The organism is Bacillus sp. NPDC094077, assembly GCF_050279465.1.
Classification (GTDB): Bacteria; Bacillota; Bacilli; order Bacillales; family Bacillaceae_G; genus Bacillus_A.
The window spans coordinates 80,643-195,985 of sequence record NZ_JBNNUF010000009.1 but is presented as its reverse complement, the minus strand read 5'-3'; the positions used below and the strand labels follow the sequence as shown (position 1 = coordinate 195,985).

Sequence of the window (115,343 nt, the reverse complement as noted above, 5' to 3'; positions counted from 1 at the left end):
GACATACAAAGGTATAAAAAGTGCAGATTTACAAAATGTTGAATCTTACTTCGCAGGAAAAACGGTTGTCTTAACAGGTAAGCTAGAAGTTATGGGACGAAGTGAAGCGAAGAAAAAGATTGAAGCACTAGGTGGGAAAGTAACAGGAAGTGTTAGTAAAAGTACGGATTTAGTTGTTGCAGGTGAAGCAGCAGGTTCGAAATTAGCACAAGCGGAGAAACATAGTATTGAGGTTTGGAATGAAGAGAGGTTCTTACAAGAGCTAAATAAGTAAGAGGTGCAAACTTACCATGAAAAAAATAGCATTAGCGGTATTAAGTCTTGGCTTACTTGTAAGTGGGTGTAGTGCAGGTGCCGATAAAGATGAAAAAGTGGTTGAGAAATCGGGGAAAGCAAAAGAGCAAGCAATCGTCCCGAAGTACTCTATTTCGGATGAATATTATAAGACGACTGTTCCATTTGACGCAGGATCTGCACGTGGTTTAGTTGTACAAGGATTAAATAGTCGTCTTGATATAGATGAATTTGAAACAGGATTAATGCGTATTGCGAAAGAATCATTTAGTACGAAAGATTATTTCTTTAAAGGTGGCAGCGTTCTAGATGCTCAAACTGTACAAATGCTTGTCAAAAGAAAGCGTACAGATGCCGAACAAAAAGAGCTAGAGGACAAATTAAAAAAAGATGCGGTTAAATTTCCGAACATAGGGCTAAATCCAGCGCTAAGTGAAGGATCCGAATCACTAGAAGTAAAAAATAAAAAAAATCCAATATATATTTCAAATATTTTAGAGCATGATTATTATGTGAAAAAAGGCGAGAAAGATGTTGAACGTGGTGGCATCGTAGTTGGGTTAGCGATGAATTCAGTTCAGTATTTTAATGAAGAGCATGGTTATCCGCGTGAGGCTAAAATTGAGGAAGAAAAAATGTTAGCTGAAGGGAAAAAAATGGCGCAAGAAATCTTGAAAGTCATGCATCAAAAAGACGCTAGCACAAAAAATGTTCCAATTACATTTGCGATTTATCGTCAGGCTCCAAAGTCTTCACTCGTGCCAGGAAATTTTGTTTCTTATGCTAATGTGGAAAAAGGTAGTGACACGGTTGAGGATTGGAAACAAATTAACGAGAAATATTATTTGTTCCCATCTGAACAAGCGAAAACGGATAATAAGCGTGAAGATCTTGCGAGAATATCAAACTTTAAAGCGAAACTAAGCGATTATTTCCAAGGTGACTATACGGCTGTTATTGGTACTGGTATGTATAAAGACGATGAATTAAAAGAAATGAAGCTTGAAATTCCTGTCCAGTTTAATGGGAAAGCGGAAATAATTGGTTTTACACAATATGTAGCAGGACTTGTTATGGAATACTTCCCGAATTACATGAAAGTACAAGTAACGATTAAATCTGTAGAACGTCCGGAAGCTATTATTATACGTGAAGCGAAGCAAGATGAACCGCTTGTGAAAATTTTAGATTAAAGATGAGAGCTGTTCCTTTATGGAACAGCTTTTTTTCTTGAAAAATTTTGTTATAATTTTAAATGTTACAAATAAGAGGGTAAGGGGTAAAGGTCATGGACGAACTAAGTCTTCAAGTCATTATTTTATTAATTGCATTTGGGTTTTTAGCAGCTTTTATTGATTCGGTTGTTGGAGGTGGAGGATTAATTTCGCTTCCTGCACTTATGTTTGTTGGCTTATCACCAGCTTCGGCAATTGCAACAAATAAATTAGCTGCAACAATGGGGACGTTCACGAGTGCAATTTATTTTATTCGATCAGGAAAGGTTAATTTTAAAATTGTAGGAAAGTTAATCCCGTTAACTATTGTTGGAGCAGTCGCAGGTGCTTTAGTAGTAAAATTTATTCCGCCGGATATTTTACGTCCATTAGTACTTGTAATGTTGGTGTTTATTGCCATATATATTATTGCGAAAAAGGATTGGGGAAGTGTATCTACCTATAAGAAGATGACGAAAAGGAAAACATTAATGTTTTTCTTTGTTATTTTAATGATAGGGTTTTACGATGGATTTTTTGGACCAGGGACAGGATCCTTTTTAATTTTTGCATTTTTATTAATTGGTTTGGATTTTATTCAAGCGGCAGCATCTGGAAAACTTTTGAACTTTGTTAGTAATATCGTATCTTTAATTACTTTTTTATTTTTAGATATAATCCATTTTGAATACGGTATTATTATGGGATTATCAATGATTTTAGGTGCTTATTTTGGATCAAAGTTTGCGGTTCAAAAAGGCGTTGGATATGTGAGAACTTTATTTTTACTAGTTACTATATTATTGATTGGGAAAAATGTTATGGAATATACTCATATTTTGTAGATTCATACGTATGTATGAATCTCTTTTTTTTGTTATATTTTAAAAATTAATTAATTTTTAAAATATAAGTCTAGGAATATTTGAATAAATCTAAATTATCGTGTAGAATAATGTTGTAAAATGTAAACGTTTTTCTAAGGGGAGGCTAAAAAGAATGGTAGTAGCATACAAACATGAGCCATTTACAGATTTTTCAGTGGAGGCTAACAAATTAGCGTTTGAAGAAGGTTTAAAGAAAGTAGAATCTTATCTTGGACAAGACTATCCATTAATTATTGGGGGAGAAAAAATCACTACAGAAGACAAAATTGTTTCTGTAAACCCTGCAAATAAAGAGGAACTTGTTGGTCGTGTTTCAAAAGCAAGCCGTGAATTAGCTGAAAAAGCAATGCAAGTAGCGGATGAAACATTCCAAACTTGGAGAAAATCAAAACCAGAAATGCGTGCAGACATTTTATTCCGCGCTGCAGCAATCGTTCGTCGTAGAAAACATGAGTTCTCTGCTATCCTTGTAAAAGAAGCAGGTAAACCATGGAATGAGGCAGATGCTGATACAGCAGAAGCAATCGATTTTATGGAATATTATGGTCGTCAAATGTTAAAATTAAAAGACGGTATCCCAGTAGAAAGCCGTCCAATTGAATATAATCGTTTCTCTTACATTCCATTAGGAGTAGGTGTTATCATTTCTCCTTGGAACTTCCCATTCGCAATTATGGCGGGTATGACAACAGCTGCTTTAGTTTCTGGTAACACAGTATTACTAAAACCAGCTAGTACAACTCCTGTAGTAGCAGCGAAATTCATGGAAGTATTAGAAGAAGCTGGCTTACCAGCTGGCGTAGTAAACTTCGTGCCAGGTAATGGTTCTGAAGTTGGTGACTACTTAGTAGATCATCCTCGTACACGTTTTGTTAGCTTCACTGGATCTCGTGATGTAGGTATCCGTATTTATGAGCGTGCAGCGAAAGTAAACCCAGGACAAATCTGGTTAAAACGCGTTATCGCTGAAATGGGCGGTAAAGATACAATCGTTGTTGATAAAGAAGCAGATCTTGAATTAGCAGCTAAATCTATCGTTGCATCAGCATTCGGATTCTCAGGACAAAAATGTTCTGCATGTTCTCGTGCGGTAATCCACGAAGATGTATACGATCATGTATTAAATCGTGCTGTTGAATTAACAAAAGAATTAACAGTTGCTAACCCAGCTGTATTAGGTACAAACATGGGTCCTGTTAATGACCAAGCTGCATTCGATAAAGTAATGAGCTATGTTGCAATTGGTAAAGAAGAAGGTAGAATCTTAGCAGGTGGCGAAGGAGACGATTCTAAAGGCTGGTTCATCCAACCAACAATCGTTGCTGACGTTGCAGAAGATGCTCGCTTAATGAAAGAAGAAATCTTCGGACCAGTAGTAGCATTCTGTAAAGCAAAAGACTTCGATCATGCACTTGCAATTGCAAACAATACAGAATACGGTTTAACAGGAGCGGTTGTTTCTAATAACCGTGACCATATTGAAAAAGCACGTGAAGACTTCCACGTAGGTAACTTATACTTCAACCGTGGATGTACTGGTGCAATCGTAGGTTACCAACCATTCGGTGGCTTTAACATGTCTGGTACAGACTCTAAAGCTGGTGGCCCTGATTACTTAGCACTTCACATGCAAGCAAAAACTACTTCTGAAACTTTATAAGAAATAGCAGAGGAGCTCTTCACAGAATGTGAAGAGCTCCTTTTAAAATTAGAATCCTATATATTACTATTATTCGAAGGGGATGAGCTAAACCCTATTAATAGCGGGATAAACATGTAAATAGAAATAAAGTGACGAGAAAAGTTGATTTATTAGTCACATTTTTTAGTATTCATTTTAAGAATTTCCTGTATAATACAATTTGAAAGAAAATCTATGGTTTGACAAGAAACACTCTTTTCGGTTTTGCTCACCGGAAGGGGTGTTTTTTTGCAGCTAAAAACTCTCCTGTACTCATTACATTTGCGTATACTCCATCCAAACTTGCTAAAATTGCATTATGGATATAAACAGCCGGTATAGTAGCATTTTTAAAAGAAAGATCTTTTGTAGCACAAGCATCATGTATAACGGTACAATGAAAGCCAAAATCAAAAGCAGCCCTTACTGTAGCATCAATACACATATGAGTCATCATCCCGCATATGACGATGTGTTCAATGTCTAAACGTTGTAATTGTTCTAGAAGATTAGTTTCTCGGAAGCTATTTGGATAATGTTTGAGTATAACCGTTTCCTCTCTAAGCGGACGGGCATTTTCGTGAATATGGACACCTTCTGTATTAGGTAGGAAAAAAGTAGCATCATCTTTTATAGCTACATGTTGGATATGAAAAATAGGTTCGTTGTTCACTCTAAAGTGTTGTAATAGCTGACTAGCGTATTCGCTTGCTTCTACTGGATTACGCAATTCCATCTTTCCATTTGGAAAATAATCATTTTGAATATCAACGAGTAAAAGAGCTGTTTTCATATATTTATCTTCCTCCGATTTCATTTTCAAATAATGTTATTCAATTTGTAGAGAAGCATCTCCTTTTTAAAAATATGAGAGAGAAGAATTTTACATCACTTTAAAAATTACAATTTTTTATGAATTTTCATTTGAAAATTGCAATAAAGAAACAATTGATATTTTTCTGAAAAAAAGATATTGACTCTTATTATTCTGAGTTCTATAATGAGAATTAATTAAATGACAATTAAATCGATACATTCTTATCCAGAGAGGTGGAGGGACTGGCCCTACGATACCTCAGCAACGGGTTTTGTAATACCGTGCTAATTCCAGCAAGCCTATAAAGGCTTGAAAGATGAGAAGATGTGAACGAGTACATATAAGTGCTCTCCTTCTTATCTTTATGGTTGATAAGAAGGAGAGCACTTTTTATTTTACCTCGAAAGCTCTACTTCAAGCTTTTACAGCATATAGGAGGGAAGAAAATGATTTCTTTTAATAACGTAAGTAAAGTATATGAATCAGGCGGACAGTCTGTTCATGCGGTGGAGGATGTAACGTTATCAGTTGAAAAAGGTGAAATTTTTGGCATTATCGGATTTAGTGGCGCTGGAAAAAGTACGTTATTACGTCTAGTAAATATGTTAGAGAGACCAACTGCAGGAATGATTTCAATAGATGATAAAGATATTACATCATTATCAACGAAAGAATTACGAAAATTAAGACAAAGAATCGGGATGATTTTTCAAAGCTTTAATTTATTTAATTCAAGAACAGTATTTGGGAATATTGCTTATCCATTAAAGTTAGCGAAAGTGCCAAAGAATGAGATAAAAGAAAGAGTAAATGAACTGCTGAAGTTTGTAGGGCTAGAAGATAAAGCAAACTATTATCCAGAGCAACTATCAGGTGGTCAAAAGCAACGTGTTGGGATTGCTAGGGCACTTGCGACATCACCGGATATCCTTATATGTGATGAGGCAACATCAGCTTTAGATCCGGAAACAACGACAGAAATTTTAAACCTATTAAAGAAAGTAAATCGAGAATATAATTTAACAATTCTTCTTATTACACACGAAATGCACGTTGTGAAAGAAATTTGCCACCGTGTAGCTGTTATGGAGAAAGGGAAAGTAATTGAAGAAGGAAAACTGTTTGATGTTTTCACAAAACCAAAAACAAAGACGACTCAAAACTTTGTACGTTCTGTTATTAATGATCATTTACCGGAAAGTGTTTTAGCGAAAATTCAAAACGGAGGACAGATTTATCGTCTAACATTTACTGGTGAGGAGACAGGGCAGCCGGTACTATCATATATCGCAAAAAACTATAACGTCGATGTAAATGTTCTGTACGGAAATATTATTGAACTCCAAAATGTGCTATTTGGAAATCTTCTTGTAGAGCTACAAGGTGGGCAGAAGGAAATTCAAAAAGCATTACAACATCTAAGGCTGCAAGTGCAGCTGAAGGAGGTAGAAGCTCATGCGAGTTGATTGGAGTATATTTTGGCCTCGCATATTAGATGCGACGGGGGATACCCTCTTAATGGTAATTGTGACCCTTATATTTGCTACAATTCTCGGTATACCTCTAGGTTTACTTCTATATGTAACGAGAAAAGGAAATTTTTTAGAAAATAAATGGGTCTTTTCTATCCTTAATATCATAATTAATACAATTCGTCCGATTCCATTCATTATCTTTTTAGTAGCTTTAAGTCCGCTAACAAGAAGTGTTATCGGAACGACGATTGGAACAGCAGCAGCAATTTTCCCAATGACGTTAGTTGCATCAATTGGTATTGCTAGAATGGTTGAAACGAATCTTGTTTCTGTTCCGAGAGGGGTAATTGAAGCGGCACAAGCAATGGGTGCTTCACCACTTAGAATTGTTTTTGAAATTCTTGTACTAGAAGCATTAGCACCATTAATTTTAGGCGTTACATTTATGACAGTGGGTTTAATTGAGTTTTCTGCAGTTGCTGGGCTTGTCGGCGGTGGCGGTCTTGGTGACTTAGCTATGACATATGGTTATCAACGCTTTGATACATCAGTTATGTTCGTAACGGTTGTTTTACTTATTATTCTCGTACAGTTAGCTCAAAATTTAGGAAACTACTTTGCGAAAGTCTTTTTACGCAGATCATAAAAAGGAAGAGGGGAAAAGAAAATGAAGAAAATTTTAGCATTTGCATTATCTACAATCGTAGGAATTACAGCTTTAAGTGGCTGCTCAGGTGGAGATACGGGTGCAGGAGCGAAAGAGAAAGTAGTTCGCGTCGGTGTAACTGGAACAGATGGAGACGCTTGGGAGATTTTAAAGAAAAAAGCTGAAAAAGAAGGAATTAAGATTAAACTGGTTGAGTTCTCTGACTACACAACGCCAAATAAAGCGTTAGCTGATGGAGATATCGAACTAAACTCATTCCAGCATATTGCTTTCTTAGAGCAATTTAAGAAGGAGCATAAGTTAGATCTTACAGCTGTTGGGACAACACAAATTGCACCAATGGGCTTATACTCTGAAAAATATAAGAAAGTAAATGAAATTCCAGATGGTTCAGAAATTGCTATTCCAAATGATCCAACGAACCAAGCGCGTGCATTAAAACTTCTTGACGCAGCTGGGTTATTAAAGCTTAAGAAAGATTTCGGTCTATTTGGAGATCCAAGTGGTATTGCTGAAAATCCGAAGAAATTAAAAATTACACCGGTTATCGCACAGCAAACACCTCGCGTATTAAAAGATGTAGCAGCTTCGGTTATTAATAACGGTGTTGCTGGTCAAGCTGGATTAAATCCAGTGAAGGATCCGATTTTCTTAGAAGATCCAAAGAATGAAAATGCAAAGGCCTATATTAATATTTTCGCAGCTCGTACGAAAGATAAAGATGATCCAACATTGAAAAAAGTAATTGAATTATACCATTCAAAAGAAGTAACCGATGCAATTAAGAAAGAAACAAATGATGGTTCAATTTCAGTAGATCTTTCAATTGAGGAGCTTGCAAAAATCGCAAAATAATCATTGGGTTTAACGACTAACAGTTTGGAACCCCTCCGCTGATAGTTCGTTCAACATATAATCTACTTAACAAACTCTAATTCTGGACCGTCCAATTTTGTATAACGTAGAATCCAATGTTTGTTAAGTAGAGTGATGGGCCAGGAATTTTCCTGGTCTTTTTTTTTATTACTGAAAGCAGCTAGCTAATAGTAAAGTAATCCAAATTATAATGGGATAAGAAAATAAACTGAAAATGAGTGTAATTACGAATTGTTTTTGACGGATGGAATGTTTTTTTTTGTGAGAAAAAGAAAATAGAAAAGAAGACAATGAAAACTGCTGATATAACGCCAGGATTATAGGAGCGATACATGAAAAACAAAATAATATGTTGAACAGAGTTGAAGAAGATAGCCCCTTGTATAAAAATAATCCAGTATAAAGAAGTTAAGACGTTTAGTTGATATAGAAAAATGATAAGTAAGACAAAGATTGTTAATAGGGAAATGGAAATGAGAAATTGTTGGCTCGTTATAATATGGATTGAAAATTGATTAGCAAGATATTGTGGCATCTGGAAAGCTTCTTCAAGGTTATGAATGAAAAATAATAAAGGAATGATCCAGGGCATAATAGTGGAATGTTTTTTCATCAACTTACATCACTCCAATAAAGATATAGAAAGCCTAAAAAGGCTCTCTATACGAATATGGTTATTCGATTATGATGCTTTTTAAATTATCTTCAGGATGCGTTTGTTCTGTCGGATGAGCAGCGAGCTCTTCTTGCAAAATATTCAGTATGTGTTTAGCTGATTGCTGAATCGGACTCGGTAGCTCTTCTAATACTCGCATACCGACCTTTATTTTTGTACGAATTATTCTCCGGAGTAGTTCATCATGCATGCACTACACCTCCAAACCGAATGTTTAATACATCTTCTTCAAATTTTGCTCCTTGAATAGAAAGGTGTGTTAACGTTTTTGGTAATGTGATATTTCGTTTAACAGAACCAGAACGGATAATAAGTTCATCACCTTTTTGATTTAATGAAAGTTCACTTTTGTTTGAGAAGGGAATGGACAGAACGAAAATATATTCATCGCCATCTTTTTTTACATATTGTGTGCGACCATTAAATTTTACTTCCGTAGGAGAAGAGTCGGATTTAAATAAAGCATCTCCTACACGTTCTAACATAGACAACCCGACAACTTCTTGTTCAAACATCGGAGCTTCGTAAATAGGAAGGGGTTGAAAGCTATCTTGAATTAATGTTTTATATTTCTTTTGTGTATCTTTCCATGCTTGAAAATAAGGATCGGTGACAGTGCTAGGGATGACGCGGTTAATCATAATGGCATCTACGTTATAATCGTATAAATTTAAATAAGTAAAGCTACGTTGAGCCTCTTTAATAACCATTTTTTCAGGATTTACAACAACGCGAATACTTGTTACTTCTCGGTTTGATAAGATATCTCTCATTTCTCCAAGTTGTTCAAGCGTATTCGTTAATTCGTCCATAATATCGTCTGTTGGGAGGGGGACGCCAAGAAGTGGTTGCGCTACAGGACGAACAACTTTTAAAACTTTTCTTTTAATAGGAAATAGTTTTTCCATCCACCAGCCGAGCATGTCTGGGAAGCTAAGCATTGCTAAAGTTTCTCCTGTTGGAGCGCAATCAATGATGATAACATCGTATGCATTTTGTTTATAGTAATCCAGCACGCGAAGCAAGCTAATTAAATCTTCCATACCAGGAAACATCGTTAATTCTTCTGTTGTAATATCATCAGCTGCTTTGGAAGTGAAGAGGAGTGTAATATATTTTTGTAATTTCCCCCAGCCTTTTTCCATTTCATAAATAGTATTAATCTCTTGAGCCCATAAGTTCTCGCGAATTTCTAATGGTTCAGAAGATAGTTTTATACCAAATGAATCTCCTAAACTATGAGCAGGGTCTGTGCTCATTACTAATGTTTTTAACCCTTGTTTTGCACTTTGAAGTGCTGTTGCTGCTGAAATGCTAGTTTTTCCTACGCCGCCTTTACCTGTATACAAAATAATTCTCATCACTATATCCCCTTTGTTTCGAATATCGAATATTACGAGTGTCGAAATATTTAATTGAATAAAAACCCAGCTAGGGCTTTATTCAATCGGAATGTTTTTTATTTTAGGTGTAGAAACCTTTTCTTCTGTTTTTTGCTGTGACGTAGCGATGTGATTCATGATCTTTTGGAAAATCTGTAGTAAGAATGCTTTTTCTTCTTCTGATAAGGCTTCTGTCACTAGGTTAAAGTAATGGGCCGCATTTTGTTTCACTTCTTGGACGAGTAAGATGCCGTTTTCTGTTAAACGAATTAATACAATACGTCTATCCTTTTCATCTCGATAACGTTCAATATATCCCTTTTTTACAAGGCGATTTACAACGCCTGTCGTTGTACTCATCGGTATATCAAGAAGTTCAGCAATTTTTGTCATTGTAATATCTGTATTTCGCTCCATCCAAAGTAAACAAAATACTTCTGTCTTAGAAAGTGTTAGATCAAGGCTTACCCATTCTTCAGGATAGAAAAGTTTCTTGGCGTTATCTAGCAGTAAATCTAAAAAATGTTCATATTGCAACAATTATTTCCACTCCCGTATATTTCGAGGTTCGTAATATTTGTTTTTATTTTATGTGGAGTTGAAATAAATGTCAATGATTTTGATTGTTTTTTCTGATTAGATAGAAAATTATCTTTGAAGTAGAATTTTTTTGTGATAGATTAATAAATAGAAAGAGAGAATTTACATAAAAATCCATCATAGCAAATATATTTATCTATAATGGATGTGCATCTAGCAAGGGGGAGAATGATGAGAAGACGAAATACGCAAGCGTTCACGTTTTTAGCATGGACTTCATTTGTTTGTGCGCTTTCAGGGATGCTAATTGGGATTTATACGTTAGATGAAACGCTTAGTGTAAAAGGGTACTATTTACTTGGAACATTATTTTTAACGATGTCTTGTTTTGTATTACAAAAAACAATTCGTGATAATGAAGAAGATAACGAGAGATTTCCGAAAAATGAACCGTTAGATAAAGATTAAATTGTAAAGAAAGGTATTTGCCTTTCTTTTTTTATGTAAAAATGCAGTAAGTGCCGTGTGTTGACTTGCTTGAAGTACTGAAAATTTGGTATCATCAATAGTATTGTAGATTGAACGATATATTATGGAGGTGGCCTAGCCGTGTCAAGAATTTCCGTTGAGAATGTAAAGCACGTAGCACATTTAGCACGTCTTGCAATTACTGATCAAGAAGCAGAAAAATTTCAAAAACAACTAGATGCAATCGTTACTTTTGCAGAACAGTTAAATGAATTAGATACAACAAACGTAAAACCAACAACTCATGTATTAACTATGAAAAATGTTATGCGTGAAGATGTACCAGAAAAAGGTTTACCAGTAGAAGAAGTATTAAAAAATGCACCGGATCACAAAGATAATCAAATCCGTGTTCCAGCAGTATTAGAATAGAGGAGGGGAATTTCGATGTCATTATTTGATCATTCAGTATCAGAATTACATAAGAAGTTAAACAACAAAGAAATTTCCGTTACGGATTTAGTAGAAGAATCTTACAAACGTATTGCGGATGTTGAAGATAACGTAAAAGCTTTTCTTACATTAGATGAAGAAAATGCACGCGCGAAAGCGAAAGAATTAGATGCTAAGATTGGCGCTGAAGATAATGGTTTACTATTCGGTATGCCTATCGGTGTAAAGGATAACATTGTAACTAACGGACTTCGTACAACTTGTGCGAGCAAAATATTAGCAAACTTCGATCCAATTTATGATGCGACAGTTGTACAAAAGCTAAAAGCTGCTGACACAATTACAATCGGTAAATTAAATATGGACGAGTTCGCAATGGGTTCTTCAAATGAAAACTCAGGTTTCTATGCTACGAAAAACCCATGGAACTTAGACTATGTTCCAGGTGGATCTAGTGGTGGTTCTGCGGCAGCTGTAGCAGCAGGAGAAGTATTATTCTCTCTAGGTTCTGATACGGGTGGTTCTATCCGTCAACCAGCTGCATATTGCGGTGTGGTAGGTTTAAAACCAACTTACGGACGCGTATCTCGTTACGGATTAGTAGCATTCGCATCATCACTTGACCAAATCGGACCGATTACACGTACAGTAGAAGACAATGCATACTTATTACAAGCTATTTCAGGTATTGACCGTATGGATGCAACTTCTGCAAATGTTGAAGTTGGAAACTACTTAGCTGGTTTAACAGGCGATGTTAAAGGTTTACGCATCGCTGTACCGAAAGAATACTTAGGTGAAGGTGTTGGCGAAGAAGCTCGTGAGTCAGTACTAGCTGCTTTAAAAGTATTAGAAGGTATGGGCGCAACTTGGGAGGAAGTATCCCTTCCGCACTCTAAATACGCTCTAGCAACATATTACTTACTATCTTCTTCTGAAGCATCAGCTAACCTTTCACGCTTCGATGGCGTACGTTACGGTGTTCGTTCTGATAATGTAAATAATTTATTAGATCTTTACAAAAACACACGTAGCGAAGGTTTCGGTGATGAAGTAAAACGTCGTATTATGCTTGGTACATTTGCTCTTAGCTCTGGTTACTATGATGCATATTACAAAAAAGCACAACAAGTACGTACATTAATTAAAAACGACTTTGAAAATGTATTTGCTAATTATGATGTTATTATTGGACCAACAACGCCAACTCCGGCATTTAAAGTGGGCGAAAAAGTTGATGATCCAATGATAATGTATGCAAACGACATTTTAACAATTCCAGTAAACTTAGCGGGTGTTCCAGCGATTTCTGTTCCATGTGGGTTCGGTGCTAACAACATGCCACTTGGTTTACAAATCATCGGTAAACACTTCGACGAAGCGACAATTTACCGCGTTGCACATGCGTTTGAGCAAGCAACAGACTATCATACAAAAAAAGCAAGTCTGTAAGGAGGCGAGCATAGATGAATTTAGAAACAATTATTGGTTTAGAGGTTCACGTTGAGTTAAAAACAAATTCGAAAATTTTCTCTGCGAGTCCAACAGAATTCGGAGCAGAGCCAAATACACAAACAAGTGTAATTGACTTAGGATACCCGGGGGTACTTCCTACTTTAAATAAAGAAGCAGTTAACTTTGCAATGAAAGCTGCAATGGCATTAAACTGTGAAATCGCAACGGAAACGAAGTTCGACCGTAAAAACTATTTCTATCCAGATAATCCGAAAGCTTACCAAATCTCTCAATTTGATAAGCCAATTGGAGAAAATGGTTGGATTGAAATCGAGGTAGACGGTAAAAAGAAACGTATCGGTATTACACGTCTTCATTTAGAAGAAGATGCTGGTAAATCAACGCATACAGCTGATGGATCATTAGTAGACTATAACCGTCAAGGTATGCCTTTAATTGAAATCGTATCTGAGCCAGATATGCGTACGCCAGAAGAAGCATACGCATACTTAGAGAAGTTAAAATCAATCATTCAATATACTGGCGTATCTGATTGTAAGATGGAAGAAGGTTCTCTACGTTGTGATGCGAATATTTCCCTTCGTCCAGTTGGACAAGAGAAGTTCGGTACAAAAGCAGAACTGAAAAACTTAAACTCTTTCACTTACGTGCAAAAAGGTCTTGAGCATGAGCAAGTGCGCCAAGAAAAAGAATTATTATCTGGTGGTATCATCCAACAAGAAACACGTCGTTATGATGAAGCAACGAAGAAAACAATCTTAATGCGTGTGAAAGAAGGATCTGACGATTACCGTTACTTCCCAGAGCCAGATTTAGTTGAACTTTACATCGATGATGAGTGGAAAGAAGAAGTTCGTGCTTCTATTCCAGAACTTCCAGATGCACGTAAAGCTCGCTACGTTGCAGAACTTGGCTTACCAGCTTATGATGCACACGTATTAACATTAACGAAAGAGATGTCAGATTTCTTTGAAGCAACTGTTGCAGACGGTGCTGATGCGAAATTAACATCAAACTGGTTAATGGGTGAAGTGCTTGCGTACTTAAACAAACAACAAAAAGAATTAAAAGACGTTGCATTAACGCCTGCTGGTTTATCTAAAATGGTTCAATTAATTGAAAAAGGTACAATTTCTTCTAAAATCGCGAAGAAAGTATTTAATGAATTAATTGAAAAAGGTGGAGATCCAGAGGAAATTGTTAAAGCGAAAGGTCTTGTTCAAATTTCTGACGAAGGCACACTTCGTAAGGTTGTAACAGAAATCCTTGATAATAATGAGCAATCTATTGAAGACTTTAAAAACGGTAAAGATCGTGCAATTGGCTTCTTAGTTGGTCAAATTATGAAAGCGACAAAAGGACAAGCAAATCCACCGCTTGTTAACAAAATCTTGCTTGAAGAGATTAATAAGCGATAAAGTGAAACTTTAATTAGTGGGGGTACCCCCACTAATTATTAGTTGAACCAATCGAGCATTTACGGCCAGTTGATCTCCCACCGAGTTTTTTTGTTTGATTCAAATTTTGAGGTAGGAGTCTTACTGGCCAAGAATAGCGGGATAAAAAAATAGTAGTAACTATTAAAGATTAAACAGAAAAGCACCCGTACATGGGTGTTTTTCTAGGTTAATCAAACGTTTGTTTAAATGAGACAAAATCGTTTAAACAAACGTTTGATTAACTGTCAAAAGTGGAAAACTGTTTGTATAGCAACTATGGTATGATAGTTGCAAAAAGGTGGGAATAATGATAAATCTAAACATAGAGGTTTTTTTCATCTCATGAAATAATAGATAGTTGTTATTCGTTATATGTAAATTTTTATGGAAGAATGGATAGACATAAAGTGAAACTTTAATCAGTGGGGGCTTTGTTCATCCCCCACTGATTATTAGTTGAACCAATCGGGCATTTACGGGCAGTTGATCTCCCACCTAACTTCTTTGCCCCAGCCGAATTTTGAGGTGGGAGTTTTACTGCCCGTTAATGCGGGATAAATTTCTTGGTCAAATAAAGCAACACGCCATTACGAGAGAATATTGCTTTTGATGGACTACACGAATCGGGTTCTTACTGCCTGTTTGAGCGGGATAAAAGAAGGATAGGAAGATGAGAGGAGGTAGGCATAGGAATACTGAATAGAAGTTCGGTATGTTCTTTTTCAATGAATAAGGAAATTTCCTGTGCTAATAAATGATGAAGCGAGCAAGAATTATTTATAATCCTACTTCTGGGCGTGAGCTGTTTAAGAAGAGCTTACCAGAAGTATTACAAAAATTAGAACAAGCTGGATATGAAGCGTCTTGTCATGCGACAACTGGTCCTGGAGACGCAACTGTGGCAGCGAGGCAAGCTGTAGAGCGTAAATTTGATGTTGTTATTGCGGCTGGCGGTGACGGTACGTTAAATGAAGTAGTAAACGGTTTAGTTGGACATGAATTCCGTCCTAAATTTGGAATTATTCCAGTTGGAACGACAAATGACTTTGCACGTGCAATCGGTGTGCCTCGTTCTATTGAAGAGGCAGCGGATATTATTTGTGAAGGTAAGACCGTACCATTAGACCTTGGTAGAGCGAACGATACATATTTTATTAACATCGCTGGTGGCGGTCGTATTACGGAATTAACGTATGAAGTACCGAGTAAGTTAAAGACCGTATTAGGACAACTTGCTTATTATTTAAAGGGTATCGAAATGTTACCGTCATTACATCCAACATATGTTGAAATTGAGTATGATGGAAAATTACTACAAGAAGAAATTACGATGTTTTTAATTACAAATACTCGTTCAGTTGGTGGATTTGAAAAGGTAGCACCATATGCATCTATTAACGACGGGCTATTTGATTTATTAGTGCTGAAAAAAGGTTCTATTGCGGATTTAATTAAAGCAGCAACGCAAGCGCAACGTGGTGAACATATTAATAATCCGAAAGTATTATATACACAAGCGAATCGAATTAAAGTCCATTCACCAGATAAGTTGATGATTAACTTAGACGGTGAATATGGTGGAGATGCACCGATGGAATTTGAAAATATGTACCATTGTCTTGAACTATTCGTTCCTGAACATCAAGAGGATGCCCTGTAAAGGCATCCTTTTTGTTTTTATAGAGGAATTGTAAATTGGAAGTTAGTTTGATTTTTATGGTATTTTTACAATTCATTTATTTTACATCCATATTTTATTGATACACTGAAGGGGATAAGAAATGGGAGGTAGGGTGCTATGGAGAAATTAAAAGCAATACTATTTGATAAAGATGGTACATTAATGGATTTTCATTCAATTTGGATAAAAGTAGCTGAAGAGCTTGTAGCGGAATGTATAAAATTATATCAACTCCCAGAGTCGATGCAGCCAACTCTATTAAAAGAAATCGGTGTGGATGGGGTATCTGTTCATCCACGTAGCGCACTGGCAGCTGGAACAAGCCTTGATATAGCAAAGGGGCTTTGTAAGTACATTACGTTATCTAAGGAAGAGGAAATGCATGAGTGGGTAAGTGAAAAATTATTTGCACTTATGTACGAGCATCGTTCCTATATGAGAATGACGGCGGATTTACCGGGAATTTTACAAGTTTTAAAAGATAGAGGATTTATTTTAGGTGTTGTTACAGCTGATGATTTCGCGCCGACAGAATTATTTTTAAAACAATATCAATTAGAGTCCTTTTTTGATTATGTTGTAGCTTCTGATACGTTTCCGGCACAGAAACCGGATAAAAGAATTGTAGAATCCTTTTGTGAAAGGTTTCATTTAGATGCATGTGAAGTGGCAGTCGTTGGAGATACGCCAACTGATTTATATTTAGCTAAAAACGGTGGTGATTGCTATGCAATTGGAGTACTATCTGGTACGGGAGACCGCCAAACTTTAGAACCACTTGCGGATTTAGTAGTACAATCTGTTGGGGATTTTATTTCGCATTCAGGTGAGTTTATTTGGGAACAAGGGAAGTCTAGTGCGCAAGGAAAATAAGTCTATAAAGACTCTTGATGAGTCTTTATAGACTTATTTTTTATGTCGAAATACAAAGAATATAGGTTGAATACAGGAAAGGAAAGTTGGCATACATTTTGCAATAAAAAGAGAAAACAATGTAAAGAAAAGGATGGGGTACGCGATGAATACAAAAAAATTTGCTAAAGTAAATGAACAAATTCCAGGACCAAAAGCAGCAGCTTTATTAGAACGCCGCCAAAATATAGTGCCAAAAGGAGTAAGTAACGGCATCCCAACGTTTGTACAGTCTGCAAATGGGGCTCTTGTAACAGATGTTGATGGTAATCAGTACATTGATTTCGCAGGAGCAATAGGGACAATTAACGTAGGACATTGTCATCCAGATGTTAAAGAAGCACTTCATAAACAAGTAGATCAATACATTCATACTGGATTTAATGTCATGATGTATGAGCCTTATATTGAATTAGCGGAAAAGCTTGCTGCATTAGCACCAGGACGTTTTGATAAACAAGTGCTATTTTTAAACAGTGGCGCTGAGGCAGTAGAGAATGCGGTGAAAATCGCCCGTAAATATACGAAAAGACCAGGTATTATCGCATTTTCTAAAGGTTTCCACGGGCGTACTTTAATGACAATGACGATGACAAGTAAAGTAAAGCCATATAAATTTGGATTTGGTCCATTTGCTCCAGAAGTATATAAAGCACCATTCCCATATGAGTACCGTCGTCCAGAGGGGCTAACGGAAGAACAGTATGATGATTTTATTATTGAAGAGTTCAAGAACTTCTTCATATCAGAAGTAGCACCAGAAACAATTGCGGCTGTTGTAATGGAACCCGTTCAAGGAGAAGGTGGATTTATCGTACCAAGTAAGAAATTTGTTCAAGAAGTACGCCGCATTTGTTCAGAGCACGGTATTTTATTTGTAGCGGATGAAATTCAAACAGGCTTTAGTCGTACAGGAAAATACTTTGCAATTGATCATTATGATGTCGTTCCGGATTTAATTACTGTGTCTAAATCATTGGGAGCAGGTGTACCGATAAGTGGTGTGATTGGGCGTAAAGAAATTATGAATGAGTCTGCACCAGGAGAGCTTGGCGGAACGTATGCAGGAAGTCCACTAGGGTGTGCGGCTGCATTAGCTGTACTTGATGTGATAGAAAAAGAGAAATTAAATGATAGAGCGATAGAATTAGGGAAAGTTGTAATGGACCGATTCCAAGAGATGAAAAATAAATATAATTGCATCGGTGATGTGCGCGGATTAGGAGCGATGTGTGCATTTGAACTTGTTACAGATCGCAAGACGAAAGTACCAGATAAAGCATTAACAGCTAATTTATGTGCAGAAGCAAATAAACGCGGATTACTTTTATTATCAGCTGGAACATATGGAAATGTTATACGTGTGTTAATGCCATTAGTTATTACAGATGAGCAACTTGAGGAAGGGTTAACGATAATTGAAGAGTCATTACAAGTTTGTTATGAGCAAGCGAACATTGCTCGTGTTTAAAAACTGAATTATAAATCGCAAACATTCTAGCTGACTCTATATAAAATGCGGAAAATTCACTTTATAATAGAGGTAGTGAAGTGAATTGATGGATTTGAAGTTAGGGGTGGCTAGGATGGTTGCAGAAAAGGAACGAGTGTTAATGGATTTAAAAGATGTATTTGAATATGCGTTTGACGAAATTTTTGTTACTGATGAGCAGGGGATCGTTGTACGTGTAAATAGTACATGTGAAAGGCACTATCAACTAGCTGCTGAAGAGTTAGTAGGTAAGCATGTGAAAGAATTGCAAAAGGATGGGATCTTTTATCCATCAGCAACATTAGAAGTGATCGAAAAAAAGAGACCGATTGAACTCGTTCAAACGACAAAATCAGGAGAGTATTTACATGTTCGTACAAGGCCTGTTTTTGATGATGAGGGAAATTTAAGAAGAGTGATTAGTTATTCTCGAGATCTTACTGAACTCTATCAATTGCGTCAAAAGGTAGAGGAAATGGATAATCAGTTAAAAACATATAAAAAAGAATTAAGAGAAACCTATGAGCATGAAGGCCTTATTTTTAAAAGCATTGCTATGCAAAAAATAGTCGAAACAATCAAAAAAGTATCTGTGGTAGATAGTACTGTTCTCGTATTAGGTGAGACTGGAGTGGGAAAAAGCCGATTAGTACGCCATTTACATGAAGTGAGTCACCGAAAAAATGAAAGTTTCTCTGAAATTAATTGTGCGGCATTACCGACGAATTTAATTGAATCGGAACTTTTTGGATATTCAGGTGGATCTTTTACAGGTGCAAATCGTGAAGGGAAAAAGGGGTTATTAGAATCAGCGCATAAAGGGACTCTTTTCTTAGATGAAATTGGTGAAATGCCGCTTGAAATTCAAGCGAAGCTGTTACAAGTATTGCAAGAAAAAACGTTTCGTCCTATAGGCGGAAGAGAATTAAAAAAGGTGGACGTTAGAATTGTAGCGGCAACAAATAGAGATTTAAGTGAGATGGTGAAACAAGGGACATTCAGAAAAGATTTATACTATCGTCTGAATGTCATTCCAATTTCAATTCCGCCACTTCGGGAAAGAACAGAAGACATTTTACCGCTCATTTATCATTATTTACAGCACTTTAATACAAAGTACGGACGTGATGTAAAGTTAGCACCTAGTACGTTACAAATGTTTGTCGGATACCCGTGGGAAGGAAACAATAGGGAAATAGAGAATGTAATTGAAAGAATTGTTATCACTACAGATGATTTTGTAACGGTAGAAGATTTGCCACTATCTATGCAAGAGGCCACAGTTGAACAATCTGGCCAAAGTCTTTATAGAATGCTGGAAGAGGTAGAGAGAAATATTATTCTTAAAGCATATAAAACGTATGGATCAAGTTATAAAGTGGCTGAGTTTTTGCAAATAAGTCAATCTGCTGCTACTAGGAAGATTAAGAAGTTCATAGAGGAGGAAGAAAACATTGGATAAAAAAGTGATGTTCGTAAACTTAGATAAAAAGGCAATGTATATAAATGGCGAGTGGATTACGTTACAAGAACAAATTGAAATTAACAATCCAGCAACACAAGAAGTATTTGCAACTGTACCTAAAGGCGGAGTAACAGAGGCAAAGCAAGCTGTTGATGCTGCACATGAAGCTTTTAAAACATGGTCTAAGTTAACAGCAGCGGATCGTGCAGTGAAATTAAAAAAGTGGTTTACACTTATTGATGAAAATAAAGAAGAAATCGCAGCGATTATGACGAAGGAGCAAGGAAAGCCATTTGCAGAAGCACTTGGTGAAGTGAATTATGCAAATAGTTTTGTTGAATGGTATGCGGAAGAAGGGAAACGCGTATATGGCGAAATGATTCCTGCTTCTCATCCGAATAAACGTATTTTAGTTATGAAGCAACCGGTTGGCGTTATGGCAGCTATTACACCTTGGAACTTCCCGGCTGCTATGATTACAAGAAAGGTAGCTCCAGCGCTTGCAGCAGGCTGTACGGCAGTTGTGAAACCTGCAAGTCAAACACCATTAACTGCATTGAAATTAGCCGAATTAGCCCATGAAGCAGACATTCCGAAAGGCGTCATAAATATTGTAACAGGTAGTGCGAAAGCAATTGCTGATACGTGGATGGAAGATGGCCGCGTTCGAAAAGTGTCTTTCACAGGATCAACTGAAATCGGGAAAGAATTAATGGCTAGTGCTGCACAAACGATGAAAAAAGTTTCATTAGAATTAGGTGGCCACGCACCATTTATCGTAATGAATGATGCTGATTTAGATAAAGCGGTAGAAGCGGTGATTGGTTCGAAATTCCGTAACGCAGGACAAACATGTATATGTACAAACCGAGTATTCGTTCAAGAAGAAGTGTACGAAGTATTTGTAGAGAAGTTCCAAACGGCAGTAGGGCAACTGAAAGTAGGAGACGGCTTCGGTGACGGAACTACTGTAGGACCACTTATTGATGAGAATGCAGTTTCAAAAGTACAAGAACATATCGAAGATGCTATTCAAAAGGGCGGAGAAGTTTTATATGGTGGCCAAAAAATTGCAGAGTTAGATGGACACTTCATTCAACCGACTGTAATTGGATTGGCGAATGATACGATGCTTTGTATGAACGAAGAAACATTTGGGCCAGTTGCACCTGTTGCGAAATTTAAAACAGTTGAAGAAGTAATCGAACGTGCAAATAATACACCATACGGTTTGGCAGCGTATATTTTCACAAAAGATATTAGTCAAGCATTCCAAATTAGCGAAGCGCTAGAGTACGGCATTATCGGTTTAAATGACGGTCTTCCGTCAGTTGCACAAGCACCATTTGGTGGGTTTAAAGAAAGTGGTATCGGCCGTGAAGGAGGCCATTTCGGTATCGAGGAATATTTAGAAATTAAATATATTTCATTAGGACTATAAGTAGTATACTAGAATCTCTATAAGGTCACAGAGAAGGAGATTCTAGTATGGTATATTGGCTATTATTACTTGTTACAATTATTTTTGAAGTAGCTGGAACAATTGCGATGAAACTATCGAACGGTTTAACAAAAATTGTTCCAAGTGTACTTATTTTCGTATTCTACGGCATTTGTTTTAGTGTATTTGCTATCGTTGTTAAAAAGATTCATTTAAGCATTGCTTATGCAATTTGGTCTGGTGTAGGAACGCTCCTTATTACAATCATTAGTGTGTACTTCTTTAAAGAGCATATTAGCTTATTCCAAGCATTTTGTATTCTCTTTATTGTTTTAGGAGTAATTGGACTTAAGGTTTCATCGGCATCATAAAAGGCTACCTTCCAGTGTGGAAGATAGCCTTTTATTTTTATTAAAACGCCCAGTTACCTTTACGGAAGATTGGTTCGTGTCTTCCATCAGCTGTAATACCGTCGATATCAAGTTCAGCTGAGCCAATCATAAAGTCTTCGTGTGTAATACTAGCGTTTGCACCATTTTCAGCAAGTTCTTCTTTAGACATTGTTTTTCCACCAACTAAGTTAAATGCATAAGCATTTCCGATTGCAAGGTGGCAAGATGCATTTTCGTCAAATAGTGTATTGTAGAATAAAATATTTGTGTTTGAAATTGGTGAATCATGAGGTACTAAAGCTACTTCTCCTAAGAAGTGAGAACCTTCATCTGTTTCTACTAAATGTTTTAAAGCTTCTTCACCAGCTTCAGCTTTATAGTCTACGATACGTCCGTTTTCAAATGTTAATGTGAAGTTATCGATAATGTTACCTGCAAATGCTAACGGCTTTGTGCTAGACACTTGGCCGTTTACGCCTGTTTTAAGTGGCATTGTAAATACTTCTTCAGTTGGAATGTTAGCCATAAATGGTACGTTCTTTTCATTTAGACTACCAGCACCAGCCCATACATGCTTTTCTGGAAGTTCAATCGTTAAATCTGTTCCAGGGCCTGTATAGTGAAGAGCTTTATAGTGCTTTTCGTTTAAGTAATCAACTTTTGTATGTAGCGTTTCATCATGTTCTTTCCATGCTTCCACAGGATTTTCTAAATCAGCGCGAGTAGCTTTGAAGATAGCATCCCATAGTTTTGCTTCTTGTTCTTCTGGCGCTACATCAGGGAATACTTTTGCAGCCCATTCTTTCGTAGGAACAGAAATTACACACCAGCTTACTTTATCTGCTTGTACATAATCACGGTATACTTTCATCGCTTCTCCAGCTACTTTATGAGCAGTTGCGATACGCGTTGGTTCTACACCTTTTAATAAGTCAGGATTTTCTGCATAAATAGACATAAATGCAGCGCCTTCTTTTGCTAATTCTTCACGAGAATGTGCTTTCCAAGATGGGAACTCAGCAAATGCTTCTTCAGGAGCTAGATCGAACTTTAAGCGTGTTAACGTCTCATCATTCCAATCCACATATACGTGTTTTGCACCAGATTTATATGCTTTTTCTGTAACGAGGCGTACAAATTGCACAGCCTCAAGAGGTGCACTAATTGATAATGTTTGTCCTGGTTGAATATTAACACCGACATTAACTGCAAGGGCAGCATATTTCTCTAACGTTTGTTCAAATGACATATGTATAATCTCCTTTAATTTGAAAGATTTCTTACTATATATAATACAAGAAAATTCAAAAAATATATATAAATATACCGTAAAAAGAGAGCTCAAAATGTAATGAGCTCTCATATTTATTTAATGGAAGAAGCAAATTGTTCAACTGTAGTTGTATGGTGTATACGAACGCGCTTCATTTTTAGTAATTCATCTTGTTCACCTTTCGTAATGAATTGTCCAGGCTTTGTTGTCGTTGCAAATTGATAGTATTTCTTCGTTTCTGCGACAACTTTATCATCTACATGGCCGAATGGATAAGCAATTGCGATAACAGGCTTACCTGTTATTTTTTCTAGCTTTTCTTTCGATCCTTTTAACTCTTCTTCATAGTTGGTTATTTTCGGCAAGTCTGCATGTGTTGCTGTATGAGATTGTACAGAGAAAATGCCGGAATCAACCATTTCTTTTATTTCAGATGTAGAAAGAGATCCGTCTGCATCAACGTTATCTACGATCATATATTCCGTTGCCGCTGGTTTAAAAGTATCATCTTTTAGCTTTTGTAAAACACGAAATGCATTCATATTATTTTTCATACCATCATCAAATGTAACGAAAATCGGTTTATTTACTTTATTTATATCGCCCCAGCGTTCAAAAGTTAACAATGTATAATCGTTGTCTTTTAAATATTTCATTTGTGCTTCAAAGTTAGCAGGTGATACGAATAAGTCTTTAATACCTTGTCCGTGATAATCGTCAATTGCGTGGTACATAAGAACAGGGACTTTTTGCTCGAAAGTCATAGTAGATTTTGTGAGCGGGATCGTTTTCCCATCTTCCTTAATTCCTGTTGCTTCAATTTGAAACTCACCGCGTTTTCCTTCAAATTCTTTTATATCAAAGGGGAGTGTAAATTGTTTCTCTTTTTCTTTAGAAGAAAAAGATTTAGCATGTTCCTTTCCATCAGCAGTGCGCCAAATTTTATATTGTACTTCGATTAAAGAATCCTTTATGTCTGTAATATGAATACTTGTGTTTGTAGATTCGTGTGTAATTGGATTATAAGAAATTTTTCCTTGTTCTTGCACAGTCTCTGCTTGTTTCTTAACTTCTTGAACCTTTTTCTCTTTTTGAGGTTCTGGACTTACGTTGCTAGTATTACACCCTGCTAAAATGGCAGACGTACATAAAGCAATTGCTGCGTATTTTCTCATAAAATCACCTTCTATTGTGTAGTATGTTGCATACTTATATTTAAAATCCCCACCGCTATAAGAGAGGTGGGGACATACCCTTGTTCATCATATCATTTTTAGATGTGAGAGAGGTTAATGGTTTTCAATAGATCTATTCTTTCGCATTTTAGTAAAGTTTACTTTATAAGGGATATGAATTTCTCCATCGATGTATTAGGCCCTACAAAATGGCGTTTAATTAAGTATTGTTCGTTTGGAATGCCTTTTGTAATGTGATTACCGTGGTCAGTAGTTACTGCGAACTCATAATATTTTTTTGTTTCTTCAACAGCTGGATCATTATACGACCCTACTGGATAGGCGAGAGCGATGACTTTTTTACCCGTAAGAGCTTCAATTTTTTCTTTCGAACCACGTAATTCCTCATCATAATTACTTGAATAAGCCATCATCGTATGATTAGCGGTATGAGATTGAATAGAAAAAATTCCTGAATCCATCATTTGTTTTATATCATCTGTCGATAGGCGATTTGGTTTGTCTATCTCATTTGCAGTAAGAAATTCAGTTGCAGCAGGTTGAAATTTATCATCTTTTAATTTTTGTAAAATATGAAGAGCATTCATATTATTTTTTCGACCATCATCCATTGTTACAAAAATAGGTTTATTTACACGATTTATATCATTCCAACGCTCAAATGTAAGCATCGTATAACCGTTATCCTTTAAATATTGCATATGTTTTTCGAATTGTTCAGGTGGTACGTATAAGCCATAATCCCCATCACTTGGTCCAGGGTATTTTTCAATCGCATGGTACATTAAAAGTGGTACATGCTGCTGGAATGTAATTTTAGATGTTACTAGATTTGTTTCAGTATTATCTTCTTTGATTCCTACTGTTTCAATTTGAAATTCACCACGTTTTAAATGAAATGTTTTTAAATGAAGTGGGAGGGCGAAATTACGATCTTTTTCTTGTGAAGTAAAAGTCTGTTTGCTTTCAGGGCCATCAGCAGTACGCCAAATGTTGTAACGTACTTGTTTAAAGGAATCTCTTAAATCTTTTGTATAAAGCGTGGTATTTTGTGCGTTATATTCATACGGATCCCACGTAATAACCCCTTGTGTTAAAGGGATTTCTACTGCTTTTGCTTTTTTCTGTTCAACTGCTTGTTTCGCTGTTGTTTCTTTTATTTGTTTATCACTAGCATTACTAGTGTTACAACCTACGAGAATAGCAGAAGAAAATAAAGCGATATATGTATATTTCTTCATTATATCATCCTTCTATTGTGTTTTAATTATAGTCACTTATGTCATGAAATCGTCATTCGTATAAGTGACTATAACTCAAATTTTAGGTTCTAAAAAATTTGAGTTATACCCTTGTCCATCATAACACCATAGAATATATAGGGGAATACATTTTTGGAATAATTCGGCAAAAGGTCTTGCTTTTTTCTGGAGTAGTTTACATATAGAAGATAGTAAAAAAACTCCACTCAAACTTCCTTTAGAAAAAGAGAAGTAAGGTGGAGTTTTTTATTAGATAAACAATCCAGCGATTGTCGCAGATAAAATAGAAGCAAGTGTTGATGCGAATAGCATTTTCCAACCAAATTTAGATACGACGCTTCCTTGTTTTTCAGAAAGGGCACGGATTGTACCGACGATCGCACCAATTTGGCTAATACTTGCGAAGCTAATTAAGAATACTGTAACGATTCCAACTGTACGTGGAGATAATGTTGATGCAACACCTTTTAAATCAAGGATGGCTACAAACTCGTTTAATACAATCTTCGTACCCATAATACCACCAGCTGGGATAATATCGTGAGCTGGAATACCCATTAAGAATGCGAATGGAGCAAGTACGTAACCGAAGATTTGTTGTAACGTAACAGCATGTCCCATTGCACCTGAAGCTGCGCTAATTACGTAGTTCACAACTTCCATCACACCGATGAAGGCAATCATTAATGCAGCAACGATACCAGCTACTTTTAAACCGTCAAGCGCACCGTTAATCATTGCGCCGATAAAACTGTCTCCGAATAGAGTTCTATCAAATTTTTGAATCACTTCGTCTTCTTTTTTCGTATCAACTGGTGTTAATAACGAACAAACGATTAAGCTTGAGAATAAGTTTAGCGGAAGAGCTGCTAGTACGTATTTTGCATCTAACATCATAACGTATGATGCTGTAACAGAAGCAGAAACTGAGCTCATCGCAGAACAACAAATGATAAACATACGGTTTTTATTGAAATGTTGTAAATCGTTTTTAATAACGATTAGCGCTTCACTTGAACCGAAGAATACAGAGTTTACTGCGTGGAATGATTCAACACGTGGTAAACCAGTAATTTTTGAAATTGCACCGCCGACAACGCGAACGATGAATGGTAAAACACCTAAATAACTAAAGATTGAAAGTAGTGCTGAGAAAAATACGATAATTAATAATACGTTTAAGAAAAAGACAAAATCTCTTTGAATTCCATTAAAGAGAAAATCGACACCTGTCGTACCAAGTTTAATTAGTTTGTTGAAAACTTTACTAATGAAAATAATAATTTGTTGACCAATCTTTGTGCCAAACATAAACCAACCAATTAAAATTTGGAAACCAATCATAATTGCAATTGCACGGAAGTTGATTTTACTTTTGTTGTTTGACAAAGCAAAACATAAACCTAAAACGACAAGAATACCGATAATGCTCATTACATATTGCATGTAGTTGCCCCTTTCAGAAGTTCGTATAAAGTTTGTACATAAAACGCTCGTTATATTACTAAAAATAAAATGAAGAGGTTTTATGTCATACGTAAGATGTCTGACCTTTTAGAAAAATAAAAATAAAAAAAGACCCATATGGATTCACTTTCATCTATGAGAGAAAGCTAATCAATATGAGTCCTTTTTTGCGCATAGGCTAATATTCATTAGTTTTCCCCATAGTCCAGCAATTTAAGGTTGCCGGGTAGAAACTCTCGATCCATATTATCAAGTATATATGAGGTAACATCGTCCGTATTAAATTAGTAGTAGCGTAACATTAACAGAGAAGTATCGTCAATAGCTTTTTTTCTTCCAATAGAAATAGACCATATAAGTATGATAAAATGTAACGCAGTGTTATGAAAAAGAGAGGTCGGAAAATGAGTAATAAAATGACGCCACCAGTTGAGAAAAACGAGTTTATAGATGTAGTATTTGAAGATTTGACGCACGATGGTGCCGGTGTTGCGAAAGTAAAAGGCTATCCTATTTTCGTCAAAAACGGATTACCAGGTGAGGAAGCGCAAATTAAAATTATTAAAGTGAAGAAAAACTTCGCATTTGGTCGTTTAATGAAGATTCATACAGAAAGCCCATATCGTAAAGATGCAGAATGCCCAGTATATAACCAGTGCGGCGGTTGTCAGCTTCAGCACTTAACATATGAAGGACAATTACAAGCGAAAGAAAAACAAGTACGTGACGTTATGCAGCGCATCGGCGGACTAAGTGATGTTCCTGTTCATCCTGTACTTGGCATGAAAAACCCATGGGTATACCGTAATAAAGCACAAGTACCAATCGGAGAACATGAAGGCGGACTTGTAGCTGGTTTCTATCGTCAAGGAACACATGACATCATCAATATGGAATCATGTTTAATTCAGGCGGAAGAAAACGATGCACTTATTCAAGAAGTAAAACGTATTTGCGAAAAGCACGGTATCTCGGCGTACAACGAAGAGCGTAACAAAGGAACACTTCGCCATGTAATGGCTCGTTACGGACAAGTAACAGGGGAAATTATGCTTGTCTTCATTACACGTACAGCAGAATTGCCAAACAAAAAAGCAATCATTGAAGAGATTGCAGCGAAATTCCCAGAAGTAAAATCAATCGTTCAAAACGTAAATACGAAGCGTACAAACGTAATCTTCGGAGACACAACGACAGTACTGTACGGATCAGAATATATTTATGACTTTATCGGTGACATTAAATTTGCGATTTCAGCACGTTCATTCTATCAAGTAAACCCAGAGCAAACGAAAGTGCTATACGATAAAACGTTAGAATATGCAAAATTAAATGGTAACGAAACAGTAATCGACGCATATTGCGGAATCGGATCAATCTCTTTATTCCTAGCGCAAAAAGCGAAGAAAGTATACGGCGTTGAAATCGTCCCAGAAGCAATCGAAGACGCAAACCGAAACGCAGCGTTAAACAACATGACAAACGCTGAATTCGCAGTAGGAGAAGCAGAAGTAGTCATTCCAAAATGGTACAAAGAAGGCGTAATTGCCGACACAATGGTCGTGGACCCACCGCGTAAAGGCTGTGATGAAGCATTACTAAACACAATCATTGACATGAAGCCAAAACGCGTCGTATACGTATCATGTAACCCCGCAACATTAGCACGTGACTTAAAAGTATTAGAAGAAGGTGGATATAAAACACAGGAAGTACAACCTGTTGATATGTTCCCGCATACTACGCATGTGGAGTGTGTGGCTTGGCTTACGTTGGTATAATAGAAAAGCAGTTGATATAGAAAAATCTATACCATCTGCTTTTTGGTTTATCCCGTAAAAGCCCGATTGGTTCAACTAATAATCAGTGGGGATGAAGAAACCCCCACTGATTAAAGTTTCACTTTATAAAAATACCATTCAGCAACGATTTTAGTTAAAATAAATATTGCTGATTTTCACAAATTATAAATGTCCAAATGTACTGGTGTTATTTGGCCTTATATTTTTTAATTGAGAGTTTGAATTTGTATTCATAGTGAGAGGATTTGAATTTGAAATGATAGATAATTTTTGGCGTGATTTACCGCGACCATTTTTTGTACTTGCACCAATGGAAGATGTGACAGATGTTGTTTTCCGTCATGTAGTAAGTGAAGCTGGTCGCCCGGATGTATTTTTCACAGAGTTTACAAACTCGGATAGCTATTGCCATCCAGAAGGTATGAAAAGTGTGCGTGGCCGTTTAATTTTTACAGAAGATGAACAGCCAATGGTGGCACATATTTGGGGAGATAATCCTGAATATTTCCGTCAAATGAGTATTGGTATGGCGGAGCTAGGATTTAAAGGCATCGATATTAATATGGGCTGCCCGGTACCGAATGTGGCATCGAGAGGAAAAGGTAGTGGCCTTATTCTACGTCCAGACGTTGCGGCAGAACTTATTCAAGCAGCAAAAGCGGGCGGACTGCCTGTCAGCGTAAAAACACGACTTGGCTTTAAAGAGTTAAGTGAGTGGGAGGATTGGTTAACGCACATTTTCAAACAAGACATTGCGAACCTTTCTATTCATTTACGTACAAGAGAAGAAATGAGCCAAGTAGATGCGCACTGGGAACTAATTCCGGAGATCAAAAAATTACGTGACCGTATCGCACCAAATACGCTCCTAACAATTAATGGAGACATTCCTGACCGTCAAACTGGGATGGAACTTGCTGAAAAATACGGCATTGATGGCGTGATGATCGGACGAGGTATCTTTAAAAATCCATTTGCTTTTGAAAAAGAGCCAAGAGAGCATAGCAGTAAAGAACACCTAGATCTTTTAAGACTGCAGCTTGATCTTCAAGATCAATATGCAGAAGTACTACCACGTTCCATCACAGGGCTTCATCGCTTTTTCAAAATTTATGTAAAAGGTTTCCCTGGAGCTGCTGAACTAAGAAATCAATTAATGAGCACGAAATCGACGGATGAAGTGCGTGCTTTGCTTGATAAGTTTGAAGAGAGTGTTGATGGGGTTGGGGATAGTGAAATGGTGTAACTTTTAAAGAGTTGCATCAGTTCATGTGTTGTGTGAAGTAGCTGAGTTTAAAATAAGCGTAGAGCTGGAAAAGAACAGTGTATTTGAGAAAATCAAAGCACTGTTTTTTCTTTTAGTTAATGTTAAGAGGGAAATCTTTTTATAGGCATACAACAAACACATAAGAGATCCTTAGATACAATGGTGGAGAAAAGTTCGAGTAAGACTATAAAACCTATCTTTAAAATGTTAAAGTATTAATTTAGCGGACATTAACTAAAAGGTTATATTAAACATGATAATTTAAAGCATGTTGAAGGATAAACTTTAACAGCTGTATAAATAATCAACATTTCAGGAGGAAAAACAATGGCAATGAGCAACAACGATATATTAAAAAGAGTAAGATATGCTATGGATATAAAAGATATAGATATGGTAGAAATCTTCAAACTTGGTGGTATGGAAGTAACGAAAGAAGACGTAGTTGATATGCTTACAAAAATAAAGAAAACTCCTCAACATGAAGCTGAAAATGCTGATGTAGTCGAAGATGAGTACGTATTAACATGCGATATGATGATGTTAGAGGCATTTTTAAATGGATTTATTACGTTAAAAAGAGGAAAGCAAGATCCGAAGCCAGGACAACCAGCACCTGTACAGAGCAAGGAGAGTGCCAATAACCTTCTTCTAAAGAAAATGAAAATCGCACTATCTTTAACGAGTGAGGATGTACTTGATATATTAGATAGCGTGGGCGTTACGGTAACAAAAGGAGAGTTAGGCGCTCTGTTAAGAAAAAAAGGCCATAAAAATTACAAAGAGTGCGGCGATAGATACGCGAGGAATTTCATCAAAGGATTAGCTGTAAAGTATAGAGGATAATAAGTTTGTTAAAGCAGTAAATGATATAATAGGTAGAGTAGGACGTTTGTATCCTACTCTTTTTTATTTGTAAAAATAATTATGAACGAATACGTTAGGTGATGAAATGGTACATACATATTTAGGTGAGACGATTAATTTTCATATAAATTATAAGAAGAAAAAATCTGTACGTCTTTATGTAGATTCTTACGGAAATGTGGAAGTGCAAGCTCCGAAAGGGACGCCTGTTGAATATATAGTCCAGTTGTTAGAGGAGAAATGGGATTGGATTCAGAAAACACGTAAGGAAATACAGGAGAGAGTACGTGGTCCACAGGAAAAGGCTTATGATCAAGGAGAAGGTTTTCTATATTTAGGAAAAACGTATCCGATACAGATTTCTCAAGATGTAAGTATTACGCAAGACAATGCAGTGTTTGAAGGGGATAAGCTACATATTTATGTGAAAGAGCTTCAGGATGAGAAAATACAACAAGCTTTAAAACGATTTTACTATAAGCAGTGCAAAGCATTAGTAGAGAAGAGTATTAAAGCGCATCAAAGTAACTTTAAAACAAAACCGCGTTCTATTCGTATTACAGATAGTAGTCGTACGTGGGGCACTTGTGATTCAAATCTACAGTTAACGTTTAATTGGAAGCTAGCAATGGCACCTCAGAGGGTAATTGACTATGTAGTTGTTCATGAGATGTGCCATATGGTTCATTTAAATCACGACCGCTCTTTTTGGCGCCTTGTCGGGAAGATAATGCCTGATTATAAGGAAATGGAGAACTGGTTAGCGTTATCTAGTTGGAAGATGACGATTTAACAGGTTATATCGATTTTTCTCGGTAAATCGATATTCCTTGTCGAATCGCCGATAAATTTGAGAAATCGCTGATAAATTTGAGAAATCGCTGATAAATTTGAGAAATCGCTGATAAATTTGGAGTTGTGGTCGATAAATTTAAAGAATCGCTAATATAATTTCATTTACCAAAGAATTGTTCGGCGGGGAGAAAAAGGAGATGTCACAAGGGACATCTCCTTTTTTTCGAGCATAGAGATTATCGTCCAAACTTCACAACAAAGTCTCCGTCCACTTTCTCCATCTCATATCCACGATACCCCTCCGAAAGCAAAGCCTGCTGTCTACTAGCATCACTCATCAGAACACTTTTAACATCCGTCCAATCTCTTTCTTTATCCCCACGCAACTCCTTCACAAAAACATACCGTATACTACCACCATACTTCTCCTTCAGTGCAGCAATTTCCATCCCTTGCGCGAACTTATCTTTTAAACTCGGAATGTTAAAAGGCGCAACGGTGCAGCAAACATATTCGTATTTGCCATCTTCTTTTTGTAATTCATCCATGATGACTGTCGCTAATATTTTTTGCATACCATTTCCGCGACAGTTTGGATGAACGTTTGAGATTTCTTGATAGATCACGCGGTGTAGGTCGCTTTCTGATAGGCCGATATCAAGTCCTAAATGTTCATCGTCGATAGGAGGGACGAGTAGAGCACGAAATGCGATGAGCTCGTTTTCTATAAAGGCACCAATCATCATGCCGTTTCCTTCTAGAATGTATTGAAATTCTTCTTGTGAGAGTGGTTGTAAACGACCTTTATCCTCTAATGCCTCAACCACGACGTTTTGTAGTGATAAAATTTGTTCGATGTGTTCTAGTGATAGTAATGTAACGTGAAATGGTACGTTATTTTGTTTTAATGTGCCTTCGTATAGCACCGTCATGTATGAGTCCTCCTTTAGCTTACAACGTCTTGAAAGACGGTTAGTTCTTGTAGTGTATTTTCATTTATTTCAATGCCTAATCCTGGCTTTTCGTTTAAGCGAATGAATGGTACGTCGTAATGTAAGTTTCCGATATCTTTTGTGAATTTTAATGGTCCTGTTAGCTCGACGCTAGTAATGATTTTTTTTGAGAAAGCGACGTGAAATCCTGCGGAAGAGGCAACGGATGATTCGACCATCGATCCAACTTGGCATTCAATGCCAGCCATTTCTGCTTGATGAGCGAGTTTTACAGCTGGATATATGCCGCCGCATTTCATTAGTTTTATATTCACTTTATCAGCAGCTTCTAGCTTAATAATTTGACGCATTTCACGAGAACTTTTTAGTCCTTCATCAATCATAAGCGGAAGGTCTGTTTTAGAACGAATATGGGCCATTGCGTCAATATCGTCTGCGACAACAGGTTGTTCAATCCAATCGATGTTTAAATGTCCTAATGAACGAAGTGCAGTTAATGTATTTGCGCTATTTTTCCATCCTTGGTTTACATCAACACGAATGGCGATATCGTTTCCTACACGTTCACGGACAGCTTCAATTCTTTTCACATCTTCCTTTACATTTGTACCAACTTTCATTTTGAAAGATTGGTAACCTTTTTTAATCATAGAAGCAGCTTCTTCGGCCATATCTTCTGGGGGGGCGATACTTAAGACGTGAGTGACAGGAAATTCTTCATGGTATCGTCCGCCAATTAATTGATATACAGGTTGGTTTAATTTTTTGCCCGTTATATCAAAACAAGCAATATCAATTGCAGCTTTCGCAGTAGGAACACCGTAAATTGTATTGTTCATCATATCGTGTATTTTTTCGATATTCATCGGATTTTTCCCGATTAGAGCAGGAGCTAGTGTATGTTTTAAAGTCTGGAAAGTACTTTCCCATGATTCACCTGTAACGTGATCATCAGCAACGCCTTCACCGTAACCGATAATGCCTTCGTCTGTTTCCACTTTGACGATAATAGAAGGCATATCAGGGTAAGAGCCATAACTAATAACAAATGGATTGCGAAGTGGTAAACGGATTGCGTAAAGATGAATAGCTGTAATTTTCATTGTATAGTTCCCGTCCTTTTTATTATCTGTAGATTTGAAGTTACATATATTAATAAGAGGCTGAAGGTAATGATGAATAATTCATAAAAAGAATTTTCTGAATTATAATCTTAATTACCTTATTATATTTCAAAAGAAACGTAGGGACAATCTCTTGACATTTGAGTGAATGTTCAATATATTCTTCAAAATGGGATTTTTTATGAATGATTAAACTGCTTCGAATTTAGGAAGGAGAATGGAAGTTGAAAACATTAGAACTACAAGAGCGTTTAACGGAAATTTTTCAGCATTTACATGAAAACCCGGAAGTGAGTTGGAAAGAGTATGAAACGACAGCGTATATTACTAACTTTTTAAAAGAAGAAGGAATTTCATATAAAACATTTGATGATTGCCCAGGCGTCATCGCTGAGATTGGAAGTGGGAATCCAGTTATTGCAATTCGTGCTGATATGGATGCACTTTGGCAAGAAGTAGATGGAGAATTTAAAGCAAACCATTCGTGTGGTCATGATGCTCATATGACGATTGTAATGGGACTTATTTTACAGTTAAAAAATATGAGATGGAAAAGCGGTACCGTTAGATTTATTTTTCAGCCAGCAGAAGAAAAAGGGAATGGCGCTTTAAAGATGGTAGAGAAAGGTGCTGTAGATGATGCAGATTTCCTATTCGGAGTTCATTTAAGGCCGATTGAGGAATTATCTTTGAAACGAGCAGCCCCATCTATTCGTCACGGAGCAGCTGGATTTTTAGAGGGCATGATTCACGGGGAAGATGCACATGGTGCAAGGCCACACCAAGGTGTGAATGCGATTGATGTCATTGCCATGATTAATATCGGTTTGAAAAATATATGGTTACCACCGCAAAGTTCATATTCAGTGAAGATGACAAGGTGCCAAGCTGGTGGTAATAATTTAAATATCATTCCAGGTAACGGTCATTTTAGCTTAGATGTAAGGGCAGAGAATAATACATTATTGGAAGAATTAAAGAAAAAGATAGAGCATGTAATAGAATCGGCCGCATCGATGGGATCGAAAACTTCATACGAATGGATTGATCTTGCGCCAGGAGCAGAGGTGTCGGAAGAAGCGGAGCGTTATATGCGAAAAGGTATTCTCGAAGTGTATGGAGAAGAGAGATGTACGGGACCGCTGTATACGACGGGAAGTGATGATTTCCACTACTACACAGTGAAGAGACCACATTTAAAAGCAGTTATGCTTGGACTTGGGGCAAACTTACAACCTGGATTACACCATCCGTATATGAAGTTTGACCATAGCTGTATCATGGATGGAATAGAGATATTAAAGCAAACTGTGTTGAAAGTATTGGAAGACAGGGGCTAGAGAGCTCCTGTTTTTTTTATCGTGATTTGTCGGTAAATCGATGTACTGGGGGTTATGTTTGATCTATTCGATTTTCCGACGATATAATTTTACGCACCAAGTGATTCCACAAGAAATGAGCATTTAGTACATGGTGTATAATAATAAGTACCATTTCTTAATAGGAGAAAATTAATGAACGAACAATATTACGATGCAGTTTTAAATATAAAAACAGTTGGCGAACAAAAAGGATTTAATAAGTCTATGCACTATCATCGTTATGAACCGACGCCGTATAGCGGATTAGATGAGTTACTGAATCAATATGAAATAAAAAGTAGCGATCGAGTTGTAGACTTTGGGTGCGGGAAAGGGCGATTAAACTTTTACATGCATCATAAGTGTGGTGCTTCGGCAGTTGGAATTGAAATGAATGAAGAGTTTTATAAAGAAGCGATGGAGAACCTTGAGCGTTATGCAAAGAAGGTAAGAAACAGTAAAGATAAAATTCAATTCCAGTGTTGTTTAGCGCAAGAATATGAGATTGATCTGCGTGATAACCGATTTTATTTTTTTAATCCATTTTCTGTACAAGTATTTATGAACGTAGTAAATAACATCTTACGTTCGGTAGAAGAAGCAGAGAGAGAAGTGGATATTATTTTGTACTATCCTTCGGAGGATTATATTTTCTTCTTAGAGAATCAGACTGCGTTTGAATTGAAGAGAGAAGTTAGATTGCCAGGTGCCTATGAGAAGAATGGGAATGAGAGGTTTTTAGTTTATACATTAAGGTTATAAAAAAAGCAGGTGCCAAGGCACCTGCTTTTTAAAACGCACGTCTCTATAATTAGTTACGGATTAAGTAATCAAATGCACCTAAAGCTGCGTTTGCACCTGAACCCATAGAGATGATGATTTGTTTGTACGGATTATTTGTACAGTCACCTGCAGCAAACACTCCTGGTACGTTTGTAGCGCCGTGCTTATCTGTTACGATTTCACCGCGAACGCGTTCAACAGTTTCGCCTAACCAGTCTGTGTTTGGCACAAGACCGATTTGTACGAATACACCTTGTAATTCAACGTGATGAACTTCTTCAGTTTCACGATCGATGTAAGAAATACCGTTTACTTTGTCAGTACCAGTGATTTCTTTTGTTTGAACGTTTTTCAGAACAGTTACGTTTGGTAAGCTGTTAAGACGTTCTTGTAATACAGCATCAGCTTTTAATTCTGGCATGAATTCAAGAACAGTTACGTGCTTAACAATACCTGCTAAGTCGATAGCTGCTTCAATACCAGAGTTACCTCCGCCGATAACTGCTACGTCTTTTCCAGTGAATAATGGACCGTCACAGTGTGGGCAGTATGCTACACCTTTGTTTTTGAACTCAGCTTCACCTGGTACGCCAACGTTACGCCAGCGAGCACCTGTAGAAACGATTACGCTCTTACTTTTCAGAATAGCGCCGTTTTCAAGTTCCACTTCAATAAGTTCTTTTTTCTCTAAACGTTTCGCACGTTGTAGATTCATTACGTCGATGTCGTATTCTTTTACGTGCTCTTCAAGGCTTGCTACTAGCTTAGGACCTTCAGTGCGTTTTACGCTGATGAAGTTCTCAATACCCATAGTATCCATTACTTGACCACCGAAGCGCTCAGCAACGATACCAGTGCGGATGCCTTTACGTGCTGCATAAATTGCTGCACTTGCACCAGCAGGGCCGCCACCAACAACAAGAACATCGTAAGGATCTTTATCAGAAAGCTCTGATGCATCTGGACCGTTACCCATTTTAGCTAAAATTTCTTCAAGTGTCATACGACCGCTTCCGAAAGATTCGCCGTTTAAGTACACAGTTGGTACTGCCATGATGTCTTTGCTTTCTACTTCCTCTTTGAATGCAGCGCCATCAATCATAGTATGTGTAATACCAGAGTTTAGAACGCTCATGACGTTAAGAGCTTGTACAACATCAGGACAGTTATGACAACTTAGGCTGATATAAGATTCAAAATGATATTCGCCTTGAATGTTTTTGATTTGATCGATTAATTTTTGTTCAACTTTTGGAGCACGTCCACTTACTTGTAGTAAAGCTAACACTAATGAAGTAAATTCGTGTCCTAATGGAATACCAGCGAATACGACACCAGTGTCTTCACCAGGGCGATTTACGCTAAAGCTTGGCGTTCTCTCTAGTTCAACTTTTTCTACTGTAATCTTAGATGACATAGTAGCTAATTCGTCTACTAGAGCTAACATATCTTTAGATACTGCATCGTCTCCAGCGCTAACTTTAAGTAAAATATCGTTCTCCATTAATTGAAGGTATTGGGATAGTTGTGTTTTTATATCTGCATCTAGTATCATTTTGATCGAACTCCTTAGATTTTGCCTACAAGGTCAAGGCTTGGTTTAAGTGTTGCAGAACCCTCTTGCCATTTAGCTGGGCAAACTTCACCTGGGTTGTTACGTACGTATTGAGCTGCTTTAATTTTGTTAACAAGAATGCTTGCGTCACGGCCGATACCGTCAGCATTGATTTCCATAGATTGGATAACGCCGTCTGGATCGATGATGAATGTACCACGAGCAGCAAGACCTTCTTCTTCCATTAATACGTTGAAGTTTGTAGTAATTGTGCGAGTTGGGTCACCAATCATAATGTATTCGATTTTGCCGATAGTTTCTGAGCTATCATGCCATGCTTTGTGAGTGAAGTGAGTGTCTGTAGATACAGAGTATACTTCAACGCCTAACTCTTTAAGAGTTGCATATTGGTTTTGTAAGTCTTCAAGTTCAGTTGGGCAAACGAATGTGAAGTCTGCTGGGTAGAAACAAACTACGCTCCATTTTCCTTTTAAGCTTTCGTCAGTAACTTGGATAAATTCTCCATTATGGTAAGCATTAGCTTTAAACGGTTTTACTTCTGTGCCGATTAATAACATATTAAAATTCCTCCTAAATGTTGGTTTTGAGCATCAAAAAATAGTTTGCTCATAAAATATATTTTTTAATTAACTATAATAATTCTAATTCGATATTAATTATCATATAGAAGTGGTTATTTTGTCAAGAGAATAAACCAACTTTATTCCGATTTAATTAATATTTATTCTCAATTAAAGTTTCTAAGGGATTGAAAGGTAATTTTTAGAGTATTCATTTTAAAAGAGTAGGTGAAAGATTAGTAAATAGTTTAGAGATATAGTGTAGTATAAATTCTTAGGAAGGAAGTATTTCTTAGAAGTTGTGTATTTAAAAAGGAACTGCTTACTTCTATTTTACAAAGAATTCTGCAATAAATAAAATAAAATGAATCGGAATCTTTTTGAACAATTTTTGTCACCTTAAATATATAATTAGGCAGTATAGTGCAATGATAATTAGAAACATTGACTCAAGGTATTAACGAGATATAATAAAACCTAGATATACCTTTCAAAAAGGAGAATATATATAATAGGATAAAAAATTTCACCCTATTATTTTTTTATAGCTTTTAGAAAACGCTTACAATTAGTGTGGAGGGGAAACCATGTCTAAGTTCACGAAGTATTTTTTAATGGAAGCTAAAGATGTAATTGCATATGTGCAAGAGAAGGTATCTAAGTTTGAACATGCAAAGGGGTTACAGTGTAAAGAAATAGGTGATGGAAATTTAAATTATGTGTTCCGTGTTTGGGATGAAAAGGAGAATATTTCTGTCATCGTAAAGCAGGCTGGGGATACAGCCCGTATTTCAGATGAGTTTAAATTATCGACAAATCGTATTCGTATTGAATCTAATGTTTTGCAGTTGGAAGGAAAATTAGCACCTGGACTTGTTCCAACGGTGTATTTGTTTGATAGTGTGATGAATTGCTGTGTGATGGAAGATTTATCAGATCACACAATATTACGTACAGCACTTATAAATCACCAAATAATTCCGAGGCTTGCTGACGATTTAACGACCTTTATGGTAAATACACTTTTATTAACATCGGATGTTGTAATGAATCATAAAGAGAAGAAGGAGCTTGTGAAGAATTATATAAATCCTGAGTTATGCGAGATTACAGAAGACCTCGTATACTCTGAGCCATTTACAAATCATAATAAGCGTAATGAGTTATTTCTATTAAATGAAGGCTGGATTAGAGAACATATTTATAGTGATAAAGAGCTTCGTATGGAAGTAGCAAAGCTTAAATTTTCTTTTATGACGAATGCACAGGCATTGCTTCATGGTGATTTACATACTGGTTCTGTTTTTGTGAAAAGTGATTCTACAAAGATTATTGATCCTGAGTTTGCCTTTTATGGACCTATTGGATATGACGTTGGGAATGTAATGGCGAATTTAATGTTTGCTTGGGTGAATGCAGATGCGACCATGTCGTCTGGAGCTGAGAAAGATACGTATATGGATTGGTTACAATCTACAATGATAGAGGTAATTGATTTATTTAAGAAGAAGTTTTTAGATGCTTGGGATATTCATGTGACAGAGGTTATGGCAAAGGAAGAAGGCTTTAACGAAGTTTATTTACAATCTGTATTAGAGGATACGGCTGCAGTGACAGGTCTTGAGTTAATTCGCCGTATTGTTGGGTTAGCGAAAGTAAAAGATATTACTTGTATTGAGAATGAGGAAGCACGTGCTAGAGCGGAGCGAATTTGTCTTCAAGTAGCGAAGGAATTTATTTTACGAGCGAATCAATATAAAACAGGTACAAGCTTTGTAGAAACGTTAAAAGAACAGTCAATGCACTATGCGAAGTAAGGGGAGAAAATGATGGAAAAACAGTTAATACCAATTCAGTGGAAAGATGATGCTTTAGTTTTATTAGATCAAACGTTATTACCGAATGAAGTTGTCTATGAATCTTTTAAAACAGCTGAAAGTGTGTGGGATGCAATTCAAGTAATGAAAGTACGAGGAGCGCCAGCGATTGGTGTTTCAGCAGCTTATGGCGTGTATTTAGGGGTAAAGGCAGTTACTCAAGGTACGGTGGGGGAATTTGTAAAAGAAGTGAAAAAGGTATGTGCATATTTAGCAACGTCAAGACCGACGGCAGTAAACTTATTTTGGGCGCTTGAAAGAATGGAGAATGTAGCCACAGAGAATGTTTGCTTATCAATCGCCCAGTTGAAAGATAGATTATTAGAAGAGGCAAAAGAAATTCATAGAGAAGATGAAGAAATTAACCGTCAAATTGGAGAACATGCATTAACGTTATTCCATGATGGAATGGGTGTATTAACGCATTGTAATGCAGGTGCCTTAGCAACGACGAAATACGGTACTGCGACAGCTCCGATGTATTTAGCAAAGGAAAAGAGATGGAACCTTAAAATTTATTCGGATGAAACACGTCCTAGATTACAAGGTTCAACGTTAACAGCATTAGAATTGCAGCGAGCGGGAATTGATGTAACGGTTATTACAGATAATATGGCAGCTATGGTCATGTCACAAGGGAAGATTGATGCGGTAATCGTTGGATGTGACCGTGTGGCAGCAAACGGTGATGTAGCAAATAAAATTGGAACATTAGGCGTATCTATCTTAGCTAAATACTACAACATTCCGTTCTATGTAGCGGCACCAACGCCAACAATTGATTTGAAAACACCGACAGGAAAAGAAATTCCAATCGAAGAAAGAGATGCTTCTGAGGTGATTAATCGTTTCGGGCAATATTCAGCCCCGAAAGAAAGTAAAGTATATAATCCGGCATTTGATGTCACGCCACATGAAAATGTCACGGCGATTATTACGGAAAAAGGAATTGTGAAAGCGCCGTTTACGGAGAACTTAAAAAGGCTGTTTTAATAAGTAGATAGATATAAAAATTAGTCATCATAAGCTTCATACTTAGGGGGATGTATATGTTATTACAAAAAGAAAGAGAAGAAATTGTAGCGTACGGAAAGAAAATGATTTCTAGTGGTTTAACTAAGGGGACTGGCGGTAATATTAGTATTTTTAATCGTGAACAAGGTCTTGTTGCAATTAGCCCAAGTGGTTTAGATTATTATGAAACAAAGCCTGAAGATGTAGTTGTCTTAAACTTAGATGGTGAAGTGGTAGAAGGATCGAGAAAACCATCAAGTGAACTAGATATGCACCTTATTTATTATAGAAAACGTGAAGACATAAATGCGCTTGTGCATACACATTCTCCTTATGCGAAAACGATTGCATCGTTAGGATGGGAGCTTCCTGCCGTATCATACTTAATTGCTTTTGCAGGCTCGAATGTCCGCTGTGCGCCATATGAAACATTCGGTACAAAGCAATTAGCAGATGCTGCTTTTGAAGGAATGATTGATCGTCGCGCTGTGTTACTCGCAAATCACGGTTTAATTGCTGGTGCAAATAATATAAAAATGGCGTTTACTGTTGCGGAAGAAATTGAGTTTTGTGCGCAAATTTATTATCAAACGAAAAGCGTCGGAGAACCGAAGCTACTGCCAGAAGATGAGATGGAGAATTTGGCGAAGAAGTTTGAAGGGTATGGACAGCAGTAGGAAATTATCAATGGTTTTCCCTTTTGTAATAGTATTCCCAAAGGAGCTATTGTAGGGGAGAGGTTCACTGGAAAATATTATTCAATACTAATAAATACGTATTAAAATAGCCGTGAAAGAGTATATACTCTTTCGCGGCTATTTGAGGGTTTAAATTATTTCGATATATTTTTGAGTTGCGCATCTAATTTCCAAAAACCGATTCCTGAGAATAAGGCTGCTAATGAACCAATAATTGCAGCAATACCGATATCTCCGAACATCATTCCGCCCATAAAGTTGCCGAGAATTCCAATTAAGATAAGAATAATAGAAATAGCTTTCATTTTGTGAGGCTCCTTCAAATGTAAAATTTATACATAATAATATAAACATTAAATGAATTTTAAATCAAAAGTATTTTAATAAGGATTTGTAGTGGTGTAGAAAAATAGGAATGTCGAATAAGGGATTAGAAGAACGAAGTAAAAGGAAAAAAACACCCTCAAGATGAGAGTGTTTTTTTACGCTTTCTTAAGCAATAAATACATAAAGTAAGGAGCGCCAATTAAAGCAACGACAATACCTGCTGGGATGCCATTAGGTTCAACGATGTTTCGTCCGATTGTGTCTGCTAATAGTAATAGCCATCCGCCGATTAAAACGGCGATTGGTATGAAGATTTGATGCCTTGGTCCGACTAAAGATTTTGCGATGTGAGGAGCCATCAGTCCAATAAAGCTAATTCCCCCTGTTACGGAAACAGCTGCAGCTGCAAGTGCAACGGCTGCAATTAATAAGTATCTACGTTCTTTTTCAATTTCAATTCCGACACCAATTGCGACGGGTTCGTTTAATGCTAGAATGTTTAATCGATTTGCTTTATAGAAAACAAACGGGATTAATACGATTAACCATGGGAGCATTGCTAAAACGAAGATCCAGTCATCTCCCCAAATGTTTCCAGCAATCCATTTTGAAATAAAGTCTACTTTCATACGATCTGCGGATGAAATAAGGACAATCATCGCTCCAGATAGTGCAAATGAAAAACCGATACCGGTTAATGTTAATCGTATTGGCTGAAGTCCTGTTGATTTGCTATATGAAAATACGTAAATTAGAACAGCTGTAAGGAAAGCACCGATAAATCCAACGACTGGCAGTAAGTAAAGGAACGAACCTACGTCTATTGGGAAGTATAAAAAGAAAATAGAAACAGCAACACCTGCCCCAGAGTTGATTCCGAGTATACCAGGTTCAGCTAAATCATTTCGGGTAATTCCTTGTAAAATAGCACCTGATAAAGCGAGTGCCATACCAGCTAATAATGTAATGACAATTCTAGGTAATCTTAAAGAGTATAAAACAAATTCCTCTTTAAAAGTCCCTTGTCCCATTAGTGTTGGAAGGAGGCGGTCATAAGATAAAGATGCTGAACCGATCCCCATTCCAACTACAATGGTTGTAACGGTTAATATAAGTAAAGCGAGTATGATAAGACGTTGTTTTCTTAAAATAGATGGCATCATGAGAATGTTCTTCCTCCTTTACGTACAATGAATAGGAAGAATGGTAATCCTACAATTGCGACGATAGCTGCAACTGGCGTTTCGTACGGAGCGTTAATTGTACGTCCGATTGTATCTGCAAGCAGCATAAAGGAAGCGCCAGCAATTGCTGACATCGGTATAACAAAGCGGTAATCTGGACCGACAATGGGGCGCACCATATGGGGTACCATTAAACCGATAAATGCCATATTTCCGACAAGTGCTACAGACGCACCTGCAAGTAAGATAATAATGAGAAATAAAATCGTTTTAATGAAAATAATTTTTTGACCGAGTCCAATGGCAACTTCTTCACTGAAACTAAGGACTGTCAATTTTTTTGCTAGTAAGATAGCGATAAAGATACTGATTGAAATGACCGGAATAATAACTTTCAATTGGCTCCAAGTTGTTCCAATTACGCCTCCAGCAGTCCAAAGTGATACATCTTGTGAAATCTTAAAGTAAATGCCGATCCCTTCTGAAATTGCGAGTAGAAATGCTGAAACTGCAGCACCAGCTAATACAATTCGAAGAGGAGAAAGTCCGCCTTTTTTCACCATACCAATTCCAAATACCATAATAGCGCCAATTGCAGCACCGATAAAGCAAGCTAATGTTAAGTAAAGATAGTTTATGGAAGGGTTGAAAGCAAGTGTTAGTGCAAGTGCAGCATTCGCGCCCCCAGTTAAGCCTAGTAACCCAGGATCAGCAAGTGGATTTCGCGTTAAGCCTTGCATAATTGCCCCAGAAACAGCAAGTCCAGCTCCTACAAAAATAGCAGCAACTTCACGTGGCAAACGTATCTCGCGAATAATAGATATTTTGTCCCCTTTAGCGGAGGAAGTCAGTGCTAACCATACATCTTTTATAGAAGTATCTGCAGCACCTAATACCATTGCAACCATAAAAATAAGAAAGAATGCAATTATGCTTAAAGTTAGTTTGTATGTAAAAGCCATGGAACGTGGATTGTCGTGATATTTTGTCATTCGTTTCACATCTTTTCTTTTCGTAGAATAAAGGAAGAGGAATTCTTAAATTAAGAATTCCTCATGTTTGTATTATTGACCAAGAAAGCTTTTCTTGAAGAAGTCTAGTTGGAAATCTAATGTAAGTGGATCGTTGAAGTAGAATTCCATCATATTTGCTTCATATACGCGATTATTTTTTACTGCTGGGATGTTTTTATATGATTCTGTCTCTTGGAATGAGTTATCAGTATCTTTGTTTTTACTTACGATTAAGTAATCACCAGCAAACTCAGGTAATACCTCAGTTGATAGTGCGTAGTAACCTTCTTTTAATGCTTTTTCTTTTACTTTTTCAGGCATTTTTAATTTCATTTCTTGGTATAGAATTTCTGTTCCACGGCCCCAGTTATCGCCGTAAACATAAAGCTGTTTGTTGAAGTTTTCAATAACAGATACTGTTGCATCTTCACCGATTTTTGCTTTAATTTCTTTACCAGCTGCTTCTGCACGTTGCTTGAAATCATCTACCCAAGTTTTTGCCTCTTTTTCTTTATTTAATAATTTACCAATTTCAATATGTTGTGTTAAGTAATCAACTTTCCCGTAAGTGTATGTTACAGTAGGAGCGATTTTCTTTAACTTATCAACATTTTTAACATTGTCTAAGCCAATGATTAAATCAGGGTTTAGTTCAGCAATTTTTTCAATATTTTCATCTGATACTTCAGCAGCATCTTTAAGCTTGCTATCAAAACGTGGGTTTTGTTTAGACCATGAATCTACCCCAACAAGATTTACACCTAATGACAGTACGTTACCAGCGAATGATGATAATACAACAACGCGTTTTGGATTGGCAGGAACTTCTACTTTACCATTTTCAGATTGGTATGTAATTGTTTCTGATTTGCTACCTTTTGCATCGTTCTTTTTGTCTGTAGAGCCATTACTACAAGCACTCATAACAAGAACGAAAAGAACTGTTAGTGAAATAAATAACTTTTTCATCGTCTTTCTCCTTTAAATAGATGGTATGTGTATACAATAATTTGTTTAACTGCAATCTTTTTGAAAGGGTAGTGGTAATGCAAAATACGTATTAAAAATCTTGAATATGAGATTTTGCAATATAGTATTTGACCATATTAATGAAAGAAGATGGAGTCTCAAATTTGCTAATTATTAACAAGTTGATAATGATTATCAATACCGATTCATTAAATAATATAATTTTATATAGGTGTATTGTCAATAGTAATTTTGATTGTAAATTTTGCGGAAACAGGTTATATTTTATTGAGAATGATAATCAACGGTTGATAGCTGAGGGGTGAGCACGAATGAATCAAGAAGAATTATTTGATGTAACCGTAATAGGCGGAGGACCTGCAGGGCTTTATTCAGCTTTTTATAGCGGACTAAGAGAGATGAAAACGAAAATAATAGAATTTCAACCACAGTTAGGTGGCAAAATACATGTTTATCCAGAGAAGATGATTTGGGATATAGGAGGGCTATTGCCAGTTACAGGTGATAAATTAATTGAACAACTTGTACAGCAAGGGTTAACATTCCAACCGGAAGTTGTATTAAATACAAAAGTAGAATCGATTATTCGTAATGAAGATGGTACTTTTACATTAAAAACAAGTACTGGCAAAGAACACTTTTCAAAAACAGTTATCGTCGCAACTGGAAGTGGTATATTGAAACCGCAAAAGTTATCAATTGAAGGTGCTGAGCGATTTGAAGTATCGAATTTAAATTATACAGTTAAATCTTTAAAACGTTTCAAAGATAAAACGGTCATTATTTCTGGTGGAGGAAATTCTGCCATTGATTGGGCAAATGAATTAGAACCAATCGCGAAAAAAGTGTATGTAGCATATAGAAAAGAAGAATTATCTGGTCATGAAGCACACGTAAAACAACTGATGAACAGCTCAGCGGAGTGTTTCTTTCATACATCGATTACAAAATTAATTGCTGGTGATAATCATGAAGCGATCGAATATATAGAATTAACGAATCATGAAACAGGCGAAGTTTCTCATTTGCCTATTGATGAAGTTATTATTAATCATGGATATGAACGTGACATTACATTATTAGAAAATAGTGAGTTAGACGTTGCGATTATAGATAATTATTATATTGCAGGTAATGCAAATAGTGAGTCTTCTGTAGATGGACTATATGCTGCTGGAGATATTTTAAAGCATGAAGGTAAATTGCATTTAATTGCAGGAGCATTCCAAGATGCCGGAAATGCTGTAAATAAAGCGAAACAATTTATTCAGCCAGATGCAAGTGAGTACGGAATGGTTTCTTCTCATAATGAAGTATTTAAGAAGAGAAATCGTGAATTGATAAAGCAGATGATGAAATAATAAAGGAACAAGTATACCCCCACTTACTTCTCTATTCGAATGGAAGAGAGATGTAAATGGGGGTTTTCCTTGTTTACTATATTTTCCATCATTATTATGACACCGGTTTCATCAGTTCATATGACATGAACATTTTATTTGTAAATCATTCTAGAAAACAATGAGCCTATGCTTTGCTTACGCTGTCCCTTTAGCTCGTTCGTTAGGAAATGGCATATTTAGTATAGAAGCAATGTATTGTTTGCTGTGTTTTCGAGCTAATGATTCTAATATTTGACGGACGCGTTTTGTAAGATGTCCTTGTTTTTTTATAGCCTCACAATATGCATCGTAGAAAGCATATTTAGCCCATAGAAAATCATCTTGTTGGAATAAGAAATGATTTTTGTACCATTCACCAATTGTATGATAACAATTGTTTTCGTGTATTGCTGCGCTTTGGGAAAGAATACGATCAGATAAAGATGCTGTTAAATGAGAAATTGTGTTTTCTGTTTCAACTTGTAATGTTTTTTCTAACATTGTAATGATGTGACGAGTAGCCATATGTTAACTCTCCTTTGTGTAAATGGGTGATACCATTCTATATTTAAAAAAATACTTACTATATTATTATACAATATATGGAATGCATCTACCTGCTTTTTAAACTGCATTTACAAAATCTTTTTAAGTTGTTTACAAAAATAAAGTAAAGTAAGATACAGTATATATGAAAAAATAATAAAGGGATGAACACATTGTATATAACAGTAGAAGAGGCAGCGGAGTATTTGAATTTACCAAAATCGTATATTGAAGAGCTAATTCAGCAAAAGAAAGTTCGTGCGCTATTCGATGGAGAGCAATATTTATTAAATAAAGAACAATTCAATACACATTTAGAACAAATGGAGAAATATAAACAATTAGTCGAAGAAATATTAAACGAACCAATTCCAGAAGATATGGATGTTAAAGACGAAGATTAAAGTTATAAAAAGATCTCGTATTAAGATATACAGAAATGTATCTTAATACGGGATCTTTTTGTATAAAGAATCGTTGGAATCCTGTGATTTATTTGAATGGAAGGGGGGCATAGGTATTAGTACTACATGTTAAAAGCATATTTTTTCATAGATGGGACAAACATAGAGAACGTAACCTGTACAGATACATATACTATCAGTGCAAAAGCTTATAAATTAATGGGAGGGGTTTTCTCTTGAGTATAATTAGTAGTGATTTATTAGACGGATTGGTTGGAGAGAGTGTGAGAGTGAATCGAGGTGGACCAGAATCGCAAAAAGGTACAGTAGTTGCAGTGTATAGTGATTATTTCGTGCTACTAAGCGAAAAGGGAACATTTTATTATTATCAGCTCCAACACTTAAAAAGCATTACAAGAAATACGAAAGATATCGCTGAAGATGTTGGAGAGTTACCGGTATTCTTAGAAGGGGAGGACTTTCAAAGCCTACTGCAAAACTTACAATATCGATGGGTTAAAATCAACAGAGGTGGTCCTGAAAAGATTGAAGGGATTTTACAGGATGTTTCTTCTGAATACGTCACATTAATTGTGAAAGAAGAAGTTATAAAGATTGCACATTTTCATGTTAAAAGTGTGAACTACGGTTTACAAGTGTCCAAAGAGGAAGAAGAAGAAGAAGAAAGTGATGATACAAGTAATCAGTCATATAGAGCACGTGCACAAAGACAATCAAATCGTAGAAGATAATAGGAGAAAGGAGGAGTAAAATTGGAAAATAGACTACCTAGTAACGAGATTAAAAGTTTGTTGGACCAAAATGTAAAAATAAATCTTGGTGGTCCAGAAAGTCGGATAGGAGTACTACTATCAGCTGAAGATGAACATCTTGTATTACAAGGAAATACAGGAGAAGTTATTTATTACCAGAGAAGTCATGTGAAAAGCGTAGTTAAGAAGGCGAAGGAGATCAAATTAAATCCTTACTTTTGTGCACAACCATACTTTGATGCTACTACATTTCAAGATATATTATCTGGTCTGAAATATAAGTGGGTAAAGATTAATCGGGGTGGACCTGAGAGTATTGACGGTATATTAAGTGACGTAAATGAAGAATATGTGACTTTAGTGAACCGTGAGGAAGTAATTTATGTGCTGAATTTTCATATTAAAAGTGTGAGTCAAGTAGTTAAAGACAAAAAGAATGAAGAAGAATAATGTTTGATAGATAAGAGGGGCACTATGACTGAGAGTGAAGAGCGCTTTCATATTTCGCTGCAATTATTTCGTGTTATTACGTAAATAAATTCCTTACTATTAAAAGACAGAACATTGCCCCTGATTATTTTTAGAAATGGAAGAAAGGAGGATATAGATGAATGAGTTGAACAAAAGTATTGGAGAAAATATATATGTTAAATTAATCGGTGAAAAAAGATTTAAAGGTGTATTAATTGATGTAGGAAATGATATCGTTGTCCTTTACAATGGACAAGACTACGTATATATATCTTTATATCATGTACAATATTATAAATTTTTAAGACCATATGATGAAGAAATATTAAAACCAGATGTTGATTCTGTAATTAAGAGGGAATCCCCTTCAATTTCTTTGAGAAAAGTATTAAGCACCTCTAAAGGGATCTTTACAGAAATTTATGTAGCAGGAAATGCCCCGATACATGGATACGTTACAAGCGTAATGAACGATTATATCGTTTTTTATAGTCCAGTTTACAAAACGGTATATATATCTTTAAAACACTTAAAATGGTTAATTCCATATAAAGAAAACCAAGTACCTTATTCCCTCAATAAAAATGAACTCCCCGTAAATCCTTTAAATATTACGTTAGCTAGAACGTTTGAAGAGCAGCTTATTAAAATGGCTGGAAAAATCATGGTGTTCGATTTAGGAGAGGAATCTAATAAAATTGGAAAGATGACGAAAATTGATGAAGGGCATATTGAAATATTAAAAGCACGCGATGCAAAAATGTATGTAAATATTCAACATGTAAAATCCGTCCATTGTCCGTAGGCTAGTTAAAAATGGCTGGCTTTTTCTTTTATATTTGCAAAAGAAAAGGTCGAGCCTATTTGTTTCATTTGATTTAGATATGAGAGGAAAAATGAATTGAATATAAATATAATATAGTGTGATTTTTTTAGAGACAATCTTGTACTAATTTATAAAAATTGTGTACGAGCTATCTTTTTATGTATTCAATTTATTTTTTGGAGGAGGAACTGCTCAATTAATTTATTAAAGGGGTTTTGTTTGTGGAGCAGTTTCCAAATTCGTTATCGATTACATTACTTGGCAGTGCTGGTGGAGCAGCAAAAGCAGTTTTAGCAATTTTAAATCAAGCGATAATAAATGAAAAAGATCCAATTTATGAAGTACTAAAGGGTGTTAAATTTCATTTGGTTGATATAAAACAAAAAGATAGGATTTATTATGATGAGTTGTTTCCAAATTTGAAAGGTCAATTATCTTTATACGAAATAGACCTTCAAGATGTAGTGAAATTTAAACAACATTTAAAGGAAAAAAGAACGAGTGTTGTTATTGATGTTTCGGGGGCAGATACAATTAGGATACTGAGCTGTTGTAATGAGCTTGGAATTTGTTACATTAATTCAGCTTTGGAAAATGAGGAAGTAGATCAGGACGATAGTTTACTCGGTTTTCAGCTTACGGAAAGATATACGAGGTTTGAGAAGGAGAAAGAAAAATTTACAAATACAAAAGCGATTATAGGTTCAGGTATGAATCCGGGGGTTGTTCAATGGATGGTTGTGGAACTTATGAAGGAACGACCAAATGAAAAGCCACGAGCATGCTATATTGTAGAACATGATACTTCGTTTTTGAATGATACAGCACTTATAAAGCCTTATACACTTTATGCTTCATGGGCAGTAGAGCGATTTCTAGATGAGGCGATATGGAGTTATCCGATGTATATGAGTCATCATCGTCCCCTTTATTTCTATGAGGATGTATACGCTTCAGAGTATAAAGTGAGATTAGGAGAAAAGGGGTTTTATGGTTGTTTAATGCCACATGAGGAAGTTTTAATTTTAGGAAAAAACTTCAACATGGAAGTTGGCTTTCTTTATCGAATTAATGAGTATACAACCAATTTAATTAGACAGAATTTAGATCAAGTAGAAGATCTATGGAACTGGAATCGGAAAGTGTTTAATCCGGCGGAAGAGGAGGTTACGGGTGAGGACCTAGTCGGTGTGTTACTCGTTTATGAAAATAGTGAGACGTATATGTATAATGTAATGAATAGCAGCCAAGTTTTTCATAAATATAAAACAAATGCAACTTATTTCCAAGTAGGATGCGGAATTTATGCAGGTTTGTGTAGTTTACTTTTAGATCACTTTGAACAAGGTGCTTATTATGTCGAGGAGTTATTATTAAATACAGAAAGTAAGTACGGTGAATATTTAAATTTATACATGAAGGATTTTGTAATAGGGCAAAATAATTTTACGGACGGACTGCTACACGATAGGGTAAGATGGATATAGGTGGTGACTAAAAAGGAAGGAGATCTCTCCTTCCTTTTTAGTATTATAAGGTTACATATTGCCCTGAAAGCAATTTCATACTTATAATTTAAGAAGATAACAATGGAAATGTTTTTTGTATCGATCAAGGGGAGTTTTTATATGAACAAATACAAGAGCTTGATTTATGAAGAAAGAAAAGCTTTAAAGGTATTTATATTATTATTCTATATTATATTCTTTTTATATGACGCTATATATTATTTTGTATATCCCGCTATGAATATTAATGGAACAACGGTAGGTTGGCCAAAAGGTAGCCTTGGGATAGGTGTATATATATTTGTAGTAGCATTATTTCCTATTTCGATATATCTTCAAAAAAAAGGCTATGTATATTCTGTAAAATATTTATTTTTATTTGGGTACATGTTTATCAACCTTATTAATAATTTAATGATTTATTTACGAACTGATAGAGCTTTTGAACATGGTAGTATGGTAGAAATGTTATTAATTTTATTTGCACCGGTTTTCGTGAACAGAAAATATTTTTATTTAGTTTCCTTTAGTGTAATTGGAAAGTACGTACTTTTTACATTGATATTACAAGATTTAAAGGTTGTGATTCCGCTTGTTCTATGTATATTCTATTTCATTATTTCACATTCTTTGTTAAAACGATTTCAATCTTATGTAAGAACAGTGGTTGAAATGATGAACAATATGAAAGAGACGGAAAATTTAGCTGTTATTGGTACAATGTCTACAACAATTGCTCATGAAATTCGAAATCCATTAACAGCTTTAAAAGGATTTACGCAAATGCAAAAAGAAAGAAACCCTGCTGATACGATGAGCTATGACATTATGTTACAAGAAATTGAAAGAATTAATGGCTTTGTGAGTGAATTGATGTTACTAGGAAAACCGAAACCAATAAATTATGAATGGTGTAATATACAAGGAATCCTTTTATATGTTGTCCAGTTAATGGAAAGTTATGCAACGCAATATAGAGTGGAATTTCATTTGCAAGTAGATGGGAATTTACCTGTTATAAGCGGCGATGATAAACAGTTAAAACAAGTGTTGTTAAATATTATTAAAAACGGAATAGAATCAATGCCGGAAGGTGGAGACATTCATATTCGTGCATATGAAAAAACTGGAGGGTATTTGTGTATTTCTGTCGAGGATCAGGGCTTTGGTATAGAGCAGGAGAAATTAGAGAAGATTGGAAAGGCTTTTTACACAACAAAGGAGAATGGTACAGGACTTGGTTTAATGATTACATATAAAATTATTAAGGAACATCAAGGGAGTATCACGATTCAAAGTAGTATGGGTGTGGGAACGAAAGTGGAAATTTATTTACCGACAATGTAGTGAAGTAGAAGGAATTATTTTTCAGAAAAGTGTTCTTGTTGTGTAAATATAAACATTTTATAAAATGTTTCAAGAAGGGTTTTTTTTATAAAACACTTCGTTTATAATGAAGGAAAATATCGACATGAGATTAGTTACTCGTGTAACGGTTCGGTAGTGTTATGAAAAAAGAGGGGTGCACAGGCATCCTTTTTTCTATGCAGATATTATGAAAGAGGTGGTATGATGGAATTAACATTAAATTCGACTGTATGTTTACACACGATTCAATTTCGAAAAGAGCAAAAGAATTATATCGTAAAAGATACAATTACAGGAGAGAAATATGAAATGCCGCCACTTTGGATTGATGCACTGGCAATGATGCGTGACGGTTTTTTATTAGGAGAAATTGAGGAGAAATTAAAAGAAGAGTATCCGGCCGAAGAAGTAAATATGTTAGCATTCACGAGGCAACTGTTAGAGCTAGAACTTGTCGGAATGGTAGATGGAGAAGAGATAACTTGTACAAAGAAGAAAGAGAAAGATTATTTAGCCTGGGTACGCCCTCGGATGGAACAATTACTTCTTAATTTAAATAAAAAATATAGAAGCAAAGGTCAGTAATGATCTTTGCTTTTTCGTTTATCCCGCATTAACGGGCAGTAAGACTCCCACCTCAAAATTCGGCGAATGCGAGGGAGTTAGGTGGGAGATCAACTGCCCGTAAACGCCCGATTGGTTCAACTAATAATCAGTGGGGGATGGACAAAACCCCCACTGATTAAAGTTTCACTTTATAAGTAGATCTTGTTTTAAAAAATAACAGCGAATGCTCTTGCGAAAGCACCATCACTATCTTTAATTTTTAAAGGTGCTGCAGAGAAAAAGAAACGTTTCGCGTTAATGGCATCTAGATTTGTTAAGTTTTCGATTAGATAAATATTATTCCCTAGTAATATGTGATGAATTGGTGATGTTTCTGTCGTTACCTCATCAGGAGAAATAAAATCTAAACCGACGGATTTTACTTTTAGTCGAACTAATTCTTTAGCTAATTCTTCGGAAAGATAAAATGCTTCTTTCTCATAAGCTTCTGTATTCCATTTATTAGATAGGTTGGAATGGAAAATGACAATATTGCCTTCTTTTATGTCGGTACCATGTAATACTTCCTTAGGTAATTTTCGCTCTTGAATATGAGTTACATCGATAAGTACAGCTTCGCCTACAAATTGATCAAGGGGTAATTGATCAATAGTGGTTGCACCTGAAATGAAATGCGCAGGAGCATCACAATGCGTACCCACATGAACGACAGAATGGAAATCTGTAACTTGATAACCTGTTTCTTCAACACTTGTAATTGCTTCTAGTTGGATTTTTGGTGTTCCGGGAAATTGAGACATATTATTTTCAAACGTTTGTGATAGATCAATTACTTTCATTTTACATACCTCCAATATATGTTTTTCAGATAATAAAAAGCCCATCCTTCATAATCAAGAAAGATGAGCTTTACATACTAGTTGAGTTTTATCTTCCAAAATGCAATGCACTCTGCAGGAATTAGCACCTATTCAGTTCTTATAAACTGAGGTTGCTGGGCTTCAAAGGGCCGGTCCCTCTGCCTCTCTTGATAAAGGTATATTCAGTTTTAAAGTCCAGAATATTTATAATATTTAAATTGTATTTCATTTCCTTTTTTTGCGCAACACAAATTAGGTATTCACCCAAATAAAGTTGCTCGCATATTGTAGCTTATGTAAATAGAATGCTGCGAAGGAGTGAGTGCAGTGACAGGAAATGTATTGAATTATTATGCTGGTGGAAATACAGCTAGGGGATTTCATAATTTATACGAAGAGAATTTAAAAGGGCTAGACAGATTATTTATTTTAAAGGGTGGTCCAGGAACAGGGAAATCTTCTTTAATTAAGGCAATGGGTCGTGAATGGGTTGAAAAAGGATATGATATTGAACTTTTGCATTGTTCTTCTGATAATAAGTCAGTTGATGGAGTGATTATCCCGAAATTAAAAGTAGGAATTGTTGATGGAACATCACCGCATGTTATTGAGCCAAAGATGCCAGGAGTTGTTGAAGAGTATATAAATTTAGGAGTTGCTTGGGACTCAGATAAATTAAGAAAGCAGAGGCTAGAAATTGAACGATTTGTTTCAGAAGCAAGCAAAGCTTTTCAAACTGCTTACGGGTGCTTTAAAGAGGCGTTAGTTATACATGATGAGTGGGAGAAAATATATATTAATAATATTGATTTTAACAAAGCAAATGAACTAACGGATCAGCTAATTCAGAAATTATTTACAGATAAAAGTGGGCAAAAATCGATTGTAAAACATCGTTTTTTAGGAGCTGCTACACCGAAAGGAGCAGTTGATTTTGTTCCTAATTTAACAGAAGGATTACCACATCGTTATTTTATAAAAGGACGCCCGGGCTCTGGAAAATCAACAATGCTCAAAAAGTTAGCGAAGGTAGCAGAAGAAAAAGGATTTGACGTTGAAGTATATCATTGCGGATTTGACCCGAATAGTCTCGATATGGTTATCGTAAGAGAATTAGGATTTGCAATTTTTGATAGTACCGCACCACATGAATATTTTCCAAGTCGCGAAGGTGATGAGATTATAGATATGTATGCTCTTATTGTTACACCGGGGACGGATGAAAAGTATGCTAAAGAAATTCGTGACGTTTCCATTCAATATAAAGCAAAAATGAATGAGGCGATGTCTTTCTTAGCAAAAGCAAAATCAGTTCGTGATAAATTAGAACGAATTTATATTACTGCTATGGATTTTTCAAAAGTGGATGTATATAAAGAGGAAATTCAAAAAGAGTTTGAACGAATTGCCGCTACTGTAATCGAAAAGAAAAAATAGGCTTTTTCAAACTGTCAGAAAATTTCTGGCAGTTATTTTAGTATGTAGTAAAATTAGTGGTATATTTGTCGAATTTCCAAGGAAATAATCAAAAAATGGGGATGGTATGAAATGAGAGAAAAAATTGAATTAGAGTTAGAAAGAATTGAAAAAGAGAATGATGTGAAAATTTTATTTGCAGTGGAATCAGGGAGTCGTGCTTGGGGATTTCCATCGAAAGATAGCGATTATGATGTTAGGTTTGTTTATATACATCCAGTAGAATGGTATTTATCAATTCATGATAAACGTGATGTAATTGAATATCCAATTAGTGATGATTTAGATATAAGCGGATGGGATATTAAAAAGGCATTGCAACTATTCGCGAAGTCAAATCCAGCTTTACTTGAGTGGATTCGATCACCAATTTTTTATTCAAAAAACTCTAATTTTCCAGAGCAGCTTCAGCAAATGAGTGAAAAGAATTTTGATCCAAAAGCAACGATATATCATTACTTACATATGGCGTCGAAAAATTATCGTGAATTTTTACAAGATGAGAATGTAAAATTGAAAAAGTATTTTTATGTATTACGTCCTATTTTAGCCTGTAAGTGGCTAGAAGAGAAAGGGACATTGCCTCCAGTAGAATTTGACAGATTAATTACAGAACTATCTATAGAACGTAGTGTATTAAATGAGATTGAGAAGTTGTTAGTAAAGAAAAAAGCGGGTACTGAATTAGATGTTGGATTGAAAATTAAGGTGCTAAATCAATTTTTAGAAGAACAAATTGATTACTACCAGCAATACGTGAAAGGGATTGAAAAGGGATTAGGGATTGATATTGAGAGTTTGAATACATTATTTAGAAATATGTTGTTTGAAGTATACAAAAAAGAGCACAAGTAAGTTTGTGCCCTTTTTTATCCCGCTATTTGCGGGCAGTAAGACACCCACCTCAAAATTCGGCTGGGGCGAAGAAGTTAGGTGGGAGTCGGGCTGCTCGTAAACTCCCGATTGGTGTGGACTAATAATCAGTGGGGGATGAACAAAACCCCACTGATTAAAGCTTCACTTTATCTGAAAAGGCGTCAGAGAAAATAAAGAAGTTCAACAGGAATTCTGTTGAACTTCTTTATTTTTTTACTCATTATCAACTCGCTTTAATGGTTGATCTGCTGGACCTTCAATAACGTCCCCCTCAATTGAAAAACGAGAACCGTGACAAGGACAATCCCAAGTGCAGTCACCGTTATTCCATTCAACTTCGCAGCCAAGGTGTGTACAAGTTGTATCGACGATATGCAATTTTCCTTCTTTGTCTTTATAAGCACCTGCTCGTTTACCGTTGACATGTACAACAGATCCTTCGCCAACTTCAAGGTCTTCTGGTTTACGTAATGCGGTTTCAATTTTTCCTTCAATTAAATGTTTAGCAACATCAATGTTCTGAGAAAGGAATGTTTTTATATCTGGATTTGCATGAAATCTTGATGGCGCAAATAGTTCTTTATATGGACTGTGGACTTTTAAAATGGAATCCTTCAGTAAATGAGCGGCAGCAGTTCCAGTTGTCATTCCCCATTTACGATATCCAGTTGCAACAAATATATTTGGATTCCTTTCGTTAATATGTCCGATATAAGGGAGCTTGTCTAGAGTAATCAAATCTTGCGCTGACCATCTATAGGGAACTTCATCTACTCCAAAAGTTGCTTCAGCAAAAGAATATAGTGCTTCATAATGAAACATCGTATTTATTCCTTGTCCTGTTTTATGGCTTTCTCCACCAATTAAAATTAATTTTTCTCCATTGCTTGTTGTATAGCGTAAGGAGCGTTTTGGATCATCGATACTTAAATACATGCCACCTGGATAATCCGCTTTTGCTTTTATTGCAAGAGCATAGGAGCGTTCTGCGTACATTCGCGTAAAGAAAAAGCTGTTAGCATCATAAAAAGGAAAATGTGAACAAGAGACAACATATTCACAAGAGATGCGCTGGCCGCTCTTGGTAATTACTTGTGGATAATCTCCTTTTTCCACATCAATAGCTGTTGTTTGCTCATAAATCTTTCCGCCCATCTCCACAAACTTTTCTAAAAGTGTTTTCAAATAAAGGAGCGGATGGAATTGTGCTTGATTTTTCATTACAAGTGCAGATTGTACTGGAATAGGAATCGATAGAGATTGGACATAGTCACAAGGGATATTTAATTTTTGATAAGCTTCATATTCTTTTGATAAATTTCTTAATCCGTTATCGGTTGTTGTATATAAATATGAATCTTCATTTGAGAAATTACAGTCGATTTTATATGTTTGCACAGTGTCACTTATGAATTGTAGAGCGCGATTATTTGATTCATAGTAAAGTTGAGCTTTTTCAACACCGAAATGATTTATTAGTTCGTCATAAATAAGATCGTGTTGTGCGGTTACTTTCGCCGTTGTATGTCCAGTCGTTCCGTTTAAAATAAGGCCGGAATCAATTAATACAACGTTAATACCTTCTTTTGCGAGTAGATAGGCAGTGGTAACACCTGTAATACCAGCACCGATAACAGCAACTTGCGTCTTTATATTTTCGGATAAACGAGGGAAAGTAGGAAACTGGGTAGATTCAATCCAATAAGATAGTGGGAATTGTGGAAATGTATCACTTGTCATTACGGAAACCTCCTGATTTAGAACAATTTTCCTTTTAATATTTCCATATTATATGAAATTCATGTGTGTTGTTTTAGAAGGAGTCTATTTTTATCCCGCTATTTGTGGGCAGTAAGACTCCCACCTCAAAATTCGGCTGGAGCAAAGAAGTTAGGTGGGAGATCAACTGCCCGTAAACGCCCGATTGGTTCAACTAATAATCAGTGGGGGATGAACAAAACCCCCCTGATTAAAGTTTCACTTTATTAAAAGGAAGGTATTAATTATTTTGATATAATTATTTGAGGATCTCAGTATGAAGAGGTATGGGTTGTGTAAAGCTAAATTCAGATGAGTTCATTTGTTATTTACATAGAGAGTTCTTGAATAAGAGGGAGTCTATAGCACTTAAGTGCGTGTACATATATAACGGATAAACCCTTATAAAATCTATGGTTTTTCTTTAGTGAAATAAAGTATAATTATAAAAATATAACCAACTTTTATTACTAGGTCATAAAAGTTGTTGACAATATAGAAAGTCTATTGTTATGATTCATCATGTGGAAAGGTTGATAGAGAGTAAAAAGAGAAATGTTTTTCATTGATAATAAAAGCGAAAAAATAAGTGACGATAGAGTGAGTATATTTTCCTTATAATGAATGCTTTTGGGATCACCTAGTAAAATCAATCTGGAAGCAACAATTGATATATGCAAGTTGCGCAGGGCGCGGCATCAGAAAGGGGCAAAAGGATGAAGGAGCTTCATACGTTTGGGTGGTATGCAGCGCGTGTATCACCACATTTGCCGAAAAAAGCATTTAAACCAGTTCCTACTCGTTTATTTGGTGGACTGGCTTATTTACTTGTGGCATTGGCGGGATTAATAACGATTGGTGTATTTGAATTGAATGTGTGGGTAAATCTAGGAATTGCGATTGTTCTTGGATTATGTTTTGCTTCACTTGGATTTTTAGGGCATGAAATTTTACATGGAACAGTTGTAAGAAAGGCATGGCTTCGTGATTTCTTAGGAGCGATTGCATTTATGCCATTATCAACAGGACCAAAACTTTGGAGAAAGTGGCATAATGCAACGCATCATGTTCATACACAGCATGAAGAAAATGATCCAGATGCATGGCCGACACTTGAGAAGCTTAAAAAGAGTAAGTTTTTGAGTTGGGTATATCACATGCCTCTTCATGTACGTTCATTCTTTAGTTTTCTGTCATTAACAATTCAATTTACATTGCATTCGACTCGAATGTTCTTTCATTTTATTAAGGAATTTAAGTCATCCAATCAAAAATCTGTATGGCTTCAACTTCTTTTGCCTTGGACAGTTTGGATTAGTTTATTGTTTATTATGGGACCTGCAAAATGGTTATTTGCATATGTGATTCCGTTGTTAATTGCTAACTTTATTGTAATGGCATATATCGCAACAAATCACCGCTTAAATCCAATTGTTCCAGTAAATGATCCGTTAGCAAACTGTTTATCAGTAACAGTGCCGCGCTGGGTAGACGTTTTACATTTCAATTTCTCATATCACACAGAACATCATCTGTTTCCTGCTATGAGCTCTAAATACTATCCGTTAGTAAAAGAGAAAATTAAAGAAATGTGGCCGGAACGCTATCATGAGATGCCAATGACAAAAGCTTTGGCGGCGCTATGGAATACACCACGTGTATACTATCAAGGAAGTGAGTTAATTGATCCGCATAAAGAACATTTCTACGGTTCTTTAGGAAATGGATTAGACCCTCATAATATTTCATATCGTGAGGAACATATAGAGGAAAAAGAAAGTATTAAAAAAGCAAATCAGTAAAAGTTGATATATTTTTGCAGTGAAAAAGCAAGCCTAAGATGGCTTGCTTTTTCTTATAAAGAAACTTCTTTTTTGTTTTTTGTATGGACTTGGATAGAGTTAGTCTCTTTTCGTTGAAGTCGTTTTTCTAAAAGATTAACAAAATAAGTAAATAGAAGAACAAGTACGAGATAGTATAAACCAACGATTATATATGTATCTAATTGTTGGAAGTTACCTGCGGCAATTGATAGACCTGATCCCCATAATTCAGACAGCCCTACGTAAGCAACAAGTGAAGAATCTTTTAATCCAATAATAAATTGATTCCCTAGAGGAGGAAGAGACAGACGGAATGCTTGTGGTAATATAATCCGGCGCATAGCTAAAGGGTAAGGCATACCTAAAGAACGAGCAGCTTCCAATTGTCCCCTGTCGACGGATTGAATGGAGCCGCGGAAAATTTCAGTAATATATGCACCGTTATGAATTGCTAAAGCAATTGCACCTGCCCAAAAAGGCGTGAAAACAACAACAGATGTAATACCAAAATAGAGAATCGCGATTTGAACAATTAAAGGTGTACCACGAATAATGGCGATATATACATGAGCGATACTATTTAAAACTTTATTGTTAGAGATTCGAAAGAAAGCGAATAGTAATCCAATTAATGAACCGAGTACTAGGGAAGTTAATGTTAATTGTAATGTGACAATAGTAGCTTTTAAGAGTGTGGGATAGGTAGAAATAAAAATTTCAAACATGTGTGTCACCTCATATTGTATAGATTTTAGTAGAGAATGAAATGCCCCACACAAAGTGGGGCATGATTTATGGAACCTTTGAAGGGCTAAATTACTTTATTTTCGCCTCTTCCCCAAGAATATTACGGCCAAACCATTTTTTACTGATCTTTTCATACGTACCATCTTTAATGATTTCATCTAAAGCTTTATTTACTTTTTCAACCATTTCTTTATCGTCCTTGCGAATAGCGATACCCATTTCATCAAGATTTAATGGTTTTCCAGCTTCTTTTATGTTAGACTTTCCTTCTTTAATCATACGTAGACCAACCATTTGATCAGTAATTACTGCATCAACACGCCCGGGTTCTAAGTCCATAAGAGCAGTAATATCACTATCGTATTCTGTAATTTGATCTGTATATTTTGCAACAAGAGTTTTAAAGGTACTAGCTTTTACAACACCAATTTTCTTACCCTTCAAATCTTCTGGAGAAGAGATAGAGGTATTCTTTTTAGCTACAAAAATTTGAGCACCAGAGCGATAATATGGGTTTGAGAAACTAACAGCTTTTAATCGTTCTTCTGTAATAGCCATACTTCCCAATATCACATCATATTTTTTTGATTGTAGACCTTGAATTAGCGTTTCCCATGGATTTGTAATAGGAGTAGGTTTCATATTCATTTTCTTGGCAAGCGCCTCACCTATTTCTACATCAAACCCGGCAAGCTTTCCGTCATTTTCTTTATAGTTAAAAGGTTTATATAATCCGCTCATCGCATAGCGAAACTCTTTTTCATTATTTGATGAAGTAGTAGAGCTCTCCTTGCTACAGGCTCCTAGTATGAAGGATGTACATAGCGTAATGCTCGCAACAATGGTTAGTAATTTTTTTTTCATAAAACCCCTCCTATAAATTGATCATACGGATGGTTTTAAGTATGTTATCGAGATATTTTATTTGGACAATTAGTTGTGCACCGTATGAATATATTTCTTTACATGTGAAATAGTAGTTCGCTTATAAAACGTTGCGTAAAAATTGTTTTGCCCGTTCATGTGATGGAGCTGAGAAGAATTGTTCGGGCGGAGCATCCTCTACAATTTTCCCATCATCCATAAAGATGACGCGATCAGCTACATCTCTTGCGAAATTCATTTCATGAGTAACAATAACCATCGTCATTCCTTCTTCAGCAAGTTCTTTCATAACTTGCAACACTTCTCCAACAAGTTCAGGGTCTAAGGCTGAGGTAGGTTCATCAAATAGCATAATTTTAGGGTTCATAGCAAGAGCCCGTGCAATTGCAACGCGTTGTTTTTGACCACCTGAAAGTAGGTGGGGAGTTACATCCGCCTTATCTTGCAGGCCGACTTTTTGGAGGAGTTGATTTCCAATCTCCTTTGCATTTGTTGTCTCTAATTTTTTTACGTGAATAGGTGCTTCTATGATGTTTTCTAATGAGGTCATATGAGGAAAGAGGTTAAAGTGCTGAAAAACCATACCGACATTTTCACGGACTTTGTTTAAATTTGAATGCTTTGGATCAATCCGTTCACCTTGTAAATGAATTTCACCTTCATCGTACATTTCTAAAAAGTTAAGACAGCGAAGTAATGTACTTTTTCCAGAACCACTGGCACCAATTAAAACAACAACTTCTTTTTCTTTTACTTCTAAATCAATTCCTTTTAAAACATCGAGTGAGCCAAATGATTTTACTAGATTTCGAACTTGAATCATACAAAACCCCCAGTCAAAAATATATTTTACAAATTTTGCCCCTTATTTCTGTTATTAGTCACAAATTGTCAGAATCCTTTATTTTTTTTGTGGGATTTGATATTCAAAGAAATAGTGGTTTTTAAAATCTCTATATCTTTCTATAACGAAAATATGGATAATAATATATAGGTGATACTTATATTGCTTATAAGAAGGGGGAAGAAGAGATGGAAAAAGAAAGGAAAACATTTTCCTTTGGTTTACGTATACAGCTTATGTTATTTACTACAATTTTGGCTTTAATTACATACTCAACAAGTTTATTTTTCATCTATGTCATTTACGATTATTTTCAAATTTATGTAAGTCAAACTGTTTATAATATTATCGTTATGTTATTAGGGGTAGTATGGTCTGGGATTTTAGCATATGGAGCAGCCATACTTTTAATTAAACCACTTCGGAAGTTGGAGGAAGCTGCAAGGAAAGCGGCTGAAGGTGATATTCGTGCAGATGTCCCATTACCAAAGACAGATGATGAGATTAAATCATTAAGTGTTGCATTTAATATGATGCTAGGAAACTTAAGGGGCATGGTAAAAAATATTGATACTACATTTTCGTATACAAATAATCAAGTTCAGCAAATTAGAAAACAAACAGGCGAAGCGACGAAGCAAGCACAGGGTGTGTCTGAAACTCTTGCAGAGATTTCTTACGGCGCTGAGCAATCAGCAGCATCAATTCAGGCGATTGTTTCTACTGTTGATACAACGACTTCGATTGCGAGGGAAGTAGAGGGAAAAGCGAAACAATCTGACGATTTGTCTTCGGCAATGGTTCAAGCTCTAGGTCAAAGTACACGCGTTTTTACTTCTTTAATTCAAGGTATTCAAACATTGGCGAAAGAAAATGAAGATTCGATGCAAAATGTACAGAAGTTAGAAGAGCGAATGAAACAAGTTGAACACATTGTTTCTGTTGTGAGTGAGATTGCTAGTCAAACAAATTTATTGGCACTAAACGCTTCTATTGAGGCAGCTCGTGCAGGAGAGCATGGAAGGGGCTTTGCGGTTGTAGCAGAAGAAGTACGTAAATTGGCTGATGAAAGTGATCATTCCGCAAGAAACATATCTCAATTATTACGGAATATGCAAGATGAGGTGCAACAAGTCGCATTGAAAATGACAGAGCAAGTAAAAACAGCTAAAGAAGAGGCCAAACGTGGGGAAGCTACAGAATTAATTTTAAAAGAAATGTCATCAAGTGTTATGGAAGTAGCCAATGCAACCAAGCAAATTAGTAGTTATATGAATGAACAAGTGAGTCACATTCATCAAACAGGAGCACAAACAAAGGCCGTAGCAGCAATTGCTGAAGAAACGTCAGCTGGTTCACAAGAAGTGGCGCGTGTGACGCTGCGACAGTCTAAAAATATGATAGCAATTGATCAATTATTAAAAGATTTAGAGAAGCAAGCAATTGACTTGAAACAGACAATTGAACGATTTTCAATGTAAAAGAGAGGAACAGAATGCTGTTCTTTCTTTTTTATCCCGCTATTTGTGGGCAGTAAGACACCCACCTCAAAATTCGGCTGGAGCAAAGAAGTTAGGTGGGTGTCGGGCTACCTGTAAACGCCCGATTGGTGTGGGCTAATAATCAGTGGGGGATGAACAAAACCCCCACTGATTAAAGTTTCACTTTATTTAGCTAGATTTAATATCCACAGTTAAACTATGAACGTTTCCGCAACTTTCTTTTTTGTCCCTTTCGGATGAAAATTATAGCGAGCTATAATATTAAAAGGGGTGTCTTTTATGAAAAAAGAAAAAAGACAACGATTAATTAAACAATTTGTAAAGGAGTATGAAATAGATAAGCAAGAAAGATTAGTAGAATTGTTAGCAGAAAAAGATGTATTAGTAACACAAGCTACGGTTTCTCGAGATATTCGCGAGTTAAGCTTAACGAAGGTACCTTCTCAGGAAGGATTAATGATATATAAAATTTTTTCAGAAGAGCATCTACAAACGGATATAAAGTTAAAGAAAAAATTACGAGAGGTTGTTGTAAAAATTGATTGTGTAGATCAATTAATGGTTATTAAAACATTACCTGGTAATGCACATGTTATTGGTGTTTTGTTTGATGAGTTAGAGTGGAAAGAAAAAATAGGGTGTATATGTGGAAATGATACATGCCTTATAATTTCTCAGTCGAAATCAGATAGGGAGATTTTAGAAGAAAGGTTAAATTTAATTATTTAGATGCAAAATCCTGTTTTTAATAAAAATTAAAAACAGGATTTTTGTTTAAATACGGAAGTTAAATATTCAACATATATGCGTAATATATGTATTTTTTTATTAAAAAAGCTTGGTGAAGTGTTATAAAAATACAAATTTATATGATTTTAAAAAAACAACTTGTTTAATATTTCACAATGATAATGTGGATGCTTTCACAAAGATGAAAGCGCGTAGCATTTATTATGTACTTGTAAGACATCAAACATATTTAAAAGGAGGTACAACAAATGAAGCATCCGATACATGTTACTTCAGAAATTGGGGAATTACAAACGGTTTTATTAAAACGACCGGGTAAAGAAGTGGAAAACTTAACGCCAGATTATTTGCAGCAATTATTATTTGACGATATTCCATACTTACCAATTATTCAAAAAGAGCATGATTATTTTGCACAAACATTACGCAATCGGGGTGTTGAAGTTCTTTATTTAGAAAAACTAGCTGCTGAAGCATTAGTAGATAAAAAACTTCGAGAAGAATTTGTTGATCGTATTTTAAAAGAAGGACAGGCTGACGTAAATGTTGCACATCAAACTTTAAAAGAATATTTACTTTCCTTTTCAAATGAAGAATTAATTCAAAAAATTATGGGTGGTGTACGGAAAAACGAAATTGAAACAAGTAAGAAGACACATTTATACGAATTAATGGAAGATCATTATCCGTTTTACTTAGACCCAATGCCTAATTTATATTTTACTCGTGATCCAGCAGCTAGCGTGGGCGATGGCTTAACGATAAATAAGATGAGAGAACCGGCGCGTAGACGTGAATCATTATTCATGGAGTACATCATTAAATATCATCCAAGATTTGCAAATCACAATGTGCCAATTTGGCTAGATCGTGATTATAAGTTTCCAATTGAAGGTGGCGATGAGCTAATTTTAAATGAAGAAACAATTGCAATTGGAGTATCTGCCCGTACTTCAGCTAAAGCAATTGAACGTTTAGCTAAAAATCTCTTTAGCCGACAAAATAAAATAAAAAAAGTGTTAGCGATAGAAATTCCGAAATGCCGAGCATTTATGCATTTAGATACAGTATTTACAATGGTTGATTATGATAAGTTTACAATTCACCCAGCCATTCAAGGGCCAAAAGGAAATATGAATATTTATATTTTAGAAAAAGGTCCAGATGAGGAAACTCTTAAAATTACACACCGCACTTCTTTAATGGAAGCATTAAAAGAGGTATTAGGTTTAAGTGAATTAGTTCTTATTCCTTGTGGAGGAGGAGATGCAATTGCTTCCGCTCGTGAACAATGGAATGACGGTTCTAATACATTAGCAATTGCGCCAGGTGTAGTTGTTACATATGATCGCAACTATGTATCCAATACTTTATTACGGGAACATGGTATAGAAGTCATTGAGGTGCTAAGTTCGGAATTGTCTCGTGGTCGTGGGGGTCCACGTTGCATGAGTATGCCGATTGTTCGTAAAGATATTTAGTATAAATAACGGAGAAAGTAGGGATGAAGTATGTTAATGACTAGACCAAATTTAAAAGGAAGAAGTTTTCTAGCTGAAAAAGATTTTACACAAGAAGAATTATTATATTTTCTAGATTTAGCAGCGGAATTAAAAGAGAAAAAGAAAAACGGTATCCCACATCATTATTTAGAAGGTAAAAATGTAGCGCTCTTATTTGAAAAAACCTCTACTCGTACGCGATGTGCATTTACAGTAGCATGTACAGATTTAGGTGCGAACCCTGAATATTTAGGGAAAGGTGATATTCAGCTTGGGAAAAAAGAATCCGTAGAGGATACAGCAAAAGTGTTAGGACGCATGTTTGACGGAATTGAGTTTCGTGGATTTAATCATGAAACTGTAGAATCTTTAGCGCAAAATTCTGGTGTACCCGTTTGGAATGGATTAACAGATATGTGGCATCCAACACAAACGCTCGCAGATTTATTAACTATTAGAGAACATGTAGGGAAACTAAAAAACGTGAAGCTCGTTTACGTTGGCGATGGACGAAATAATGTTGCTAATAGTTTACTAGTTGGTGGAGCAATCGTTGGAATGGATGTACGTATTTGTACACCGGAATCTTTATGGCCAGAGCAAGAAGTAATTGACTTAGCAAAAAAATATAATGAACAGGTAATGATAACAAGTAATGTGGAAGAAGCTGTTGCGGATGCAGATGTAATTTATACAGATGTATGGGTGTCTATGGGAGAAGAAGAAAAATTTGCTGAACGTGTCGAGTTATTGAAACCTTATCAAGTAAATATGCAGATGATTAAAGAAACAGGAAATGAAAACGTGATTTTCTTACATTGTTTACCTGCATTTCATGATGTTGAAACGATGTATGGCGAAGAAGTTTATGAGAAATATGGGTTGAAAGAAATGGAGGTAACTGACGAAGTATTCCGCAGTAAACATTCAAAGGTATTTGATCAAGCTGAAAATAGAATGCATACAATTAAAGCGGTTATGGCAGCTACTTTAGGAAATATGGAGTAAAGAAGAAAGGAAGTCTTCCTTTCTTCTTTCTCCTCCTTTAGACACTATCATTCACTATTGCTTTCGTATTGTTATTGCAATTAAAGAGAGGTGAGTGGAATGGGTGAAGATAAGAAATTAGGGTTGTTTACATTAACGGCTCTTGTAGTTGGGTCTATGATTGGCGGTGGAGCATTTAATTTAGCAAGTGATATGGCAAAAGGTGCTGGTGCTGGAGCCATTATTATTGGCTGGGTTATAACAGGAATTGGGATGATTGCGCTTGGATTATCTTTTCAAAATCTAACTGTAAAACGGCCAGATTTAGACGGTGGTATTTTTAGTTATGCAAAAGCAGGATTTGGTAATTTCATGGGGTTTAATAGTGCGTGGGGATATTGGCTATCTGCTTGGCTTGGTAATGTAGCTTACGGCACATTATTATTTTCTTCATTAGGGTATTTCTTTCCAATCTTTGAAGGCGGTCAAAATGTAGCCTCCATTATTGGTGCAAGCGTATTATTATGGTGTGTTCACATGTTAATTTTACGTGGAGTTCAATCAGCAGCACTTGTGAATTTAGTCACTACAATCGCAAAATTAGTACCTGTATTTGTATTTATTGTCTTAGGAATCTTCGCGTTTCATATTGATACGTTCCTAGATGGATTTTGGGGACAAGCTGGTTCTTTTTCATGGGGAGCGGTTGGCAGCCAAGTTAAAAGTACAATGCTTGTAACTCTATGGGTGTTCATTGGGGTAGAAGGGGCTGTTGTTTTATCTAGTCGAGCAAAAAATAGAAGTGACGTAGGAAAAGCAACGGTTATTGGCTTAATTGGTACACTCATCATTTACATTTTAATTACATTATTGTCTCTTGGACTTATGCAGCAAGCAGATATTGCTAATTTAAAAAATCCGGCTATGGCTTATTTATTTGAAAGTGTTGTTGGAAAATGGGGTGCCATTTTTATTAATTTAGGTTTAGTCATCTCTGTATTAGGTGCTTGGTTAGGATGGACTTTGCTCGCTTCTGAAATTCCATATTTAGCGGCTAAAGATGGAGTATTTCCAAAATGGTTTGCAAAAGAAAATAAAAATAAGGCTCCAGTAAATTCATTATGGATAACAAATGGTTTAATTCAAATGTTCTTATTAACATTCGTTGTTTCCGATCAGGCGTATAACTTTGCATTTTCTTTAGCATCTTCAGCTATTTTAATCCCATATGCTTTTTCAGCATTTTATCAACTGAAGCATAGTTTAAAGTCTGAAGAAACAGATCGAAATAAAAATATAATAATTGGCCTGATAGCAAGTATTTATGGCGTGTGGTTAGTTTATGCGGCTGGTTTAGAGTATTTATTATTAACAATGACTTTATATGCGCCAGGTATTTTTATTTTTTACAATGTTCAAAAGCAAAAGAGTTCGAAGCAAATATTTACTCGAGTGGAATTAGCATCATCGGTAGCAATTGGTGCTTTAGCATTCTTTGCGATTTATGGATTAATTACAGGCAGCATTACTTTATAAAGCGCTGTGAAAGCGAAATCAACTGGAGGGCTGAAATATGGCACGAAGAAAAATTGTAGTTGCACTAGGGGGAAATGCGATACAGTCTGGAAAAGCTACTGCGGGAGCACAGCAAGAAGCGTTGGAAAAAACAGCGGAACAACTCGTGAAAATAATGGAAAATGATGTAGATATAGTAATTGCGCATGGAAATGGCCCACAAGTGGGGAATATTTTATTACAGCAAAAAGCTGCAGAAACGGAAAAGACACCTGCAATGCCATTAGATACTTGTGGAGCAATGAGCCAAGGGATGATTGGATATTGGATGGAAAATGCGATTGAAAAGGCATTGAAAAAACGGAATATAAAAAAAGACGTAGCAACGGTTATAACACGCGTTGTTGTGGATAAAAAAGATGAGGCATTTAAAAACCCAACTAAACCAATTGGTCCTTTTTATACAGAAGAAGAAGCCAGAAGATTAATGGACGAAACAAAAGCAGTGTTTAAAGAAGATGCTGGTAGAGGGTGGAGACGTGTTGTTCCATCACCGAAGCCTGTAAGTATTCATGAACATAAAGTGATTAATTCTTTGGTCGAAGATGGAAATATAGTGATAGCTGTTGGCGGTGGTGGAATTCCAGTAATTGATTCCGAAGAAGGGCTAAAAGGAACTGAAGCGGTTATTGATAAAGATTTCGCTGCGCAGAAATTAGCTGAATTAGTAGATGCCGATACGCTCGTAATTTTAACTGCAGTTGATCATGTGTATGTAAATTATAATCAACCGAATCAAAAAAAATTAGAGCATGTCACAGTGAATAAATTAGAAGAATACATTGAGGAACAGCAATTTGCTGCGGGAAGTATGCTTCCAAAAATTGAAGCTGCTATTAATTTTGTTAATACAAATCCAAAACGAAAAACAATTATTACGTCTTTAGAAAAAGTATATGAAGCACTAGAAGAAAAAGCGGGTACTATTATTTCTAAACAGGATGTATGCATGTATGTTTAAATAATTATGTACTCTACTTATTAATAAATAAAAAGAATGAAGTTACTAACTTCATTCTTTTTATTTATTAATATTTTTTGTACTCATTGTTCATAAAGTTTTCATGATGAAATCCGAATATGAAAGTTAATTATGATAAAATTCAAATTGAATACGCTTTCTTTATTTTTCGCTCCAACATACAGCAAGAGAGAGGGAGTTTTATGAATAGACGGAACGTAGTTAAAGATTTAAAGCAGTTTGAATTATTTGCTCATTTAACAGAAAAGAAATTGAAAGGTTTGACGGAGTTTGTCTATTGGCGAACTTATAAAAAGGGTCAATTTTTATTTTTAGAAGGGGATTCAAGAGAAAGAATTTACTTCATGTTAGATGGTTTTGTAAAGTTAGAGCGGGTAAATCAAAGTGGAAATTTATTATATGATGACTATGTAAAGCGGTATTCTATTTTTCCTTATGGTGGTATGTTTACAGACAGAGGATATAACTATACGGCAGAAGCGATGACAGATGTAGAGGTATATTATATTCCGACAGTAATTTTCGAAGATATGGTGAAATCTAGTAGAACGCAATTAATGCACGTTGTTCAGCAATTATCATCAATATTAAAACTGAACGAAAATCGAGTGCAAAATATTACGATTCCTAATGCACAAGATCGGGTCATTCAAACATTAAATTATTTAATGCAGGATTTAGGAGAACAAAGTGGCGAAACGATTGTCATTTCCTGCCCACTTACAACAATTGAAATATCGAAAATATCTGGTACGTCTCGAGAGACGGTTAGCGGCGTATTAAAACAATTAAAAAATGATAGTATAGTTACAATTCTGGATAAAAAAATTACAATACATAATCCAACATATTTTGAGGAAATCTCTATGTGAAAATTGCATATTGATTTTCTAATTCATACTGTATATTAATAAAGTTCTTTATATATTTATAAGGAGCTTTTTTACGTTACCCTCTATAAAAAGGTTGTATAGTATGGTAATAATAGCTAAAATCGATAATAAAAAACAAAGGGAAGGGGAGAAAGAATGGTCCGAATCGAGTATGATCGATTAGTAGCTATTTGTTACAGTATAGGGGTTTTGTTATTATTAAAAATTCCAAATGATAATGAATTAATTGGGGAAAAGCTATTCAATGTCTATAAGGTTCCGGTACATACGTATATTTATATGGATTATAAAGTCTCAAATATATTGATTGTTTCGTTCGTACTACATGTAATCGCATTTATATTATTTGTAAAATGGCTAGGAAAAAAGGAATCTAGTACATTTAGAACAATGAATAAGATAAAAGTAGTAGGCATTAGTATTTTGATTTTAATGATGCCGTTTATTTTAAATAACATCCTCCAGACATTGAATAAAACATGGTACTACGCAGGAAAAACAGGGGTAGAAGCAATAGAATATAAAAAAGAAGATAGCCAGTGTAGAATGGAGAAAAATGGAGAGGATATCGAACAAAAGTGCATTGTTACTTTAAAAAATTATCGTAATCATTCACAAGCATTAAAAGTTGTTTTATATGATAATGGAAACGAGAATGCAAAAAGTTATCCAGTACCGAAACCAGTCTATTTACAAAAACATGAGACAAAGCAATTCGAATTTAAAATTCCTGTTGTTTATAGTAGCGGTATTGAAAGAGATAAAGTACCAAATATTAAATTACATTCATTGCATGAAAACAATGAGAAGTACAATTAATCTATAATTGAAAGTTTATGAGTAGGAGCAATAATTTGAAACGGTATAGAAAATCAACTTGAATCATCCAACATGCTGCGAGGTAACGGCATATTGGATGATTTTTTATTTTATCGCCTTTTTTACGTATGAAAAGGAGGGATGCTTTGTTGAAAACGAAAAACATTGCAAGGGTCATATATGGTTTTCACTTTACGCAATCTTTGAAAGTTAGAGCCATAATAACTAGTTTGCCAATTTTTAATGTCGATATCGGGCCAATTGACATAGTCACCTAGTGTATAAGGATCTAAGCTTTCTCGTAAATCTTTAACCCAGCGTATATTTCGATTTTCTTCATCATCGCATTTCCAAGAGGTAATGTATTCTTGAGCAATAATTGCTTTACGATGAAAATAAGCTGTTTCAGTAGGCGAAATATTTTCAACAGCACCTATGAGCGATTGATGCCAAATACTCGCATCTTTATTTGGTGCATGAGAAAGAAAATATTGCATGGTTTGAATGCCTTTAAGAGGAATAGGTTTATATACGAAGGAACCGGAGCGCTTGAATTTTTCAGGGATGTTACCGCTGTTAAAAAATTCAACAGCCTTTATATAAGGAACTTCTTCTATAAAGAGAGATGGGCTACCAGTTTCAAGAAGAGGGGATAATAAGGAATGGAGTTCAGAGGGAGGGCCAACAAACTCACCTTGTGCTTCGATTTTATTTTGTTGCTTTGCGAATAATTCAATCGATGAAGTGAGACGTTCGTCTATATAAGGCGCCCAGTTTTGCCACGCTTGAAAGGCAGCAATAAAGTCTTCCCATTCCCATGTAATTGAGAAGATTGATACATTTTTTATAGGATGGACCCGAAAAGTTAAGGAAGTAACAATTCCAAAGTTTCCACCACCACCACCACAGCATGCCCAAAACAAGTTAGGGTTTTCTTGTTCGTTTGCACGAATGAGTTTTGCGCCAAATTTTCCGCACGCTTGTACCATTTCAACTTCTACTAATTGATCACATGTTAATCCAAATAAGCGTGAAAGCATACCGATGCCACCGCCAAGTGTTAGTCCAACAATTCCAACACTTGCACTTGTACCAGCCGGTATTGTAACACCATAATTCCAAAGCTCTTTATAAACAGTGCCAAGATTTGCACCAGCTTCAATTGTTGCTGTTAATTGATCTGTATTAACAGTAATGCGATGCATTTCACTCACATCAATAATAAGCCCTCTATTTAAAAGAGAAAAATTTTCATAGCTATGACGTCCACTTCTTAAACGAAATGGTATATGACGTTCGCGTGCCCATTTTAAGGCGTTACATACATCATTTTTATTTTGACAAAAAACAATAATACAAGGGAGTTTTGGAATACTTAAATTTAAATTTATTCGGGCTACGTCGTAGTCAGGATCTGAGGGAACAACGATACGACCTGTTAGTTTTGTTTGTTTCAATTTATCACTCCTTTCTAAAATAAACAGTGGTTTTTATTAATATATGAAAAGCGTATGTAACGTGTGTGGACAAGAGCAGGTGAGGAATGAGATTTGCCTTTGCGAGAAATAAATAAAGCATAAGAATAAGGAATCTACATAGAGTTCAATGAAAACAGTTGCAAACTATTCATATTTTGTTATGATAGTGTTACGAAAACGTTTGCATAAATTTCCGATGGGATGCAAAAGGAGAGAATGATTATGAATAAGACATGGTGGAAAGAAGCAGTTGCTTATCAAATTTATCCACGAAGCTTTATGGATTCAAATGGTGATGGTATTGGAGATTTACAAGGTATTATTGCAAAACTGGATTATTTAAAAGATTTAGGTATAGATGTAATTTGGATTTGTCCTATGTATAAGTCACCTAATGATGATAATGGTTATGATATTAGTGATTATCAAGATATTATGGATGAGTTTGGTACAATGGCAGATTTTGATGCTTTATTAGATGAAGTTCATAAGCGTGATATGAAGCTTATTATTGATTTAGTTATTAATCATACGAGTGATGAACATCCATGGTTTATTGAATCTCGTTCATCTAAAGACAATCCGAAGCGTGATTGGTATATTTGGCGTGATGGTAAAGATGGTTCGGAACCAAACAACTGGGAAAGTATTTTTAATGGCTCGGCATGGGAATATGACGAAGTAACAGGACAATATTATTTACATTTATTCTCGCGCAAACAACCAGATTTAAACTGGGAGAATAAAGAAGTTCGTGAAGTGTTATACGATACAGTTAATTGGTGGCTTGATAAAGGCATTGATGGTTTTCGTGTTGATGCGATCAGCCATATTAAGAAGGAAGATGGCTTGAAGGATATGCCAAATCCAAAAGAATTAAAATATGTGCCATCTTTTGATAAGCATATGAATGTGAATGGTATTCAGCCTTTACTAGAAGAGTTAAAAGAAAATACATTTTCTAAGTACGATATTATGACTGTTGGCGAAGCAAATGGCGTTAAGATTGAAGATGCTGAGCTTTGGGTTGGAGAAGAGCAAGGTAAATTCAATATGGTATTCCAGTTTGAGCATTTAAGCTTATGGGATGCAGAAAAGAAGAAAGACCTTGATGTTGTAGGATTGAAAAAGGTATTAACGAAATGGCAAAAAGGATTAGAAAATAAGGGATGGAATGCTTTATACATTGAGAATCATGATAAGCCACGTATCGTTTCAACTTGGGGAGATGATAAACAATATTGGCGTGAAAGTGCAACAGCTCTAGGAGCGATGTATTTCTTTATGCACGGTACACCGTTTATTTATCAAGGACAAGAAATTGGTATGACAAATGTTCAATTCCCGAATATTGAAGATTATGATGATGTAGCAATTAAAAATTTATATCGTGAGAAAATTGCAGAGGGCGTATCGCATCAAGATATGATGGAAATTATATGGGCTTCTTGCCGTGATAATTCACGTACACCTATGCAGTGGAACGATGAGATGAATGCTGGCTTTACAACAGGCGCACCTTGGTTTGGGATGAATCCAAACTACAAAGAAATTAATGTTGAAAAGCAGAAAAATGAAGAGAACTCTATTTTCAATTTCTACAAAAAAATGATTGCCTTGAAAAAAGGGAACGATGTATTAAATTATGGTACGTATGATTTACTTTTAGAAGAAGATCCGCAAATTTATGCGTATACACGCACATTACAGGATGAAAAAGTTATTGTAATTAGTAATATCTCAAAAGAAGAAGCTGTGTATAATGAGAGTTCATTCGCATTAGAACGCAAACGTTTGCTTTTAAATAACTACGAAGTTACGGAACATGAAGAAGTAACAACAATCACGTTAAAACCTTATGAAACAAGGGTTTATCGCATTTCATAATAAAAAAGGATGCTCTAAGAGCATCTTTTTTTATGAAAAAAAATAAATTTCTATTGCAATGTGAAAACGCTTTTATTAAAATAGATTTATGAAAACGGTTGCGTAATAAAAAAAGTAATATAAGGAATCGTTTTCAAAAGAGAAACAGAAATTATACTTTCAATCATTATGTTTTTATAAATACAAGGGGAGGAAGAAAAGATGAAAATTACGTCTTTTGATTTTTGGCAGAAGTTCGGAAAAGCATTATTAGTTGTTGTAGCTGTTATGCCAGCAGCTGGTTTAATGATTTCCATCGGTAAGCTCATCGGTATGTCTGCTGGGGATATTAACGCAGTTCATACAATTGCTCGAGTAATGGAAGACATCGGCTGGGCGATTATTACAAATCTGCATATTTTATTTGCAGTAGCAATTGGGGGATCTTGGGCGAAAGATCGCGCAGGTGGTGCGTTTGCAGCACTATTAGCATTCGTCTTAACGAACCGAATTACAGGAGCTATATTTGGTGTAAACGCTGAAATGTTAGCGGATTCAAAAGCAAACGTTTCTTCATTATTAGCAGGAGATTTGCTTGTTAAAGATTACTTTACTTCTGTACTTGGTGCACCAGCACTAAACATGGGAGTTTTCGTAGGGATTATCACAGGTTTCTTAGGAGCTACTTTATATAACAAATATTATAACTATAACAAACTGCCACAGGCATTAGCATTCTTTAATGGAAAACGCTTTGTCCCATTCGTTGTAATCGTTTGGTCTACAGTCACTGCGATTGTATTATCACTTTTATGGCCATTCATCCAAAGCGGATTAAATGAATTTGGTCGCTGGATTGCAGCCTCTAAAGACAGTGCACCAGTTGTTGCACCGTTTGTATATGGAACATTAGAACGTTTATTATTACCATTTGGATTACACCATATGTTAACGATTCCGATGAACTACACAGAGCTAGGCGGAACGTATACAATGTTAACTGGCTCAAAAGTTGGACAAATTGTAGCAGGACAAGATCCATTATGGCTTGCATGGATTACAGACTTAAATAATCTATTAGCAAATGGAGATACGAAAGCATATAACGATTTATTAAATAATGTTGTACCAGCTCGTTTCAAAGCAGGACAAGTTATCGGTTCAACAGCATCTTTAATTGGTATCGCATTCGCGATGTTCCGAAATGTTGATAAAGACAAACGTGCAAAATATAAACCAATGTTCTTATCAGCTGCATTAGCAGTATTCTTAACAGGTGTAACAGAACCAATCGAATTCATGTTCATGTTTATTGCTCCAGTATTATATATTGTATATGCAATTACAACAGGACTAGCATTCGCATTAGCAGATTTAATTAACTTACGTGTTCATGCATTTGGATTTATTGAGTTAATTACTCGTACACCAATGATGATTAACGCAGGTTTAACAAGAGACTTAATTAACTTCGTTATCGTTTCATTAGTGTTCTTCGGTCTTAACTTTACACTATTTAATTTCTTAATTAAAAAATTCAATTTACCAACGCCAGGACGTGCGGGTAACTATATTGATAATGAAGATGAGTCATCAGAAGGAACAGGAAACGTACAAGATGGTTCATTAGCAACAAAAGTTATCGATTTATTAGGTGGAAAAGAAAATATTGCTGACGTAGATGCTTGTATGACACGTTTACGTGTAACGGTAAAAGATTTAGATGTTGTTGCACCAGAAGCACAGTGGAAACAAAATGGTGCTTTAGGACTTATTGTAAAAGATAAAGGTGTACAAGCAGTATATGGCCCGAAAGCTGACGTATTAAAGTCAGACATTCAAGATATGTTAGGTGCGTAATAATATGAAATTGCTAACTTTAAATTGTCACTCTTGGCAAGAAGAGAATCAAATGGAAAAGATAAAATATCTTGCTAAAGTAATTCAAGAAGAAGAGTATGATGTAATCGCATTACAAGAGGTCAGTCAGTCGATACAAGCTGAAAATGTATGCGGTAACAAGAAAGAAGATAATTTTGGACTTTTACTATTAGAAGAGTTAAAAGCGTTACATGTAAAAGATTACAATATTACTTGGGATTTCTCTCATATTGGTTATGACGTGTACGAAGAAGGATTAGCGATTATAACAAAGCATAATATTATAAAAGAAGATACGTTCTTTATATCAAAAAATAAAGATACAACGTATTGGAAAACACGTAAAATTATAAGTGCAACAATTGCTTATAATGGTAAGAATATAACGTTTTATTCTTGCCATCTTGGTTGGTGGAATGATGAAGAAGAGTCATTCCAAGATCAAGTCGATCGTTTGATGGAGCGTGTAGATAGCAATGAACTTTCCTTCTTAATGGGTGATTTTAATAATAATGCTCGTTTACAAGGAGAGGGTTATGAATATATGATGCAAAAAGGTTTGTATGATACATACGAACTAGCAATAGAGAAGGATGAAGGAACAACTGTCCAAGGCGAGATTGCTGGCTGGGATGAAAATAAACATAATTTGCGAATCGATTTAATATTGTGTAACCAAAGTAAAACAGTTCGTTCTTCAAAAGTTATTTTTAATGATACAAACCGAAATGTAATTTCAGATCATTTCGGTGTAGAGATACAATTAGATATATAATAGAAGAAATCCTCACAGATAATAAAAAGCTGTGAGGATTTTTTTAGGAATACAAGTATTTCCAAGAGAAAATACTTGTACTTTTTATGACATTTCCTATATATTTGTTATTATTGAATGTAAAACTAATTTGGTCATTTTGTATGCATACTTTTTTTACTTCGTTATATAATGAAGTAGGTGAAATATTTTATGGGAAAAAATAGTGCATTTTCGTTTAATCCACGATGTAGAAAGTGATATAATTGCAAAATGTATGTATCATTTTCTAAAGAAGGAAAAATATATAATTAGGTGATAACTTCTATGAAACAAATTTGGCGTATTTATAAGACAGATTTACGGAATGTAGCCAAACATTGGGCTGCAATTGTTATTGTTTTAGGATTAATGATTTTACCATCGTTATATGCATGGTTTAACATTAAAGCTTCTTGGGATCCGTACGGAAATACAAAAGAGGTTCCCATTGCAGTTTCTAATCAAGATGCAGGCTCTAATTTGAGAGGAAAAGATATTAATATCGGGAAAGAGATTATAGAGTCTCTTAAGGAAAACAAAAATCTTGGTTGGAAATTTGTAGATGAAAAACAGGCAATTTACGGAGTTGAGCGTGGGGATTATTATGCAAGTATTACAATCCCGAAAGACTTCTCTGAAAAGATTGCAACTGTTCTGGATGAAAATCCACAGAAACCAGAACTTGATTATTATGTAAATGAAAAGGTAAATGCGATTGCACCAAAGATTACAGCAAAAGGTGCATCAGGTATTACAGAAGAGATTAGTAAAAACTTTGTTAAAACAGCAAATGGTGAGATCTTTAAAATTTTCAATGACCTTGGAATCGATTTAGAAACAAACTTACCAAGTATCGAGAAGGTAAAAGATCTTGTATTTAAGTTAGAAGCGCAGTTCCCAGAAATGAATACACTTATGGATAAGGCGCTAGATGATGCAACTCGCGCAGAAGATGTTGTGAAAGTAGCACAAAAAGAGTTACCAGTTGTAGAGAGTGTTATGAATGATGGGCAGGAAGCGTTAGGGAATTTAGATAAGTTCTTTGCAAACAACGATCAAACATTGCAAAATGCACCTGGGACGATACGAAATCATTTAACAACGGCTAAAGATGTAATGGACAAAGCGAATACGTTTACGAACTTTTTAATGAATCCAGGGATAGACCTTTCTGGTATGAAGGGATTACCTGAGTTTCCAGCGCGTCCAGATCTTTCAAAGTTAAATGATGAAGGTTATAAAAATATTGCAAGAAATATTAATCAAACGGTGAATAATGTTTTAAACTCGGGACGTGCAGGAACAGCTTATGCACAAAGTGTTATGGATGGATTGCAAAATGGAAGCATTGATCCAGAGATAGCTAAGAAAAATATTTCGACTATATCTAATAATCTTCAAACGCATATTGACAATCTTTCTTATGTAATTGATGTTATGGCCCGTTTAGAGCAAGGGGCTCAAACTGAGTTTGGGCAAAATTTCTTTAAAACAAGAAAAGAGCATTTAACGGATATTAAGAATGGACAACAAGATTTAAATAATCGTTTTAAACGTTTAAACGATTTAATTAGCACAGGTCAAGAAGTAAAACAAGATGTGCGAGATGGAATCAATCAGAAATTAAATGAAACAAATGCTTTAATCGATCGAGCTGAAAAAGATTACAATGAAACATTTGTAGCAGATTATAAAAAAGCAGTTAGCACAGTGGATCAAGCTAAAGCTGATGCAAATGAAGCGTACGATACTGTGAAAAATGAATATGATAGGGCAAAAAATAATTTTGAAGGTGCTATAGCAGACGTAAATAATAGAGGTGTTAATGGATTAGATAGTACAAAAGTAGCCTTAAACGATTTAAATGGTCAATTACAAGCTACTAATAATCTAATTGGTGATGCGATTCCGGTGCTAGAAAGCACAAATAAGGTATTAGCAGATGCTAATAGCGGAAAAAATCTTAATGGCGGAATTGCAAAATTGAACAAAATACAAAATACTGTTCAAAAAGGTATAGATGCAACGAATAAGGCAACTACACTAATTAACAATGGACAGAAGCCTACAAAAGAGGTTGTAGAAAGTATTAATGAAGCGACTAAAAATGCTTCAGCTCAATTAGGAGATTTCTTAGCAACATATGATTCAGAAATCGTTCCAAACTTTAATGAGGCAATTGAACGTACGAAACGTATGTCTAAAAATACATCTCAAATTTTAAGCGATGCAAACAAAAAGCTTCCAGATGTTAAAAAATTACTAGAAGATTCATCAAAAGGCTTAGTAGATGGTAAAACGAAATTAGCAGACATTAAAGCTGAAATGCCAGAGACTGAGAAAAAGATTAAAGAATTAGCAGATAAAATTCGTGATTTTGAATCAGAAGAGGATTTAAAAGATATCATACGCTTACTGAAGAACGATGTTGAAAAGCAAAGTGATTACTTTGCGAATCCAGTAAATTTAAAAGAGAATAAATTATTTGCGATGCCGAACTACGGTTCAGCGATGTCACCATTCTATACAGTGCTTGCATTATGGGTAGGCGCATTATTAATGGTTTCGTTATTAACGGTAGAAGTACACGAAGAGGGCGCAAATTATAAGAGTCATGAAATTTACTTCGGACGTTTATTAACATTCTTAACGATAGGTCTTTCACAAGCATTTATCGTATCAATGGGAGATATCTTCTTACTCGGTACGTACGTAGTTGATAAGTTCTGGTTTGTGTTATTTAGTTTATTTATTGGTGGAGTCTTCGTTTGTATCGTATACTCACTCGTTTCTATTTTCGGAAACGTTGGGAAATCGATGGCGATTATTTTACTTGTACTACAAGTAGCAGGATCGGGCGGAACATTCCCAATTCAAATGACACCGGCGTTCTTCCAAGCAATTTATCCGTTTTTACCATTCACATATGCAATTAGTGCAATTCGTGAAACCGTTGGCGGAATGCTTTGGGATATAGTAACAAGAGATTTACTTGTACTAAGTGCTTTCGTAGTAGTTATGGTTGTTGCTGCGTTATTACTGAAAACACCAATTAACAAATCAAGTGAAAAATTCGTTGAGAATGCAAAAGGAAGTAAAATCATTCATTAATAAAAAGGTTCCTACCGATAGAGGTAGGAACCTTTTTGGTTAATCAAATTTTAATTTCTTTAATGCTTCTGCGAACGGGTTGTTTAATGGTTCTTCTTCTTTTTTCTGTTGTTTCATATATTTTTGAACGTCGCGTTTATCAGCTTTGTTTCCAGATTCTTTTTTACGTCTTTCTTGGAATGTAGATAATTTCTCGCGATAGCCACATTTACATGCGAAAATTTGGCCAGCACCTTCCCCACGTAATTCTAGTTTCTTCTTACATTGCGGACAGCGAGCATTTGTTGTACGAGATACATTTTTACGATGACCGCATTCACGGTCTTGGCAAACGAGCATTTTTCCTTTTTTACCGTTTACCTCTAGCATCGGTTTACCGCAATCTGGACAAGACTTCGTTGAAATGTTGTCATGCTTATATTTTTTATCGCTCGATTTAATTTCAGCAACGATTTCTTTCGTATAGTTCTTCATTTCCGAAATGAATACTTCTTTCTTTAATTTTCCTTTTGCAATTGCCTCGAGTTTTTGTTCCCATTCCCCAGTTAGTGTAGGCGATTTTAACTCTTCGGGTACTAAATCAAGTAACTGACGCCCTTTTGATGTAATGTGAATATCTTTACCACGTTTTTCAATTAAGAATGAATTAAAGAGTTTGTCGATAATATCTGCACGTGTCGCTACAGTACCTAATCCACCCGTTGATTTTAACGTATCAGCAAGTTGTTTATTTTGCGTATCCATGTATTTTGTAGGATTCTCCATGGCTGAAAGTAAAGTTGCTTCGTTAAATCTTGCAGGTGGCTTTGTTTGACCTGATGTTTGCATAATTAGTTTTATAGTTAATGTATCGCCTTTTTCAATGCGAGGTAACATTTGTTCTTTTACATCATCCGTTACATCATCATCTTCAAAATGGTTTTCATATACTTCTTTCCAACCAGCGTGCAAAATTGTTTTTCCGCGTGCAATGAATGTTTCATTACCAACTTTTGTACGTAACGTTAGTTGTTCGTATTCGAATGCTGGGAATAAAACAGCTAAGAAACGTTTTACAACTAAATCATAAATTTTACGTTCTTTATCTGTGAAAGCTGAGAAGTTAACGTATCCTTCTGTTGGGATAATCGCATGATGGTCGCTTACTTTACTATCATCAACAAATGATTTATTAGATTTGATTGGCTTTTGTAACACTTTATGCGCTAAAGGACGGTATTCTCCGACGCCACACGCTTTTAGACGTTCTGGAAGTGTTCCAACGATATCAGATGAAATGTAGCGTGAATCTGTACGAGGATACGTTAGCACTTTATGTTGTTCATATAACTTCTGCATAATGTTTAATGTTTCCTTAGCAGAGTAACCAAACTTTTTATTTGCATCACGTTGCAATTCAGTTAAATCGTAAAGACCAGGAGAGAATGACTTCTTCTGTTTTTTATCAATTTCCACAACAGTGGCATTTTGTTTATCTAGATTTTTTACAATACCATCAATTTTTTCTTTATTAAAACTACGGCTATTACCGTTTGCATCTTGCCAAGTAAGTTTTAACTTATCGGTTGTTTGCGCTTCGATGCCGTAGTAAGTTTGTGCTTTGAAGTTCTTTATTTCATCCTCACGGCTAGCGATCATAGCAACAGTAGGGGTTTGTACACGGCCGCAATTTAACTGGGCATTAAAGCGAGTCGTTAAAGCGCGAGTTGCATTAAGACCGATATACCAGTCAGCTTCTGAACGTGCAACTGCTGAAGCGTATAAATTGTCATAGGCTTTACCTGGTTTTAAATTTGCAAAACCATCTTTAATTGCTTTATCGGTTACAGAAGAAATCCATAAACGTTTGATTGGTTTATTTAGCTTAACTTTATCGATAATCCAACGAGCAACCAATTCCCCTTCACGTCCAGCGTCTGTTGCTACAATGATTTCATTTACATCTTTTCTAAGTAGCTGACTTTTTACAGCATTAAATTGTTTACCAGTTTGTTTAATAATCGTTAATTTCAAACGTTCTGGTAGCATTGGTAAATCTTCTAAATTCCACTTTTTATATTTCACATCATAGCTTTCTGGATCTGCTAATGTAACGAGATGACCTAAAGCCCAAGTTACAATATATTTATTTCCTTCAAGATAACCGTTCCCTTTTTTATCACACTTCAGTACGCGAGCAATATCTCGTGCAACGGAAGGTTTTTCAGCGATTACAACGCTTTTTACCATATTTAAAACATCCTTTCAAATTTCCATACGTTAAATATAGCATACATTTTCTTGAGATTCAGTCGCGCTCAAAGTTTGAATGATTTTTGACGAAATGAACGAGTGTGATTTACAAATACAAATAAAAGATTGATATAAATATCAGATTTTAAAGTGTATGCGTTGACATCGTAAATGAATTTCATTATCATTAAAGAAGGTTACCAAAATATTGCCAAAATAATATGTAAGAAATTTGAATTATACATATTAAAACTGTTTTTAATTGATAATGAAATTCAATTTTAATGGTAAAAGGTGAAGAGAGGTTAAACCAAGAGAGTTATGATCTCTATCATTCTATAAATAGACGAGGGGGAAAGATGATAGGATTATAATCTGTTTGAAATCAAATGATGGCGACAGAACATAATCTGCACCATGATGAGACTATGAAAAAAAGATACTTATTTATTATGCTTATTGTTTTATCAGTTGCTTCTATTTTCATTGGTGTAAAAGATGTTAGTTTGAATGATATTTTGCATTGGGATCAAGATAAAATGCAAATCATATTTTTAAGTAGGCTACCTCGTTTAATTAGTATCGTTGTTGCTGGTGTTAGCTTAAGTATAAGTGGGTTAATTATGCAGCAATTAAGTAGAAATAAATTTGTATCGCCGACAACAGCCGGTACGATGGATAGTGCGAAATTAGGGGTGCTTGTATCATTGATGTTGTTTACAACAGCAAGTCCTCTTGAAAAAATGTTTATTGCATTTATTTTTGCACTAGCAGGTACATTTTTATTTATGGAAATTTTAAAGCGAATTAAGTTTAAGGATGCCATATTCATCCCGCTTGTTGGGATTATGTTTGGAAATATTATTAGTTCCATTACAACATTTTTTGCTTATAAATACGACTTAATTCAAAATATCAATTCATGGCTACAAGGTGATTTTTCAATGATTATGAAAGGGAGATACGAGATTTTATATTTCAGTATTCCGCTTGTAATTATCGCATTTTTATATGCGAATCGTTTTACCGTTGCTGGAATGGGAGAGGACTTTGCAGCGAATTTAGGAATGAATTATAAGAGAGTGCTAAATCTTGGACTCGTGATCGTTTCTTTAATCTCTGCATTAGTTGTTTTAACGGTTGGAATGATTCCATTCTTAGGACTGATTATTCCAAACATCGTTTCTATCTATCGCGGGGACAATTTGAAAAATAGTTTGCCTCATACTGCCTTATTAGGAGCAGTTTTTGTACTAGCTTGCGATATACTCGGCAGAGTCGTCATTTATCCGTACGAGATTTCTATTGGTTTAACAGTAGGAGTAATCGGAAGCGGAATCTTCCTTTATTTATTGATGAGGAGAAACGCATATGCAGCATAGAAAACCGAAGAATTATAAGTTGATGTTAGCAATCCTTGCCATTTTAGCTGTAGTGTCCGTTGTAATCTTTTTGTTCATTAATTTAAATATGAACACATTAGAGTATGCGTTACCAAGAAGAGCGAAAAAAGTGCTAGCAATGGTAATAACGGGCGGAGCAATCGCATTTTCGTCTATGCTTTTCCAAACAGTTAGTAATAACCGGATCTTAACACCGAGTGTTATCGGTTTAGATTCACTTTATATGTTCGTACAAACTGTTGTTGTATTTGTATTTGGATCGCAACATTTTGCAATGATGAATACAAATGTAAATTTTCTTATATCAGTAAGTGCAATGGTGATTTTTTCACTATTTCTCTATAAATTTCTATTTAAAAGAGAAGGAAGTAATATATATTTCTTACTCTTAATCGGATTAATATTTGGGACATTCTTTCAAAGTTTATCGTCCTTTATGCAAGTACTTATTGATCCAAATGAATTTCAAATTGTGCAAGGAAAGATGTTTGCAAGCGTCAATAACGTGAAAACAGAGTTACTGACAGTGTCTATTATTGGAATTGTATTAGTTATTGCCTACATATATAAAGAGTTGAAATTGCTAGATGTATTATCGCTCGGAAGAGAAGAGGCAATTAACCTAGGCGTAGATTATGACAAAGTCGTAAAAAAACTTTTAATTGCAATCGCAATTTTAGTCTCTATTTCTACGGCGTTAGTTGGACCAATTACGTTTTTAGGATTACTGGTAGTCAATGTTGCACGTGAATTCTTGTATACATATAAGCACAAATATTTAATTATAGGTTCTATCTTTATTAGTATTATCGCCTTAGTAGGTGGACAATTGATTGTTGAGAGAGTGTTCGAATTTAACACGACTTTAAGTGTCATTGTTAACTTCGTCGGTGGTGTGTACTTCATTTATCTTCTATTAAAGGAGAGCAAGTCATGGTAGAAGTAAGAAATATATCAAAGCAATATGGTAATAAAAATGTTGTTGAAAATGTTTCTATTAAAATAGCAAAAGGAAAGATCACATCTTTTATCGGACCAAATGGTGCTGGGAAAAGTACGGTTCTTTCTATGATCAGTAGATTACTAAAAAAAGACGCTGGTGAAATTTATATCGAAGATAAAGAAATTGGTGAGTGGAATAGTAATGATCTTGCTAAAAAAATCTCTATTTTAAAGCAAACGAATCATATAAATTTAAGACTTACTATTCGCGAATTAGTTAGCTTCGGTAGATTTCCTTACTCACAAGGTAATTTAACGCCAGAAGATTGGCAACACATTGAAGAAGCTATCCGCTATATGGAGCTAGAGGATATAGAGCATAAATACTTAGATCAACTAAGTGGTGGACAGAGGCAAAGAGCTTATATCGCAATGGTAATTGCTCAAAATACGGAGTACATTTTGTTAGATGAGCCACTTAACAACTTGGATATGAAGCACTCTGTACAAATTATGAAAGTGCTGAGACGCCTTGTTGAGGAACTTGGAAAAACAGTTATTATCGTAATTCATGATATAAATTTTGCTTCTTGTTATTCAGACCGTATTGTCGCTTTAAAGGACGGGAAGGTCATGAAAGAAGGTCCAACAAATGAAATCATTGATAAAGCTGTTTTAAAAGATATTTATGATATGGACATCCATATAGAAGAGATATCTGGCAATAACATTTGTATTTACTTTTCATAAGAGGAAGTTATTTTTGATAGTGTAAATGTCCTATCGATTTAAATAATTTTAAAAATTTTATTGAGGTGATTGAAGTGAAGAAATTAGCGATGCTATTATTAACTTTCATGCTTGCTATCGTCGCTGTGGCGTGTAGCAATAATGGTTCTGACAAAAAGACAGAAGCTAGTGAAAGTAAAGCAAAAGAAATTACAATTAAGCATAAATTAGGTGAAACGAAAGTTAAAACAAACCCTAAAAATGTTGTAGTATTTGACTTCGGTTCATTAGATACGTTAGATAAATTAGGTGTGGAAGTAGCCGGTGTGCCACAAAAAAGTGTTCCTAAGTACCTTTCTAAATACGCAGATAAAAAGTATAAAAATGTTGGTGGTTTAAAAGAACCAGACTTTGAAAAAATTAATGAGCTTAACCCAGATTTAATTATTATTTCTGGAAGACAAGCTGATTCGTATAAAGAATTTGAAAAAATCGCTCCAACAATTTACGTAGAACAAGATACAAAAGATTACATGAAATCATTTAAAGAAAACACAGAAATGTTAGCAAAAATCTTCGGTAAAGAAGATGCAGCGAAAAAAGAAATTGCAGCAGTTGAAAAAGACGTTGCAGCATTAAATGAAAAAGCTACGAAAAGCGATAAAAAAGGTTTGATCCTTCTTGCGAATGATGGTCAAGTAAGTGCATACGGTCCACAATCTCGCTTCGGTATTATTCACGATGTATTTGGTGTAAAACCTGTTGACACAGAACTTAAAGCAGATACACATGGTAATAAAGTTTCATTCGAATATATTCTTGAGAAAAACCCAGATTACATCTTTGTAGTAGATAGAGGCGCTGTTGTTGGCGGGAAATCTTCTGCAAAACAAGTTGTTGAAAACGAAATCGTTAGCAAAACAAACGCTGCGAAAAATGGTAATGTAGTTTACCTTGATGCGAACTACTGGTACCTATCTGGTGGCGGACTTGAGTCTGTATCAGAAATGGTTAAAGAAGTATCAAAAGGTCTAAAATAATCATATAAAAAGAGTGATAGGATGAACATCCTATCACTCTTTTTATATGGGAAGGTAAAGAACTTGTTATTTTACTAGAATGAGAGTAGACTTTGAAGTAGATGAATAATAAACACATGGGAGTTTGTGGATGCAAACTGAGAGTATGACTAATCCGTCATTGACCATTTGAACCTGTTGGATAATGCCAGCGTAGGGAGAGTGTAAAAGCACATGTTCAGGCACTTTGCGTACGCGCAAAGTGCCTTTTTGTGTATCTCCCATCATTATAGTTAGGAGATGAAATGGATGAATATGAAAGAAATTAGTAAAGTAGTGGATTTGGTGAGAGAATCTAATCCGCTCGTTCATAATATTACAAATGTTGTGGTTACAAATTTTACAGCGAACGGTTTGTTAGCACTAGGAGCATCACCTGTAATGGCGTATGCAAAAGAAGAAGTAGCAGAAATGGCTAGCATTGCTGGAGCGCTAGTATTAAATATGGGAACACTTCGTCCTGAAGAAGTAGAAGCGATGTTACTTGCTGGTAAATCAGCAAATACGAACAATGTACCAGTATTGTTTGATCCAGTTGGCGCAGGAGCAACCTCTTACCGAACAGAAGTTGCGAGACATATTCCAGCTGAAATAGATTTAGCAATAATTCGTGGAAATGCAGCTGAAATAGCTAACGTTATTAATGAGAGATGGGAAATTAAAGGGGTGGACGCTGGTACTGGAAATGGCAATGTTGTAAGTATTGCCAAACAGGCAGCAGACGAATTAAATACAGTTGCGGTGATTACTGGAAAAGAAGATGTTGTTACAGATGGAGAGCAAACTGTTCTTATTCGGAATGGTCATCCTATTTTAACAAAGGTTACGGGAACGGGTTGTTTATTAACTTCTGTAATAGGAGCATTTGTAGCGGTGGAAAAAGATTATGTAAAGGCAGCGGTGGCCGCATTAACATTTTATGGGGTGGCTGCGGAACTAGCAGCGGCTAAAACAGTAGAAAAAGGGCCTGGTAGTTTCCAAATCGAATTTTTAAATCAGTTAGCAAATACCACTTCAGGTGATATTGAGAAATATGGAAAGATTGAAGAGTTAGGGTAAGAGGGAGTGAAAGAAATGGCACGTATTGAAACAGATAAAATGTCAAAGTTATTACAAGTGTATTTTATTATGGGAAGTAATAACTGTACGAAGGATCCATTAGCTGTATTGAAAGAAGCGTTAGATGGTGGGGTGACGCTTTTTCAATTTCGTGAAAAGGGAGAAGGGGCTTTAATCGGAGAGCAGCGTCTACAATTTGCAAAAGAGGTGCAAGCACTCTGTAGGAAATATGGTGTACCGTTTATTGTAAATGACGATGTTGAACTAGCCATCAAATTAGATGCAGATGGTGTACATGTTGGACAAGAGGATGAGAAGATTACTGCTGTTCGTGAAAAAATGGGTAATAAAATTATTGGTGTATCTGCTCATACAATTGAAGAAGCTCGTTTTGCAATTGAAAATGGTGCAGATTATTTAGGTGTTGGCCCTATTTTCCCAACGAATACGAAAAAAGATACAAAAGCTGTGCAAGGAACGAAAGGTTTAGCTTACTTTAGAGAACAAGGAATTACGATACCGATTGTTGGTATTGGTGGAATTACGATTGAAAATACTGCTTCCGTTATAGAAGCAGGTGCGGATGGAGTTTCGGTTATTTCTGCAATTAGCTTAGCAGAATCTGCGTATGAAAGTACGAAGCGATTAGCTGAGGAAGTAAATAAGGGTTTGTAGATAAAAGACCATGTAGTATGAAAATACTGCGTGGTCTTTTGTCGTATAAAACAAAATATGCCGCTTAAACTAGTATGTATAAACATATACTGTTTTGGAGGCGAAGGCATGATTGTATTTCAGGATATTATAGCTGCTTATGAGAAAATGAAGGGCATTGTACATATGACACCATTAGATTATTCAAGTACATTTAGTGAATTATCACAGAATGAAGTGTATTTAAAGCTTGAGAATTTACAAAAGACAGGCTCTTTTAAAGTACGTGGTTCTTATAATAAAATGGTTTCTCTTGAGAAAGGTGATCTAGAAAATGGTGTTGTTGCGGCATCTGCTGGAAATCATGCGCAAGGGGTTGCTTATTCTAGTAATATGCTTAGTATTCCTTGTACGATTGTGATGCCAAAAGGTGCTCCGTTAAGTAAGGTGCTTGCAACAAAAAGGTATGGTGCTCGTGTAGAATTACAAGGTGATGTATTTGATGATGCATTAGCTTATGCACTAGATTTAAAGGAGAAGACAGGAGCGAAATTTGTACATCCATTTGATGATGAAGCAGTAATTGCTGGTCAAGGTACAGTTGGTCTGGAAATATTACAACAGCTAGAAGATGTAGAAGCTGTTATCTGTCCTATTGGAGGTGGGGGATTAATTGCAGGGGTTGCGATGGCAATTAAAGAACAAAAGCCATCAGTAAAAATATACGGTGTACAGACACTTGCTTGTCCGGGAATGAAACAATCACTTGAGGAAAAGAAGGTAATAACAGTAGAGTCGGCGCCAACTATGGCGGATGGAATCGCGGTTAAAAGGCCAGGTGATTTAACTTTTGAACTTGTACAACGTTATGTAGATGATGTATTTTGTGTAGATGAAATGGAAATCGCACGAACGATGTTAATGCTTCTTGAACGGAATAAATTGTTGGTTGAAGGATCTGGTGCGAGCTCATTAGCTTCTTTGCTTTATCATAAAATCCCAATAAGAGAAAAAAAGGTCGTATCCGTACTAAGTGGTGGAAATGTCGATGTAAACTTTATTTCTCGTATTATTGAGCATGGAATGGTTGAAGCAGGACGCTTCATTCACATTGCGACAATGATTAAAGATAAGCCAGGATATTTGCAACATTTACTCGAGATTGTAACAAGTTTTGAAGCGAATGTATTAAATATACATTTAGAACGGATTGGTACAAAGGTATTTCCAGGATATGCGCAATTGCACTTATCATTAGAAACGAAAGATAGAAATCATATTGAAGAAATATTGAGTGGTTTGAAAAAGAAAGGATATGCTGTAGAAGTTATTGATTGAAAAAATTTAAACAAACGTTTGATTAAAAAGCACAAACCTTTTAAAGATGCAGGTTTGTGCTTTTTCTTTAAAACATAATGGAAATTAAGAGCATTCCAATTCCGATAGAAGTGAATGTTGCAATCAGACCAGGAATCATAAAGCTATGATTTAAAACGTATTTACCGATACCTGTTGTACCAGTACGGTCGAAGTTAATGGCAGCAACGATTGTTCCATAGTTTGGAATGAAGAAGTATCCGTTTACTGCAGGGAACATCGCAATTAGTAATGCCGGCGGAATACCAAGAGATAGTCCAAGTGGCATTAAAGCACGAACTGTTGCTGCTTGGCTGTACAGTAAAATAGATAGAATGAATAATGCGATAGCAAATAGCCATGGTGCACTTGTCACTAAATGCTGAATTGATCCTTGAATCATATTTAAGTTGCCGTTAAAGAAAGTATCTCCCATCCAAGCGATACCAAAAATAGCAACAACCGCTGTTGCTCCCGCTTTAAAGACGTTACCAGATACAATGCTTTCTACATTGGGTTTACAGAAAATAATAATAAGAGCTGCGATAGTTAACATAACCATTTCAATTGTGTTTGGCATGGAAAGACGAACTAACTTCCCGTCAACCATCCATCCGGGACGAAGTGCTTCAAATGAACCAAGAAGTACGACAAGAAAAGTTCCTACTAGGAAAAGGATAACTGATAATTTAGCGCCTTTTACACCTACAAATTCTTTTTTCTCTTCAAGCTTAGGAATCATTCCTTCTTTTAATCGTTTTAAGTATTCAGGGTCTTCATTTAATTCTTTCCCCATTTTGCTAGCAACAAATGCAGCTACCATACAAGCAATGAAAGTAGAAGGGATACTTACTTTTAAAATATCTAATAAAGTGATCTTATAGTCAGCTAACATTGCTAAAAGGGCAACGGTTGCAGCTGATATTGGACTAGCTGTAATTGCTTGTTGGGAAGCAATTACGGCAATTGACATTGGGCGTTCCGGTCTAATTCCTGATTCACGAGAGACTTCTGCGATAACAGGAAGTACAGAATAAGCAACATGACCAGTTCCTGCGCATAGTGTAAATAAATAAGTAACAATAGGCGCAAAAAATGTAATGCGCTTTGGATTTTTTCGTAGTGCTTTCTCAGCCAGATGAACAAGATAATCCATTCCACCAGCGGCTTGCAGAGCACCAGCAGCAGTAATTACAGCTAAAATCATAAGCATTACATCGATAGGAGGGGCGGTTGGTTGTAAGTGAAAGACAAAAACGAGTATTGCCATACCAACTCCACCCATTACTCCTAAACCAACTCCGCCTAGGCGTGCACCAATAAAAATGCAGAGTAATAAGGTAAGAAATTGTAGCCAAAACATAAGAAACTACCTCCGAAATTCATAAGTTAAGATATATTCGAATAGTTTAATTTAAAAGAAAATTAATGAAATATCCGAAGGGATCTTTGATTTATATACGTTTTTTATTATATAACATAAAAAAAGTAACATTCACGCATTTTGTTAAATTATTTCGAAAAAATAATACATTGGAATTTTATATTTATATCTCTAAATAAGTAGACATTCTAATTTAAATGTTGTAATCTTGGAAAGAGAATAATTTAATTCTCATAGAACTCCCATATCGTTCAACTCGTTCAGCGAGAAAGGCAAACTGATGGAAACATGAGGGCGCAAAACTATAGGGGCTAAGGTCGAAAGGCTATGCTAGCCAGTTACCGGACGGATAGGGTTGGTCTTGACCAATGCTTTTTACATTGGTCTTTTTTTATTCTCGAACATATTGAGAATCATTTTCAAACAAAATATCCGTATATTTTGTTTTTTTGTTTTTTGTTTTTAATAATTAAGGAAGGTGGATATTAATGAAAAAGTATTGGCATAAGTTATCGTTTCTTCAAAAGAATGTCTTATTAACCGTATTAGTTATTTTGACGCTTGTTGGAAGTATGGGTGCGTTAAGTTTCAATATGTTTCAAAGTAGTATGATGTCTCTATTTGAAAGGCAGTCTATTGAAACAGGAGATACGGTATTAACTCAATTAGACGCAGAGGTAGTGAAAGATGTTGCGAAAGATCCTACAGCCGAAAAAGTGAAAAAAGAAAAATTAACAGAGCAATTAGATGAAGTGACAAAAGAATTGAAAAGTGTTGGACAAACGTATGTTACAGGAGCAAAGCCGAACGAAAAACGAGAATTACAACTCGTTGGTTTGACTACAGAGCTAGCCAATGCGGTACCTGTAAAGCCAGGTGACTATTATGAACAGCCGGCTCATTGGATGAAGGCGTACGATAAAGTGATAGATACGAAAAAGGCACAAATGACAGAAGTGTATGAAGACGAATTAGGTTCATGGGTGACAATATTAGAACCAATTACAGATGGAGAAAAAAATATTGTTGCAATTGTTGCAGCTGATTTAGATGCTTCTATCGTGCCTAGTACAAAGAAGAAGTTTATGATACAGGGTTTACTCTTTATTATTATTTCATTAGCAATTGCAACTATTACTCAATTCTTTATCGTACGTAACTCGTTAGCTCCATTAAAAGATTTACGAGAGGGATTACGTAAGATTGGTGAAGGTGATTTAAGTATTAAATTAAAAGAAAGACCAGATGATATTGGAATTATTAATGTTTATTTCAATAATACGATCGAGAAGTTTAAAGGGATTATAGATAAAGTAAGGCAGACCGCTGAGCAAGTTTCTTCTTCTTCACAAGAATTGTCGGCAAGTACAGAGGAAAACAGCATGGCAGTTCAAGAGATTGCAAGTTCTATTGAAGGTTTAAGAGTAGGGGCACAGTCTCAAGAAACTTCAGTACAACAATGCTTAGGCATTGTGCATGGAATGGAAAATAAGGTAGAAGAGATAACTGGAGCTGCGAAACAAGTTGCGGTTGCCTCAGAAGGTATGGAGCAACATTCAATTGAAGGTAATGAAGTGATTGGACAAATTATTAATCAAATGAGTTTAATCCAAAATGCAGTAAAAGATTTATCTTCTATCATTTATTCGTTGGAAACAAGGTCAAAAGAAATTAGTGATATTGTAACTGTAATTACAGGTATTTCAAATCAAACAAATTTATTAGCTTTAAATGCTTCTATTGAAGCTTCACGTGCTGGAGCAGCTGGAAGAGGGTTTGCAGTTGTTGCTGATGAAGTACGCAAATTAGCAGAACAAACTGAAACGTCAGCGAAAGATATAGCAAAATTAATTAGTGAAACACAAGCTGAAACAGAAGAGGCTGTAGTTTCAATGCAAAAAGGTTCAAAAGAAGTAGAGTCTGGAATTTCACTTGTTCAAAGTAGTGGTGCTTTCTTTGAAAAAATCTCGAAATCAGCACAATCTGTTAAAAATCAGGTGAAAGCTGTTTCTGGCAATTCGAGTGATATTTTACAAAATAGCCAGAATATCGTTCAAGTCGTAAATGAATTATCACATATTGCGAATACGTATGCGAATAGCAGTAGTAATGTTGAAGAAAGTATGAAGGAGCAAGAAATATCAGTACAAGATATTGCAGAATTAGCGACTTCTTTAAGTTGGCTTTCTCAGGAATTACAAGAGCTAATTGGTGAGTTTAAAAGCGAATAATGAGAAATTGAAGCTCTAATCAGGGGGGATCCAGCCCTCTGATTATGAGTTGAAACAATCTGCCCGTTAATACGGGATGAAAAAGGTGTGAATTTTCACACCTTTATTATATTTAGGAGAGGAATTTACATAAATATGAAATTAGCGATTTCTTATAATGAGATGGTAAAAGAATTTTTAGGAAGAGTAGAAGGAAGTATTAAAATACCTAAAGATGTGCAAGAGATAGAGTTTGGAATGAAAAGAAAAACTATACCATTTCCAAAACTGACACATATTGTAGATTTAATAGGAGCAACTGCAACGTGGTTATATCATATTTCTAAAGAAAAGCACATTATCGTGCTCTATCATACAAGAGGAAGTTTATTTCCTATTACTATTGAAGTTTCTAATTTTCTCTCTTATGAAAGTTTGAATTTGCAGATTGTAGAGCAAGTAGAACAAATCCAAGAAATGAATGAGGAAGAAATAGCAGAGTTTCAAAACAATAATAAATCATCTGAAATTTCACCTATTATTATTGGTGAAATGTATTATGAGTTACAAGACAAAAATACGTTACAATTTGTATTCAATAAAAATATGCAAAGTGTAGAAATGATATTTAATAGTGTTAATTGGAAAGAGACAACGAGTATTCGTTATGCACAACAAATACAAGGTGTTTTAATTGATGCATTACAAAATACAAGTAAGTATATAAATCATTTTAATATTATTACAGAGGCCGAGATGGCACTTTATAATCAAGTGAATGATACGACAGTAGTATATCCTGAGAAAAGTATCGTCGATATGTTCTATAATACTGTTACTCAATTTCCGAATCGCATAGCTTTATCTTCGAAGGAAGATACTTTAACTTATGAGGAGCTAAATAAAAAAAGTAATCAAATAGCTCATATGTTAATTAAAAACGGTGTGCAATTAGGAGACTATGTTGGAATATTTATGAAACGTAGCATAGACACAGTAGTAAGTATGGTAGCTATATTAAAAGCTGGTGCAGCGTATGTTCCGATTGATCCAGATTATCCAGAAAGTAGAATTCAGTACATTATTCAAGATAGCCAAGCGAAAGTTATTTTGATGAAGGAAACGCCTATAACATGTGATGGGGTTCAAACTGTATCAATTTATGATAGTGAAACTTGTGAAGCTACAGATGTAAAGTTGTCTATTCATTGTGATGATGTAGCATATATGATTTATACATCTGGTTCAACAGGAAATCCAAAGGGAACGATGTTAGCACATAGAGGAGTTGTTAATCTATATACTTGGATGCAAAGGCAATATGAATTGACAGAAGAGGATGTCTTTGCACAATTTCCTTCCTTTAGCTTTGATGCTTCTGTATGGGAGTCATTTGCTTCTTTATTCTGTGGAGGAAACTTATATGTATTATTAGAGGAGGAGCGATTGTCTGTAGAAGCATTTGCAAATGCAATCTATAAAGTAAAAGCAACTTCAATTTTGGCGTTGCCGACAATTTTTGTTCGACAAGTAGCAACTTATTTAGCAGAAGAAGATGTATATAAGCTAGCTTCCTTAAAAAGAATTGCTATTGGCGGTGAAATGTTGCCTGTAGAGGTTATTAAATTATGGAGAGAAAGAATAGGTACAAATGTTGAAATTCATAATGTATACGGACCAACAGAATGTACTGTAGTGACGACAACCTATCAAATACCTGGTCAGCTGAATGAGGATGTTGCGAGTATTCCAATTGGTAAGCCATGTGCCAATTATCAAGTTATGATTTTGGATGAGAATATGAATCTTTGTCCAATTGGTGTACCTGGTGAATTGCATATAGATTCAGTAGGACTAGCAAAAGGGTATTTTAATAAGCCTGAAAAAACACTTGAGGCTTTTGTTCCAAATCCATTTAATCCTATAGTTAAAATATATAAAACAGGTGATGTAGTTAAGTTATTAGAGGATGGAAATATAGAATTTTTACACCGAAAAGATGATCAAGTAAAGATCAGAGGACATCGTATTGAATTAGGAGAAATTCAAAGCAAAATTTCTCAAAATCATAATGTAAAAGAAAATGCTGTTTTTGCTAAGAAAAGTAAGGAAGGTAGCCAATATTTAATTGCATTCTATACAACTTTGGATAAAAAGGAAATACCAGAATTAGTCTATCAGTTACAAGAGCAGTTACCAGATTACATGGTGCCATCCAAATTAATCTATATTAATGAACTGCCACTTACACCAAATAAAAAAGTTGATGTGAAGCGATTAGCACAACTAGAAGCAGACTATGAACCAGTTCGTTTACAAGAATATATTGCCCCATCTACTGAAGCGGAAGAGAAAATAGCAAAAGCTTGGATTGATGTATTAGGAATCTCGAGAATTGGTGTTCATGATGATTTCTTTACAATTGGTGGGCATTCGTTGAAGGTGTTACGAGTTTTAACCTTGTTAAAAGAAGATTTCCCGCATTTAACAATTCAAGACTTCTTCCAGGAAAGAACAATATATGGGTTAGCACAAATTCAAAGGGAATTAAAAGTAGAGGAAGAAGAAGTATTCCGTGAATATAAAGTAATTCATGAGCCAGAGCCAATTTCACATATAAATGAGGTGAAAAATGGTAAAGTTTCAAATATCTTTTTAACGGGAGCTACAGGTTATTTAGGTTCGCACATATTGTATGAGTTACTAAAAGATACAACAGCACATATTTATTGCTTAGTAAGACCAACGCAAGATATACAACAAAGAATTGTTAATACATTAACAGGTTACTTTAATGATATAAGCAAAGAATGGCTACAACGTATAACAGCAGTTCCTGGTGATCTTGGAGCAGAGTATCTTGGTATGAATGAAGAAGAATTTAAATTTATTCGTTCCAAAGTTGATACGGTAATTCATTGTGGTGCAGATGTAAGGCACTTTGGAGATGTAGCTCAGTTTACAAATGTAAACGTTCATGGAACAAGCCGTATGCTAGCATTAACGGAAGAAGGGGCAACATTCCACTTTATTTCAACAATTGGTATTCCGATAGAATTGGCAATAGAGCAATGGGATACATATATGGAAACTGGTGATTTTAATTATAATGTAGAGTTAGAGAGTGTGTATTCCGATAGTAAACTACAGGCGGAAAATCTTGTTCGTGAAGCTTTGAAGGGCGGCATACAAGGGAATATTTATCGTGCAGGTAATTTAGCATGTCATTCAGAGACAGGTGTATTCCAACAAAATATTGAAGGAAATGCATTTTATCGTCTTATTAAAGCGATGTTACTCATTGGACAAGCTCCAAATGTGAAGTGGAAAATCGATTTTACACCAATTGATTTTGCTAGTAAATCAATTGTAGCGTATTTGCAAGATGCACAAATTGTAGGGGAAACGCTACATATTTGTCATCCGCATCAAATTGAATTTGAACATTTTATACAGCTAATTGAGGAATGTGGATATAACCTTGAAATGGTTTCACTCTCGCAATATATAGATACTGGACTTAAGTTAGCGAAAGAAGATGAAGTAATAGCAGAACTAATTGCTTCTCAAGTTGCAGGAGATGGAGCGCAGCAATCTGAAATCGTAATGGGTACTCGTAGAACGAATGAATGGATTAAGAAAAAAGAACTGGTAGTGCCAGCCATTAATAAACAATTTATTCAGCAGTTATTAGCTCATGCTGAAAAAGTTGGATATTTTCCAAAAATAATGAAATGAATATGCATGGTTTAGTTTGTTCAATAAAATAAATCATGCTACAATGAAAACGAATTAAGGACCGGGGAGCCAATTGGCTGAGAGGATGTAAGTAAACATCGACCCTCAACCTGATCTGGATAATGCCAGCGTAGGGAGTTACTTAAAGTGATGTAGCATATGTTATTCTATAATAACTTGCATACAAGGCTTTCCTACGCAGTAGGAAAGCCTTTTCTTGTTTTAAAATTTAATTTCATAAGGGGGATTTTATTATGTCACAACAAGTTACAATGTCATTTTCAGTAGTACCGCAAGCGAAAACAAAAGATGTATATTCTGTTGTTGATAAAGCAATTGAAGTTGTACAACAATCGGGAGTGCGTTATGAAGTAGGGGCAATGGAAACAACGCTGGAAGGAGAATTAGATGTACTTCTTGATGTCGTTAAACGTGCGCAACAAGCATGCGTCGATGCTGGAGCTGAAGAAGTGATTACTTCTATTAAAATCCATTATCGTCCAAGCACTGGTGTAACGATAGATGAAAAGGTTTGGAAGTACCGTGATGAATATGCAAAACCAGAAGCAATCTAAAATAATTACAACCATTTGGCTTATCCTTCTCATTGCGATATGGGAAGGATCTGTTTCATTATTTAAAATTGAACCGTGGATTTTACCAAAGCCTTCTGCCATTGTTCAAGAATTAATTGGAATGAAAGATTTACTATTACCAAATACGATGCAAACGTTACAGGAAGTTATAATCGGACTGTTCTTTGCGATTTTACTTGGGACGAGCATCGCAATTATTATGGACGTTATACCTTTATTTCGTATTTTAATAAACCCATTGCTCGTTATTTCGCAAACGATTCCAATCGTTGTACTTGCGCCGTTATTTATTATTTGGTTTGGTTATGGGATGTTGCCAAAAGTAATGGTCGTCATACTCGTTTGTTTTTTCCCTATTGCTCTTAGCATTTTAGAAGGTTTTCAAACAGTAGATAAAAACATGTTGAAACTGTTACAAACAATGAAAGCAACGAAATGGCAAGTTTATCAGAAAGTAAAGTTTCCAGCAGTGCTTCCATACTTTTTCTCAGGTTTGAAAATTGCAGTTACATATAGCGTAATGGGGGCGATTATCGGGGAATGGCTCGGTGCAAGTGAAGGTTTAGGGGTTATGCTTACGAGAGCTACAAAATCCTTTTTAACTGCCCGAGTATTTGGTGTTGCAGCAATTATCGTCATGGTGACATTATGCCTGTATTTTATTGTGGAATTTATGGCAAGAATAACAGCACCATGGATATATAGAAAGGACGGCAGAAAATGAAAAAAGGTTTAAAAGTTATGTTAGCTACCTTATTAGCGGTAGGTGTGGCTGGGTGTAATCCGGCGAAGAAAGAAGAAAGTGCAAGTAAAGATCAAAAAGTAAAAATAGTATTAGATTGGTTTCCAAATACAAACCATACTGGTTTATATGTAGCGAAGACTAAGGACTATTATAAAAAACAAGGATTAGATGTAGAAATTATTCAGCCTGGTGACAATGTAACAGCAGAGCAGATGATTGCTTCTGGGAAAGCAGACTTTGCGATAAGTGCACAGGAAAATGTAACATTAGCTCGTGTTGAAGGAATCCCAGTTGTGTCTGTAGGAGCGATTATTCAGCATAATACTTCGGCCTTTGCATCGCTTAAAAAAGATAATATGACGTCACCGAAAGATTTTGAGGGTAAACGTTATGGCGGCTGGGGAGGACCAGCAGAAGAAGCGACGTTAAAAACGATTATGGAGAAACATCAAGCTGATTTTAATAAAGTCGAAAAAATTATTCTTGGACAAACAGACTTCTTTAAATCAATCGGCCGTGATGCAGATTTCGAATGGATTTATTACGGTTGGGATGGCATTGAAGCGAAGCGTCAAGGAAAAGAGTTAAATACAATTATGGTGAAGGATCTAGATCCAGCGCTTGATTTCTATAGCCCAGTTATTATTACAAGTGAAAAGCATGCGAAGCAAGATAAAGACTTTGTGAAAAAGTTTATGACTGCAACGACAGAAGGTTATAATTTCGCAATTAAAGAACCGAAAGAAGCTGCTGATATTTTAATTAAAGCTGTTCCAGATGTGAATAAAGAATTAGTACAAGAAAGTCAAAAGTGGTTAAGTACGAAGTATCAAGATGATGCAAAAGCGTGGGGAGTACAGAAGGAAGAAGTTTGGACGAATTACATGAATTTTTTATATGACAACAAAGTTATTAAAAAGAAAATTGATGTAAAAGATGCTTTTACAAATGAATTCCTTCCAAGTGAAAAATGAGCGGATTACAAATAAAAGATATTGTGAAATCTTTCGATGGAAAGAATGTATTAGAAAATATTAGTGCCTCTATACAGGAGGGAGAGTTTGTCTCTTTTGTAGGTCCAAGTGGTTGTGGGAAAAGCACATTGTTAAATATGATCGCGAGTGTTGAAGAGCCAACGAGCGGAGAGGTATTTTATAACGAGGAACATGTGAAAAAACAAGATGTGGTAAGCTATATGCCGCAACAAGATTTATTATTACCGTGGCGATCGGCTTTACAAAATATTGTTCTTCCGTTGGAGATTGAAGGGAAATCTAAAAAGAAAAGGTTAACAGAAGGAATGGAAGCATTAAAGCAGTTTGAGCTAGATGAATACGCGGATCATTATCCAGATGCACTATCTGGTGGTATGCGCCAAAGAATTAGCTTTCTTCGCACATATTTATGTGAAAAACCAATTATGCTGCTTGATGAGCCTTTTGGAAAATTAGATGCATTTACAAAAATGGAAGTACACAGCTGGCTTTTAAACTCTTGGCACCAAGAAAAGCAAACAATCGTTATGGTTACCCATGACTTAGATGAGGCCATTTTACTTTCTGATCGCGTATTTATTTTATCTCAAAGACCAGCATCAATAGTTGGCGAGGTGCAAGTGGAATTACCTCGACCGCGAACGATGGATATGTTAACATCACTTGAGTTAAAGAAGGATAAGGAAGAGATTTTAAGAGTATTAGCTCCTTATATGAAAAAATAGAAAAAGCTCTTACCAGATTTTAAGATAATTGCTGGTAAGAGCTTTTTTTATAGAACATGAAAAGAATGAGAAGGAACAAAAGAAAAAATAGAGAATAGAATATAACAGAGTAGTTTATACTCTTAATATAACAAATGTTAAAGGAGTGAAAGGATAAAATGACTTTATCAACTGTTCTTCAAATGGTTTTAGCTTAAGACGGGAGAAGTCTGCCCATTTTTAACGATTAAGCTAAATTGAAGACAGCAGGTAAAGAACCTTAATCCTTTTTTACGATAATATGTAATGGGTAAGGTGTATTCACCTTACCCATTTTTTATATGTATAATTAAATAAGGTCTTATACTGTTGTTCTCTCTATTTAGCTTATGAATCATAAGTAAAGGAGAGAAAAAAATGAGTATATTAACAGTAGAAAATTTAAGTCATTCGTATGGTGAGAAAACCATCTTATATAATGCATGCTTTCGACTATTAAAGGGCGAGCATGTTGGGTTAGTAGGGAAAAATGGAATTGGAAAATCAACATTGTTAAGGATTTTAACAGGAGAACTTATACATGATGACGGGAACATTGAATGGTTTCCACATGTGAAGGTTGGATTTTTACAGCAGTATATAGATTTACAACAAGGGATAACAATTGAAGGATACTTGCAAAGTGCATTTTCTAATTTGTATGCGATTGAATGTGAAATGTTAAAAATTGCAGAAGAGATGGCTGGAGCAGGAGAAGTAGAAAAACTGTTAGTAAGGTATGGAGAATTACAAACTATATTGGAAAGCTCTAATTTCTATCAAATTCATACAGAAATTGAAGAAGTAGCAATCGGTTTAGGTTTGTTTGAAATAGGGTTGGAAAAAGATGTTTCAAAGTTAAGCGGAGGGCAGCGGACAAAGTTATTACTTGGGAAGCTTCTTTTAGAAAAAGCGGATGTTTTATTGCTAGATGAGCCAACAAACTATTTAGATACAGCACATATAGAATGGTTGCAATCGTATTTGAAAATGTATGAAAAAGCTTATATTATCATTTCGCATGACGAAGTATTTTTGAACAATATTACGAATGTTATTTATCATCTAGAAGAACGGAAAGTTAAGCGGTACGTAGGAGATTATGAAAAGTTTTTGCAAAGTTATCAATTGCAAAGGAAACAATTACAATCGGCGTATGTGAAACAACAAAAAGAAATTGCCCAATTAGAAACATTTATTCAAAAAAATAAAATTCGAAAAGCGAAACAAGCAAAAAGTCGAGAGAAAGTATTGGAGAAAATGCAAAAGGTTGAAAAGATTAATAATGTACCCCAGTCCCGTTTTGATTTTAATGTTTATGCTGAGCCAGTGAGTCGTATATTACAGGCTGAGAAACTAAGGATAGGCTATAGTGATCCGTTATTTCCAGAATTGGATTTGCAAGTGAAAAAAGGGGAAAAGATAGCCATTGTTGGTCATAATGGTATTGGAAAAACGACAATATTAAAAACATTATTAGGGCAAATAAAGCCATTAAGCGGTTCAATTTCTGTTGGGGAACGAGTAAATCCTGCTTATTTTGCACAGGAAGAGCTTGCTTCAGAAATAACGCCGTTAGAGAAAGTTTGGGAAGAACGACCAGATATGACAAAGAAAGAAGTACGTCAAGCATTAGCAAAGTGTGGATTGAAAGAAGAACACGTGTTAAAACCTATTTGTTTATTAAGCGGTGGGGAACAAACGAAAGTACGTTTATGTGAACTTATCGTAACGAAAAGCAATGTTTTAATTTTAGACGAACCGACTAATCATTTGGATATAGAAACTAAAATGGCTTTACAGGAAGCGTTACAACAATATAAAGGAACCGTTTTAATTGTCTCACATGAGCCTTCTTTCTATGAATCGTGGATAACGAAAGTATGGAATATAGAAGAATGGAACGTTGAGCAATATGAATAAAGAAAAAGCATTAGCTTTTATGAGCTAATGCTTTTTCTTTGTGATTAACATGATTTTCGAGAACTCTTACATGAGAATTGTATGAAGAAGCACTCTTATGGTGCGCTTATAAGCGTGCTTTTTCTTTTGTTATGTTTATATTTATAATAATACTAGATGCCTTTCCCTAATAGGCCACTATCTTTTTTGTATATACAGATAGTTTGAAACGGAATAAAAATAATTCCTATATGTAAAGGATAATGTGATTAGTATGGGAAGACAATAGAACTTACAGGAAATTCATGTAAAATTCAGGTGAACTTCACACGAACTTCATATTAGAAACTAAATATAATTATAATCAGTTAATGTAATATTAATTTGTGATTTTTATAAAATTAAAAGTTTGAATTTAGGAGAGAGAGCGTTCAAACCTAAATTCAAACTTTAATGAAATAATTAACGGGTGTTACGTTTAGCTTTCACTAATGACGGCATTTAAAATTTCGGCAGGATTTCCTGTTCCTGCGCCACCGATTGTAATGGATCCACCAGGAGGAATTTCACCGTTCCATCCTGCATTCGTAATTACATAATGATTATTTGTTTTACTACTAATTTTAGAATCCCAAACTTGTGTTAAATTGCCGTTATAATCAAATTCTAATTTCCAGTTTTTAATAGGAGTCGTTCCGTTATTTTTGATTACAATCGAGAAGTTGTAACCACTTCCCCAATTTGAAGTGACTGAAAACGTAGCATTACCATTTCCGCCAGGAGGTGTTGTGTTAGCGTCATCTGTTTTTACAATAATAGAATTAGGTTGTGATTTATTCCCAGTAGCATCTTTTGCTATGACTACAAATGTATATTCCGTATTAGGTTTTAAGTTTTTAATTGTAATGCTATTTGTTGTTGTACTCCATTTTTCTTCCCCAGCAGTAACTTCATATTCAGTAACCCCCACATTATCAGTAGATGCGGTCCAGCTTAATTGGACTGAGGTTGAAGTTTTATTCGTAACCACAATGTTTTTTACGTTCGTTGGTGATTCAGTATCTTTTTGACTAATAGGTCCACCAAGTAATTCGTTTACTAACGTATCAAGCAATTTGGGACCACTACAGCTATATTTTGGACTTGTGCGACAGTCACCACTAAGTTCCCAAAACATCGCTCCACTTAAACCTTTCGTTTTTATATAATCTGTTTTATATTTCATAGATTCATTGTCATCGTAGCTAATAAATGTGCCTGTAGTTGCATTGTATAAATAAGGTACTTTAGCTGTGTCATTCCAATAGCGTACAAAACCATTTTTATTTACGTAATTCGCTGCTAAATCACCGTAATCATACACGCCTGTGTCACCGGTAGAATAATCATCCCAAGTACCTTTAGATGCTAGTTTGCCATCACTACCTGGTTTGCATGGTTGATATTGCCCATTATTATCTTTTCCACAACTTTTCCAACCACGTCCGTAAAATGGTACGCCTAATACGAGTTTATCAGCTGGTACACCTTCATTTTTATAAATTTCGATAGCTCCATCTACGTAAAATTTCGTATTAGCTGTTGGATCATTCGGATCTTTATATAATGCTGCATTATGGTTAGAAGTTGCTTCCCATCCACCGTGGAAATCATATGTCATAATATTAATCCAATCGAGTATTTGAGAGATTTTCTTTAGCTCTGTATGATCAGCATAACGTTGACTTGCACCTGAAGCAATTGTTAATAAATATTGTTTTCCATCTTCGGCACTTGCTTTATTTAAAGCATTTCGGACATCTTGAAGAAGGAGAGTGAAATTTTGTTTATCTTCAGGACGATAACTACCACCAGGAATCGTTTCAACACCTGGATATTCCCAGTCTAAATCGACGCCGTCAAATCCGTATTCACGTAGGAAATCGACTGTTGATTCTGCGAATACCTTTCTAGTTTTTTCATCAGCGGCCATATCAGAAAAGCGGTTAGACCAAGTCCAACCTCCGACGGAAATAATGGTCTTTAAGTGAGGGTATTTAGCTTTTAGTCGTTTTAATTCTCCGAAGTTTCCACAACGGGCATATTTATCACAATCTTCCCAAGTTGTACCTGATCCCGGATAAGATTTTGTGACATCAGCCCATGGTTCTCCTAATACGAGGGTACCGTTGGGAACTTCTTTATTTTGCAGAGGTACGCCAGACTCTTTACAGTTCCATGTTTGTTTATTTGGATTATCAGGATGAGTGGAGGGATTTCCATGTTTTCCATTCCAACAAATATCAGCAAATGCATAGTTTAAATGAGTGAGCTTTGATGCATCAATGTCTGCAACTTGATAATTACGTCCGTAAATGCCCCATGAAGGAAAGTATCCAACAATTTTTTGACTTTGCTTTGGTGAATCCGCTAATGCGAGATTTGGAGTAATAAAATTTGTGAGAAAAAGAGGTAAGAAGAGTAGTAGAGATAGCAATAACAGTGTGAATTTTTTTGACCTCATAGTCATTTCCCCTTTCAAAGTAAAAGATATATTTAAAGGCATTTGCCAATAAACCAAAGTGAATCTAGACGTATGAAACGTCTAGATGAAAATGATCAGACATCACGAAGTCTATACAAGGGAGCTGGGGATGATTAAATCGTAACAAATGCAAGATTTAGTGTAAACGCTTTATTGTATTAAGAAAGATTTTCTCAATACAAAAAGGCTTTAATACAAACTGAATATGAAAATGAAAGATTGGTGAGGAAGGAAATGGCTCATTATAAATAAATTTGAGAAAAAATTGTATGAAGTCAACTTGTAATGGCGTAGCAAGATGATGAAATTTCATGTAAAATAATAGTAAAAATATGTAAGGGAGGGGACAGTGTGGATGTGTTTTTGAACATTGCTGAAGAAAAGATTCGACAAGCAATACGGAATGGTGATCTTGATAATATTCCGGGAAAAGGAAAGCCACTACAACTAGAAGATCTTTCAATGGTACCTCCAGAGTTAAGGATGAGTTATAAAATTTTAAAAAATGCTGGAATGATTCCAGCAGAAATGGAATTACAAAAAGATATATTAAAAATAGAAGATTTAATCGCTTGCTGTTATGATGAAGAGAGAAAAAAATTACAAGAAGAGTTAACAGCAAAAACGCTGCGGTTTCAGCAGTTAATGGAAAAGAGAAAGATTAAAGATAGTTCAGCATTTCGTATGTATCAAGATAAAGTATTTCGTAAATTACGTTAAGAGGGATAAGATGAATAAATTTGAAACGATAGAAGAATTGGCAACATATATTGAAGAGCGACAATTAGTACTTCTGTTTATTAAAACGGAAAATTGTGGTGTTTGTGATGTCATGTTAAGAAAAGTAAATTACGTATTAGAGAATTATGATTACGTAGAGAAAATAGATATATTACTACAAGACATGCAAGAGGTTGCGGGGCGATATGCAGTATTTACAGGACCGACAATTTTAGTATTTCATAATGGAAAAGAGATTCTTCGTGAATCACGCTTTATTTCACTTGAAAACTTAGAGAGAACGATTCAATTATTCAAGGATTAAGGGAGGTTTCTATATGGAATTTATTATTGTAATACTATTATTTGTTGTAATTGGAACAATCGTAACAGCGGTTCGATCAAACAAGAAGAAAGTAAACTTTACGAAACAAAATAATATACATAATTCATCTAACAGCTCATCACCATTATTTTTCTTTGCTGGATCGGATAATGATAGCTCGCATGATGGCGGTTCACATGATTGTGGAGGGTCTTTTGGTGGAGATAGCGGAGGTAGCTGCGATGGTGGTGGCGGTGATTGATTAGAATACGCCCTATAGGGGGCGTATTTCTTTTTAAACAAACGTTTGATTAGTTGGCTTACATATGCAAAATAACAGTTAAACAAACGTTTGATTAATATTTTTAACATACTAAGGGGAATGGAAATGGGAAGGGAACCGAAAGTAAAAAACAAAGGGAAAGTAGCATTATTTTTATTAGTTGCGGGAGGCGTATTTCTTGTTAAATTAGGATTTAAATTTGGAACAATACACATGATTCGAGTTTGGTTTGAAAATACATTTTCTTAAGTAAGGAATATAGCCTCTTGCAACAGAGGTTTTTTGTCTGTTAATATTAGACTGAACGGTCGGTTTAAAGAGGTGTGAGTATGAGAAAAAGCGCAGAAGAGATAAAGAAAGAAATTGCATATAAAGCGGAAAGTCTGTTTTCACAAAAAGGCTATGCAGCTACATCTATGGAAGATATTTGTGAAATTACAGGGCGAAGTAAAGGAAGTATTTATTATCACTTTAAAAGTAAAGAAGAATTATTTTTATTTGTAGTGAAACAGCATACGTATGATTGGCTTGAAAAATGGAATGAAAAAGAGAAGTTGTATAGTACTAGTACAGAGAAGTTATATGGTCTCGCAGAATATTATGTAGAGGATATACAACAACCTATTTCTAATGCAATAGAGGAATTTTCTATGAGCCAAGTTGTAAGCAAAGAGATTCTAGATGAAATGTTAGCTTTAACTAGAGAATCATATGGTATTTTCGAGAAATTAATTGAAACAGGTATACAATCTGGAGAGTTCCGTGAAGATAATACTCGTGATCTTATGTATATTGTAAACGGCTTATTATCAGGGCTGGGAGTACTCTACTATGAGCTAGATTATAGCGAGTTAAAACGAATTTATAAAAAGGCAATAGATGTATTGTTAAAAGGGATGGCAGCTGAAAATTAGTCAGCGGCTTTTCTTATAAAACAAATTAGACCGAACGGTCGGTTTGTAAAAGGGGGAATGAAAATGAAAGGTTTATTAAAAAACCGAGCATTTATGATCGTTATGACATCTGATATTTTGCAGCAATTTGCAATTTGGATCAGAAATATGGCTCTATTGTATTTCGTAATGGAGCGGACGAATAATGATCCAATTTCAGTGTCACTATTATCGGTCATGGAATATGCACCTATTTTTATCTTTTCGTTCATTGGTGGTGCGTTAGCAGATCGCTGGAACCCGAAAAGAACAATGGTTGCTGGAGATGTGTTAAGTGTACTATCTATTATAGGGATTGTCTTATTGTTAAAGATTGATTACTGGCAGGCAATATTTTTTGCGACACTCGTTTCCGCAATTGTAGGTCAGTTTTCTCAGCCTTCATCTTCACGTATATTTAAGCGCTATGTAAAGGAAGAACAGGTAGCAAGTGCTATTGCGTTTAATCAAACGTTACAATCGTTATTTATGATTTTCGGACCAGTTGTAGGAACAATTGTGTACACGCAACTTGGTTTATTTACATCATTATATAGTTTAATCATTTTATTTTTGTTATCTGCTATCGCTCTTTCATTTTTACCAAAGTGGGTTGAACAAGAGCAGGCAGTGAGAGGTTCGTTAAAAAATGATATAAAAGAGGGATGGAAATATGTTCTTCACACGCAAAATTTACGCATGATTACAATTACCTTTACTATTATTGGTTTATCAGTTGGATTAACGAACCCATTAGAAGTATTCCTTGTGATCGAACGTTTAGGCATGGAAAAGGAAGCAGTTCAATATTTGGCGGCAGCGGATGGAATCGGTATGCTAATCGGTGGAATTGTTGCTGCGGTTTTCGCTTCAAAAGTAAATCCGAAAAAGATGTTTGTATTTGGTATGAGTGTGCTCGCGATATCATTTTTGATAGAAGGATTATCCACATCGTTTTGGGTTACTAGTTTCATGAGATTTGGCACAGGTATTTGCTTAGCTTGTGTCAATATCGTTGTCGGTACGCTTATGATTCAACTTGTACCAGAAAATATGATTGGAAGAGTAAATGGAACAATTTTACCACTGTTTATGGGCGCTATGTTAATTGGGACTTCTCTAGCTGGAAGATTGAAGGAAATGACTTCATTAGTTATTGTATTTTGTATAGCGATGTCACTTATTTTATTGGCAATTTTGCCAGTGCTACGTATGAGGATAAGCGAGGATATTCTAAATAAAGAAGTGGCAGATCAAACGGATTTATCCAACTCGGTAGTTTCAAAAGAAGTGTTGTAAGGGGGCGTATTTGCTCCTTTTTTCTATGGGAATCTTTTGACAACTATATAAGCCAATTATATACTGGTGTTGTAAAAATGATTTTACAGGTTAGGAGAAATAATGTGAAAAATCAAATCTATGAATTACGCACTGAAAATAATATTTCACAAGGTGCATTAGCTGATAAGTGTAACGTATCAAGACAGACGATAAATGCAATTGAGAATAATAAATATGATCCAAGCTTAGCGTTAGCATTTCGTTTAGCTGAAGTATTAGGAACAACTGTTGATAAACTATTTTTGTACAAGCAGTAGAGTTTTTAATTGTAAGTTGTTATCGTTAAAAATAAAGAAAAGATCCTCTTCACACAAGAAGGGGATCTTTTTACTTATATCGTTTTCGTTTTAGAGCTAGGTGGTGTAACAGGAGTATCATTTTCAGGTACTTTTGTTAACAGAATGCCACCAATAACAAACAGTACGATAATACTAAGTACACCAACGTTTGTTTTGCCAGTCAATTGAGTCGTAACCCCAACTAATACTGGACCCATAATTGCTGCAAATTTACCAAAGATATTATAAAATCCGAAGAATTCATTAGCAGATTCTTTTGGTACTAGCTTTGCAAAATAAGAACGGCTTAGTGCTTGAATACCACCTTGAGATGTGGCAACTAACATTGCTAAAATCCAGAAATCAAGTGTCGTTTTTAAGAAATAAGCATATGTGCAGATAATGATATAAATAATAATACCAACATATAGCATTTTTTTACCGGTAAACGTTTCCGATAGTTTTCCGTACAATAAAGCGAATGGACAAGCGACAATTTGTGTTACAAATAAGATGATTAATAGATTAGTTGCACTAATCCCGAGATCAGTTCCGTAAGCTGTGGACATAGTGATAATCGTATCAACTCCGTCAATGTAGAAGAAGTAAGCTATTAGAAACATAAAAACAGTTTTGTATTCTTTAATATTTTTAAACGTATCAGCAAGGCGCTTGAAGCTCATTGCAATTGGTCTTGGATGACGTTCAATATAGTGTGTTTGCTCTACGTTTTTGAGCATTGGAATTGTAAATAACCCCCACCAAAGAGCTGTTATCGCGAAGGAAATTTGACTAGCAATGCCGACTGATAAAGGGATAGTTCCTTTTTGAGCAAGAATAATAAGAGCGATACAACCGATAAAAGGAATTGTACTCCCAATATAACCTAAGGCAAACCCTCTCGTAGAAATTCTGTCCATTCTATCTTCAGAGGTGATATCTACTAAAAACGCGTCATAAAAGATGTTTGCTCCAGCAAAACCAACTAATGCGAGCATATAGCATCCTAGTAATAAGTACCACTGAGATGTTGGAACAACTGCTAGCATACTTGTAAAGACGATACCAAGCCCAAAGAAGAATGTGAAAAATCGTTTTTTAAATCCTTTATAATCAGCAACTGTGCCGAGAATAGGAGCAAGTATAGAAATTAATAGTGTAGCGAACGAGTTTGCATATCCCCAATAGGCTGTTGAAGTTGCACCAGATAGTCCAGCTTCTTTTGCAGCTGCTTTAAAATAAATTGGAAATAATGCAGTTGTAATGACGAGCGAATATACCGAGTTCGCCCAATCGTATAATATCCAGCTTTTTTCTTGTCTGGACATTTTTTTCATATAGTGTTCCCCCTTAAATTTGTTCTAATAATAGTGTACAAAAATAAAAATTGTAAAAAGAGAAACAGTGATGATTTTTACATAACTTTTACATATATACACAGTTCTTTACAATTGTAGTAAATCCTCTACAATTGCTCCGTCTGTTTCACCTAAGTGTAGACCGAGTAATCTAGCGATAGTAGGTCCTTCATCAATAAGTCTCATATACGGGATGGTAACGCCGCTTTTTATACCTTTTCCAGCAGCAATAAAAATTGTTTCATAGTTAGGTTTTGTTGGAGAGTATCCATGAGTTCCAAATGTATATTTTTTACTAGGAGTAACATCTTTTTGAGTAATTTCTTTTATAAAATCCCCTATATAATTTTCAGTGAAATAATACCCTTCTTGTGCTTCTAACATAAATAAACAATTACCATCTGCACCGCATTCCTTCGCATCTTCATCATGAAGGATAAATTCAATGCCGCTTTGTTTATTTCGAAGCAGTTCTTCAAGGAGTAGTTGTACTTCTCGGATTGTATCTGTATCGTTTTTGTCTTTCACATATACATAGGCAGACCCGTCGCAACTTTGACAATAGGCCCTCCAATCTACTATTTTCCCTTTTGAATTTATAGAGATAAGCCCTTTTTGATGAAATAGCACATTTAATTGAATTGCTTTGTTTTCACTTAAAGCGCTATGATCACCAAGAGCAATAATTGTACTTTCTTCGTATAGTCCACTTTCTTTTAAAGCTTGAATAATTTTTCCTAGCCGTTCATCATGTCTATGAATTGCAGCTCGCGTTTCCTTAGATGAAAACCCATAATAATGCCTTTGTGTATCTAGGTCCGTAAAATGTACGAACATGACATTTGGCTTTTTCGTATGGATTGTATGTACAGCCGAAGCGAGCACGAAATCATCAAGTTCAGGCTGCGATAATCCATTTCGTATATGGCCAAAACGGCGATTTAAATCTAATTGATAAAGTGGACTACCGCTAAATAATGACACTAAAACTTGATTTTGCCACGGTCTATTTGGGAAAATTTCTGGCAAATTGTAATCGATTTTTGCTCTTCCAGTAACAGGCCATAGAAGGGCAGCGGTCTTTAAATTTGCTTTATGTGCTTCATCATATAACGTTGTTCCTTTTATCGATTTTCGGTACCAATGCCAATCTGGGGATTCACGTCCTGGTTGAAGTAACGTATTGCTAACGACACCATGCTTATTAGGATAATTACCAGTCACGATTGTTGAGTGGCTTGGATATGTTACAGAAGGATAAATTGGCTCTACTTTTTCCACAACTGCGCCCTTTTTTATTAGAGATTGGAAATTAGGTGATTTTTGTAGTATAGGAAAATCTAAAGCTGATAAACAGTCGAAAGATAAAATAATGACACGATTAGTTAATGCTTTATCCATAAAGTAACCCTCCTAGTAATATAAAACCTATTCTTATATATTACTATTAATACCTAGTGATAAAAATATATTTCCGAATAAAATTTATATGTTTATTTTCAGAAAAATTAAACATATAATAAGTATAAGGGAATGTATGGAAGGAGGAAATAGTATGGACTGGTTAGATGGATTTGGTATATTTTACATCATTGGTGGAATCACGATTCTCCTTGTATTTGCTATTTCATATTTACTAAAGAAACGTTTTCCAGACAAACCGTTTGATATTATATTTGCACTTATTTTAATACTTCTTTGTTTAGCATCCTTCCCTGTTACAATGATCGTTATTGGTGGATGGGAAGGAATGGGATATGGATTTATTGGTTTCTTCGTTCTACTGGGTACACTTATCGGTATGATTGCACATCAACTTGTAAAAATCTCTAGAAAAAGCTACGTATAAAACTACAAAAAACGAAAAGAATATATAAAAATAAGAAAATTAGCTATTGTTTTAAAAAAGAATTTGTATTATGATAATCAACAAATTTATTTCGTTATAACGATGAAAAAGGACTAGTACATGTCTACCCTTTTTGTATAGAGAGAGAATCCGCTTGGCTGAAAGATTCTTAAAAAGGCGATATGGAACCTACCTTTGCGTTCTGCATATGCAGCGGGAATTTCCCGTTATCAAAAAGAGAGCATATACAATTTTTGTGTATGAATCAGGGTGGTAACGCCGGCAAAGCTCGGTCCCTATTTAGGGGCTCGGGCTTTTTTGTATTTTCAAAAGGAGGAAGACTGACTATGATAAAAGAACAAGTGCAAGCCATTACGAAGATGGAAGAAGATTTTGCTCAGTGGTATACCGATATTGTAAAAAAAGCTGAACTTGTTGATTATTCAAGTGTAAAAGGGTGTATGATTTTACGTCCGTACGGTTATGCCTTATGGGAAAATATGCAGAAAGTGATGGATGAGAAGTTAAAAGAAACTGGTCATGAAAATGTGTATATGCCAATGTTTATCCCAGAAAGTTTATTGCAAAAAGAGAAGGATCACGTGGAAGGATTTGCTCCTGAGGTAGCATGGGTTACACATGGTGGAGATGAAAAGTTAGCGGAAAGGCTTTGTGTACGCCCTACATCTGAAACTTTATTTTGTGAGCATTTTTCAAAGATTGTGCAATCATATAATGATTTACCAAAGCTATATAATCAGTGGTGTTCAGTAGTTCGTTGGGAGAAGACAACGAGACCATTCCTTCGTACAACTGAATTCTTATGGCAAGAAGGCCATACGATCCATGAAACGGCAGAAGAATCGCAAGCTGAAACGTTAAATATTTTAAATCTATATGCTTCTTTCTGTGAAGATTACTTAGCGATACCAGTAATTAAAGGGCAAAAAACAGAAAAAGAAAAGTTTGCGGGAGCAAAGGCAACTTATACGATTGAAAGTTTAATGCATGATGGAAAAGCGCTTCAAACAGGAACCTCTCATAACTTTGGAACGAATTTCTCTGAAGCATTTGATATTAAGTTTTTAGATCGTACTGGTAAGTGGCAATATGTACACCAAACATCTTGGGGGGTATCAACAAGAATGATAGGTGGACTTATTATGGTTCATAGTGATAACAATGGACTTGTAATGCCTCCAAAAGTAGCACCAGTACAGGTTGTTATCGTACCGATTGCTCAGCATAAAGAAGGTGTGTTAGAAAAGGCAACAGAGTTACAAGGTCGTATTCAAAAGGTAGCACGTGTGAAAGTAGATGCTAGTAATAAAACGCCGGGCTGGAAATTCAATGAGTATGAAATGAAGGGGATTCCAGTTCGATTAGAGGTTGGTCCGAAGGATATTGAAAAGAATCAGGTTGTACTCGTAAGGAGAGATACGAAGGAAAAAGAGTTTATATCAATGGATCAATTAGAAGAACGCATTCCATCATTACTTGAGGAAATTCATCATTCTTTATTTAATAAAGCGAAAGTATTTCGCGATGAGAATACGTATAGTGTGACGAATTTCGAAGAGATGAAAAAAGTAGCTGACGAAAAGCAAGGTTTTATTAAGGCAATGTGGTGCGGAGAACTAGATTGTGAAGAAAAACTAAAAGAAGAAGTTGGAGTATCTTCACGCTGTATGCCTTTTGAACAAGAACATTTAGCTGATGAATGTATTTGCTGTAGTAAAAAAGCTAAGCGCATGGTGTATTGGGGAAAAGCATATTAATACTCTTTCTTATAGATGAAAAAAGGACTTTGGATTGCATAATAAAATGCAATCCAAAGTCCTTTTTAGTTTTATATTTGTTTCATGTTTTTTTTAGATGGAAGGATATTGGTCTTTATTTTGCATTTTTACGGCGAATAAACAATAACATACCAATGTAATATTTCATAGGAAAAAGAGTTTTATGCAAAAAAAACTATATGGAAAAAAAGATGTTCACAATTTTTATGGCTGTATTTAGATATTCGAAATATATATTTCGGAATGATATGTTAAGATTAATAGTAAGACGGATAAAAAAGGGAGGCTGAAGAATATAGGATTTCCTATATTCTTATAAAAATATGAAGCAAACAACAAAACAAATAATAACAGGTACATTTCTAGCGACAGCAGCATCTTTTATTTCGACTCATGCCTTTGCAGAAAGTGATAATTTAGCAACAGTAAATGCAACAAACTTAAATATACGTGAACAACCTACAACTCAAGGTAAAGTTATAGGAACAGTAAAACAAGGAACGATTGTACAAGTTTTAGGTCAGGAAAAAGAATGGGCAAAAATTTCTCATAATGGAAAAGAAGGGTATGTCACATTACAATTTTTAGGATTTTCGAATAAAAATCCAAACGTTGAACAAAAACAACAATTAACAATTAATAATGGGCAAAAAGAAGAGGGAATTGTTACGGCGACTCGTTTGAATGTACGTAATAGTCCGGTTTTAGGTAGTTCAATGATTGGCTACGTTCAAAAAAATGAAAAAGTAAAGGTATTAGGAAAAGCAAATGGCTGGGCAAAGATTGAATATAAAGGAAAAGAAGGATATGTATCTTTAGAGTTTTTAAAATTTGGAGATGTAATTCAAACACCTGATGCTTCTAGTCAAAAGCAGCAACCAACAATCAAAAATGGAGTACAAGAAGTAGGAACAATCAATGCGACAAGCTTACGAGTAAGAAGCGCAGCGAATACAAGTAGCTCGATCCTTGGAAACTTAAAAAATGGTGAAAAAGTAACGGTTCTAGGAAAAGCGAACGGCTGGGCAAAAATAAGCTACCAAGGAAAAGAAGGCTATGTGTCGTTAGAGTTTGTGAAAATTGGTGGTAATACAGAAGAGATAAAAACACCAGAACAACCGAAAACACCAGATTCAACGATTAAAAATGGAGTACAAGAAGTAGGAACAATCAATGCGACAAGTCTACGAGTAAGAAGCGCAGCGAATACAAGTAGCTCGATCCTCGGAAGCTTAAAAAATGGTGAAAAAGTAACGGTTCTAGGAAAAGCGAACGGCTGGGCGAAAATTAATTATCAAGGAAAAGAAGGTTATGTATCGCTAGAGTTTGTGAAGCTAGAAGCAGGGAAACAAGAAGGAAAGCCAGCGGAAAACATTACAAACGGAACGCAAGAAGTAGGAACAATCAATGCGACAAGTCTACGAGTAAGAAGCGCAGCGAATACAAGTAGCTCGATCCTCGGAAGCTTAAAAAATGGTGAAAAAGTAACGGTTCTAGGAAAAGCGAACGGCTGGGCGAAAATTAATTATCAAGGAAAAGAAGGTTATGTATCGCTAGAGTTTGTGAAGCTAGAAGCAGGGAAACAAGAAGGAAAACCAGCGGAAAACATTACAAACGGAACGCAAGAAGTAGGAACAATCAATGCGACAAGTCTACGAGTAAGAAGCGCAGCGAATACAAGTAGCTCGATCCTCGGAAGCTTAAAAAATGGTGAAAAAGTAACAGTTCTAGGAAAAGCAAACGGCTGGGCGAAAATTAATTATCAAGGAAAAGAAGGTTATGTATCGCTAGAGT

The 115,343-nt window shown here is 35.4% G+C and carries 101 protein-coding genes, 2 pseudogenes, 6 riboswitches and 1 other annotated feature (1 of these 110 only partly in view); of the genes and pseudogenes, 74 read left to right on the top strand and 29 right to left on the bottom strand.

Going from position 1 to position 115,343, the window contains the following annotated elements; genetic code table 11:
• From ligA to pruA, 4 genes are all read left to right on the top strand, one after another.
• Positions 1–274: the final stretch of an NAD-dependent DNA ligase LigA gene (gene ligA / locus ACQKNR_RS20845; protein WP_427320206.1), read on the top strand. It extends 1,736 nt beyond the left edge of the window; only the last 274 of its 2,010 coding nucleotides appear in the window; its start codon lies beyond the left edge, outside the window; its stop codon occupies positions 272–274.
• Positions 275–290: 16 nt separating this feature from the next.
• A complete protein-coding gene (locus ACQKNR_RS20840) occupies positions 291–1,487 on the top strand; it encodes a CamS family sex pheromone protein (protein WP_427320204.1) in 1,197 nt (398 codons plus the stop codon).
• Positions 1,488–1,582: 95 nt separating this feature from the next.
• On the top strand, positions 1,583–2,353 hold the full coding sequence (locus ACQKNR_RS20835; RefSeq protein ID WP_427320202.1) for a TSUP family transporter: 771 nt from the start codon (positions 1,583–1,585) through the stop codon (positions 2,351–2,353).
• A gap of 154 nt (positions 2,354–2,507) precedes the next feature.
• Complete coding sequence (pruA, locus tag ACQKNR_RS20830; protein WP_025150178.1) at positions 2,508–4,055, top strand: L-glutamate gamma-semialdehyde dehydrogenase; 1,548 nt, start codon at positions 2,508–2,510, stop codon at positions 4,053–4,055.
• A 250-nt stretch (positions 4,056–4,305) separates the two neighbouring features.
• Here the strand turns inward: pruA and ACQKNR_RS20825 are convergent, their stop codons facing one another.
• On the bottom strand, positions 4,306–4,893 hold the full coding sequence (locus ACQKNR_RS20825) for a cysteine hydrolase family protein (RefSeq protein WP_427320241.1): 588 nt from the start codon (positions 4,891–4,893) through the stop codon (positions 4,306–4,308).
• A 218-nt stretch (positions 4,894–5,111) separates the two neighbouring features.
• Positions 5,112–5,216, top strand: a riboswitch (SAM riboswitch).
• Between the two features lie 123 nt (positions 5,217–5,339).
• On the opposite strand from ACQKNR_RS20825, the gene ACQKNR_RS20820 reads away from it, so the two are divergent.
• Genes ACQKNR_RS20820 through ACQKNR_RS20810 form a run of 3 tightly spaced genes read left to right on the top strand, consistent with a single transcriptional unit; the run spans position 5,340 to position 7,890 of the window.
• Positions 5,340–6,359, top strand: coding sequence for a methionine ABC transporter ATP-binding protein (locus tag ACQKNR_RS20820; protein WP_427320200.1), 1,020 nt, complete (start codon positions 5,340–5,342; stop codon positions 6,357–6,359).
• On the top strand, positions 6,349–7,014 hold the full coding sequence (locus ACQKNR_RS20815; protein ID WP_427320198.1) for a methionine ABC transporter permease: 666 nt from the start codon (positions 6,349–6,351) through the stop codon (positions 7,012–7,014). The genes ACQKNR_RS20820 and ACQKNR_RS20815 overlap by 11 nt, the downstream gene beginning before the upstream one ends.
• 21 nt (positions 7,015–7,035) lie before the next feature.
• Positions 7,036–7,890 carry a MetQ/NlpA family ABC transporter substrate-binding protein gene (locus ACQKNR_RS20810; protein ID WP_427320196.1) on the top strand — a complete coding sequence of 285 codons (855 nt, stop codon included), beginning with the start codon at positions 7,036–7,038 and terminating at the stop codon, positions 7,888–7,890.
• Positions 7,891–8,058: 168 nt separating this feature from the next.
• Here the strand turns inward: ACQKNR_RS20810 and ACQKNR_RS20805 are convergent.
• From ACQKNR_RS20805 to ACQKNR_RS20790, 4 genes and pseudogenes are all read right to left on the bottom strand, one after another.
• A pseudogene (locus tag ACQKNR_RS20805) lies at positions 8,059–8,527 on the bottom strand (HXXEE domain-containing protein).
• Positions 8,528–8,585: 58 nt separating this feature from the next.
• Complete coding sequence (locus tag ACQKNR_RS20800; RefSeq protein WP_042981549.1) at positions 8,586–8,777, bottom strand: DUF3926 domain-containing protein; 192 nt, start codon at positions 8,775–8,777, stop codon at positions 8,586–8,588.
• On the bottom strand, positions 8,770–9,951 hold the full coding sequence (locus ACQKNR_RS20795) for an ArsA family ATPase (protein WP_427320193.1): 1,182 nt from the start codon (positions 9,949–9,951) through the stop codon (positions 8,770–8,772). The genes ACQKNR_RS20800 and ACQKNR_RS20795 overlap by 8 nt, the downstream gene beginning before the upstream one ends.
• 75 nt (positions 9,952–10,026) lie before the next feature.
• On the bottom strand, positions 10,027–10,509 hold the full coding sequence (locus ACQKNR_RS20790) for a MarR family winged helix-turn-helix transcriptional regulator (RefSeq protein WP_427320191.1): 483 nt from the start codon (positions 10,507–10,509) through the stop codon (positions 10,027–10,029).
• Between the two features lie 231 nt (positions 10,510–10,740).
• On the opposite strand from ACQKNR_RS20790, the gene ACQKNR_RS20785 reads away from it, so the two are divergent.
• The 10 genes from ACQKNR_RS20785 (at position 10,741) to ACQKNR_RS20740 (ending at position 21,707) form a co-directional block, all read left to right on the top strand.
• Positions 10,741–10,977 carry a YiaA/YiaB family inner membrane protein gene (locus tag ACQKNR_RS20785; RefSeq protein WP_427320189.1) on the top strand — a complete coding sequence of 79 codons (237 nt, stop codon included), beginning with the start codon at positions 10,741–10,743 and terminating at the stop codon, positions 10,975–10,977.
• 141 nt (positions 10,978–11,118) lie between these two features.
• The gene (gene gatC, locus ACQKNR_RS20780) at positions 11,119–11,409 is read left to right on the top strand and encodes an Asp-tRNA(Asn)/Glu-tRNA(Gln) amidotransferase subunit GatC (RefSeq protein ID WP_000087000.1); all 291 of its coding nucleotides are present in this window, start codon (positions 11,119–11,121) and stop codon (positions 11,407–11,409) included.
• Positions 11,410–11,424: 15 nt separating this feature from the next.
• Complete coding sequence (gatA, locus tag ACQKNR_RS20775) at positions 11,425–12,882, top strand: Asp-tRNA(Asn)/Glu-tRNA(Gln) amidotransferase subunit GatA (protein WP_427320186.1); 1,458 nt, start codon at positions 11,425–11,427, stop codon at positions 12,880–12,882.
• A 14-nt stretch (positions 12,883–12,896) separates the two neighbouring features.
• A complete protein-coding gene (gene gatB / locus ACQKNR_RS20770) occupies positions 12,897–14,324 on the top strand; it encodes an Asp-tRNA(Asn)/Glu-tRNA(Gln) amidotransferase subunit GatB (protein ID WP_193413996.1) in 1,428 nt (475 codons plus the stop codon).
• 775 nt (positions 14,325–15,099) lie between these two features.
• Positions 15,100–16,005 carry a diacylglycerol kinase gene (locus ACQKNR_RS20765; RefSeq protein ID WP_000977677.1) on the top strand — a complete coding sequence of 302 codons (906 nt, stop codon included), beginning with the start codon at positions 15,100–15,102 and terminating at the stop codon, positions 16,003–16,005.
• Between the two features lie 138 nt (positions 16,006–16,143).
• The gene (locus ACQKNR_RS20760; RefSeq protein ID WP_427320184.1) at positions 16,144–16,899 is read left to right on the top strand and encodes an HAD family hydrolase; all 756 of its coding nucleotides are present in this window, start codon (positions 16,144–16,146) and stop codon (positions 16,897–16,899) included.
• A gap of 145 nt (positions 16,900–17,044) precedes the next feature.
• Positions 17,045–18,409 carry a 4-aminobutyrate--2-oxoglutarate transaminase gene (gene gabT, locus ACQKNR_RS20755; protein WP_427320182.1) on the top strand — a complete coding sequence of 455 codons (1,365 nt, stop codon included), beginning with the start codon at positions 17,045–17,047 and terminating at the stop codon, positions 18,407–18,409.
• 115 nt (positions 18,410–18,524) lie between these two features.
• Positions 18,525–19,892 carry a sigma-54 interaction domain-containing protein gene (locus tag ACQKNR_RS20750; RefSeq protein WP_427320180.1) on the top strand — a complete coding sequence of 456 codons (1,368 nt, stop codon included), beginning with the start codon at positions 18,525–18,527 and terminating at the stop codon, positions 19,890–19,892.
• Positions 19,885–21,336, top strand: a complete 1,452-nt coding sequence (gene gabD / locus ACQKNR_RS20745) for an NADP-dependent succinate-semialdehyde dehydrogenase (protein WP_427320178.1) — start codon at positions 19,885–19,887, stop codon at positions 21,334–21,336. The genes ACQKNR_RS20750 and gabD overlap by 8 nt, the downstream gene beginning before the upstream one ends.
• A 47-nt stretch (positions 21,337–21,383) precedes the next feature.
• Complete coding sequence (locus ACQKNR_RS20740; RefSeq protein ID WP_427320176.1) at positions 21,384–21,707, top strand: DMT family transporter; 324 nt, start codon at positions 21,384–21,386, stop codon at positions 21,705–21,707.
• Between the two features lie 40 nt (positions 21,708–21,747).
• Here ACQKNR_RS20740 and ACQKNR_RS20735 read toward each other — a convergent pair whose 3' ends face one another.
• The 4 genes from ACQKNR_RS20735 to ACQKNR_RS20720 form a co-directional block, all read right to left on the bottom strand.
• Entirely contained in the window at positions 21,748–22,977 is a 1,230-nt protein-coding gene (locus ACQKNR_RS20735) for an aminopeptidase (RefSeq protein ID WP_427320174.1), read from the bottom strand.
• Between the two features lie 116 nt (positions 22,978–23,093).
• Entirely contained in the window at positions 23,094–24,176 is a 1,083-nt protein-coding gene (locus tag ACQKNR_RS20730) for a polysaccharide deacetylase family protein (RefSeq protein ID WP_427320172.1), read from the bottom strand.
• A gap of 158 nt (positions 24,177–24,334) precedes the next feature.
• Positions 24,335–25,438 carry a polysaccharide deacetylase family protein gene (locus ACQKNR_RS20725; RefSeq protein ID WP_427320170.1) on the bottom strand — a complete coding sequence of 368 codons (1,104 nt, stop codon included), beginning with the start codon at positions 25,436–25,438 and terminating at the stop codon, positions 24,335–24,337.
• A 270-nt stretch (positions 25,439–25,708) separates the two neighbouring features.
• Positions 25,709–26,905: a NupC/NupG family nucleoside CNT transporter gene (locus tag ACQKNR_RS20720; protein WP_427320168.1), complete on the bottom strand. Its 1,197-nt coding sequence runs from the start codon at positions 26,903–26,905 to the stop codon at positions 25,709–25,711.
• Between the two features lie 202 nt (positions 26,906–27,107).
• Positions 27,108–27,209: riboswitch (purine riboswitch) on the bottom strand.
• 121 nt (positions 27,210–27,330) lie between these two features.
• Here ACQKNR_RS20720 and rlmD point away from each other — a divergent pair.
• The 4 genes from rlmD to ACQKNR_RS20700 all read left to right on the top strand — a co-directional run bounded on the left by rlmD (position 27,331) and on the right by ACQKNR_RS20700 (position 31,655).
• A complete protein-coding gene (gene rlmD / locus ACQKNR_RS20715) occupies positions 27,331–28,707 on the top strand; it encodes a 23S rRNA (uracil(1939)-C(5))-methyltransferase RlmD (RefSeq protein ID WP_427320166.1) in 1,377 nt (458 codons plus the stop codon).
• Between the two features lie 277 nt (positions 28,708–28,984).
• Entirely contained in the window at positions 28,985–29,974 is a 990-nt protein-coding gene (locus tag ACQKNR_RS20710; protein ID WP_427320164.1) for a tRNA dihydrouridine synthase, read from the top strand.
• Positions 29,975–30,322: 348 nt separating this feature from the next.
• Positions 30,323–30,841, top strand: a complete 519-nt coding sequence (locus tag ACQKNR_RS20705; protein ID WP_427320162.1) for a DUF1456 family protein — start codon at positions 30,323–30,325, stop codon at positions 30,839–30,841.
• Positions 30,842–30,947: 106 nt separating this feature from the next.
• Entirely contained in the window at positions 30,948–31,655 is a 708-nt protein-coding gene (locus ACQKNR_RS20700; RefSeq protein ID WP_427320160.1) for a M48 family metallopeptidase, read from the top strand.
• A gap of 238 nt (positions 31,656–31,893) precedes the next feature.
• Here the strand turns inward: ACQKNR_RS20700 and ACQKNR_RS20695 are convergent, their stop codons facing one another.
• Positions 31,894–32,589 carry a GNAT family N-acetyltransferase gene (locus tag ACQKNR_RS20695; RefSeq protein ID WP_427320158.1) on the bottom strand — a complete coding sequence of 232 codons (696 nt, stop codon included), beginning with the start codon at positions 32,587–32,589 and terminating at the stop codon, positions 31,894–31,896.
• A 14-nt stretch (positions 32,590–32,603) separates the two neighbouring features.
• Complete coding sequence (locus tag ACQKNR_RS20690) at positions 32,604–33,713, bottom strand: mandelate racemase/muconate lactonizing enzyme family protein (protein ID WP_427320156.1); 1,110 nt, start codon at positions 33,711–33,713, stop codon at positions 32,604–32,606.
• Between the two features lie 245 nt (positions 33,714–33,958).
• Between ACQKNR_RS20690 and ACQKNR_RS20685 the strand changes: the two genes are divergently transcribed.
• The gene (locus ACQKNR_RS20685) at positions 33,959–35,074 is read left to right on the top strand and encodes a M20 peptidase aminoacylase family protein (protein ID WP_427320154.1); all 1,116 of its coding nucleotides are present in this window, start codon (positions 33,959–33,961) and stop codon (positions 35,072–35,074) included.
• A 174-nt stretch (positions 35,075–35,248) separates the two neighbouring features.
• Positions 35,249–35,857 carry an SAM-dependent methyltransferase gene (locus ACQKNR_RS20680; protein ID WP_427320153.1) on the top strand — a complete coding sequence of 203 codons (609 nt, stop codon included), beginning with the start codon at positions 35,249–35,251 and terminating at the stop codon, positions 35,855–35,857.
• A 49-nt stretch (positions 35,858–35,906) separates the two neighbouring features.
• On the opposite strand, the gene ahpF is transcribed toward ACQKNR_RS20680, so the two are convergent.
• Positions 35,907–37,433 carry an alkyl hydroperoxide reductase subunit F gene (gene ahpF / locus ACQKNR_RS20675; RefSeq protein WP_427320151.1) on the bottom strand — a complete coding sequence of 509 codons (1,527 nt, stop codon included), beginning with the start codon at positions 37,431–37,433 and terminating at the stop codon, positions 35,907–35,909.
• A gap of 14 nt (positions 37,434–37,447) precedes the next feature.
• On the bottom strand, positions 37,448–38,011 hold the full coding sequence (gene ahpC / locus ACQKNR_RS20670) for an alkyl hydroperoxide reductase subunit C (RefSeq protein ID WP_000924422.1): 564 nt from the start codon (positions 38,009–38,011) through the stop codon (positions 37,448–37,450).
• 590 nt (positions 38,012–38,601) lie between these two features.
• Here ahpC and mtnK point away from each other — a divergent pair.
• The 3 genes from mtnK to ACQKNR_RS20655 are packed head-to-tail and all read left to right on the top strand — an operon-like array spanning position 38,602 to position 41,582.
• A complete protein-coding gene (gene mtnK, locus ACQKNR_RS20665; protein WP_427320149.1) occupies positions 38,602–39,831 on the top strand; it encodes an S-methyl-5-thioribose kinase in 1,230 nt (409 codons plus the stop codon).
• 9 nt (positions 39,832–39,840) lie between these two features.
• The gene (gene mtnA, locus ACQKNR_RS20660; RefSeq protein WP_427320147.1) at positions 39,841–40,884 is read left to right on the top strand and encodes an S-methyl-5-thioribose-1-phosphate isomerase; all 1,044 of its coding nucleotides are present in this window, start codon (positions 39,841–39,843) and stop codon (positions 40,882–40,884) included.
• Between the two features lie 56 nt (positions 40,885–40,940).
• Complete coding sequence (locus ACQKNR_RS20655; protein ID WP_427320145.1) at positions 40,941–41,582, top strand: L-fuculose-phosphate aldolase; 642 nt, start codon at positions 40,941–40,943, stop codon at positions 41,580–41,582.
• Positions 41,583–41,737: 155 nt separating this feature from the next.
• Here the strand turns inward: ACQKNR_RS20655 and ACQKNR_RS20650 are convergent, their stop codons facing one another.
• From ACQKNR_RS20650 to ACQKNR_RS20635, 4 genes are all read right to left on the bottom strand, one after another.
• Positions 41,738–41,908, bottom strand: a complete 171-nt coding sequence (locus tag ACQKNR_RS20650) for a hypothetical protein (RefSeq protein WP_427320143.1) — start codon at positions 41,906–41,908, stop codon at positions 41,738–41,740.
• Positions 41,909–42,085: 177 nt separating this feature from the next.
• Complete coding sequence (locus ACQKNR_RS20645; RefSeq protein WP_427320141.1) at positions 42,086–43,093, bottom strand: FecCD family ABC transporter permease; 1,008 nt, start codon at positions 43,091–43,093, stop codon at positions 42,086–42,088.
• Entirely contained in the window at positions 43,090–44,106 is a 1,017-nt protein-coding gene (locus tag ACQKNR_RS20640) for a FecCD family ABC transporter permease (RefSeq protein WP_427320139.1), read from the bottom strand. The genes ACQKNR_RS20645 and ACQKNR_RS20640 overlap by 4 nt, the downstream gene beginning before the upstream one ends.
• A 72-nt stretch (positions 44,107–44,178) precedes the next feature.
• Entirely contained in the window at positions 44,179–45,096 is a 918-nt protein-coding gene (locus ACQKNR_RS20635; protein ID WP_427320137.1) for an iron-hydroxamate ABC transporter substrate-binding protein, read from the bottom strand.
• A gap of 332 nt (positions 45,097–45,428) precedes the next feature.
• Between ACQKNR_RS20635 and ACQKNR_RS20630 the strand changes: the two genes are divergently transcribed.
• Positions 45,429–46,478 carry an NAD(P)/FAD-dependent oxidoreductase gene (locus ACQKNR_RS20630; RefSeq protein WP_427320135.1) on the top strand — a complete coding sequence of 350 codons (1,050 nt, stop codon included), beginning with the start codon at positions 45,429–45,431 and terminating at the stop codon, positions 46,476–46,478.
• Between the two features lie 177 nt (positions 46,479–46,655).
• Here the strand turns inward: ACQKNR_RS20630 and ACQKNR_RS20625 are convergent, their stop codons facing one another.
• A complete protein-coding gene (locus ACQKNR_RS20625; RefSeq protein WP_427320133.1) occupies positions 46,656–47,024 on the bottom strand; it encodes a hypothetical protein in 369 nt (122 codons plus the stop codon).
• Positions 47,025–47,209: 185 nt separating this feature from the next.
• On the opposite strand from ACQKNR_RS20625, the gene ACQKNR_RS20620 reads away from it, so the two are divergent.
• The 7 genes from ACQKNR_RS20620 to ACQKNR_RS20590 all read left to right on the top strand — a co-directional run bounded on the left by ACQKNR_RS20620 (position 47,210) and on the right by ACQKNR_RS20590 (position 52,980).
• Positions 47,210–47,449 (top strand): helix-turn-helix domain-containing protein, encoded by a 240-nt coding sequence (locus ACQKNR_RS20620; protein ID WP_193413963.1) that lies wholly within the window; start codon positions 47,210–47,212, stop codon positions 47,447–47,449.
• Between the two features lie 236 nt (positions 47,450–47,685).
• A complete protein-coding gene (locus ACQKNR_RS20615) occupies positions 47,686–48,201 on the top strand; it encodes a spore coat protein (protein WP_427320131.1) in 516 nt (171 codons plus the stop codon).
• Positions 48,202–48,222: 21 nt separating this feature from the next.
• Positions 48,223–48,672: a spore coat protein gene (locus ACQKNR_RS20610; protein ID WP_427320129.1), complete on the top strand. Its 450-nt coding sequence runs from the start codon at positions 48,223–48,225 to the stop codon at positions 48,670–48,672.
• Between the two features lie 157 nt (positions 48,673–48,829).
• On the top strand, positions 48,830–49,498 hold the full coding sequence (locus tag ACQKNR_RS20605) for a DUF2642 domain-containing protein (protein WP_427320127.1): 669 nt from the start codon (positions 48,830–48,832) through the stop codon (positions 49,496–49,498).
• A 242-nt stretch (positions 49,499–49,740) separates the two neighbouring features.
• Positions 49,741–51,006: an S-adenosylmethionine decarboxylase related protein gene (locus tag ACQKNR_RS20600; protein WP_427320125.1), complete on the top strand. Its 1,266-nt coding sequence runs from the start codon at positions 49,741–49,743 to the stop codon at positions 51,004–51,006.
• 141 nt (positions 51,007–51,147) lie between these two features.
• Positions 51,148–52,374: an ATP-binding protein gene (locus ACQKNR_RS20595; protein ID WP_427320123.1), complete on the top strand. Its 1,227-nt coding sequence runs from the start codon at positions 51,148–51,150 to the stop codon at positions 52,372–52,374.
• A gap of 225 nt (positions 52,375–52,599) precedes the next feature.
• On the top strand, positions 52,600–52,980 hold the full coding sequence (locus tag ACQKNR_RS20590) for a hypothetical protein (protein ID WP_427320121.1): 381 nt from the start codon (positions 52,600–52,602) through the stop codon (positions 52,978–52,980).
• A 188-nt stretch (positions 52,981–53,168) separates the two neighbouring features.
• Here the strand turns inward: ACQKNR_RS20590 and ACQKNR_RS20585 are convergent, their stop codons facing one another.
• A complete protein-coding gene (locus tag ACQKNR_RS20585; RefSeq protein ID WP_427320119.1) occupies positions 53,169–53,801 on the bottom strand; it encodes a cyclase family protein in 633 nt (210 codons plus the stop codon).
• Positions 53,802–53,886: 85 nt separating this feature from the next.
• Positions 53,887–53,999, bottom strand: a riboswitch (SAM riboswitch).
• 150 nt (positions 54,000–54,149) lie between these two features.
• Between ACQKNR_RS20585 and ACQKNR_RS20580 the strand changes: the two genes are divergently transcribed.
• Both ACQKNR_RS20580 and ACQKNR_RS20575 read left to right on the top strand, forming a co-directional pair.
• The gene (locus ACQKNR_RS20580) at positions 54,150–55,259 is read left to right on the top strand and encodes a PRK06851 family protein (RefSeq protein WP_427320117.1); all 1,110 of its coding nucleotides are present in this window, start codon (positions 54,150–54,152) and stop codon (positions 55,257–55,259) included.
• A gap of 111 nt (positions 55,260–55,370) precedes the next feature.
• Entirely contained in the window at positions 55,371–56,153 is a 783-nt protein-coding gene (locus tag ACQKNR_RS20575) for a nucleotidyltransferase domain-containing protein (protein WP_427320115.1), read from the top strand.
• A gap of 234 nt (positions 56,154–56,387) precedes the next feature.
• On the opposite strand, the gene ACQKNR_RS20570 is transcribed toward ACQKNR_RS20575, so the two are convergent.
• Positions 56,388–57,914 (bottom strand): FAD-dependent oxidoreductase, encoded by a 1,527-nt coding sequence (locus ACQKNR_RS20570; protein ID WP_427320113.1) that lies wholly within the window; start codon positions 57,912–57,914, stop codon positions 56,388–56,390.
• A gap of 734 nt (positions 57,915–58,648) precedes the next feature.
• On the opposite strand from ACQKNR_RS20570, the gene ACQKNR_RS20565 reads away from it, so the two are divergent.
• Positions 58,649–59,734, top strand: a complete 1,086-nt coding sequence (locus tag ACQKNR_RS20565) for a fatty acid desaturase family protein (protein ID WP_427320111.1) — start codon at positions 58,649–58,651, stop codon at positions 59,732–59,734.
• 53 nt (positions 59,735–59,787) lie between these two features.
• Here the strand turns inward: ACQKNR_RS20565 and ACQKNR_RS20560 are convergent, their stop codons facing one another.
• From ACQKNR_RS20560 to ACQKNR_RS20550, 3 genes are all read right to left on the bottom strand, one after another.
• Positions 59,788–60,480: an amino acid ABC transporter permease gene (locus ACQKNR_RS20560; RefSeq protein WP_427320109.1), complete on the bottom strand. Its 693-nt coding sequence runs from the start codon at positions 60,478–60,480 to the stop codon at positions 59,788–59,790.
• 91 nt (positions 60,481–60,571) lie between these two features.
• Complete coding sequence (locus ACQKNR_RS20555) at positions 60,572–61,366, bottom strand: ABC transporter substrate-binding protein (protein WP_427320107.1); 795 nt, start codon at positions 61,364–61,366, stop codon at positions 60,572–60,574.
• 121 nt (positions 61,367–61,487) lie between these two features.
• Complete coding sequence (locus ACQKNR_RS20550; protein ID WP_427320106.1) at positions 61,488–62,210, bottom strand: amino acid ABC transporter ATP-binding protein; 723 nt, start codon at positions 62,208–62,210, stop codon at positions 61,488–61,490.
• A gap of 209 nt (positions 62,211–62,419) precedes the next feature.
• Here ACQKNR_RS20550 and ACQKNR_RS20545 point away from each other — a divergent pair.
• The 9 genes and pseudogenes from ACQKNR_RS20545 to ACQKNR_RS20505 all read left to right on the top strand — a co-directional run.
• A pseudogene (locus ACQKNR_RS20545) lies at positions 62,420–62,722 on the top strand (methyl-accepting chemotaxis protein); the annotation flags it as partial.
• Between the two features lie 39 nt (positions 62,723–62,761).
• Complete coding sequence (locus tag ACQKNR_RS20540) at positions 62,762–63,712, top strand: methyl-accepting chemotaxis protein (RefSeq protein ID WP_427320239.1); 951 nt, start codon at positions 62,762–62,764, stop codon at positions 63,710–63,712.
• A 300-nt stretch (positions 63,713–64,012) separates the two neighbouring features.
• Positions 64,013–64,462 (top strand): arginine repressor, encoded by a 450-nt coding sequence (argR, locus tag ACQKNR_RS20535; protein WP_427320104.1) that lies wholly within the window; start codon positions 64,013–64,015, stop codon positions 64,460–64,462.
• A 269-nt stretch (positions 64,463–64,731) separates the two neighbouring features.
• The gene (gene arcA, locus ACQKNR_RS20530; protein WP_427320102.1) at positions 64,732–65,964 is read left to right on the top strand and encodes an arginine deiminase; all 1,233 of its coding nucleotides are present in this window, start codon (positions 64,732–64,734) and stop codon (positions 65,962–65,964) included.
• Between the two features lie 30 nt (positions 65,965–65,994).
• Positions 65,995–66,993 (top strand): ornithine carbamoyltransferase, encoded by a 999-nt coding sequence (gene argF, locus ACQKNR_RS20525; RefSeq protein WP_427320100.1) that lies wholly within the window; start codon positions 65,995–65,997, stop codon positions 66,991–66,993.
• A 99-nt stretch (positions 66,994–67,092) separates the two neighbouring features.
• Positions 67,093–68,508, top strand: a complete 1,416-nt coding sequence (gene arcD, locus ACQKNR_RS20520; protein WP_427320098.1) for an arginine-ornithine antiporter — start codon at positions 67,093–67,095, stop codon at positions 68,506–68,508.
• A gap of 37 nt (positions 68,509–68,545) precedes the next feature.
• The gene (gene arcC, locus ACQKNR_RS20515; protein ID WP_427320096.1) at positions 68,546–69,508 is read left to right on the top strand and encodes a carbamate kinase; all 963 of its coding nucleotides are present in this window, start codon (positions 68,546–68,548) and stop codon (positions 69,506–69,508) included.
• 203 nt (positions 69,509–69,711) lie between these two features.
• On the top strand, positions 69,712–70,401 hold the full coding sequence (locus tag ACQKNR_RS20510; RefSeq protein ID WP_193413945.1) for a Crp/Fnr family transcriptional regulator: 690 nt from the start codon (positions 69,712–69,714) through the stop codon (positions 70,399–70,401).
• Positions 70,402–70,557: 156 nt separating this feature from the next.
• A complete protein-coding gene (locus tag ACQKNR_RS20505) occupies positions 70,558–71,241 on the top strand; it encodes an ABC transporter permease (protein WP_427320094.1) in 684 nt (227 codons plus the stop codon).
• Positions 71,242–71,363: 122 nt separating this feature from the next.
• Here ACQKNR_RS20505 and ACQKNR_RS20500 read toward each other — a convergent pair whose 3' ends face one another.
• Entirely contained in the window at positions 71,364–72,698 is a 1,335-nt protein-coding gene (locus tag ACQKNR_RS20500) for an FAD-binding oxidoreductase (RefSeq protein ID WP_427320092.1), read from the bottom strand.
• Positions 72,699–72,941: 243 nt separating this feature from the next.
• On the opposite strand from ACQKNR_RS20500, the gene ACQKNR_RS20495 reads away from it, so the two are divergent.
• The 4 genes from ACQKNR_RS20495 to ACQKNR_RS20480 all read left to right on the top strand — a co-directional run bounded on the left by ACQKNR_RS20495 (position 72,942) and on the right by ACQKNR_RS20480 (position 80,373).
• On the top strand, positions 72,942–74,606 hold the full coding sequence (locus tag ACQKNR_RS20495) for a glycoside hydrolase family 13 protein (protein ID WP_427320090.1): 1,665 nt from the start codon (positions 72,942–72,944) through the stop codon (positions 74,604–74,606).
• Positions 74,607–74,807: 201 nt separating this feature from the next.
• Positions 74,808–76,445, top strand: a complete 1,638-nt coding sequence (locus ACQKNR_RS20490; RefSeq protein WP_427320088.1) for a PTS transporter subunit IIBC — start codon at positions 74,808–74,810, stop codon at positions 76,443–76,445.
• Positions 76,446–76,449: 4 nt separating this feature from the next.
• Positions 76,450–77,241: an endonuclease/exonuclease/phosphatase family protein gene (locus ACQKNR_RS20485; protein ID WP_427320086.1), complete on the top strand. Its 792-nt coding sequence runs from the start codon at positions 76,450–76,452 to the stop codon at positions 77,239–77,241.
• A 306-nt stretch (positions 77,242–77,547) separates the two neighbouring features.
• On the top strand, positions 77,548–80,373 hold the full coding sequence (locus ACQKNR_RS20480) for a YhgE/Pip family protein (protein WP_427320084.1): 2,826 nt from the start codon (positions 77,548–77,550) through the stop codon (positions 80,371–80,373).
• Positions 80,374–80,412: 39 nt separating this feature from the next.
• Here the strand turns inward: ACQKNR_RS20480 and topB are convergent, their stop codons facing one another.
• The gene (gene topB, locus ACQKNR_RS20475; protein WP_427320082.1) at positions 80,413–82,602 is read right to left on the bottom strand and encodes a DNA topoisomerase III; all 2,190 of its coding nucleotides are present in this window, start codon (positions 82,600–82,602) and stop codon (positions 80,413–80,415) included.
• A 431-nt stretch (positions 82,603–83,033) separates the two neighbouring features.
• Here topB and ACQKNR_RS20470 point away from each other — a divergent pair, with 431 nt between their 5' ends.
• The 7 genes from ACQKNR_RS20470 to ilvA all read left to right on the top strand — a co-directional run bounded on the left by ACQKNR_RS20470 (position 83,034) and on the right by ilvA (position 89,809).
• Positions 83,034–83,987, top strand: a complete 954-nt coding sequence (locus ACQKNR_RS20470; protein WP_427320080.1) for an ABC transporter permease — start codon at positions 83,034–83,036, stop codon at positions 83,985–83,987.
• The gene (locus ACQKNR_RS20465) at positions 83,977–84,948 is read left to right on the top strand and encodes an iron chelate uptake ABC transporter family permease subunit (protein WP_427320078.1); all 972 of its coding nucleotides are present in this window, start codon (positions 83,977–83,979) and stop codon (positions 84,946–84,948) included. Before ACQKNR_RS20470 ends, ACQKNR_RS20465 begins: the two co-directional genes overlap by 11 nt.
• Positions 84,942–85,700, top strand: a complete 759-nt coding sequence (locus ACQKNR_RS20460) for an ABC transporter ATP-binding protein (RefSeq protein WP_427320076.1) — start codon at positions 84,942–84,944, stop codon at positions 85,698–85,700. Before ACQKNR_RS20465 ends, ACQKNR_RS20460 begins: the two co-directional genes overlap by 7 nt.
• A gap of 74 nt (positions 85,701–85,774) precedes the next feature.
• Positions 85,775–86,719: a siderophore ABC transporter substrate-binding protein gene (locus tag ACQKNR_RS20455; RefSeq protein WP_427320074.1), complete on the top strand. Its 945-nt coding sequence runs from the start codon at positions 85,775–85,777 to the stop codon at positions 86,717–86,719.
• 106 nt (positions 86,720–86,825) lie between these two features.
• Positions 86,826–86,935: riboswitch (TPP riboswitch) on the top strand.
• A gap of 72 nt (positions 86,936–87,007) precedes the next feature.
• Complete coding sequence (gene thiM, locus ACQKNR_RS20450; RefSeq protein WP_427320072.1) at positions 87,008–87,817, top strand: hydroxyethylthiazole kinase; 810 nt, start codon at positions 87,008–87,010, stop codon at positions 87,815–87,817.
• 15 nt (positions 87,818–87,832) lie between these two features.
• Positions 87,833–88,492 (top strand): thiamine phosphate synthase, encoded by a 660-nt coding sequence (gene thiE, locus ACQKNR_RS20445; RefSeq protein WP_427320070.1) that lies wholly within the window; start codon positions 87,833–87,835, stop codon positions 88,490–88,492.
• Between the two features lie 108 nt (positions 88,493–88,600).
• Positions 88,601–89,809, top strand: coding sequence for a threonine ammonia-lyase (ilvA, locus tag ACQKNR_RS20440; protein WP_427320068.1), 1,209 nt, complete (start codon positions 88,601–88,603; stop codon positions 89,807–89,809).
• Between the two features lie 67 nt (positions 89,810–89,876).
• Here ilvA and ACQKNR_RS20435 read toward each other — a convergent pair whose 3' ends face one another.
• Positions 89,877–91,190, bottom strand: coding sequence for an anaerobic C4-dicarboxylate transporter family protein (locus tag ACQKNR_RS20435; RefSeq protein ID WP_000498718.1), 1,314 nt, complete (start codon positions 91,188–91,190; stop codon positions 89,877–89,879).
• Between the two features lie 282 nt (positions 91,191–91,472).
• A riboswitch (cyclic di-GMP riboswitch) is annotated at positions 91,473–91,557 on the top strand.
• 142 nt (positions 91,558–91,699) lie between these two features.
• On the opposite strand from ACQKNR_RS20435, the gene ACQKNR_RS20430 reads away from it, so the two are divergent.
• The 7 genes from ACQKNR_RS20430 (at position 91,700) to ACQKNR_RS20400 (ending at position 102,161) form a co-directional block, all read left to right on the top strand.
• On the top strand, positions 91,700–93,442 hold the full coding sequence (locus ACQKNR_RS20430) for a methyl-accepting chemotaxis protein (RefSeq protein WP_427320066.1): 1,743 nt from the start codon (positions 91,700–91,702) through the stop codon (positions 93,440–93,442).
• A gap of 135 nt (positions 93,443–93,577) precedes the next feature.
• Positions 93,578–97,159, top strand: a complete 3,582-nt coding sequence (locus ACQKNR_RS20425; RefSeq protein WP_427320064.1) for an amino acid adenylation domain-containing protein — start codon at positions 93,578–93,580, stop codon at positions 97,157–97,159.
• A 52-nt stretch (positions 97,160–97,211) separates the two neighbouring features.
• Positions 97,212–97,313, top strand: a riboswitch (TPP riboswitch).
• 100 nt (positions 97,314–97,413) lie between these two features.
• Positions 97,414–97,734: an MTH1187 family thiamine-binding protein gene (locus tag ACQKNR_RS20420; protein WP_000082906.1), complete on the top strand. Its 321-nt coding sequence runs from the start codon at positions 97,414–97,416 to the stop codon at positions 97,732–97,734.
• On the top strand, positions 97,706–98,479 hold the full coding sequence (locus ACQKNR_RS20415) for an ABC transporter permease (RefSeq protein ID WP_193413928.1): 774 nt from the start codon (positions 97,706–97,708) through the stop codon (positions 98,477–98,479). The genes ACQKNR_RS20420 and ACQKNR_RS20415 overlap by 29 nt, the downstream gene beginning before the upstream one ends.
• Complete coding sequence (locus tag ACQKNR_RS20410) at positions 98,476–99,474, top strand: ABC transporter substrate-binding protein (protein WP_427320062.1); 999 nt, start codon at positions 98,476–98,478, stop codon at positions 99,472–99,474. The genes ACQKNR_RS20415 and ACQKNR_RS20410 overlap by 4 nt, the downstream gene beginning before the upstream one ends.
• On the top strand, positions 99,471–100,220 hold the full coding sequence (locus ACQKNR_RS20405) for an ABC transporter ATP-binding protein (protein WP_427320060.1): 750 nt from the start codon (positions 99,471–99,473) through the stop codon (positions 100,218–100,220). The genes ACQKNR_RS20410 and ACQKNR_RS20405 overlap by 4 nt, the downstream gene beginning before the upstream one ends.
• 396 nt (positions 100,221–100,616) lie before the next feature.
• On the top strand, positions 100,617–102,161 hold the full coding sequence (locus tag ACQKNR_RS20400; RefSeq protein ID WP_427320058.1) for an ABC-F family ATP-binding cassette domain-containing protein: 1,545 nt from the start codon (positions 100,617–100,619) through the stop codon (positions 102,159–102,161).
• Positions 102,162–102,618: 457 nt separating this feature from the next.
• On the opposite strand, the gene ACQKNR_RS20395 is transcribed toward ACQKNR_RS20400, so the two are convergent.
• Entirely contained in the window at positions 102,619–104,643 is a 2,025-nt protein-coding gene (locus tag ACQKNR_RS20395; RefSeq protein ID WP_427320056.1) for a glycosyl hydrolase family 18 protein, read from the bottom strand.
• 372 nt (positions 104,644–105,015) lie between these two features.
• Here ACQKNR_RS20395 and ACQKNR_RS20390 point away from each other — a divergent pair, with 372 nt between their 5' ends.
• The 7 genes from ACQKNR_RS20390 (at position 105,016) to ACQKNR_RS20360 (ending at position 108,522) form a co-directional block, all read left to right on the top strand.
• Positions 105,016–105,384 (top strand): DUF1992 domain-containing protein, encoded by a 369-nt coding sequence (locus ACQKNR_RS20390; protein WP_427320054.1) that lies wholly within the window; start codon positions 105,016–105,018, stop codon positions 105,382–105,384.
• A 10-nt stretch (positions 105,385–105,394) separates the two neighbouring features.
• Entirely contained in the window at positions 105,395–105,709 is a 315-nt protein-coding gene (locus ACQKNR_RS20385; RefSeq protein ID WP_427320052.1) for a thioredoxin family protein, read from the top strand.
• A gap of 13 nt (positions 105,710–105,722) precedes the next feature.
• Positions 105,723–105,971, top strand: a complete 249-nt coding sequence (locus tag ACQKNR_RS20380; protein WP_427320050.1) for a hypothetical protein — start codon at positions 105,723–105,725, stop codon at positions 105,969–105,971.
• Between the two features lie 126 nt (positions 105,972–106,097).
• Positions 106,098–106,241, top strand: coding sequence for a histidine kinase (locus ACQKNR_RS20375; protein ID WP_427320048.1), 144 nt, complete (start codon positions 106,098–106,100; stop codon positions 106,239–106,241).
• A gap of 80 nt (positions 106,242–106,321) precedes the next feature.
• Positions 106,322–106,906, top strand: a complete 585-nt coding sequence (locus tag ACQKNR_RS20370) for a TetR/AcrR family transcriptional regulator (RefSeq protein WP_427320046.1) — start codon at positions 106,322–106,324, stop codon at positions 106,904–106,906.
• 63 nt (positions 106,907–106,969) lie between these two features.
• Entirely contained in the window at positions 106,970–108,223 is a 1,254-nt protein-coding gene (locus tag ACQKNR_RS20365; protein ID WP_427320044.1) for an MFS transporter, read from the top strand.
• A gap of 47 nt (positions 108,224–108,270) precedes the next feature.
• A complete protein-coding gene (locus ACQKNR_RS20360; protein ID WP_427320237.1) occupies positions 108,271–108,522 on the top strand; it encodes a helix-turn-helix transcriptional regulator in 252 nt (83 codons plus the stop codon).
• Between the two features lie 74 nt (positions 108,523–108,596).
• On the opposite strand, the gene ACQKNR_RS20355 is transcribed toward ACQKNR_RS20360, so the two are convergent.
• Both ACQKNR_RS20355 and ACQKNR_RS20350 read right to left on the bottom strand, forming a co-directional pair.
• Positions 108,597–109,880 carry an MFS transporter gene (locus ACQKNR_RS20355; RefSeq protein WP_427320042.1) on the bottom strand — a complete coding sequence of 428 codons (1,284 nt, stop codon included), beginning with the start codon at positions 109,878–109,880 and terminating at the stop codon, positions 108,597–108,599.
• 108 nt (positions 109,881–109,988) lie between these two features.
• Complete coding sequence (locus ACQKNR_RS20350; RefSeq protein WP_427320041.1) at positions 109,989–111,302, bottom strand: ectonucleotide pyrophosphatase/phosphodiesterase; 1,314 nt, start codon at positions 111,300–111,302, stop codon at positions 109,989–109,991.
• A 154-nt stretch (positions 111,303–111,456) separates the two neighbouring features.
• Between ACQKNR_RS20350 and ACQKNR_RS20345 the strand changes: the two genes are divergently transcribed.
• From ACQKNR_RS20345 to ACQKNR_RS20335, 3 genes are all read left to right on the top strand, one after another.
• Positions 111,457–111,750 (top strand): YesK-like family protein, encoded by a 294-nt coding sequence (locus tag ACQKNR_RS20345; RefSeq protein WP_427320039.1) that lies wholly within the window; start codon positions 111,457–111,459, stop codon positions 111,748–111,750.
• Positions 111,751–111,843: 93 nt separating this feature from the next.
• Positions 111,844–112,051 (top strand) — a binding site (T-box leader).
• Positions 112,052–112,097: 46 nt separating this feature from the next.
• Entirely contained in the window at positions 112,098–113,528 is a 1,431-nt protein-coding gene (proS, locus tag ACQKNR_RS20340) for a proline--tRNA ligase (RefSeq protein ID WP_427320037.1), read from the top strand.
• A 344-nt stretch (positions 113,529–113,872) separates the two neighbouring features.
• Positions 113,873–115,343 (top strand): SH3 domain-containing protein (locus ACQKNR_RS20335; RefSeq protein ID WP_427320035.1); only part of this gene is annotated, 1,471 nt, incomplete at its 3' end.

Coding starts and splice junctions, on each gene's coding strand:
- ACQKNR_RS20640 (WP_427320139.1), bottom strand. CDS start 44,106: ATGACAAAATATCACGACAATCCACGTTCCATGGCTTTTACATACAAA.
- ACQKNR_RS20380 (WP_427320050.1), top strand. CDS start 105,723: ATGGAATTTATTATTGTAATACTATTATTTGTTGTAATTGGAACAATC.
- ACQKNR_RS20680 (WP_427320153.1), top strand. CDS start 35,249: ATGAACGAACAATATTACGATGCAGTTTTAAATATAAAAACAGTTGGC.
- ACQKNR_RS20480 (WP_427320084.1), top strand. CDS start 77,548: ATGAAACAAATTTGGCGTATTTATAAGACAGATTTACGGAATGTAGCC.
- ACQKNR_RS20385 (WP_427320052.1), top strand. CDS start 105,395: ATGAATAAATTTGAAACGATAGAAGAATTGGCAACATATATTGAAGAG.
- gabT (WP_427320182.1), top strand. CDS start 17,045: ATGAATACAAAAAAATTTGCTAAAGTAAATGAACAAATTCCAGGACCA.
- gatA (WP_427320186.1), top strand. CDS start 11,425: ATGTCATTATTTGATCATTCAGTATCAGAATTACATAAGAAGTTAAAC.
- ACQKNR_RS20820 (WP_427320200.1), top strand. CDS start 5,340: ATGATTTCTTTTAATAACGTAAGTAAAGTATATGAATCAGGCGGACAG.
- mtnK (WP_427320149.1), top strand. CDS start 38,602: ATGTCTAAGTTCACGAAGTATTTTTTAATGGAAGCTAAAGATGTAATT.
- ACQKNR_RS20550 (WP_427320106.1), bottom strand. CDS start 62,210: ATGATTCAAGTTCGAAATCTAGTAAAATCATTTGGCTCACTCGATGTT.
- ACQKNR_RS20760 (WP_427320184.1), top strand. CDS start 16,144: ATGGAGAAATTAAAAGCAATACTATTTGATAAAGATGGTACATTAATG.
- ACQKNR_RS20460 (WP_427320076.1), top strand. CDS start 84,942: ATGGTAGAAGTAAGAAATATATCAAAGCAATATGGTAATAAAAATGTT.
- ACQKNR_RS20635 (WP_427320137.1), bottom strand. CDS start 45,096: ATGAAAAAGTTATTTATTTCACTAACAGTTCTTTTCGTTCTTGTTATG.
- ACQKNR_RS20750 (WP_427320180.1), top strand. CDS start 18,525: ATGGTTGCAGAAAAGGAACGAGTGTTAATGGATTTAAAAGATGTATTT.
- ACQKNR_RS20835 (WP_427320202.1), top strand. CDS start 1,583: ATGGACGAACTAAGTCTTCAAGTCATTATTTTATTAATTGCATTTGGG.
- proS (WP_427320037.1), top strand. CDS start 112,098: ATGATAAAAGAACAAGTGCAAGCCATTACGAAGATGGAAGAAGATTTT.
- ahpF (WP_427320151.1), bottom strand. CDS start 37,433: ATGATACTAGATGCAGATATAAAAACACAACTATCCCAATACCTTCAA.
- ACQKNR_RS20405 (WP_427320060.1), top strand. CDS start 99,471: ATGAGCGGATTACAAATAAAAGATATTGTGAAATCTTTCGATGGAAAG.
- ACQKNR_RS20370 (WP_427320046.1), top strand. CDS start 106,322: ATGAGAAAAAGCGCAGAAGAGATAAAGAAAGAAATTGCATATAAAGCG.
- ACQKNR_RS20400 (WP_427320058.1), top strand. CDS start 100,617: ATGAGTATATTAACAGTAGAAAATTTAAGTCATTCGTATGGTGAGAAA.
- ACQKNR_RS20585 (WP_427320119.1), bottom strand. CDS start 53,801: ATGAAAGTAATTGATCTATCACAAACGTTTGAAAATAATATGTCTCAA.
- ACQKNR_RS20630 (WP_427320135.1), top strand. CDS start 45,429: ATGAATCAAGAAGAATTATTTGATGTAACCGTAATAGGCGGAGGACCT.
- ACQKNR_RS20650 (WP_427320143.1), bottom strand. CDS start 41,908: ATGAAAGCTATTTCTATTATTCTTATCTTAATTGGAATTCTCGGCAAC.
- ACQKNR_RS20435 (WP_000498718.1), bottom strand. CDS start 91,190: ATGTTTTGGCTACAATTTCTTACCTTATTACTCTGCATTTTTATTGGT.
- ACQKNR_RS20605 (WP_427320127.1), top strand. CDS start 48,830: ATGAATGAGTTGAACAAAAGTATTGGAGAAAATATATATGTTAAATTA.
- ACQKNR_RS20720 (WP_427320168.1), bottom strand. CDS start 26,905: ATGCAATATGTAATGAGCATTATCGGTATTCTTGTCGTTTTAGGTTTA.
- ACQKNR_RS20425 (WP_427320064.1), top strand. CDS start 93,578: ATGAAATTAGCGATTTCTTATAATGAGATGGTAAAAGAATTTTTAGGA.
- ACQKNR_RS20430 (WP_427320066.1), top strand. CDS start 91,700: ATGAAAAAGTATTGGCATAAGTTATCGTTTCTTCAAAAGAATGTCTTA.
- argF (WP_427320100.1), top strand. CDS start 65,995: ATGTTAATGACTAGACCAAATTTAAAAGGAAGAAGTTTTCTAGCTGAA.
- ACQKNR_RS20595 (WP_427320123.1), top strand. CDS start 51,148: ATGAACAAATACAAGAGCTTGATTTATGAAGAAAGAAAAGCTTTAAAG.
- ACQKNR_RS20415 (WP_193413928.1), top strand. CDS start 97,706: ATGAATATGCAAAACCAGAAGCAATCTAAAATAATTACAACCATTTGG.
- ACQKNR_RS20470 (WP_427320080.1), top strand. CDS start 83,034: ATGAAAAAAAGATACTTATTTATTATGCTTATTGTTTTATCAGTTGCT.
- mtnA (WP_427320147.1), top strand. CDS start 39,841: ATGATGGAAAAACAGTTAATACCAATTCAGTGGAAAGATGATGCTTTA.
- ACQKNR_RS20560 (WP_427320109.1), bottom strand. CDS start 60,480: ATGTTTGAAATTTTTATTTCTACCTATCCCACACTCTTAAAAGCTACT.
- ACQKNR_RS20815 (WP_427320198.1), top strand. CDS start 6,349: ATGCGAGTTGATTGGAGTATATTTTGGCCTCGCATATTAGATGCGACG.
- ACQKNR_RS20700 (WP_427320160.1), top strand. CDS start 30,948: ATGGTACATACATATTTAGGTGAGACGATTAATTTTCATATAAATTAT.
- argR (WP_427320104.1), top strand. CDS start 64,013: ATGAAAAAAGAAAAAAGACAACGATTAATTAAACAATTTGTAAAGGAG.
- ACQKNR_RS20785 (WP_427320189.1), top strand. CDS start 10,741: ATGAGAAGACGAAATACGCAAGCGTTCACGTTTTTAGCATGGACTTCA.
- ilvA (WP_427320068.1), top strand. CDS start 88,601: ATGATTGTATTTCAGGATATTATAGCTGCTTATGAGAAAATGAAGGGC.
- ACQKNR_RS20395 (WP_427320056.1), bottom strand. CDS start 104,643: ATGAGGTCAAAAAAATTCACACTGTTATTGCTATCTCTACTACTCTTC.
- ACQKNR_RS20490 (WP_427320088.1), top strand. CDS start 74,808: ATGAAAATTACGTCTTTTGATTTTTGGCAGAAGTTCGGAAAAGCATTA.
- thiM (WP_427320072.1), top strand. CDS start 87,008: ATGAATATGAAAGAAATTAGTAAAGTAGTGGATTTGGTGAGAGAATCT.
- thiE (WP_427320070.1), top strand. CDS start 87,833: ATGGCACGTATTGAAACAGATAAAATGTCAAAGTTATTACAAGTGTAT.
- ahpC (WP_000924422.1), bottom strand. CDS start 38,011: ATGTTATTAATCGGCACAGAAGTAAAACCGTTTAAAGCTAATGCTTAC.
- ACQKNR_RS20645 (WP_427320141.1), bottom strand. CDS start 43,093: ATGATGCCATCTATTTTAAGAAAACAACGTCTTATCATACTCGCTTTA.
- ACQKNR_RS20710 (WP_427320164.1), top strand. CDS start 28,985: ATGATAGATAATTTTTGGCGTGATTTACCGCGACCATTTTTTGTACTT.
- ACQKNR_RS20810 (WP_427320196.1), top strand. CDS start 7,036: ATGAAGAAAATTTTAGCATTTGCATTATCTACAATCGTAGGAATTACA.
- ACQKNR_RS20570 (WP_427320113.1), bottom strand. CDS start 57,914: ATGACAAGTGATACATTTCCACAATTCCCACTATCTTATTGGATTGAA.
- arcC (WP_427320096.1), top strand. CDS start 68,546: ATGGCACGAAGAAAAATTGTAGTTGCACTAGGGGGAAATGCGATACAG.
- rlmD (WP_427320166.1), top strand. CDS start 27,331: ATGAGTAATAAAATGACGCCACCAGTTGAGAAAAACGAGTTTATAGAT.
- ACQKNR_RS20540 (WP_427320239.1), top strand. CDS start 62,762: ATGATGCTAGGAAACTTAAGGGGCATGGTAAAAAATATTGATACTACA.
- ACQKNR_RS20345 (WP_427320039.1), top strand. CDS start 111,457: ATGGACTGGTTAGATGGATTTGGTATATTTTACATCATTGGTGGAATC.
- ACQKNR_RS20705 (WP_427320162.1), top strand. CDS start 30,323: ATGGCAATGAGCAACAACGATATATTAAAAAGAGTAAGATATGCTATG.
- ACQKNR_RS20495 (WP_427320090.1), top strand. CDS start 72,942: ATGAATAAGACATGGTGGAAAGAAGCAGTTGCTTATCAAATTTATCCA.
- ACQKNR_RS20725 (WP_427320170.1), bottom strand. CDS start 25,438: ATGAAGAAATATACATATATCGCTTTATTTTCTTCTGCTATTCTCGTA.
- ACQKNR_RS20575 (WP_427320115.1), top strand. CDS start 55,371: ATGAGAGAAAAAATTGAATTAGAGTTAGAAAGAATTGAAAAAGAGAAT.
- ACQKNR_RS20510 (WP_193413945.1), top strand. CDS start 69,712: ATGAATAGACGGAACGTAGTTAAAGATTTAAAGCAGTTTGAATTATTT.
- ACQKNR_RS20740 (WP_427320176.1), top strand. CDS start 21,384: ATGGTATATTGGCTATTATTACTTGTTACAATTATTTTTGAAGTAGCT.
- ACQKNR_RS20730 (WP_427320172.1), bottom strand. CDS start 24,176: ATGAGAAAATACGCAGCAATTGCTTTATGTACGTCTGCCATTTTAGCA.
- ACQKNR_RS20695 (WP_427320158.1), bottom strand. CDS start 32,589: ATGACGGTGCTATACGAAGGCACATTAAAACAAAATAACGTACCATTT.
- ACQKNR_RS20735 (WP_427320174.1), bottom strand. CDS start 22,977: ATGTCATTTGAACAAACGTTAGAGAAATATGCTGCCCTTGCAGTTAAT.
- ACQKNR_RS20420 (WP_000082906.1), top strand. CDS start 97,414: ATGTCACAACAAGTTACAATGTCATTTTCAGTAGTACCGCAAGCGAAA.
- ACQKNR_RS20505 (WP_427320094.1), top strand. CDS start 70,558: ATGGTCCGAATCGAGTATGATCGATTAGTAGCTATTTGTTACAGTATA.
- ACQKNR_RS20690 (WP_427320156.1), bottom strand. CDS start 33,713: ATGAAAATTACAGCTATTCATCTTTACGCAATCCGTTTACCACTTCGC.
- arcA (WP_427320102.1), top strand. CDS start 64,732: ATGAAGCATCCGATACATGTTACTTCAGAAATTGGGGAATTACAAACG.
- ACQKNR_RS20625 (WP_427320133.1), bottom strand. CDS start 47,024: ATGGCTACTCGTCACATCATTACAATGTTAGAAAAAACATTACAAGTT.
- ACQKNR_RS20355 (WP_427320042.1), bottom strand. CDS start 109,880: ATGAAAAAAATGTCCAGACAAGAAAAAAGCTGGATATTATACGATTGG.
- gatB (WP_193413996.1), top strand. CDS start 12,897: ATGAATTTAGAAACAATTATTGGTTTAGAGGTTCACGTTGAGTTAAAA.
- topB (WP_427320082.1), bottom strand. CDS start 82,602: ATGGTAAAAAGCGTTGTAATCGCTGAAAAACCTTCCGTTGCACGAGAT.
- ACQKNR_RS20365 (WP_427320044.1), top strand. CDS start 106,970: ATGAAAGGTTTATTAAAAAACCGAGCATTTATGATCGTTATGACATCT.
- ACQKNR_RS20655 (WP_427320145.1), top strand. CDS start 40,941: ATGTTATTACAAAAAGAAAGAGAAGAAATTGTAGCGTACGGAAAGAAA.
- arcD (WP_427320098.1), top strand. CDS start 67,093: ATGGGTGAAGATAAGAAATTAGGGTTGTTTACATTAACGGCTCTTGTA.
- ACQKNR_RS20410 (WP_427320062.1), top strand. CDS start 98,476: ATGAAAAAAGGTTTAAAAGTTATGTTAGCTACCTTATTAGCGGTAGGT.
- ACQKNR_RS20350 (WP_427320041.1), bottom strand. CDS start 111,302: ATGGATAAAGCATTAACTAATCGTGTCATTATTTTATCTTTCGACTGT.
- ACQKNR_RS20840 (WP_427320204.1), top strand. CDS start 291: ATGAAAAAAATAGCATTAGCGGTATTAAGTCTTGGCTTACTTGTAAGT.
- ACQKNR_RS20375 (WP_427320048.1), top strand. CDS start 106,098: ATGGGAAGGGAACCGAAAGTAAAAAACAAAGGGAAAGTAGCATTATTT.
- ACQKNR_RS20825 (WP_427320241.1), bottom strand. CDS start 4,893: ATGAAATCGGAGGAAGATAAATATATGAAAACAGCTCTTTTACTCGTT.
- ACQKNR_RS20765 (WP_000977677.1), top strand. CDS start 15,100: ATGATGAAGCGAGCAAGAATTATTTATAATCCTACTTCTGGGCGTGAG.
- pruA (WP_025150178.1), top strand. CDS start 2,508: ATGGTAGTAGCATACAAACATGAGCCATTTACAGATTTTTCAGTGGAG.
- ACQKNR_RS20800 (WP_042981549.1), bottom strand. CDS start 8,777: ATGCATGATGAACTACTCCGGAGAATAATTCGTACAAAAATAAAGGTC.
- ACQKNR_RS20565 (WP_427320111.1), top strand. CDS start 58,649: ATGAAGGAGCTTCATACGTTTGGGTGGTATGCAGCGCGTGTATCACCA.
- ACQKNR_RS20485 (WP_427320086.1), top strand. CDS start 76,450: ATGAAATTGCTAACTTTAAATTGTCACTCTTGGCAAGAAGAGAATCAA.
- ACQKNR_RS20620 (WP_193413963.1), top strand. CDS start 47,210: ATGAACACATTGTATATAACAGTAGAAGAGGCAGCGGAGTATTTGAAT.
- ACQKNR_RS20590 (WP_427320121.1), top strand. CDS start 52,600: ATGGAATTAACATTAAATTCGACTGTATGTTTACACACGATTCAATTT.
- ACQKNR_RS20465 (WP_427320078.1), top strand. CDS start 83,977: ATGCAGCATAGAAAACCGAAGAATTATAAGTTGATGTTAGCAATCCTT.
- ACQKNR_RS20555 (WP_427320107.1), bottom strand. CDS start 61,366: ATGAAAAAAAAATTACTAACCATTGTTGCGAGCATTACGCTATGTACA.